99 protein-coding genes, 2 tRNA genes, 2 pseudogenes and 1 riboswitch (2 of these 104 running past the window's edge) are annotated in these 112,398 nt (G+C 71.6%); of the genes and pseudogenes, 41 read left to right on the top strand and 62 right to left on the bottom strand.

Features of this window, described 5'->3' with window-relative positions; translation table 11 throughout:
* Positions 1-1,136, bottom strand: partial view of a nitrate- and nitrite sensing domain-containing protein gene (locus ACIRB4_RS04935; protein ID WP_403288451.1) — the 5' portion only. It extends 1,822 nt beyond the left edge of the window; 1,136 of the gene's 2,958 nt are visible here — the first part of the coding sequence; it begins with the start codon at positions 1,134-1,136; its stop codon lies beyond the left edge, outside the window.
* Between the two features lie 364 nt (positions 1,137-1,500).
* On the opposite strand from ACIRB4_RS04935, the gene ACIRB4_RS04930 reads away from it, so the two are divergent.
* Positions 1,501-2,313, top strand: a complete 813-nt coding sequence (locus ACIRB4_RS04930) for a hypothetical protein (protein ID WP_403288450.1) — start codon at positions 1,501-1,503, stop codon at positions 2,311-2,313.
* Positions 2,314-2,345: 32 nt separating this feature from the next.
* Here ACIRB4_RS04930 and ACIRB4_RS04925 read toward each other — a convergent pair whose 3' ends face one another.
* Positions 2,346-2,837, bottom strand: a complete 492-nt coding sequence (locus ACIRB4_RS04925) for a MarR family winged helix-turn-helix transcriptional regulator (protein ID WP_403288449.1) — start codon at positions 2,835-2,837, stop codon at positions 2,346-2,348.
* A gap of 223 nt (positions 2,838-3,060) precedes the next feature.
* Here ACIRB4_RS04925 and ACIRB4_RS04920 point away from each other — a divergent pair, with 223 nt between their 5' ends.
* On the top strand, positions 3,061-3,897 hold the full coding sequence (locus ACIRB4_RS04920) for a lysozyme (RefSeq protein ID WP_403288448.1): 837 nt from the start codon (positions 3,061-3,063) through the stop codon (positions 3,895-3,897).
* Positions 3,898-4,019: 122 nt separating this feature from the next.
* Here ACIRB4_RS04920 and lon read toward each other — a convergent pair whose 3' ends face one another.
* Together lon and ACIRB4_RS04910 are read right to left on the bottom strand one after the other, a co-directional pair.
* The gene (gene lon, locus ACIRB4_RS04915) at positions 4,020-6,440 is read right to left on the bottom strand and encodes an endopeptidase La (protein WP_403288446.1); all 2,421 of its coding nucleotides are present in this window, start codon (positions 6,438-6,440) and stop codon (positions 4,020-4,022) included.
* Positions 6,441-6,582: 142 nt separating this feature from the next.
* The gene (locus tag ACIRB4_RS04910; protein WP_403288445.1) at positions 6,583-7,290 is read right to left on the bottom strand and encodes a DUF6585 family protein; all 708 of its coding nucleotides are present in this window, start codon (positions 7,288-7,290) and stop codon (positions 6,583-6,585) included.
* 241 nt (positions 7,291-7,531) lie between these two features.
* Here ACIRB4_RS04910 and ACIRB4_RS04905 point away from each other — a divergent pair, with 241 nt between their 5' ends.
* The 4 genes from ACIRB4_RS04905 (at position 7,532) to ACIRB4_RS04890 (ending at position 14,187) form a co-directional block, all read left to right on the top strand.
* Positions 7,532-8,197, top strand: a complete 666-nt coding sequence (locus ACIRB4_RS04905) for a spermidine synthase (protein WP_403288444.1) — start codon at positions 7,532-7,534, stop codon at positions 8,195-8,197.
* A gap of 59 nt (positions 8,198-8,256) precedes the next feature.
* The gene (locus ACIRB4_RS04900) at positions 8,257-8,994 is read left to right on the top strand and encodes a response regulator transcription factor (protein ID WP_356897061.1); all 738 of its coding nucleotides are present in this window, start codon (positions 8,257-8,259) and stop codon (positions 8,992-8,994) included.
* On the top strand, positions 8,991-10,079 hold the full coding sequence (locus tag ACIRB4_RS04895) for an ATP-binding protein (RefSeq protein WP_403288443.1): 1,089 nt from the start codon (positions 8,991-8,993) through the stop codon (positions 10,077-10,079). The genes ACIRB4_RS04900 and ACIRB4_RS04895 overlap by 4 nt, the downstream gene beginning before the upstream one ends.
* A gap of 280 nt (positions 10,080-10,359) precedes the next feature.
* Positions 10,360-14,187, top strand: a complete 3,828-nt coding sequence (locus ACIRB4_RS04890; RefSeq protein ID WP_403288442.1) for a multifunctional oxoglutarate decarboxylase/oxoglutarate dehydrogenase thiamine pyrophosphate-binding subunit/dihydrolipoyllysine-residue succinyltransferase subunit — start codon at positions 10,360-10,362, stop codon at positions 14,185-14,187.
* Between the two features lie 81 nt (positions 14,188-14,268).
* Here ACIRB4_RS04890 and fxsT read toward each other — a convergent pair whose 3' ends face one another.
* The 7 genes from fxsT to ACIRB4_RS04855 all read right to left on the bottom strand — a co-directional run bounded on the left by fxsT (position 14,269) and on the right by ACIRB4_RS04855 (position 25,813).
* Positions 14,269-17,274, bottom strand: coding sequence for an FxSxx-COOH system tetratricopeptide repeat protein (fxsT, locus tag ACIRB4_RS04885; RefSeq protein ID WP_403288441.1), 3,006 nt, complete (start codon positions 17,272-17,274; stop codon positions 14,269-14,271).
* A 57-nt stretch (positions 17,275-17,331) separates the two neighbouring features.
* The gene (locus ACIRB4_RS04880; protein WP_403288440.1) at positions 17,332-18,630 is read right to left on the bottom strand and encodes an aKG-HExxH-type peptide beta-hydroxylase; all 1,299 of its coding nucleotides are present in this window, start codon (positions 18,628-18,630) and stop codon (positions 17,332-17,334) included.
* Between the two features lie 72 nt (positions 18,631-18,702).
* Positions 18,703-18,897, bottom strand: coding sequence for a hypothetical protein (locus tag ACIRB4_RS04875; protein ID WP_403288439.1), 195 nt, complete (start codon positions 18,895-18,897; stop codon positions 18,703-18,705).
* Between the two features lie 141 nt (positions 18,898-19,038).
* The gene (locus tag ACIRB4_RS04870; protein ID WP_403288438.1) at positions 19,039-22,104 is read right to left on the bottom strand and encodes an SAV_2336 N-terminal domain-related protein; all 3,066 of its coding nucleotides are present in this window, start codon (positions 22,102-22,104) and stop codon (positions 19,039-19,041) included.
* A 7-nt stretch (positions 22,105-22,111) separates the two neighbouring features.
* A complete protein-coding gene (locus ACIRB4_RS04865; protein ID WP_403288437.1) occupies positions 22,112-23,116 on the bottom strand; it encodes an AAA family ATPase in 1,005 nt (334 codons plus the stop codon).
* Positions 23,117-23,279: 163 nt separating this feature from the next.
* A complete protein-coding gene (locus ACIRB4_RS04860; protein WP_403288436.1) occupies positions 23,280-25,376 on the bottom strand; it encodes a trypsin-like peptidase domain-containing protein in 2,097 nt (698 codons plus the stop codon).
* Positions 25,373-25,813 carry a CU044_2847 family protein gene (locus ACIRB4_RS04855; RefSeq protein ID WP_403288435.1) on the bottom strand — a complete coding sequence of 147 codons (441 nt, stop codon included), beginning with the start codon at positions 25,811-25,813 and terminating at the stop codon, positions 25,373-25,375. Before ACIRB4_RS04855 ends, ACIRB4_RS04860 begins: the two co-directional genes overlap by 4 nt.
* A 96-nt stretch (positions 25,814-25,909) precedes the next feature.
* On the opposite strand from ACIRB4_RS04855, the gene ACIRB4_RS04850 reads away from it, so the two are divergent.
* Positions 25,910-26,095 (top strand): DUF6104 family protein, encoded by a 186-nt coding sequence (locus ACIRB4_RS04850; RefSeq protein ID WP_403288434.1) that lies wholly within the window; start codon positions 25,910-25,912, stop codon positions 26,093-26,095.
* A 29-nt stretch (positions 26,096-26,124) separates the two neighbouring features.
* Here ACIRB4_RS04850 and ACIRB4_RS04845 read toward each other — a convergent pair whose 3' ends face one another.
* Positions 26,125-26,940 (bottom strand): hypothetical protein, encoded by an 816-nt coding sequence (locus ACIRB4_RS04845; protein WP_403288432.1) that lies wholly within the window; start codon positions 26,938-26,940, stop codon positions 26,125-26,127.
* A 157-nt stretch (positions 26,941-27,097) separates the two neighbouring features.
* On the opposite strand from ACIRB4_RS04845, the gene ACIRB4_RS04840 reads away from it, so the two are divergent.
* Positions 27,098-27,979, top strand: coding sequence for a DUF4097 family beta strand repeat-containing protein (locus ACIRB4_RS04840; RefSeq protein ID WP_403288431.1), 882 nt, complete (start codon positions 27,098-27,100; stop codon positions 27,977-27,979).
* A 1-nt stretch (position 27,980) separates the two neighbouring features.
* Complete coding sequence (locus ACIRB4_RS04835) at positions 27,981-28,877, top strand: helix-turn-helix transcriptional regulator (protein ID WP_403288430.1); 897 nt, start codon at positions 27,981-27,983, stop codon at positions 28,875-28,877.
* Positions 28,878-29,069: 192 nt separating this feature from the next.
* Here ACIRB4_RS04835 and ACIRB4_RS04830 read toward each other — a convergent pair whose 3' ends face one another.
* The 3 genes from ACIRB4_RS04830 to ACIRB4_RS04820 form a co-directional block, all read right to left on the bottom strand.
* Positions 29,070-30,461, bottom strand: coding sequence for a cellulase family glycosylhydrolase (locus ACIRB4_RS04830; protein ID WP_403288429.1), 1,392 nt, complete (start codon positions 30,459-30,461; stop codon positions 29,070-29,072).
* 66 nt (positions 30,462-30,527) lie between these two features.
* Positions 30,528-31,493, bottom strand: a complete 966-nt coding sequence (locus ACIRB4_RS04825; RefSeq protein ID WP_403288428.1) for a zinc-binding dehydrogenase — start codon at positions 31,491-31,493, stop codon at positions 30,528-30,530.
* A gap of 232 nt (positions 31,494-31,725) precedes the next feature.
* Positions 31,726-32,937 (bottom strand): NADP-dependent malic enzyme, encoded by a 1,212-nt coding sequence (locus ACIRB4_RS04820; protein ID WP_403288427.1) that lies wholly within the window; start codon positions 32,935-32,937, stop codon positions 31,726-31,728.
* A 535-nt stretch (positions 32,938-33,472) separates the two neighbouring features.
* Here ACIRB4_RS04820 and ACIRB4_RS04815 point away from each other — a divergent pair.
* The 3 genes from ACIRB4_RS04815 to ACIRB4_RS04805 are packed head-to-tail and all read left to right on the top strand — an operon-like array spanning position 33,473 to position 36,176.
* Positions 33,473-34,447 carry an ABC transporter substrate-binding protein gene (locus ACIRB4_RS04815; RefSeq protein WP_403288426.1) on the top strand — a complete coding sequence of 325 codons (975 nt, stop codon included), beginning with the start codon at positions 33,473-33,475 and terminating at the stop codon, positions 34,445-34,447.
* Positions 34,448-34,476: 29 nt separating this feature from the next.
* Positions 34,477-35,409, top strand: coding sequence for an amino acid ABC transporter permease (locus ACIRB4_RS04810; protein ID WP_356894472.1), 933 nt, complete (start codon positions 34,477-34,479; stop codon positions 35,407-35,409).
* Between the two features lie 5 nt (positions 35,410-35,414).
* The gene (locus ACIRB4_RS04805) at positions 35,415-36,176 is read left to right on the top strand and encodes an amino acid ABC transporter ATP-binding protein (RefSeq protein WP_403288425.1); all 762 of its coding nucleotides are present in this window, start codon (positions 35,415-35,417) and stop codon (positions 36,174-36,176) included.
* A gap of 63 nt (positions 36,177-36,239) precedes the next feature.
* On the opposite strand, the gene ACIRB4_RS04800 is transcribed toward ACIRB4_RS04805, so the two are convergent.
* Complete coding sequence (locus ACIRB4_RS04800) at positions 36,240-37,004, bottom strand: class I SAM-dependent methyltransferase (RefSeq protein WP_403288424.1); 765 nt, start codon at positions 37,002-37,004, stop codon at positions 36,240-36,242.
* 94 nt (positions 37,005-37,098) lie between these two features.
* Between ACIRB4_RS04800 and ACIRB4_RS04795 the strand changes: the two genes are divergently transcribed.
* A complete protein-coding gene (locus tag ACIRB4_RS04795) occupies positions 37,099-37,764 on the top strand; it encodes a CGNR zinc finger domain-containing protein (RefSeq protein WP_403288423.1) in 666 nt (221 codons plus the stop codon).
* 17 nt (positions 37,765-37,781) lie between these two features.
* Here the strand turns inward: ACIRB4_RS04795 and sodX are convergent.
* A pseudogene (gene sodX / locus ACIRB4_RS04790) lies at positions 37,782-38,078 on the bottom strand (nickel-type superoxide dismutase maturation protease); the annotation flags it as partial.
* Positions 38,079-38,220: 142 nt separating this feature from the next.
* Here sodX and sodN point away from each other — a divergent pair.
* Positions 38,221-38,616, top strand: coding sequence for a superoxide dismutase, Ni (sodN, locus tag ACIRB4_RS04785; RefSeq protein ID WP_403288422.1), 396 nt, complete (start codon positions 38,221-38,223; stop codon positions 38,614-38,616).
* Positions 38,617-38,726: 110 nt separating this feature from the next.
* On the opposite strand, the gene ACIRB4_RS04780 is transcribed toward sodN, so the two are convergent.
* Genes ACIRB4_RS04780 through ACIRB4_RS04770 form a run of 3 tightly spaced genes read right to left on the bottom strand, consistent with a single transcriptional unit; the run spans position 38,727 to position 40,153 of the window.
* Positions 38,727-39,146, bottom strand: a complete 420-nt coding sequence (locus ACIRB4_RS04780) for a DUF6304 family protein (protein WP_403288420.1) — start codon at positions 39,144-39,146, stop codon at positions 38,727-38,729.
* Between the two features lie 42 nt (positions 39,147-39,188).
* Entirely contained in the window at positions 39,189-39,539 is a 351-nt protein-coding gene (locus ACIRB4_RS04775) for a hypothetical protein (protein WP_403288419.1), read from the bottom strand.
* A gap of 26 nt (positions 39,540-39,565) precedes the next feature.
* A complete protein-coding gene (locus ACIRB4_RS04770; RefSeq protein WP_403288418.1) occupies positions 39,566-40,153 on the bottom strand; it encodes a dihydrofolate reductase family protein in 588 nt (195 codons plus the stop codon).
* 113 nt (positions 40,154-40,266) lie between these two features.
* Between ACIRB4_RS04770 and ACIRB4_RS04765 the strand changes: the two genes are divergently transcribed.
* A complete protein-coding gene (locus tag ACIRB4_RS04765) occupies positions 40,267-40,842 on the top strand; it encodes a TetR/AcrR family transcriptional regulator (RefSeq protein WP_403288417.1) in 576 nt (191 codons plus the stop codon).
* A gap of 3 nt (positions 40,843-40,845) precedes the next feature.
* On the opposite strand, the gene ACIRB4_RS04760 is transcribed toward ACIRB4_RS04765, so the two are convergent.
* Positions 40,846-41,889: a family 2 encapsulin nanocompartment cargo protein polyprenyl transferase gene (locus tag ACIRB4_RS04760; RefSeq protein ID WP_403288675.1), complete on the bottom strand. Its 1,044-nt coding sequence runs from the start codon at positions 41,887-41,889 to the stop codon at positions 40,846-40,848.
* A 128-nt stretch (positions 41,890-42,017) separates the two neighbouring features.
* Entirely contained in the window at positions 42,018-43,433 is a 1,416-nt protein-coding gene (locus tag ACIRB4_RS04755) for a family 2B encapsulin nanocompartment shell protein (protein WP_403288415.1), read from the bottom strand.
* Between the two features lie 295 nt (positions 43,434-43,728).
* On the opposite strand from ACIRB4_RS04755, the gene ACIRB4_RS04750 reads away from it, so the two are divergent.
* Both ACIRB4_RS04750 and ACIRB4_RS04745 read left to right on the top strand, forming a co-directional pair.
* Positions 43,729-44,319 (top strand): N-acetylmuramoyl-L-alanine amidase, encoded by a 591-nt coding sequence (locus tag ACIRB4_RS04750; protein ID WP_403288413.1) that lies wholly within the window; start codon positions 43,729-43,731, stop codon positions 44,317-44,319.
* Between the two features lie 21 nt (positions 44,320-44,340).
* Positions 44,341-45,240, top strand: coding sequence for a 1-aminocyclopropane-1-carboxylate deaminase/D-cysteine desulfhydrase (locus tag ACIRB4_RS04745; protein ID WP_403288412.1), 900 nt, complete (start codon positions 44,341-44,343; stop codon positions 45,238-45,240).
* Positions 45,241-45,323: 83 nt separating this feature from the next.
* On the opposite strand, the gene ACIRB4_RS04740 is transcribed toward ACIRB4_RS04745, so the two are convergent.
* Positions 45,324-46,922: a Na+/H+ antiporter gene (locus tag ACIRB4_RS04740; protein ID WP_403288411.1), complete on the bottom strand. Its 1,599-nt coding sequence runs from the start codon at positions 46,920-46,922 to the stop codon at positions 45,324-45,326.
* 40 nt (positions 46,923-46,962) lie between these two features.
* On the opposite strand from ACIRB4_RS04740, the gene ACIRB4_RS04735 reads away from it, so the two are divergent.
* The 3 genes from ACIRB4_RS04735 (at position 46,963) to ACIRB4_RS04725 (ending at position 48,834) form a co-directional block, all read left to right on the top strand.
* Positions 46,963-47,223, top strand: coding sequence for a UBP-type zinc finger domain-containing protein (locus ACIRB4_RS04735; protein WP_403288410.1), 261 nt, complete (start codon positions 46,963-46,965; stop codon positions 47,221-47,223).
* A 259-nt stretch (positions 47,224-47,482) separates the two neighbouring features.
* Positions 47,483-47,896 (top strand): anti-sigma regulatory factor, encoded by a 414-nt coding sequence (locus ACIRB4_RS04730; protein WP_403288409.1) that lies wholly within the window; start codon positions 47,483-47,485, stop codon positions 47,894-47,896.
* On the top strand, positions 47,893-48,834 hold the full coding sequence (locus tag ACIRB4_RS04725) for an RNA polymerase sigma factor SigF (RefSeq protein ID WP_403288408.1): 942 nt from the start codon (positions 47,893-47,895) through the stop codon (positions 48,832-48,834). Before ACIRB4_RS04730 ends, ACIRB4_RS04725 begins: the two co-directional genes overlap by 4 nt.
* 43 nt (positions 48,835-48,877) lie before the next feature.
* Here the strand turns inward: ACIRB4_RS04725 and ACIRB4_RS04720 are convergent, their stop codons facing one another.
* Complete coding sequence (locus ACIRB4_RS04720) at positions 48,878-49,303, bottom strand: hypothetical protein (RefSeq protein WP_403288407.1); 426 nt, start codon at positions 49,301-49,303, stop codon at positions 48,878-48,880.
* A gap of 74 nt (positions 49,304-49,377) precedes the next feature.
* Between ACIRB4_RS04720 and ACIRB4_RS04715 the strand changes: the two genes are divergently transcribed.
* Together ACIRB4_RS04715 and ACIRB4_RS04710 are read left to right on the top strand one after the other, a co-directional pair.
* The gene (locus tag ACIRB4_RS04715; protein WP_403288406.1) at positions 49,378-50,346 is read left to right on the top strand and encodes a diacylglycerol/lipid kinase family protein; all 969 of its coding nucleotides are present in this window, start codon (positions 49,378-49,380) and stop codon (positions 50,344-50,346) included.
* Positions 50,347-50,663: 317 nt separating this feature from the next.
* A complete protein-coding gene (locus ACIRB4_RS04710; protein ID WP_003953983.1) occupies positions 50,664-50,921 on the top strand; it encodes a WhiB family transcriptional regulator in 258 nt (85 codons plus the stop codon).
* A gap of 189 nt (positions 50,922-51,110) precedes the next feature.
* Here ACIRB4_RS04710 and ACIRB4_RS04705 read toward each other — a convergent pair whose 3' ends face one another.
* A complete protein-coding gene (locus tag ACIRB4_RS04705) occupies positions 51,111-52,577 on the bottom strand; it encodes a sensor histidine kinase (RefSeq protein ID WP_403288674.1) in 1,467 nt (488 codons plus the stop codon).
* A 303-nt stretch (positions 52,578-52,880) separates the two neighbouring features.
* Entirely contained in the window at positions 52,881-53,516 is a 636-nt protein-coding gene (locus tag ACIRB4_RS04700) for a TetR/AcrR family transcriptional regulator (RefSeq protein WP_403288405.1), read from the bottom strand.
* A gap of 202 nt (positions 53,517-53,718) precedes the next feature.
* On the opposite strand from ACIRB4_RS04700, the gene nagB reads away from it, so the two are divergent.
* Complete coding sequence (nagB, locus tag ACIRB4_RS04695; protein ID WP_403288404.1) at positions 53,719-54,504, top strand: glucosamine-6-phosphate deaminase; 786 nt, start codon at positions 53,719-53,721, stop codon at positions 54,502-54,504.
* A gap of 73 nt (positions 54,505-54,577) precedes the next feature.
* On the opposite strand, the gene ACIRB4_RS04690 is transcribed toward nagB, so the two are convergent.
* The 4 genes from ACIRB4_RS04690 to ACIRB4_RS04675 form a co-directional block, all read right to left on the bottom strand.
* The gene (locus ACIRB4_RS04690; RefSeq protein ID WP_403288402.1) at positions 54,578-56,095 is read right to left on the bottom strand and encodes a glycoside hydrolase family 3 protein; all 1,518 of its coding nucleotides are present in this window, start codon (positions 56,093-56,095) and stop codon (positions 54,578-54,580) included.
* Between the two features lie 9 nt (positions 56,096-56,104).
* On the bottom strand, positions 56,105-56,974 hold the full coding sequence (locus tag ACIRB4_RS04685; protein WP_403288401.1) for a carbohydrate ABC transporter permease: 870 nt from the start codon (positions 56,972-56,974) through the stop codon (positions 56,105-56,107).
* Positions 56,971-57,963 (bottom strand): carbohydrate ABC transporter permease, encoded by a 993-nt coding sequence (locus tag ACIRB4_RS04680; RefSeq protein ID WP_403288399.1) that lies wholly within the window; start codon positions 57,961-57,963, stop codon positions 56,971-56,973. Before ACIRB4_RS04680 ends, ACIRB4_RS04685 begins: the two co-directional genes overlap by 4 nt.
* 210 nt (positions 57,964-58,173) lie before the next feature.
* A complete protein-coding gene (locus tag ACIRB4_RS04675; RefSeq protein ID WP_403288398.1) occupies positions 58,174-59,454 on the bottom strand; it encodes an extracellular solute-binding protein in 1,281 nt (426 codons plus the stop codon).
* A 287-nt stretch (positions 59,455-59,741) separates the two neighbouring features.
* Here ACIRB4_RS04675 and ACIRB4_RS04670 point away from each other — a divergent pair, with 287 nt between their 5' ends.
* The 5 genes from ACIRB4_RS04670 (at position 59,742) to ACIRB4_RS04650 (ending at position 66,966) form a co-directional block, all read left to right on the top strand.
* The gene (locus ACIRB4_RS04670) at positions 59,742-60,506 is read left to right on the top strand and encodes a GntR family transcriptional regulator (RefSeq protein ID WP_403288397.1); all 765 of its coding nucleotides are present in this window, start codon (positions 59,742-59,744) and stop codon (positions 60,504-60,506) included.
* A gap of 200 nt (positions 60,507-60,706) precedes the next feature.
* Complete coding sequence (locus ACIRB4_RS04665; RefSeq protein ID WP_403288396.1) at positions 60,707-62,944, top strand: carbon starvation CstA family protein; 2,238 nt, start codon at positions 60,707-60,709, stop codon at positions 62,942-62,944.
* The gene (locus ACIRB4_RS04660; protein WP_403288395.1) at positions 62,941-63,162 is read left to right on the top strand and encodes a YbdD/YjiX family protein; all 222 of its coding nucleotides are present in this window, start codon (positions 62,941-62,943) and stop codon (positions 63,160-63,162) included. The genes ACIRB4_RS04665 and ACIRB4_RS04660 overlap by 4 nt, the downstream gene beginning before the upstream one ends.
* A gap of 172 nt (positions 63,163-63,334) precedes the next feature.
* A riboswitch (cobalamin riboswitch) is annotated at positions 63,335-63,475 on the top strand.
* 132 nt (positions 63,476-63,607) lie between these two features.
* Complete coding sequence (locus ACIRB4_RS04655; protein ID WP_403288394.1) at positions 63,608-65,956, top strand: ribonucleoside-diphosphate reductase subunit alpha; 2,349 nt, start codon at positions 63,608-63,610, stop codon at positions 65,954-65,956.
* Positions 65,956-66,966, top strand: a complete 1,011-nt coding sequence (locus ACIRB4_RS04650; RefSeq protein WP_403288393.1) for a ribonucleotide-diphosphate reductase subunit beta — start codon at positions 65,956-65,958, stop codon at positions 66,964-66,966. The genes ACIRB4_RS04655 and ACIRB4_RS04650 overlap by 1 nt, the downstream gene beginning before the upstream one ends.
* Before the next feature lie 56 nt (positions 66,967-67,022).
* Here ACIRB4_RS04650 and ACIRB4_RS04645 read toward each other — a convergent pair.
* The 9 genes and pseudogenes from ACIRB4_RS04645 to ACIRB4_RS04605 all read right to left on the bottom strand — a co-directional run.
* Positions 67,023-67,401 (bottom strand): annotated as a pseudogene (locus ACIRB4_RS04645) (UTRA domain-containing protein); the annotation flags it as partial.
* 212 nt (positions 67,402-67,613) lie between these two features.
* Entirely contained in the window at positions 67,614-68,243 is a 630-nt protein-coding gene (gene def, locus ACIRB4_RS04640; protein ID WP_403288392.1) for a peptide deformylase, read from the bottom strand.
* Positions 68,244-68,303: 60 nt separating this feature from the next.
* Positions 68,304-69,284, bottom strand: coding sequence for a hypothetical protein (locus tag ACIRB4_RS04635; RefSeq protein WP_318103157.1), 981 nt, complete (start codon positions 69,282-69,284; stop codon positions 68,304-68,306).
* Between the two features lie 79 nt (positions 69,285-69,363).
* The gene (locus ACIRB4_RS04630; RefSeq protein WP_403288391.1) at positions 69,364-70,644 is read right to left on the bottom strand and encodes an HD-GYP domain-containing protein; all 1,281 of its coding nucleotides are present in this window, start codon (positions 70,642-70,644) and stop codon (positions 69,364-69,366) included.
* Entirely contained in the window at positions 70,641-72,224 is a 1,584-nt protein-coding gene (locus ACIRB4_RS04625; RefSeq protein WP_403288390.1) for an HD-GYP domain-containing protein, read from the bottom strand. The genes ACIRB4_RS04630 and ACIRB4_RS04625 overlap by 4 nt, the downstream gene beginning before the upstream one ends.
* 152 nt (positions 72,225-72,376) lie before the next feature.
* Positions 72,377-72,676, bottom strand: coding sequence for a mycothiol system anti-sigma-R factor (gene rsrA, locus ACIRB4_RS04620; protein WP_361436466.1), 300 nt, complete (start codon positions 72,674-72,676; stop codon positions 72,377-72,379).
* Positions 72,673-73,329 (bottom strand): sigma-70 family RNA polymerase sigma factor, encoded by a 657-nt coding sequence (locus ACIRB4_RS04615; protein ID WP_352186978.1) that lies wholly within the window; start codon positions 73,327-73,329, stop codon positions 72,673-72,675. The genes rsrA and ACIRB4_RS04615 overlap by 4 nt, the downstream gene beginning before the upstream one ends.
* Positions 73,330-73,581: 252 nt before the next feature.
* Positions 73,582-74,268, bottom strand: coding sequence for an alpha/beta family hydrolase (locus ACIRB4_RS04610; protein ID WP_403288389.1), 687 nt, complete (start codon positions 74,266-74,268; stop codon positions 73,582-73,584).
* A gap of 46 nt (positions 74,269-74,314) precedes the next feature.
* Positions 74,315-75,130: an SOS response-associated peptidase gene (locus ACIRB4_RS04605; RefSeq protein ID WP_403288388.1), complete on the bottom strand. Its 816-nt coding sequence runs from the start codon at positions 75,128-75,130 to the stop codon at positions 74,315-74,317.
* Positions 75,131-75,181: 51 nt separating this feature from the next.
* Between ACIRB4_RS04605 and ACIRB4_RS04600 the strand changes: the two genes are divergently transcribed.
* The 4 genes from ACIRB4_RS04600 (at position 75,182) to ACIRB4_RS04585 (ending at position 78,658) form a co-directional block, all read left to right on the top strand.
* Positions 75,182-75,868 carry a M50 family metallopeptidase gene (locus tag ACIRB4_RS04600; RefSeq protein ID WP_403288387.1) on the top strand — a complete coding sequence of 229 codons (687 nt, stop codon included), beginning with the start codon at positions 75,182-75,184 and terminating at the stop codon, positions 75,866-75,868.
* 28 nt (positions 75,869-75,896) lie between these two features.
* Entirely contained in the window at positions 75,897-77,225 is a 1,329-nt protein-coding gene (gene aroA, locus ACIRB4_RS04595) for a 3-phosphoshikimate 1-carboxyvinyltransferase (RefSeq protein ID WP_403288386.1), read from the top strand.
* 3 nt (positions 77,226-77,228) lie between these two features.
* Positions 77,229-78,242 carry a ribosome small subunit-dependent GTPase A gene (gene rsgA, locus ACIRB4_RS04590; RefSeq protein ID WP_403288384.1) on the top strand — a complete coding sequence of 338 codons (1,014 nt, stop codon included), beginning with the start codon at positions 77,229-77,231 and terminating at the stop codon, positions 78,240-78,242.
* A 92-nt stretch (positions 78,243-78,334) separates the two neighbouring features.
* The gene (locus ACIRB4_RS04585; protein WP_403288383.1) at positions 78,335-78,658 is read left to right on the top strand and encodes a DMT family transporter; all 324 of its coding nucleotides are present in this window, start codon (positions 78,335-78,337) and stop codon (positions 78,656-78,658) included.
* Here the strand turns inward: ACIRB4_RS04585 and ACIRB4_RS04580 are convergent.
* Positions 78,624-79,301 carry a TetR/AcrR family transcriptional regulator gene (locus ACIRB4_RS04580; RefSeq protein ID WP_403288382.1) on the bottom strand — a complete coding sequence of 226 codons (678 nt, stop codon included), beginning with the start codon at positions 79,299-79,301 and terminating at the stop codon, positions 78,624-78,626. The genes ACIRB4_RS04585 and ACIRB4_RS04580 overlap by 35 nt on opposite strands.
* 106 nt (positions 79,302-79,407) lie before the next feature.
* On the opposite strand from ACIRB4_RS04580, the gene hisN reads away from it, so the two are divergent.
* Both hisN and ACIRB4_RS04570 read left to right on the top strand, forming a co-directional pair.
* Positions 79,408-80,208 carry a histidinol-phosphatase gene (gene hisN / locus ACIRB4_RS04575; protein ID WP_403288381.1) on the top strand — a complete coding sequence of 267 codons (801 nt, stop codon included), beginning with the start codon at positions 79,408-79,410 and terminating at the stop codon, positions 80,206-80,208.
* Between the two features lie 145 nt (positions 80,209-80,353).
* Positions 80,354-80,755, top strand: a complete 402-nt coding sequence (locus ACIRB4_RS04570; RefSeq protein ID WP_403288380.1) for a cyclic nucleotide-binding/CBS domain-containing protein — start codon at positions 80,354-80,356, stop codon at positions 80,753-80,755.
* Between the two features lie 67 nt (positions 80,756-80,822).
* Here ACIRB4_RS04570 and ACIRB4_RS04565 read toward each other — a convergent pair whose 3' ends face one another.
* Complete coding sequence (locus ACIRB4_RS04565) at positions 80,823-82,274, bottom strand: catalase (RefSeq protein ID WP_403288378.1); 1,452 nt, start codon at positions 82,272-82,274, stop codon at positions 80,823-80,825.
* A 180-nt stretch (positions 82,275-82,454) separates the two neighbouring features.
* Between ACIRB4_RS04565 and ACIRB4_RS04560 the strand changes: the two genes are divergently transcribed.
* On the top strand, positions 82,455-82,874 hold the full coding sequence (locus ACIRB4_RS04560; RefSeq protein ID WP_403288377.1) for a Fur family transcriptional regulator: 420 nt from the start codon (positions 82,455-82,457) through the stop codon (positions 82,872-82,874).
* 143 nt (positions 82,875-83,017) lie between these two features.
* Here the strand turns inward: ACIRB4_RS04560 and ACIRB4_RS04555 are convergent.
* The 4 genes from ACIRB4_RS04555 to ACIRB4_RS04540 all read right to left on the bottom strand — a co-directional run bounded on the left by ACIRB4_RS04555 (position 83,018) and on the right by ACIRB4_RS04540 (position 88,501).
* Positions 83,018-83,091, bottom strand: a tRNA-Met gene (locus tag ACIRB4_RS04555).
* Between the two features lie 58 nt (positions 83,092-83,149).
* Complete coding sequence (locus ACIRB4_RS04550) at positions 83,150-85,171, bottom strand: tetratricopeptide repeat protein (RefSeq protein WP_403288376.1); 2,022 nt, start codon at positions 85,169-85,171, stop codon at positions 83,150-83,152.
* A 208-nt stretch (positions 85,172-85,379) separates the two neighbouring features.
* Positions 85,380-85,453: transfer RNA gene (locus ACIRB4_RS04545), tRNA-Met, on the bottom strand.
* A 51-nt stretch (positions 85,454-85,504) separates the two neighbouring features.
* A complete protein-coding gene (locus ACIRB4_RS04540) occupies positions 85,505-88,501 on the bottom strand; it encodes a UPF0182 family protein (protein WP_403288375.1) in 2,997 nt (998 codons plus the stop codon).
* Positions 88,502-88,636: 135 nt separating this feature from the next.
* Between ACIRB4_RS04540 and ACIRB4_RS04535 the strand changes: the two genes are divergently transcribed.
* Positions 88,637-89,191, top strand: a complete 555-nt coding sequence (locus ACIRB4_RS04535) for a PPA1309 family protein (RefSeq protein ID WP_403288374.1) — start codon at positions 88,637-88,639, stop codon at positions 89,189-89,191.
* Between the two features lie 64 nt (positions 89,192-89,255).
* Here ACIRB4_RS04535 and ACIRB4_RS04530 read toward each other — a convergent pair whose 3' ends face one another.
* The 4 genes from ACIRB4_RS04530 to ACIRB4_RS04515 all read right to left on the bottom strand — a co-directional run bounded on the left by ACIRB4_RS04530 (position 89,256) and on the right by ACIRB4_RS04515 (position 92,467).
* On the bottom strand, positions 89,256-90,344 hold the full coding sequence (locus ACIRB4_RS04530; RefSeq protein WP_403288373.1) for a PDZ domain-containing protein: 1,089 nt from the start codon (positions 90,342-90,344) through the stop codon (positions 89,256-89,258).
* A 75-nt stretch (positions 90,345-90,419) separates the two neighbouring features.
* Positions 90,420-90,650 (bottom strand): hypothetical protein, encoded by a 231-nt coding sequence (locus tag ACIRB4_RS04525; RefSeq protein WP_403288372.1) that lies wholly within the window; start codon positions 90,648-90,650, stop codon positions 90,420-90,422.
* Positions 90,651-90,816: 166 nt separating this feature from the next.
* Positions 90,817-91,278, bottom strand: a complete 462-nt coding sequence (locus ACIRB4_RS04520; protein ID WP_403288371.1) for a molybdenum cofactor biosynthesis protein MoaE — start codon at positions 91,276-91,278, stop codon at positions 90,817-90,819.
* A gap of 79 nt (positions 91,279-91,357) precedes the next feature.
* Entirely contained in the window at positions 91,358-92,467 is a 1,110-nt protein-coding gene (locus tag ACIRB4_RS04515) for an SDR family oxidoreductase (protein WP_403288370.1), read from the bottom strand.
* Positions 92,468-92,661: 194 nt separating this feature from the next.
* Between ACIRB4_RS04515 and ACIRB4_RS04510 the strand changes: the two genes are divergently transcribed.
* Together ACIRB4_RS04510 and ACIRB4_RS04505 are read left to right on the top strand one after the other, a co-directional pair.
* Positions 92,662-94,086, top strand: coding sequence for a zinc-dependent metalloprotease (locus ACIRB4_RS04510; protein WP_403288369.1), 1,425 nt, complete (start codon positions 92,662-92,664; stop codon positions 94,084-94,086).
* On the top strand, positions 94,083-94,616 hold the full coding sequence (locus ACIRB4_RS04505) for an NUDIX hydrolase (RefSeq protein WP_403288367.1): 534 nt from the start codon (positions 94,083-94,085) through the stop codon (positions 94,614-94,616). Before ACIRB4_RS04510 ends, ACIRB4_RS04505 begins: the two co-directional genes overlap by 4 nt.
* A 70-nt stretch (positions 94,617-94,686) precedes the next feature.
* Here the strand turns inward: ACIRB4_RS04505 and ACIRB4_RS04500 are convergent, their stop codons facing one another.
* The 4 genes from ACIRB4_RS04500 to ACIRB4_RS04485 form a co-directional block, all read right to left on the bottom strand.
* Entirely contained in the window at positions 94,687-95,442 is a 756-nt protein-coding gene (locus ACIRB4_RS04500; protein ID WP_403288366.1) for an AIM24 family protein, read from the bottom strand.
* A 19-nt stretch (positions 95,443-95,461) separates the two neighbouring features.
* Positions 95,462-96,142, bottom strand: a complete 681-nt coding sequence (locus ACIRB4_RS04495; RefSeq protein WP_403288364.1) for an AIM24 family protein — start codon at positions 96,140-96,142, stop codon at positions 95,462-95,464.
* 13 nt (positions 96,143-96,155) lie between these two features.
* Complete coding sequence (locus ACIRB4_RS04490) at positions 96,156-97,754, bottom strand: TerD family protein (RefSeq protein WP_403288363.1); 1,599 nt, start codon at positions 97,752-97,754, stop codon at positions 96,156-96,158.
* Between the two features lie 106 nt (positions 97,755-97,860).
* Positions 97,861-98,436 carry a M48 family metallopeptidase gene (locus tag ACIRB4_RS04485; protein ID WP_403288362.1) on the bottom strand — a complete coding sequence of 192 codons (576 nt, stop codon included), beginning with the start codon at positions 98,434-98,436 and terminating at the stop codon, positions 97,861-97,863.
* 223 nt (positions 98,437-98,659) lie between these two features.
* Here ACIRB4_RS04485 and ACIRB4_RS04480 point away from each other — a divergent pair, with 223 nt between their 5' ends.
* Together ACIRB4_RS04480 and ACIRB4_RS04475 are read left to right on the top strand one after the other, a co-directional pair.
* On the top strand, positions 98,660-99,811 hold the full coding sequence (locus ACIRB4_RS04480; protein ID WP_403288673.1) for a TOMM precursor leader peptide-binding protein: 1,152 nt from the start codon (positions 98,660-98,662) through the stop codon (positions 99,809-99,811).
* Between the two features lie 41 nt (positions 99,812-99,852).
* On the top strand, positions 99,853-101,205 hold the full coding sequence (locus ACIRB4_RS04475; RefSeq protein WP_403288360.1) for an ABC1 kinase family protein: 1,353 nt from the start codon (positions 99,853-99,855) through the stop codon (positions 101,203-101,205).
* An 11-nt stretch (positions 101,206-101,216) separates the two neighbouring features.
* Here ACIRB4_RS04475 and ACIRB4_RS04470 read toward each other — a convergent pair whose 3' ends face one another.
* The 5 genes from ACIRB4_RS04470 to ACIRB4_RS04450 all read right to left on the bottom strand — a co-directional run bounded on the left by ACIRB4_RS04470 (position 101,217) and on the right by ACIRB4_RS04450 (position 105,088).
* Positions 101,217-101,399 carry a hypothetical protein gene (locus ACIRB4_RS04470; protein ID WP_403288359.1) on the bottom strand — a complete coding sequence of 61 codons (183 nt, stop codon included), beginning with the start codon at positions 101,397-101,399 and terminating at the stop codon, positions 101,217-101,219.
* Between the two features lie 93 nt (positions 101,400-101,492).
* A complete protein-coding gene (locus ACIRB4_RS04465; protein ID WP_356896053.1) occupies positions 101,493-101,816 on the bottom strand; it encodes a hypothetical protein in 324 nt (107 codons plus the stop codon).
* Positions 101,813-102,181, bottom strand: coding sequence for a WhiB family transcriptional regulator (locus ACIRB4_RS04460; RefSeq protein WP_403288358.1), 369 nt, complete (start codon positions 102,179-102,181; stop codon positions 101,813-101,815). Before ACIRB4_RS04460 ends, ACIRB4_RS04465 begins: the two co-directional genes overlap by 4 nt.
* Positions 102,182-102,351: 170 nt before the next feature.
* Positions 102,352-102,672, bottom strand: coding sequence for a hypothetical protein (locus tag ACIRB4_RS04455; protein WP_403288672.1), 321 nt, complete (start codon positions 102,670-102,672; stop codon positions 102,352-102,354).
* Positions 102,673-102,898: 226 nt separating this feature from the next.
* A complete protein-coding gene (locus tag ACIRB4_RS04450; protein ID WP_403288357.1) occupies positions 102,899-105,088 on the bottom strand; it encodes an ATP-dependent DNA helicase UvrD2 in 2,190 nt (729 codons plus the stop codon).
* Positions 105,089-105,230: 142 nt separating this feature from the next.
* Between ACIRB4_RS04450 and ACIRB4_RS04445 the strand changes: the two genes are divergently transcribed.
* On the top strand, positions 105,231-105,473 hold the full coding sequence (locus ACIRB4_RS04445) for a mycoredoxin (protein ID WP_356896058.1): 243 nt from the start codon (positions 105,231-105,233) through the stop codon (positions 105,471-105,473).
* A 111-nt stretch (positions 105,474-105,584) separates the two neighbouring features.
* On the opposite strand, the gene nudC is transcribed toward ACIRB4_RS04445, so the two are convergent.
* The 4 genes from nudC to ACIRB4_RS04425 all read right to left on the bottom strand — a co-directional run.
* On the bottom strand, positions 105,585-106,523 hold the full coding sequence (gene nudC, locus ACIRB4_RS04440; RefSeq protein WP_403288671.1) for an NAD(+) diphosphatase: 939 nt from the start codon (positions 106,521-106,523) through the stop codon (positions 105,585-105,587).
* A 51-nt stretch (positions 106,524-106,574) separates the two neighbouring features.
* Positions 106,575-108,014, bottom strand: a complete 1,440-nt coding sequence (locus ACIRB4_RS04435; protein WP_403288356.1) for a dipeptidase — start codon at positions 108,012-108,014, stop codon at positions 106,575-106,577.
* 10 nt (positions 108,015-108,024) lie between these two features.
* The gene (locus ACIRB4_RS04430) at positions 108,025-111,618 is read right to left on the bottom strand and encodes a UvrD-helicase domain-containing protein (protein WP_403288355.1); all 3,594 of its coding nucleotides are present in this window, start codon (positions 111,616-111,618) and stop codon (positions 108,025-108,027) included.
* Positions 111,619-111,689: 71 nt separating this feature from the next.
* A protein-coding gene (locus ACIRB4_RS04425; protein WP_403288353.1) for a hypothetical protein crosses the window boundary here: on the bottom strand, positions 111,690-112,398 show its 3' portion. It continues 98 nt past the right edge of the window; only the last 709 of its 807 coding nucleotides appear in the window; its start codon lies beyond the right edge, outside the window — the gene reads right to left on this strand; it ends in the stop codon at positions 111,690-111,692.

The raw sequence follows: 112,398 nt of genomic DNA, 5'->3' as shown, positions 1-112,398 counted from the left end.
GACTCGACGCCCCGCATCTGCTCGATGCGGGCGGAGAGCGCGGCCTCCAGCTTCTCCGGGTCGGTCTTCCGCTCGGACTTGCTCAGCTGGGGCTGGTCGGTCAGCCGGGTCAGATAGCGCTCGGCGCTCTTGACGTCCGGGCCGGTGACGGTGGCGGCGAGGGAGTCGCGGCCCTCGGCGGTGGCGGCCTGGTCGAAGTCGGCGAGGGCGCCGAGTTCGCGGACCCGGGCCTGCTGGGCGGCGGCGGTCAGGGCGTCCCGCGTACGGGCCGCCTCCTCCCCGCCGTCGGCGTCGGCGGTGACGTACGTACCGGTGACGGGGTCGTAGTACGTGCCGGTGGACTCGGGCTGGGGGACGGCGAGGGCGGCCAGGAGCAGGCCGCGGCCGGCGGAGGCCTGTTCGACGGCGCGGCCGAGGGCGGCGGGGGCCCGGGTGGCCTGGGCGGCGCGGGCGGGTGTCTTCTCGGCGAGCTCCTCGGCGAGGGCGTGGAGCTTGGCGATGACGTCCGAGTACGCCTTGTGGGCCTCCAGGGCCGTGCCCTCGCCGGTGAGGGCGGTGCGGCGGAGGGAGGGCAGGCCGGCGAGGTCGCGGCGCAGCTCGGTGGGGGCGGCGGGGCGGATCTCGTCGATCTGGCGGTCGACGCGGCTGGAGCGGGCGTTGGTGATCTGGCGCCTGTCCTCGCTGTCGCCGGTCTGCTCGTCCCGGCCCGCGGCGATGTAGGCGACGACCTCGTCGCGCTCGTCGGCGAGGGAGTGGGCGAGGGTGACGGCCTGGCGGTCCAGTTCGGCGAGGGTGACCAGGCGCTGGGAGTCGGCCAGTTCGCCGGAGGCGGTGAGGATCACGGGTGCGCCGGCGGCGAGGACGGTGACGCCGACGAGGGCGACACCGGCCATCAGACGGTTGCGGACCCGCCGGGAGCGGCGGGCGGGCGGCGCGGCGGGAGTGCTGGCGGTGCCGGGGACGTCCGCGTGTACGGGGGCTCCGGCGGTGCTCTCTCCGCCGGGTACTCCGGGTGCTCCGGGGGTGTCTGCGGTGCCGGGGCCCGTGGCGTCGCCCGTGGTCAACGGGTCACCGGGGCTCTGGCTCCGCGTGCCGTTGTTGCTCCGAGGCCGCTTCTTCTGCACCGGTGCTCGCATTCTCGACTCGTCCACCCATGAAGCAGAGGTGACGACCGGTCACATGAAAGAGCGCCCCCACCCCTGGTACGGCTTCCGACCATTCCAGCGCTTCTGGGAAGGGGACGCGCATCGGCCGCTCCGCCACCCGAACGAGTGAACAACACTCCTGAGTTGGCGAACAACTTCCGCGACAGGCGGGTGCGGGCCTCCGAGCGGTGCCGGTTGGATCTTCCGCGTGGGCTTTGGCAAGATGCCCGCCCGCAGCTTCTCGGAGGACTCCATTCCGTCTTCCGTCCCCACCTCGCAGGGCTTGGTACAGGCCATATCCGGCCGTCTGGAGGGGTTGTGAAGGAGTGATGCGGGCGGGGGCAGACTGGGGATCATGCGTACCGAAGCGGCCACCCTCCCCGGCACCTCCGAACGCCCCAACGAGGACTGGGCAGCCGCAGCTCTGCCCGCCTCCGGTGCGGGCGGGACGGTGGTGGTGCTCGACGGGGTCACACCGCCCGCCGGGGACGACGGATGTGTGCACGGCGTCCCCTGGTTCACCGCGCGGCTCGGCGGAGCTTTGACCGAACTGTCCAGTTCCCTGCGCGAGATGACGCTGCCCGAGATCCTGTCGCTGGCAATCAGGCGCACCGCGGACGCCCACCGCGAGAGCTGTGACCTTTCTCACGTACGCACTCCGCAGGCGACGGTCGCGATGGCCCGCTGGGACGAGGAGCGGGTGGAGCACCTGGTGCTGTCCGACGCCGTCCTGCTCCTGGAGGCGCCGGACGGGGCGGTACGGGCGGTTCTCGACGCCCGGCTGGACCACGTGTCGCCGGAGACCCTGCGCTCGGTGGAGGCGACGGACCTGCTGCGCAACCAGAAGGGCGGCTTCTTCACGGCCGCGGCCGACCCGGCGGTGGCGGAGCACGCGGTGACCGGCACGACGGCCCGTACGTCGGTACGGGCCCTGGCGGCGCTGACGGACGGCGCGGGGCGCTGGGTGGAGCTGTTCGGGGAGGGCGACTGGGCGGACTGCTTCGGGGTGCTGCGGAACGAGGGCGCGCACGGGCTGCTGCGCCGCGTGCGGGCCCTGGAGGCGCGCGGCGATCGGGTCGCCCGAGGGCCGAAGGCTCTGGACACGGCGGGCCGCCTGCGCCGCTGGAAGCGCCACGACGACGCGACGGCGGTCTACGCGGAGCTCTAGCTCACCAGCGTGAAGGTGCCGCCCCGTGCGCCTCAGCTCTCCGCGCGGGTGTTCAGCTGGTGCAGCAGCCGGGCCAGTTCGGCGACCTCGCCGCGGTCCCAGTCGGCGAGCTTGCGGACGTACCGCCCGCGCCGCGCGTCCCGTACGCGCCGGAAGCGGCCCTGCCCCTCCTCCGTGAGCCGCACGAGCGAGGCGCGCCCGTCGGCCGGGTCGGGGTCGCGGGCGACGAGGCCGAGGTCTTCCAGGGCGCGCAGCTGGCGGCTCATGGTGGCCTTGCCGACGCCGAAGTAGCCGGCGAGGTCCGTGGCGCGCTGCGGCCCCGCGTCGTCGAGGCGGACGAAAAGTCCGTACGCGGCGGGCTCCAGTTCGGGGTGGACCTCGCGGGCCATCTCGCCGGACTGGGCGCGGGCGCGGCGCAGAAAGACCGCCAGTTCCCGTTCCAGGGCCAGGACTTCCTGGTCCACACCACTTCGCGTGGTCGGCGTCGTGGGGTCGCCTTCACTCCCCGTACCGCTTCCGTGCACGTCAGCACCCCTCGCGCGCTTTCCGGCCGCTGAAACTTTCTTTCACCGCGGTCCATCGCCGCAGCTCCACCAGTATTTCGCAGGAGTAGACCAACGGCAGCACCCAGGCCCCCTTCCGCCGCACAGGTCTACGTGCGTAGCGTCTGCCCCGGCGTCTTCGCTGACATGTTCACACCAGGACATGCCGACCTCGCTCTCCCACCGAGCCTTTCGGAGGCACGCAATGCCCGTGCACAGATCCGGAAAGACCCTCGCCGGCGTCGCGCTCGCGGCCCTGGCCCTCCTCCTGCCCGTCACCCTCTCCGGCACGGCGACCGCCGCCGACGACCCCGGCGCCCGGCAGGTCCCGGCCCGCGGTTCCGCCTGGATGGGCATGGGGGTGCCCGAGCACGACGGCCAGGGCGGAAAGCCCGGCGGCATCTCGATCCAGGCGACCCAGACCGAGGGCGTGGACGTCTCCAGCCACCAGGGCAACGTGGCCTGGTCGACCCTGTGGAACAGCGGGGTGAGGTGGGCCTACGTCAAGGCGACGGAAGGCACCTACTACAAGAACCCCTACTTCGCGCAGCAGTACAACGGCTCGTACAACGTGGGCATGATCCGCGGCGCCTACCACTTCGCCACCCCCGACACGACGACGGGCGCGGCGCAGGCCGACTACTTCGTGAACAACGGCGGCGGCTGGTCCCGGGACGGCAAGACGCTGCCCGGCGCACTGGACATGGAGTGGAACCCGTACGGCGCGACCTGCTACGGCAAGACGCAGTCCGGGATGGTCGCCTGGATCCGCGACTTCGTGAACCGGTACAAGTACCGGACGGGCCGTGACCCGTTGATCTACACGGCGACCAGCTGGTGGAAGCAGTGCACCGGCAACTACAGCGGCTTCGGTTCGACCAACCCGCTGTGGATCGCCCGGTACGCCTCCACGGTGGGCGAACTCCCGGCCGGCTGGCCGTACTACACGATGTGGCAGTACACCTCGACCGGCCCGACGGTCGGCGACCACAACCACTTCAACGGCGACCTCTCCCGCGTCCAGGCCCTGGCCAACGGCTGAGCTTGCGCCCGTCCGACGGGTCCTCCGCCTGTTCGACGGTCACCGTCCGTCCGACGGTCACCGTCCGTCCGACGGCCCCCCGGGTGCGCGGCACACCCGGGGGGCCGTACGCCGTCCGGCCGTCACGCCGCCACGCCGACCGGGACCTCCGCCGGGGACAGGGCGATCTCCAGGACCTGGCGGACGTCGGTGACCGGGTGGACCTCCAGCTTGTCGAGGATCTCGGCCGGGACGTCGTCCAGGTCGGCCTCGTTGCGCTTGGGGATCACGACCGTCGTGATGCCCGCCCGGTGCGCGGCGAGGAGCTTCTGCTTCACCCCGCCGATCGGCAGGACCCGTCCCGTCAGCGACACCTCACCGGTCATCGCCACGTCCGTACGGACCAGGCGACCCGAGAGCAGCGAAGCCAGCGCGGTCGTCATGGTGATGCCCGCGCTCGGGCCGTCCTTCGGGACCGCGCCCGCCGGGAAGTGGATGTGCACGCCGCGGTCCTTCAGACCGGTGACCGGCAGCTCCAGCTCCGCGCCGTGCGAGCGCAGGAAGGAGAGCGCGATCTGCGCGGACTCCTTCATCACGTCGCCCAGCTGGCCGGTCAGGGTCAGTCCCGCCGCGCCCGTCTCCGGGTCGGCGAGCGACGCCTCCACGAAGAGCACGTCGCCGCCCGCGCCCGTGACCGCGAGGCCGGTCGCGACGCCGGGGACGGCGGTGCGCCGCTCCGCCGGGTCCTGCGCCGACTCCGGCACGTGGTGCGGGCGCCCGATCAGGTCCCGCAGGTCGTCCGGGGTGATCGTGAACGGCAGCTCCCGGTCGCCCAGTTCGTGCTGCGCCGCTACCTTCCGCAGCACCCGCGCGATCGAGCGCTCCAGGGTGCGGACGCCGGCCTCCCGCGTGTACTCCCCCGCCAGCTTCCGCAGCGACGCCTCCTCCAGGACGACCTCGCCCGGCTCCAGGCCGGCTCGCTCCAGCTGCCTCGGCAGCAGGTGGTCACGGGCGATGACGATCTTCTCGTCCTCCGTGTAGCCGTCGAGCCGCACCAGCTCCATCCGGTCGAGCAGCGCCTCCGGAATGGCCTCCAGGACGTTCGCCGTCGCCAGGAAGACGACGTCGGACAGGTCGAGTTCGACCTCCAGGTAGTGGTCCCGGAAGGTGTGGTTCTGCGCCGGGTCGAGGACTTCGAGCAGGGCCGCGGCCGGGTCGCCGCGGAAGTCCGAGCCGACCTTGTCGATCTCGTCGAGCAGGACCACCGGGTTCATGGACCCGGCCTCCTTGATCGCCCGTACGATCCGGCCGGGCAGGGCACCCACGTACGTACGGCGGTGGCCCCGGATCTCCGCCTCGTCCCGTACGCCGCCGAGCGCGACACGGACGAACTTCCGTCCCATCGCGTGCGCGACGGACTCGCCGAGGGAGGTCTTGCCGACACCGGGCGGTCCGACGAGCGCGAGCACGGCGCCGCCCCGGCGGCCGCCGACCACGCCGAGGCCCCGCTCGGCGCGCCGCTTGCGCACCGCCAGGTACTCGGTGATCCGCTCCTTCACGTCCTCCAGGCCCGCGTGCTCAGCGTCGAGGACGCCCTTCGCGCCCTGGATGTCGTACCGGTCCTCGGTGCGTTCGTTCCACGGCAGTTCGAGGACGGTGTCGAGCCAGGTGCGGATCCAGGAGCCCTCCGGGGACTGGTCGCTGGACCGCTCCAGCTTCTCGACCTCCTTGAGGGCCGCCTCGCGGACCTTCTCCGGCAGGTCGGCGGCCTCCACGCGCGCGCGGTAGTCGTCGGACTCGTCACCCTCGGACTCGCCGTTGAGCTCCCGCAGCTCCTTGCGTACGGCTTCGAGCTGGCGCCGGAGCAGGAACTCGCGCTGCTGCTTGTCCACGCCCTCCTGGACGTCCTTGGCGATGGTCTCGGCGACCTCCTGCTCGGCCAGGTGGTCGCGCAGCTGCGCGGTGGCGAGCCTGAGGCGGGCGACCGGGTCGGCCGTCTCCAGGAGCTCGACCTTCTGTTCGACGGTGAGGAAGGGCGAGTAGCCGGAGTTGTCGGCGAGCGCGGAGACCCCGTCGATCTGCTGGACGCGGTCCACGACCTGCCAGGCGCCGCGCTTCTTCAGCCAGCTGGTGGCGAGGGCCTTGTACTCCTTGACCAGCTCGGTCACGGCGCCGGGCAGCGGGTCGGGCACGGTCTCCTCGACGATGCTGCCCTCCACCCAGAGGGCGGCGCCGGGCCCGGTCGTCCCCGCGCCGATCTTCACCCGGTCGCGACCCCGGATGAGCGCGCCGGGGTCGCCGTCGGAGAGCCGGCCGACCTGCTCCACGGTGCCGAGGACGCCTGTCCCGGCGTACGTCCCGTCGACCCGGGGGACGAGCAGCACCCTCGGCTTGCCGGTCCCGGGGCGCGCGGCGGCCTGGGCGGCTTCCACCGCGGCGCGTACGTCGTTGTCGGACAGGTCGAGCGGCACCACCATCCCCGGCAGCACGACCTCGTCGTCGAGCGGCAGCACGGGCAGGGTGAGCGTCGAGTACTCCGTCGACTCGGCGGTGTCGGCAGTCATGATCTCCCCTTCGGCAGTCAAGTTGAGCTATGCCGACTCAATGCTTGTGAGCCCATGATTGTTCCCCGCACCGTGTTCGCTCTCAGCGATCACTTCCTGCCACTCGGTGCCCTACACCGTCACGTGCTCCGCGGTGGAGGCGTCAGCCCTTCAGGTGGGGGCTCAGATGACGGCACACCGCCATCAGGAGGTCGAGGTTCGGGACCAGGTAGACCTTCGACATCTGCGGGGCCGTCGACCTCCTCCGGGAGCCGTTGAACATCAGGGTCCCGGTGTGCACGTCGAGTTCGGTGAGGTCCGACCAGGGGACCGAGTACTTCTTGTCCGAGACGCCCTGCCGATCGACCGTGTAGGGGCCGAAGCCCACCCTCTCGCCCTGCTGGATGCGCGTGAGCGTCCCGGCCAGCTGGGCGCGGGTGACGCACTCCTGGATGTGGTCGCCCCAGAGGTACGGGTAGAGGAACCCGGCGCCGTTCACCCATGAGGTGATGCCGAGAGCCGTCTTCTCGGACTTGAGCAAGGGGGGTCTGCCGAACCCTATGTTCAGGGCGCTGCCCGCCGGGTCGATCAGCGTCGAGCAGGCTTCCGCGGCGCCGCCGTTGATGGTTCTGCGGTACTGCACGACGCGCACGGTCCCGTAGTCGTACGCGGCCGTATAGCCGTCCGGTGCCGTGACGATCAGACCGCCCTTGAAGAAGTGGAGCCGCCAGTCCCGCCACTTCCTCCACGCGAAGCCCTGCTTCGTCGCGAACGTGTCGATCCAGTCGTCCAGGCCGCTTCGGGCGGCGAGGGCGGCGATGGGCGCGGGCGGCCGCTCCTTGCGGATGTGCTCGATCTCGTCCTTTGCCATGTGGCGATCCCCCTTGACGGACGACGGAGATCCCACGGTAGAACAGGCGCCCAACTCGCCGGTAAGGGTTGCGCAGTTGCGGCGAGTCGGAGTCCCCGAGCACCGGCCGCACGGCCCCGGCCGGCCGTGGGCGCCGTAACGGGTTTGTCCCCAAGGCGCCCGCCCCGGGAGGATGACCCGGATGACCGGACGCCCCGGACGACCCGACGACCCGATGAGCCCGAGATCGGAGCGAGTGACCATGCCGAGCCCCGTCACCCTCGACCGCCGCGAGGGACCGTACGGCGAAGTCGTGCTGCGCCGGCGCGGCGAGCACTTCGAGATCATCGCCAACGGCACCTTCCTGATGGACACCTCCGACGGACGCTCCGAACGGCTGCTGATCGACGCGGCGATGGACGCGCTCGGCGGGCGCCACGGCGCCTCCGTCCTGATCGGCGGCCTGGGTGTCGGCTTCTCCCTCGCGCACGCCGCGGCGGACCCCCGCTGGGCGCGGATCGCGGTCGTCGAGCGGGAACAGGCCATCATCGACTGGCACCGGGCAGGCCCGCTGGCCGCCCTCTCCGGCGAGGCGCTCGCCGATCCGCGGAGCGTGATCCTGCACACGGATCTCCTGGAGTACGTCCGTACCTCCCCCGACCGCTACGACGCGCTCTGCCTCGACATCGACAACGGGCCCGACTGGACCGTCACCGACGACAACGAAAACCTGTACTCCGCCGAGGGGTTGGCGGCCTGCGCCCGGCGTCTGAACCCCGGCGGAGTCCTCGCCGTGTGGTCCGCGCGGCCCTCCGCCGATTTCGAAGACTCCTTGCGGAATGCCGGATTCAGCGGGGTACGGACGGAAGAGATCCCCGTTGCCCGGGGCGTCCCTGACGTGGTGCACCTCGGCATCCGGCCTGCGTAGCCGGGACGCCGTCGCTGCCTCTACGCTGCTGAGCGACATCAGCTACGCGAGGCAGGGCAATGGAGCAGACACACACCACTCACCACGGTGCGGCGGCCACTCCGGGCGCGCAGCGGCGGGTGCTGGTCGTCGAGGACGACACGACGATCGTGGATGCGATCTCCGCGCGACTGCGGGCGGAGGGTTTCCTCGTCCAGACGGCGACCGACGGCCCGGCCGCGGTCGACGCGGCCGAGGCGTGGCAGCCGGATCTGATGGTGCTGGATGTGATGCTGCCGGGCTTCGACGGCCTGGAGGTCTGCCGCCGGGTCCAGGCGCAGCGCCCGGTCCCGGTCCTGATGCTCACCGCGCGCGACGACGAGACCGACATGCTGGTGGGGCTCGGCGTCGGCGCCGACGACTACATGACCAAACCGTTCTCCATGCGCGAGCTGGCCGCCCGGGTGCACGTCCTGCTGCGCCGGGTCGAGCGGGCCGCGATGGCGGCGGTGACCCCGCGCAGCGGGATCCTGCGGCTCGGCGAGCTGGAGATCGACCACGCGCAGCGCCGGGTCCGGGTGCGGAGCGAGGACGTGCACCTGACCCCGACCGAGTTCGACCTGCTGGTCTGCCTGGCGAACACCCCGCGGGCGGTCCTCTCCCGTGAGCAGCTGCTCGCCGAGGTGTGGGACTGGGCGGACGCCTCGGGCACCCGGACCGTGGACAGCCACATCAAGGCGCTGCGCCGGAAGATCGGCGCGGAGCGGATCCGTACCGTCCACGGCGTCGGATACGCGCTGGAGACACCGGCGCCGTGAGCCGGCGACGGGAGGGTCGCACCGGGCGCCGGATATCGATCTCGATCAAGACCAAGCTGGGCGCTCTGGTCGTCGGCGCGGTCCTGCTGACCTCCTGTCTCGCCCTGGTGGCCATCCGGACCTCCACCGAGTTCCGCTACATCACGATCTTCGCGATGATCGCGACGCTGCTGATCACGCAGTTCGTGGCGCAGTCCCTGACGGCGCCGCTGGACGACATGAACACGGTGGCCGGGTCGATCTCGCGGGGCGACTTCAGCCGGCGGGTGCGCGGTGCGGGCCGCCGTGACGAGCTGGGCGACCTCGCCTCGACGATCAACCGGATGGCGGACGACCTGGAGGCCGTCGACCGGCACCGCAAGGAGCTGGTGGCGAATGTCTCGCACGAGCTGCGCACCCCCATCGCCGCGCTGCGGGCCGTCCTCGAGAACGTCGTCGACGGCGTCTCCGAGGCCGATCCGGAGACGATGCGGACGGCGCTGAAGCAGACCGAGCGGCTCGGCCGCCTGGTGGAGACGCTGCTCGACCTGTCACGTCTCGACAACGGTGTCGTCGCGCTGAGGACACGCCGCTTCGAGGTGTGGCCGTATCTGTCGGGGGTGCTCCGGGAGGCCAACCTGGCCGCCTCGCAGCGCGGCCTCACCTCCAGCTCCGGACTGCACAACCGTACGGACGTCCATCTGCACCTCGACGTGTCGCCGCCCGAGCTGACGGCGCACGCGGACGCGGAGCGGCTGCACCAGGTGATGGCCAACCTCATCGACAACGCGGTGAAGCACTCGCCCGCGCACGGCCGGGTGACCGTACGGGCCCGGCGCGGTCCGTGGCCGGACTCGCTGGCACTGGAGGTCGAGGACGAGGGGCCGGGCATTCCGGAGGCGCTGCGGCACACGGTCTTCGAGCGGTTCAACCGCGGATCGGTGCCGGCCCAGTCGGGTCCGGGGAGCGACGGCGGTACGGGTCTCGGCCTGGCGATCGCCCGCTGGGCGGTGGATCTGCACGGCGGGGAGATCGGAGTGGCCGAATCATCACGTGGCTGCCGGATCCAGGTCACCCTTCCGGGCAGCTTTCCGGCACGGGATTGACGTAGGGTCGAACCGGAAGCACACGTTCTGCGTTTAGGTGATCAGGACGTGGTCAGGACATGGTCAGGGATGCGAGCCCCCGGGGGTCGCAACCCCCGTCTCCCGTACCCGGGAGAGGGCAGAACCACGCTTGTTTCCCGCCATTCCCTGCCCCGAAACGCCTCGTCAAGTGTGACTTGCGCGACGTTGGAGTGCCCGGCCTGCACCTCTCGGCCAGGGAGGCGTAGCCTTTATTTCCGCTGTCCATCACCTTGTGAAGCGGAAGAGGGCGGTTACCGCCGTGTCGTCTCAGTCCCCCAGTAACTCGAGCATCTCCACCGACCAAGACGGGCAGGGTCAGAACCCTGCGACCGCCTTCGGCGCCAATGAGTGGCTCGTCGACGAGATCTACCAGCAGTACCTCCAGGACCCGAATTCGGTCGATCGTGCCTGGTGGGACTTCTTCGCCGACTACAAGCCCGGCTCCTCGGACACTCCCGCCGCCGCGGGGGCGGCCGGAGCCACCCCGACCCCGCCGGCCACGCCGACGGTTCCGAGCGCGCCCGCCGCGCCGCAGGCGGGCCCCGCACAGGCCGCGCCTGCCGCACCGGCGGCCCCCGCGCAGACCGCCCCGGCTCCGGCGCCCGCCAAGCCCGCCGCCGCTCCGGCCGCGCCCGCCCCGGCCAAGGCCCAGGCCCCCGCCCCGGCGGCCAAGGCCCCCGCGGCCCCGGCCGCCGCCGCGCCGGCCACCGAGGCCCCCGCCGGCCCCGAGCTGATCACCCTGCGCGGCCCCGCCGCCGCGGTCGCGAAGAACATGAACGCCTCGCTGGAGGTGCCGACGGCCACGTCCGTCCGCGCCGTCCCGGTGAAGCTGCTCTTCGACAACCGGATCGTGATCAACAACCACCTCAAGCGCGCCCGGGGCGGGAAGATCTCCTTCACGCACCTCATCGGGTACGCGATGGTGCAGGCGATCAAGGCCATGCCGTCGATGAACTACTCCTTCGCGGAGAAGGACGGCAAGCCGACCCTGGTCAAGCCGGAGCACGTGAACTTCGGCCTCGCGATCGACCTGGTCAAGCCGAACGGCGACCGCCAGCTCGTCGTCGCCGGCATCAAGAAGGCCGAGACCCTGAACTTCTTCGAGTTCTGGCAGGCCTACGAGGACATCGTCAAGCGCGCCCGCGTCGGCAAGCTGACGATGGAGGACTTCTCCGGCGTCACGGTCTCGCTGACCAACCCCGGCGGCCTCGGCACCGTCCACTCCGTGCCGCGTCTGATGCCCGGACAGTCGGTCATCATGGGCGTCGGCTCGATGGACTACCCCGCCGAGTTCCAGGGCACCTCCCAGGACACCCTGAACAAGCTGGGCATCTCCAAGGTCATGACCCTGACCTCGACCTACGACCACCGGGTCATCCAGGGCGCCGCCTCCGGCGAGTTCCTGCGGATCGTCGCCAACCTCCTCCTCGGCGAGGACGGTTTCTACGACGACATCTTCAAGGCCCTGCGCATCCCCTACGAGCCGGTCCGCTGGCTCAAGGACATCGACGCCTCCCACGACGACGACGTCACCAAGGCCGCGCGCGTCTTCGAGCTGATCCACTCCTACCGGGTCCGCGGCCACGTCATGGCCGACACCGACCCGCTGGAGTACCGCCAGCGCAAGCACCCCGACCTGGACATCACCGAGCACGGCCTCACCCTGTGGGACCTGGAGCGCGAGTTCGCGGTCGGCGGCTTCGCCGGCAAGTCGATGATGAAGCTCCGCGACATCCTCGGCGTGCTGCGCGACTCGTACTGCCGCACCACCGGCGTCGAGTTCATGCACATCCAGGACCCGAAGCAGCGCAAGTGGATCCAGGACCGCGTCGAGCGCTCGCACTCCAAGCCGGAGCGCGAGGAGCAGCTGCGGATCCTGCGCCGGCTGAACGCCGCCGAGGCGTTCGAGACCTTCCTGCAGACCAAGTACGTCGGTCAGAAGCGGTTCTCCCTGGAGGGCGGCGAGTCCGTCATCCCGCTGCTCGACGCGGTCATCGACTCCGCCGCCGAGTCCCGCCTGGACGAGGTCGTCATCGGCATGGCCCACCGCGGCCGGCTGAACGTCCTCGCGAACATCGTCGGCAAGTCGTACGCGCAGATCTTCCGCGAGTTCGAGGGCAACCTCGACCCGAAGTCGATGCACGGCTCCGGCGACGTGAAGTACCACCTGGGCGCCGAGGGCACCTTCACCGGCCTGGACGGCGAGCAGATCAAGGTCTCGCTCACCGCCAACCCCTCGCACCTGGAGGCGGTCGACCCGGTCCTGGAGGGTGTCGTCCGCGCCAAGCAGGACGTCATCAACAAGGGCGGCACGGACTTCACCGTCCTGCCGGTCGCCCTCCACGGTGACGCGGCCTTCGCCGGCCAGGGTGTCGTCGCCGAGACGCTGAACATGTCGCAGCTGCGCGGCTACCGCACCGGCGGCACGGTCCACATCGTCATCAACAACCAGGTCGGCTTCACCGCCGCCCCGGAGTCCTCGCGCTCCTCGATGTACGCGACCGACGTGGCCCGCATGATCGAGGCGCCGATCTTCCATGTGAACGGCGACGACCCGGAGGCCGTGGTCCGCGTCGCGCGGCTCGCCTTCGAGTTCCGCCAGACGTTCAACAAGGACGTCGTGATCGACCTCATCTGCTACCGCCGCCGCGGTCACAACGAGGGCGACAACCCGCAGTTCACCAACCCGCAGATGTACAACCTGATCGACAAGAAGCGTTCGGTGCGCAAGCTGTACACCGAGTCGCTCATCGGTCGCGGCGACATCACGCTGGAAGAGGCGGAGCAGGCGCTCCAGGACTTCCAGGGCCAGCTGGAGAAGGTCTTCGCCGAGGTCCGCGAGGCCACCTCCGCCCCGGCCCCGGCGCACAGCCCGGAACCGCAGCCCGAGTTCCCGGTCGCCGTCTCCACCGCGGTCTCCCAGGAGGTCGTGAAGCGGATCGCCGAGTCGCAGGTCAACATCCCGGACCGGATCAAGGTCCACCCGCGTCTGATGCCGCAGATGCAGCGCCGCGCGGCCTCCATCGACGACGGCACGATCGACTGGGGCTTCGGCGAGACCCTGGCCATCGGCTCGCTCCTGATGGAGGGCACCTCGGTCCGGCTGTCCGGCCAGGACTCCCGCCGGGGCACCTTCGGCCAGCGGCACGCGGTCCTGGTGGACCAGGAGACCGGCGAGGACTACACCCCGCTGCTCTACCTCGCCGAGGACCAGGCCCACTACAACGTCTACGACTCGCTGCTCAGCGAGTACGCGGCGATGGGCTTCGAGTACGGCTACTCCCTGGCCCGCCCGGAGTCCCTGGTGATCTGGGAGGCCCAGTTCGGTGACTTCGTCAACGGCGCGCAGACCGTCGTCGACGAGTTCATCTCCTCGGCCGAGCAGAAGTGGGGCCAGACCTCCGGCGTCACGCTGCTGCTGCCGCACGGCTACGAGGGCCAGGGCCCGGACCACTCGTCCGCCCGCCCGGAGCGCTTCCTCCAGATGTGCGCGCAGGACAACATGACGGTCGCCATGCCGACGCTGCCGTCGAACTACTTCCACCTGCTGCGCTGGCAGGTCCACAACCCGCACCACAAGCCGCTGATCGTCTTCACCCCGAAGTCGATGCTGCGACTGAAGGCCGCGGCGTCCAAGGTGGAGGAGTTCACCACCGGCGGCTTCCGCCCGGTGATCGGCGACGAGTCGGTCAACGCGGCCGACGTCCGCAAGGTCGTCTTCTGCTCCGGCAAGGTCTACTACGACCTGGACGCCGAGCGTCAGAAGCGCGGTGTCACGGACACGGCGATCATCCGGCTGGAGCGCCTGTACCCGCTTCCGGGTGCCGAGCTCCAGGCCGAGATCGCCAAGTACCCGAACGCCGAGAAGTACCTGTGGGCGCAGGAGGAGCCGGCGAACCAGGGTGCCTGGCCGTTCATCGCGCTCAACCTGATCGACCACCTGGACCTGGCGGTCGGCGCCGACATCCCGCACGGCGAGCGCCTGCGCCGGATCTCGCGTCCGCACTCCTCGTCCCCGGCGGTCGGCTCGGCCAAGCGCCACCAGGCCGAGCAGCAGCAGCTGGTCAACGAGGTCTTCGACGCCTGACCCGCTGTCCGTTCCCGTACGGAAGGAGGCCCGGCACCCCGCGAGGGGTGCCGGGCCTCCGGCGTCGCGTTCCCGGTGAGGTCAGACGTACGCCTCGAAGTCCCAGTAGGGCCGGTTCCGCTGGCGTGCGGAGAGGGTGTGGGGGTGCTGGGCGCCCAGGGTGCGGGTGAGGGTGAGCAGCGCGTCCTCCTCGACCTTCCCGGCCTCCTCCACCTCGCGCAGGCCGCGCAGGTCGGCGGCGAGGGCGATCTGGCAGGAGAGCGTCAGCGGATGGTCGTTGCCCAGGACGTGGCGGGCCCGCCGCAGGGTGTCGCGGCTGAGCTCGGTGGCGTCCGCGACCCGGCCGTTGAAGTTCCTGGCGGCCGCCGCGTTGAGCGCGCAGCCCAGGACCCAGGGGTGGTCGGGGCCCAGGGAGGCGGAGAGGCCGGCGAGGGACGCCTCCAGCATGGCCATGGCGTCGGCGCGCTCCCCGGCGGCCTGCATGACGAGGCCGGTGTTGGCGAGCATGCCGGTGGCGAAGGGGTGGGCCGGTCCGAGGAGGGAGCGGTAGCCGGCCTCGGCCTCGGCGATGAGGTCCCGGGCCTTGGCCAGGTCGCCGTGTTCGCGCAGATAGTTGCCGTAGTCGTTGACGAAGGAGAGCGTGACGTAGTGGCCGCGGCCGTGGACCTGTTCCAGCTGGTCGAGGACGCTGGACATCAGCGCGCCGATGTCCTGCTGGGAACCGCCTTCCCTGCGGCGGCACAGGGCCAGCTGGGCGCGGGCCTTGAGGGTCTGCGGGTGCAGCGGGCCGAGGACCTGGACGTGCATCCGGAGGGTGGACTCCTGCCGGGCGAGGGCGTCCCGGTAGTGGCCGAGGAGCCGGAGGTCCTGGGCGCAGGCGATGCTGGAGTTCAGGGTGTTGGCGTGCCGGGGGCGCAGGATGGCCTCGCGCCGGGCGAGGGTCTCGACGTCGAGTTCGTACGCCTCCTGGTAGCGGCCGAGCAGGCGCAGTCCGACGCCGAGGTTGTAGCGGGCGACGAGGGTGACGAACTCGGTGTCGCCGAGGAGCCGCTGGGCTTCGTTCAGGACGTCCCGCTGCAGCGCCTCGGCCTCCGCGTACTGGCCGAGGTGGCGCAGGTCGCTGGCGATGGCTCCGTTGCAGAGCATGATGCCGAGCTCGTTGGGCGGTGAGGCGCGGCGCAGCCGCTCCTGGAGGGCGTGGTCGAGCTGGTACGCCTCGCGGAAGCGGCCGCTGGAGCGCAGGACGTTGCCCTCCTGGGTGGTCAGGTCGAGGAGGGGCTGGGACAGGGGGTCCATGAATCCGGTCCAGCTGGTGCGGATCTTCTCGGCGAGCCGGACGCCCGCCGTGAACTCGCCGCTGCGGTAGCAGTAGCGCAGGCAGTTGAGGACGGCGTTCTGGATGCGCGGGTTGCGGCTGGTGAGGGCGCCGGACGGCTCCAGGTGCGGCAGCAGCTCGGCGTACCGGGGCCAGTGCCGGCTGTCCATCGGGTTGCCGGGGTCCGCCTCGGCCAGCAGGGTGCGGACGGCCTTGCGGTGGGCGGCGCGGTGGGGTCCGTCGGTGAGCCGGGAGACGATGTCGTGGACGAGCCGGTGCATGTGCACGGACTCCTGGTGCGGTCCCATCTCCGTGCTGGTGACGGGGCCGCGGGTCTCGCGGGTGAGGACGGAGTAGTTGACGAGCGTGTCCAGGGCCCGGGTCCAGGCGGGCAGGTCGTTCGCCATCCAGCGCAGGTCCTCGGGCAGCTCGGCCTGGGGGTAGGCGCGGACGATCCCGAGGGGGATGCGGCCGGGGGCGAAGGAGGCGCACAGGCTGAGGATCTCGACGGCCTGCGGCTGGGCGCGTCGGAGCCGGTTGATCAGTATCGACCAGGAGGTGAGGGAGGCGTTGGGGAAGCCGTCGCCCTGGGCGGGTTCGTCGACGGTGGAGAGCCGTCCCTCCCTGACCATGCGCAGGTACTCGGGGACCTCCATGCCGGACTCGCCGAGCCAGGCGGCGGCCTGGACGAGCGGCAGGGGGACGTCGCCGAACTCGGCGGCGACCTCGTCGGCCTCCGGCCCGGTGATGTGCGGGGCGCGGCGCATGAGGTAGGCGGTGGACTCGGCCCGGTCGAAGCTGGGTACCTCGACGATGTCGGTGTGCTCGCCCCAGCCGCGGTTGCGTGAGGTGATCAGGACGTGTCCGGGGCCGTGGGGCAGCAGGACGCCGGCGCCGTCGGTGTCGTCCCAGCCGTCGAAGACGACCAGCCAGCGGGAGTGCGGGTCGCCCCTGCGCAGCGCCTCGCGTACGGCGCGGATGCGTTCGCCGGGTTCGTTGCCCGCGGCGAGCCCCAGTTCGGCGGCGAGTTCGCCGAAGCGGTCGCGCTGGACGTTGCGGTCGTCGGAGTTGACCCACCAGACGACGTCGTAGTCGGGGCTGAAGCGGTGGGCGTACTCGGCGGCGATCTGGGTCTTGCCGATGCCGGACATGCCGAGCAGGGTGCAGGCCGCGTTGCCGCGTTCGGCGTCCATGAGGCGCTGCTGGAGCTCGGTGAGCAGGTCGTCGCGACCGGTGAAGCGGGGGTTGCGGCGTGGGACCTCGCCCCAGATCTCGGGGGGCGTGTCGGGGTAGCGGGCGAGCGTTCCGGGCGGGACGCGGCGGTTCGCGGTGCGGCGTGGTTCGACGGCGAGCCGGGAGAGCAGGCGGGCCTCGGCCTCGTCCTCCCCCACGCCCCACAGGCTGACGGGTTCGAGGACGGCGGTGGCGGGGAGCAGCGGCCGGTTGGTGAGGTTGACGGCGGCGAACCGGTCGGCGTGGGCGGCGACGAAGCCGCGCAGGACGTCGTTCCATTCGCCGGCCGGGCGGGGGCCGAGTTCGAAGAACCAGTCGTTGAGGACCAGGAGGACCTGGCCGCGGGCGAGCAGCAGATCGCCGAGGGAGTCCTCCAGGGGGACCTCCCGCGGGGGGTCCCAGCGTTGCAGGGTGACCCTGAGGCCGTGGCCTTCGAGGCGCTGTGCGATCCAGGTGGCCCAGGGGCGGTGATAGCCCGGGAAGACCACCAGGACATGCTCCGGCGCCCCGGCGCCGCCCGACCGCCCTTGTTCCGCCATCAACGTCTCCCTCTTCCGCTCACGCGCGACGTGCTGTCATCGTTCGTCGACACAGTGTTACCCACGGGCCTTCCGGCCGGTGTCGAGGCTCGCATGGTGCCGGTTCATTTCACGGACGAACTCCCGCCCGGCGATGGTCAGTTCATCGGATTCAAGCAGGATCGCGAGCGCCCCGCCCACCTGATCGTGGAAGCGCTCGAACTGCTGCCCGGCACCCGTCCGCCACGCGGTCGGCAGCCCGTCGGCCGCGGCGGCCCGCCGCCACAGGTCGGTGAGGGCGAGATGGGCGTAGGCGCCCTGGAGCACTCCGGCGATGGGCCGTGGGTCGGAGCGCCAGCCGACCTGGTGGCGGGCCGGCCGCCCGGGCCGGTGCAGGGGTACGACTTCGTGCAGCGCGGCCAGTTTGCTGTGGTGGATCTCGTGGACGAGGGTCTCGGCCATGGTCCGCGCGCTCGACGGCAGGGAGGCGAGCACGGCTCCGGGCGCGGCGCGGAGGGTGGCGCTCATGGGCGCCTGACGGGGACCGCTGGCGGTCAGCGGGACGACCGTCCGCACCACCCGTGCCACCTCCGCCGCGCGGGCCGGGTCGACCTGCCGCAGCAGCTGGCGGGCGGCGCGCCAGCGCCCGGACCAGGCGCACGCGTCCGTACGGGCGTGCTCGGTCGCGGTACGGGGTGGGGCGCCGACCCCGTCCGGTGGCACCCGGTAGGGGTCCAGGTCGTCGAGGACGGCGGTGGCGCCGGGCAGGGTGCGCAGCGGGGTCCAGCCGGAGCCGAGCCCGGTCAGTGTGCCGGCACGGGGGTCCGCGAGGAGGAGGACGGCGTGACCGGTACGGGAGCCTTCAGGGCCCAGCCGTACGGTCCGGGCGCGGGTCCGCAGCCGTATCCGCTCGTCCTCCACCCGGACCCTTCCGACGCCGGTCAGGGAGAAGACGCCGCCGGGCGCCGAGACGGTGAGGTCGAGCGGGCAGCCGGCCAGCAGGGCGGCGGTGACGGCGATGGACTCCAGCCGGTCGAGCCTGCGATCGAGGTCCGGCCCCTCGGGGGCGGCGAGCGCGGCGGCCAGCCACGCTCCGGTGGTCGGATAGTCGAGGACCGCGCGGACCACGCGCGGGTGGGTCCGCTCAGCCTGTTCGAGGAGGGTCCAGGCGGCCTCGAAACGCCGGGCCACCGCACCGTCCACGCTCTCGCGCCGGCGCTGGACGCGTATCAGCAGGGCCTTGAGGAGCAGCAGCCGGCGTGAGCGGAGTCCGGCGTCGAGCCTGGCCATCGCCGAGGGCGCCGGGCCGGTCCTGGCCAGCTCGGCGAAGTCGGTCGGCGGGAGCGGGGCGGCCGGGGAGAGCGGGGCGGCCGTCATCGTCCGCTCCCGGGACCGGCCGCCGGCCGTGGGCGGCATCTGACCGGAAAGAGCCGGTGGGCGCGGTGGGCGTCAGGGATTGCCCTCGCTGACCCAGGACTCGCCCAGCTCCAGCGAGCGGCCGAGCACCCCGTCGACCGCGGCCACCAGGTCGGGATGGTCCATGACGCGCAAGGTCCGCAGGTCGACAGCGGTGAGATCGGGCAGGGGCGGAGCCTGACCGGCGTCCCGGTCGACACCGGTCGCCCACTCCGTGTGCTCCAACACCCTCGGCTCCTCCTCACCGACGCCTGTCCCCCACGGTCGTAGCGGCGGACCGGTTCTTCCCGAGGCCAGGAAGTCAGAAACCCGTTCGACTCAACTGCGCCCATTCACGCCCCCGTATCCAGCCGTCTTCGCGTTCGCCTCTCAGGCCGTCTCGCTCCAGGCCCACCAGGGCGGTGCGATCCGGCGGCGGTCGCCCTCGGAGAGCTGCCCCGTGGCCCGCTCCCGCGCGGTGCCCGTCTCGGCCAGCGCCTCCCTGGTCCGTTCGACGTCGTCCCCGTCCACCTCCACCCTCGCGGCCACCAGGCGCGACCACTGCTCGGCCGCGGCGGCCAGCACCGTACGGGCTCGGCCGTTGCGCCCCATCAGCCGCAGGACGGCGCCTTGGCCGTGCAGCGCGCGGGCGCCGGTGACCGTGCCCGGGGTGTCGCCGTGGGCGGCCCTGGCGTCCTCCCAGGAGCGTTCGTACGCCGTGAGCGCGTCGGCGAGCACGCCGTCCCGGGCGGTCTCGCTCAACTCCAGTCTCACCCGGCCCAGTTGCAGCCACACCTGGGAGCGCGTGCCGGCGTCCCGGGTGGTCCGGGCGGCCTGTTCGAGGAGGTGGCGGCTCTCGAACAGGTCGGGCAGGAAGCCGGCTCGGTGGAAGCGCAGGGCGAGCACGCTGCCGATCAGTATCCGGGCCCGGTCGCGGCCCGGAGCGTCGGCGGGCAGGCGGGTGAGGGCCTCGCGCAGCACGCTCTCGGCCCGGTCGACCGGTTGGGTGCCGGTGTCGGCCGCGGCGCGGCGCATGAGCGACTCGCCCCAGGTCATCAGGATCCGTCCGCGCCGCTCGCTGTCGTCCGGGGCGAGCAGCGTGGCCTCCTCGTAGGCCGCGTCGGCGGCCGGCGCGTCGCCCACGGCGTCGTACAGCCTGGCCCTGGCCGTGGTCCAGCGCAGCCGCAGGGCGGCGCTGTCGCCGAGGGTGTCGCCCGCCCGGTCGAGTACGGAGGCGATCTCGGCCGGATCGGCTCCGGCCAGGTGCAGGGCGTCGGCCAGGTCGAGCAGGACGGGGCCGCTCTCGGTCGGGCGCAGGGCGGCGGTGAGTTCGGCGACCGCCGCCGGGCCGTCGCCGCGGGCGAGCAGCAGACGGCCCCGGCGGAGGTGGAGCGTGGCGTGGCCGGTCTCGGGCCAGTCGCCGGGGTCTCCGGCGAGCGCGTCGAGGGCGGCTTCCAGATGGGCGCGGTCGTCGGTGTGGCGCCACAGGGCATGGTGGACGACGGCGAGCTCGAGCCGGGCGTCAGCCCACTCCTGGCTGCCGGTTCCCGCCAGTTCGGCGGCTCGTGCCAGCTCGGCCACGGCGCGGGTGAGCAGCTCGTGCCGCCGCCGTGTGCCGCGTACGGCGCCGGTGTCGGCCTCGGCGTGCAGGACCCGGCCGAGCACGATCCGGGCGCGGACGGCGTCGTCAGGGAGCGCCGCCTCGGCCCGTTCGCGGGCGTCGGCGAGGAGGGAGGGGTCGGACTGGTCGCGGCCCTGCGCGAGCAGCCGTTCGGCCTCGGTGAGCGGTTCGGGGGTGACGAGGTCGGGGTGGTAGAAGCGGAGCACGCGCGCGGGGATGCGGGCGAAGAGTTCGGGCTCGGGTCCCAGTGGGCCGGTCGGCTCGTCGGCCTCGTCCGCCGTCGCGGGCCCTTCGTTCTCGGGGCCGTGGCCGGCGAGCCGGGCCGCCGCGAGCGCCGGGAAGTTGCGCATGCCCTGGCCGAAGTTGCGCTCCACGTACGCGGAGCAGTGTTTGAGCACGAGGGCGGCCGCGCTGCGGTCCAGTGAGCCCAGGAGGTACTGCTGCACGCCCGGCGAGTAGCTGAAGCAGGGGTACGGGGAGGGGCCGGGCAGTTGTCTCAGCAGCCCGCTCAGGAGGACCTCGGCCAGCTCCATGGGGCCGGTGTCGGGGAGCATCGCGCGCTGCACCAGTTGCATGACGGGGAGGGTCAGCGGCGCGGCCGCGAGGTGGACGGCGAGCCGCAGGGCGCCGGGCGAGGCTCCGGCGCGGAAGGTGCTCAGCAGTTCGTCGTCGCCGCGCGGGGGGCGGGGCGGTGCCGCGGTCGTCGCCGCGCGCTCCCGCCGTACCGCCTGGGGGTCGATCCGGGCGGCCCAGCCGCGGACCGGACCGGCGCCGTGGCCGCTGAACAGCCGGGCCCAGGAGGCGAACGCCTCCGGGGTGGGGGTGAGGACGGGCACGGCCCGGCTGTCGGCCGGGACCGGCTCCCAGGGCTCCTCGTCGGGCTGGAAGACGGTGTGTCCGCCGGGGGCGGAGGGGCGCAGCAGCGTGCCGGGCTCGACGGAGAGCGCGGTGCGCGGCCACAGGCGCGGGGGCAGCGGCTGCACGACGGCGAGCGGGGACTGCCGGGGCCACTGGTGGATGAGCCGCTGGACCGCGCCGCGCTGCCAGAGGGGTCCGACGCAGTCGCTGACGATCAGGGTGAGGCGGCGGCCGGTGGGGTCGTGCAACTGGTCGGCCGGGCGCAGCCGGGGGCGACCGTCGGAGCCGGACGTGGTGGTGACGAGCGGCGCGCCCTCGCCGGTGTCGTACAGGCGGTGGACCTGGACGTCGCGGAAGGCGCCGGACTGCTGGCAGGCCTGGCGCAGTTCCTCCACCATCCGGGCCCAGACGACCATGGCGGGACCGGTGTCCATGAGGAGCTGGATGTCGGGGCGGCGGGCGGCGGCGGGGCGCAGGACCGGGGTGAGGATGCCCGCGGCGGCGGTGCGCTCGGCCGTCGCCTCCTCGTCGAGGAGGTCCTCGCCCGGCCTGGGCGGGAACAGGGTGTAGTGGCGCAGGGGGCGGAGCGCCTTCTGCAGGCCGAGGAGCCCGGGCAGGGCGTTGGCGCCGGGCGCGCGTACGGGCAGGGCCGCGCTGCCGCGCGCGCCGGCGCCGCCCCGTCGGGCTCCGCCCGACTCCATGTGGAGGGCGACGGTCTCGGAGGTGCGGTCGTCGCCGAGGTCCGGGTCGGGGCCGGTCTCGCGGACCTGCTCCGTCCCCGCGCCGATGGCTCGTTTTCGCCCCTCGCCGGGAGGGCCGGGGGCGGGCGGGCCGGTGGTCCGCTCCGCGCCCGGGTCCGCGGGCGCGTGCGGCAGCCACTGGGCCAGCCAGACGGCGTCCGCCATCTCCTCGGCGGTCGGGTCCTGGCCTCCGGCCCGCAGTCTGCGGGTGAGCTCTTCCAGATGCATCCGGTGCATCCGGCCATCACCTCGGCTGATCGAGCGGCTGCATGAGCATGTCCGCGATGCGTTCCCGGGTCACCCGCTCGGTGCGGGGGGCGTGCTGGGTCAGGTAGATCGCGTTGAGGAGCTGGTCGGTGGCGATGACCTCGCCGGGTTCACGGTTCAGGAAGCGGCTGATCAGGCCCTGTTCGCCGGCGGCGGCCTCCGCCCCGAGATGGGCCTCGATCATGGCGCCCAGCTGCTCCTCGCCCGGCGGTTCCAGTTCGAGGCGGATGCAGCGGCGCAACAGGGCGGCCGGGAAGTCCCGTTCCCCGTTGGAGGTGAGCACGATGAAGGGGAAGGTGCTGCAGCGGATCCGGCCGCCGTGCACCGGCACCTTGCGGCCGTCGTCGGTGAGGACCTCGACCACGGGCTCGCGGTCGGCGAGCCGTTCCAGCTCGGGGATGGCGAACTCGCCCTCCTCCAGCGCGTTCAGCAGGTCGTTGGGCAGGTCGAGGTCGCTCTTGTCGAGCTCGTCGATGAGCAGGACGCGGGGCTGTTCGGAGGGGAGCAGCGCGGTGCCGAGCGGTCCGAGCCGGATGTACGAGCCGATACCGGCCGGGGTCGCGGCGGGTACGGGCGACCCGGCCTGGGCGCGCTCCAGCTGGACGTCCTGGAGGCGTCCGATGGCGTCGTAGCGGTAGAGGCCGTCCTGCAGCGTCGAGCGGCTGACGATGGGCCAGCGGAGCACGCGGCCGAGCCCCAGTTCGTGGGCGACGGCGTGGGCGAGCGTGGACTTGCCGGTGCCGGGGTTGCCCGTGACGAGGAGCGGTCTGCGCAGATAGAGCGCGGCGTTGACGGCGTCGGTCTCGGCGGGCCGGGGATGGTGGTTCTGGACGAGCCGGCGGCGGACCCCGAGCCGCCGTTCGGAGCCCGGGTCGGTGTCGTCGGGGCCGGTGGTGAAGTCGCGCCACGGGGGCGGAGGCGGCAACCGCCTTATCTCGTCGTGCGGATGGCCGGCACCACGGTAGATCCGCCAATCGTTCACGCTGGACTCCTCCTGGCTGTGGTGGGGTGCCCGGGCAGGTCGAACGTACCGCCCGGGGGGCGGAGCTGCCGATGCTCAAACCGGACCAATTCTCCCGGGACCGGTCCGTGCGGAGCCATGGCCGGCGCGGGCGCCTGGCGCGCACGGCGCGCCTGTCGCGCCCTCACGCGGGGTCCTCGCCGAGCATCGGCGGACCGTGGAGCGGCGGGTCGTGCGGGGGCCGGTCGGGCGGGTCGAAGAGGACGGCGAGGTTCTCGGCCCAGGCGTAGGCGGACCGGTCCCGGGGATCGGCCTCCTCGTCGCCCGCTCTGATCCGCAGGGTACGGACGGGGCGGTGCAGGCCCTCGGCCTTCCCGGCCTCCAGGAGCAGCCGCCCGGCCCGCTCGTGGAACTCGGCGCAGTCGGTGTGGTCGTGGGGTCCGGTCCGCCACAGGGCGAGGGGGTGGCCGGCGGCCAGCGCGGCGGCCATGGCCTTGAGGCCGTCGCCGCTGCCGACCCGTCCGCAGTAGACGGGCACCGCGCCGCCCTCGGCGTCGGAGAGCCGGGCGTACGCCTCCCTGGGGGTCTCGCGCCGGATGTGCGCGGTGTGGGGGCTCCGGCCGGCATTTTTCCCGAGGACCTCGGCGCGCAGCGGAACGGCGCGGAGAGGCTCGTGCTCGGCGGCCCGCCACCGCTTGAGCCACTCGTGCGAGGGGGGCCTCGCGCGGCGGCCTGCGTCGCGGATGACCACGATCCGGCGCTGTCCGAGCGTCAGCGAGAACTCGTCGACGAGTTCGTCGTCGGAGGAGGGGCGCCAGCTGTCGATGGGCAGGTCGAACAGCTCGCGCGGCAGCACCGCCTCGACGGCGGCCAGATGCTCGCCGCTGTCGCCGCGGCGCAGCGCGTCGGTGAGCGGTCCGCGCAGGGTCTCGGGCAGCCGCTCGCGCTCCACCCCCCGGTCGTCGCCGTGCAGCGGGCTGACGGTGCGCCCGTCGAAGAGCAGCTTCACCCGCCAGGGGAAGCGGGTGCCGTAGTGAGGGGTGTCGATCTCCACGAGGACGTCGGCGCGCGCCCCGGGCTCCCGTACGGTCGCGGTGGCGGTCCCGGTGGCGGCGGTGGCGGCGGGGACGGGCGCGGTGGCGTCCGGGCGGCCGGAAGCGAGGAGTTGGGCGATCTCCTGCTGGATGGCGGGGTGGGCCTCCACGGCCTCGTCCGTGATCCAGCGGACGAGGCTCTCGACGGCCGGGCTGTCGCCGTGCAGGTCGACGACGTGCCGGGCGACCCGGGCGGCGTACAGGAAGACGGCGTTGAGACCGAGGTCCTGGATCGCCTCGCGCAGCGGGTCGCGCAGTTCGTGGAGCAGTCCGACGCCCTCCCGCCAGGTGCGCGGGTCGGCTTCGAGGACGGAGCGGAAGTCGTCGTGCAGGACGCGGCGCTTGACGTCGTCGACGAGGTTCATCACCTCGCCGGGCCCCGCGGGCGGGGGCAGTTCGGCGAGGCGCCCGTAGAGATGGATCCGGCGCCCGGGGCCGACGCCCTGGGTGGTGGGGGGCCGCAGCCGGATCTGCTCGCGGGTCCAGTCGGGTTCGCCGGAGAGCGAGCGGTACCGGCCGAGGTGGTGGCGGTCGTGGTCCCGCATGACCTCGTGGAGGATCTCGCCGCCGGGTGTGTCGTAGAGCCGGCGCAGTGCGGTGATGGGGACGGCGGCGCCCTCGTCCCTGCCCCGGCCTTTGTTGAGGCCGATGACGGCGCCCCTGCCGAGATCGACGACGGGACCGCCGGAGCACCCTTCCACGGGCAGCGTCCAGCGGAGCAGGAGCGCCTGTCCGTCGACGGCGTGGGCCTCGCCGACGGCATGGCGGACCCCGGCCCTGCCGGTCTGCCGGGACCAGCCGTGCAGGCTCACCGGGATGGGCTGGGTGATGACGGGCGGGCGCTCGCTGAGCCGTACGCAGGAGACGTCCTGGGCGCCGGGGACGCGGACGAGGGCGATGTCGGGGAAGTCCCAGCGGTCGAGCCGCTGTTCGGAGCGCTCGGGGTGCGGCTCGGCGAGGACCACCTGCCCGGCGGCCGCCCCGCCCTGCCAGGCCACGCCGACGGCCCGCTCGTGTCTCCACACCTCGCTTCCCCCCTTGGCCACGACATGGGCGCAGGTCAGAACCCAGCCCGGGGCGATGAAGAAGCCGGAGCCCCAGTACCGCTCGCTGCGCCCGTCATACCCATCGGCGGGGTCGGAGATGCGCACCAGGGCGGAGCGCACGAGAGCGTCGAGGGCGCTCATACGGTGCCATCGGCCGCCGGGCGGGAGGCGGGGCCGGGGCCGGGTTCGCGGGTCGGGCCCGGTTCGGCGGTCGCGCCCGGTTCGGGGGTCGGGCCCGGTTCGGGGGTCGGGCCCGGTTCGGTCCAGGTCAGGGAGACGGACACCGAGGCCGTGCCGCCGCCGTCCGCGAGGACGCCGATCACCTTGCCCGCCTGGGCGGAGAGTTCGATGCCGAAGCTGACCGCGACCTCCACGGGCGCCTGCGGGTCGAGCCCGGCCCGCAGGGAGCCGACCACCCCGCGCACCACGTCCGTGAGCCCGCCGGCCATCGAGACGACCCGGTCGCCGATCCCGGTGTCCTGGAAACCGTCGCCCCCGTCGAGCTCCTCGGCCCCGCTGATCCGGGCCCAGACGGGCGTCCCGTCGTCCAGCCGTACCCGAGCGATCCCATGCGTCACAGCGGCCCCCCGCTCCCCGGAACGATGATGAAGAAGGCTAGACCGTGGCGCTGACAAGCGCGAGGGGCCGTCGGACACACGGCCTATCCTGATCGCATGTACTTCACTGACCGTGGCATCGAGGAACTGGAGAAGCGGCGCGGCGAGGAGGAAGTCTCCTTCGAGTGGCTCGCCGAGCAGTTGCGTACGTTCGTCGATCTCAACCCCGACTTCGAGGTGCCGGTGGAGCGCCTCGCGACCTGGCTGGCCCGTCTTGACGACGAGGACGAGGACGACGCGTAGGACCCCTCGGCCGGGCGGGTCGGCGGGCGCTATGCCCCGCGCAGCCGGTCGTAGGCGAGACCGAGCGCCCCGTGCGCGACGAGGAGCGCCCCCGCCGCCGTCCAGCCGCCGCTGCGGCGGGTGAGGCCCCAGGCGAGCAGCGGCAGACCGGCGCCCAGTTGCGCCGCGCCGATCAGCCGGGCCCTGGGGCCGCGCAGGTAGGGGCCGAGACGGCCGCCCTCCATCGCGTCCAGTTCCGCCCGTACGGCATCGCGCCAGCCGGACCATTCGAGCTGTTCGGCGCCCTGGGCAGTGGCGACCGAGCGGAGCCGGTCGGCGCTCTCGCCGGGGGTGAGGCCGGTGGGCAGCCGCAGGCCCACGCGCGCGAGGACGGCCACGAGGCCGAGGAGCCGGGTGTCGGCGTCTGCCTCGGCGTCCGGTTCGGTGAGCGCCCCCAGCGCCTGGAGGTCCAGGACGGGATCGAGCGCGAGCCGGGCCGCGAAGGTGCGCATGGCCTCGTCCTCGCCGACCGGGGTGCCGTCGGTGAGCCAGGTGTAGCCGACGGTGCGGCGGAAGCCTGCGGCGAGGGTGAATCCGGCCCCGTCCGCGTCCCACCAGAGCGCGAGGACCGGCCAGGTCGCGGCGGAGACCGCCAGCGCGGTGGCCCAGCCGGTGACGACGCGGTCGACGGGTTCTCCGCCGTGCAGCCAGGGCTTCCCCTCGGGGACGAGTACGCTCCAGTCGGTCCCGGCCGGGGCGAGGAGCAGCTGTTCCCGCAGCAGCTGGGCCGGTGGACGGACCGCCGCGGGATCGGCACGGCAGAGCAGCAGCGCCCCTACGGGGCGCGGTCCGGTTCTCGCGTTCATGGCCCATACGCTAGGTCAATTTGTCCGTGTACGTAGGCAAATGCCACCTCTTGAAAGGGGTTGACTTCCCTGATCCGCGATATATCGTGTTCATCGAGAGACGCGATATGTTGCGTCACCGTGCGTCGCCGCGCCATCGAAACGGGAGGACAGCACCATGACAGAGTGGTCCGTCGCCGAGCCCAGGAAACTCACGCTGACCGACCCCGTGTCCCGGCTCCAGGTGCGCATCGTGAACGGTGCGGTCAATGTCGTCGGGACGGACGAGGCCACCGCGCGGCTGGAGGTCTCGGAGATCGAGGGCCCGCCGTTGATCGTGACCCAGGACGGCTCGACACTGACCGTGACCTATGAGGACCTGCACTGGAAGGGGTTCCTCAAGTGGTTCGACCGCAAGGGCCACCACCGTAGGGCGGTCGTCTCCGTCGCCGTCCCGGCCGGCGTGGACGTCGAGGTGGGCGTGGTCGGCGCCGGCGCCGTGGTCTCCGGCATCCGGGGCCGTACGGACATCCGGGGCGTCACGGGCGACACCACGCTCGTCGGCATCTCCGGCCCGGTCCGCGCCGAGACCGTCTCCGGCAGTCTGGAGGCCCAGTCCGTCACCGGCGCGCTGCGGATCAACTCGGTGACCGGCGACGTGACGGTGATCGAGGGCGCAGGCGCCTCCGTCAAGGCGGAGACCGTCAGCGGGGACATGGTCATCGACCTCGACCCCGGCCACCGGGAGGGGCCGCCGGCGGACATCCGGCTGTCCAGCGTCTCCGGCGAGGTCGCCATCCGCCTGCCGCACCCGGCGGACGCCCGGGTCGAGGCGAACACCACCAGCGGCGCCGTCTCCAACGCGTTCGACGACCTGCGGGTCGGCGGGCAGTGGGGCGCCAAGAGCATCACCGGCACGCTCGGGACGGGTCGGGGCACGCTCAAGGCGACCACGCTCTCCGGTTCGATCGCGCTGCTGCGCCGCCCGGACCCGGCCGAGGACGAGCGCCCCGCGTCGTCCGCTCCCGACGCGCCCACCACCCCCGGAAAGGTGCTGTGACATGCCGCCCGTCTTCGCCCACGGCCGACTGCGCCTCTATCTGCTCAAGCTCCTCGACGAGGCCCCCCGGCACGGCTATGAGGTGATACGCCTCCTGGAGGAGCGCTTCGAGGGTCTGTACGCCCCCTCGGCGGGCACGGTCTATCCACGCCTGGCCAAGCTGGAGGCGGAGGGCCTGGTCACGCACGCCACCGAAGGCGGCCGCAAGGTCTACTCGATCACCGACGCCGGCCGCGCGGAGCTGGCCGGGCGTGTCGGTGAACTGGCCGATCTGGAGCGGGAGATCCGCGAGTCGGTCTCCGAACTGGCCGCCGAGATCCGCGACGACGTGCGCGGAGCGGCCGGCAAGCTGCGCAGCGAGATGCGCGCGGCGGCGAGCGAGACCCGGCGCAAGGACTCCCCCTTCGCCGACGCCAAGGAGGAGCTGCGCCGCGCCCAGCAGGAGTGGAAGGAGCAGACGCGCCAGGCCCGCGCCGAGGCCCAGTCGGCGCGCCGCGAGGCCAAGGAGTTCCAGCGGATCGCCCGGCAGATCCAGGAGCAGGTCCAGGACCGGTTGGGTCGGGGCGACTGGCCTTCGGGCGTCTGGGAGGGCATCTCGGACCTCACCGCCCAGCTCGGCGGCCTGGTGACGGGGACGACGCACCCCAAGGCGGCGGCCCAGCAGCCGGAGACCGCGGAGGAGGCCGCGTCGGAGTGGGCGAAGGACTACGAACCCACCGGCGACCCGGCCCGCGATCTGGACCGGCTCCTGGACCGCTTCCGCGACGACATCCGCGACGCGGCACGCGACCACGGGGTGGACGCGGTGCAACTGGCGGAGACCCGCCGCCATCTGTCGACGGCGGCGTCCCACATCACGGCCCTGCTGCACCCGCAGAGCCGCAAGCACGACCGCTGACCGCCGGGGGCGACACCGGGCCGGAGCTGCCACCCCGGCCACGGCGCCCGATCAGGGGCTCACCCCCTGCACGGGGCCGGGGCCGCCGCCCCGGCCCCACAACGGCCGGACACCAGCCCGGGCCTGCCCCGCCCGGCACCGGCCCGGGGGCGACGGGCGGCCGGCGGAGGGACCGGCCCGGGTCGGCGGCCGTCAGCCCCGGGTGGCGGTGACCGTCACCCGGGCTCCCGGCGCGGCGAGGATCCATGCCCTGCCCGGCTCCTCGCGCAGTACGACCGCCCTGCCGGCGGCCGCGACCTTCCAGCGGCCCGGCGGGAGGGAGAGCTCCGTCCGCCGGGGGCCCCGCCGCGCGGAGTCGTACTCCAGCCGGTAGACCCCGCTCCCGGAGTCGTACGCGGAGGAGCGGACCGTGCCCGCGACCGCCTCCGCGTACGGCTCGGCCGTCAGCTCCTTGTTCGTACGGAAGGTTCCCGCGCCGTCCACCGCGCAGTACCCGCCGCCGTAGCACCACACATAGCCGGCCCATCCGGAGCCGTACCGGCCGAGGGAGGCCATCGCGTCCCGGTAGAAGCGGTTCATGTTCGGCAGGGCGTTGTTGAGCGGCCCCCACTCCCCCACCACCACCGGGACCCCGTACTCCTCGGGATACCGGGTGACGGCGCGCTCGTACGCCTCGATCCAGCCGGCGGCCGGGTCGTAGTCGGCGCCCGCCTCCATGGCCGTGTTGTAGAAGTGCGGGGCGTAGACGACCTTCGGGTCGTCGATCCTGCCGAGGCCGGTGGGGACGCCCTCGCCGACGATCGGGGTGGGCTCGACGAAGACCCAGGTGTCGCGGTCCACCGTGCGGACGGCGTCCGCGAGCCGGTTGTACATCGGGGTCAGGTGCTCCCGCTCGATCCGCCGGGCGGCGGTGGGCAGGTCCTCGCCCTCCCGCAGCTCCCCCATCGGCTCGTTGATCAGGTCGTAGCCGAGGACGGCCGGATGGTCCGCGAAGCGATCGGCGAGGACCCGCCACATCTCCGCCTGGGCGCGCCGCAGGTCCTCGTCCTGGTAGAGATGGGTGAAGGCGCGCTGCACGGCGGGCTCGAAGTACTCGGCGAACCAGTCGTCCGGGTGCGGGGTGAAGGGCAGCCCGTCCGTCCGGGTGGCCCACTCCGGTACGCCGCGGTGTCCGAACGCCGGGCCGAAGACGTCCTGGTGGGCGTCGATCAGCACCTGGATGTCGTGCTTCTGCGCCCAGCCGAGGACGCGTTCGATCTTCCCCAGGTACGCCTGGCTGTACCGGCCCGGGCGGGGCTCCAGGTCGTCCCAGAAGACGAGGAGCCGGGCGAAGTTGAAGCCCTTGGCCCGCATGTCGCGGAAGTGCCGCTCGGTGACCGCCGCCAGGGCGTTCTCGCCCCGGCCGACTTTGTCCTCGACGTTCCAGCCCCGCAGGGTGAGCGTCCGGCCGTGCGCGTCGGTGAGGACGGGTATCCGGCCGACGGGTGTCGGACGAGCGCCCTCGGCCTGGGCGGCGGTCGGGGCGAGCAGGGCGGCGAGGGCGGCCGCGACGACGGCGGCTGCGGCGAGGGGCGTACGTAACACGGGAAACCTCCGGCACGACGGTGTGTTCGCGGTGCCGGAGATCCCATCAGTACATCTGACGGTCCATCAAGACGTCGTCAGCACGATCTTTCCGAAGAGTTCGCCCGAGGCCATCTTCTCGAAGCCCTCGCGGGCCCGGTCCAGCGGCAGCACGTCGTCGATCACCGGCCGCACGCCCGTGGCCGCGCAGAACGACAGCAGGTCCTCCAGCTCGTCCTTGGAGCCCATGGTCGAGCCGACGACCTTGAGCTCCAGGAAGAAGATCCGGGTCAGCTCGGCGTTCGAGGGCCGGTCGCCGCTGGTGGCGCCCGAGATGACGAGGGTGCCGCCCGGCCTCAGCGACTTGACCGAGTGCGACCAGGTGGCCGCGCCGACGGTCTCGATGACCGCGTCCACGCGCGCGGGGAGCCGCGCGCCCGGCTCGTACGCCTCCACGGCGCCGAGCTCGACGGCCCGCTTCCGCTTGGCCTCGTCACGGCTGGTGGCGAAGACGCGCAGCCCGGCGGCCTTGCCGAGCGCGATCGCCGCGGTGGCGACACCGCCGCCGGCGCCCTGCACCAGGACCGAGTCGCCGGGCCGCACCCCGGCGTTGGTGAAGAGCATGCGGTACGCGGTGAGCCAGGCGGTCGGGAGGCAGGCGGCCTCCTCGAACGAGAGCTCCTTGGGCTTGGGCAGCACGTTCCACGAGGGAACGGTGACCCGCTCGGCGAAGGTGCCCTGGTAGCGCTCGGTCAGGATGGAGCGGGGCTCGTCGGGGCCGACCCCGTGGCCGGTCTGGCCGATGACGGAGTGCAGGACCACTTCGTTGCCGTGCTCGTCGATGCCCGCCGCGTCGCAGCCGAGGATCATCGGCAGCTTCTCCTCGGGCAGCCCCACCCCACGCAGCGACCAGAGGTCGTGGTGGTTGAGCGAAGCGGCTTTGACGGTCACGGTGGTCCAGCCGGCACGGGCCTCGGGCTCGGGACGTTCGCCGAGCTCAAGTCCGGTCAGGGGCTGATCGCGGTCGATTCGGGCGGCGTAGGCAGCGAACATGACCTTGAGCGTAGGTCCGAGGGGCCGATGGCGGAACCACAGGACCCTGTGACGCACTTCTCTCATAGCGGCCCCGCACCGGACCGGGAGCGCCGGACCGGAGCGCCCCGACGGCGCCCCCCTCCCAGCCCGCGCGCCCCGGCGGCGCCCCGCCCCATCCCGTCACACACGAGAAGGGGCCCCGCCTGTCCGGCGGGGCCCCTTCTCGGTGGGCGTCGGTACTCGGGACGCGTCAGCGGCGCGCCACGCCCTCGGCGCGGGCGGCGGCGGCCACGGCGGCGGTGACCGCCGGGGCGACGCGCTCGTCGAACGGCGACGGGATCACGTAGTCGGCGGCGAGCTGGTCGCCCACCACGTCCGCCAGGGCGTTCGCCGCGGCGATCTTCATGCCCTCGGTGATCCGGGAGGCCCGGACCTGGAGGGCGCCCGCGAAGATGCCCGGGAAGGCGAGGACGTTGTTGATCTGGTTCGGGTAGTCCGAACGGCCGGTCGCCACGACGGACGCGTACTTGTGCGCGACGTCGGGGTGGACCTCGGGGTTCGGGTTGGCCATGGCGAACACGAAGGCGTTCGGCGCCATCGAGGCGACCGCGGCCTCCGGGACCGTACCGCCGGAGACGCCGATGAAGACGTCCGCGCCGGCCAGGGCGCTCTCCAGGGAGCCTGTGAGGCCCGCCTTGTTGGTGATCTCCGCGAGCTCGCGCTTGACCGCGGTGAGGTCCTCACGGTCACGGCTGACGATGCCCTTGCGGTCCGCGACGGCCACGTCGCCGAGCCCCGCCTCCAGCAGGAACTTGGCGATGGCGACCCCGGCCGCCCCGGCGCCGGAGATGACTCCGCGCAGGTCACCGAGGGTGCGGCCGGTCAGCTTCGCCGCGTTGCGGAGCGCGGCGAGCGTGACGACGGCCGTGCCGTGCTGGTCGTCGTGGAAGACGGGGATGTCGAGGCGCTCCTGGAGCTTGCGCTCGATCTCGAAGCACCGCGGCGCCGAGATGTCCTCCAGGTTCACTCCTCCGAAGGAGGGGGCGAGCCGGACGACGGTCTCCACGATCTCGTCGGTGTCGGTGGTGGCGAGCGCGATCGGCACCGCGTCCACGCCTCCGAACTGCTTGAAGAGGATGGCTTTCCCCTCCATGACCGGAAGCGACGCCTCCGGGCCGATGTCGCCGAGTCCGAGCACGGCCGTTCCGTCGGTCACGACCGCGACGACCTGAGACTTCCAGGTGTAGTCGTGGACCAGCTCCGGCTGCTCGGCGATCGCGGTGCACACCTTGGCGACGCCGGGTGTGTACGCGAGGGACAGGTCGTCCTTGTCCCGGAGCGGCACGGTGGCCGCGACGGCCATCTTGCCGCCACGGTGCAGAGCGAAAGCCGGATCGAAGGGCTCCTCATGAGCCCCTTCCGCACCGCTCCCGCTGCGAGGGTTGACGATCTCCGCTGCCATTGGGTTGACCCCTTAAGTCTTCATCATTTGAGGGTGGCCACTCCTGGTTGAGGAGGGGGTGGGTGGGTCCCGCGGCCACCGTGTCTGGCAGCCGCGCGGGCGCGCCGCACAACGCGCCCTGAGCCCCGGATGAGGGGTGTAAGGATCCTTCTTACCGGACGGACGGCACCGCGGACGAGTCCATAGTGGAGCGGTGATGCGACTCATACGGCCGTATCGGCACCTTGTCTTGGGTGGACGCGTCACGAATGTCCGGACAGATATGCCCGCGGACCGAATCGCGCGTTTCATGTCGTCCGAATGGCGAGATGGGCCGGAGATTTTCCGGTCCGAAGGAGGCATCTCCGGAGAAGGTCCGGCCGGGAAGCACCGGCCTCTCGAAGTTCGGGGGTCACCCGTTATCCGATTTTGACATGCGGGGCAGTCTGTTTGAGGGGGTCCGAATGGCAAGATGCCGTAATCACACGAGGTCGCGACACCCGAAGGTGCGTGCGCGGCCTATGGCAACTCCCTCATACGCCGGAGGAACCCGACCATGACCGCACGCTCCACGCGCTGTACGACCGCCAAGACCCGCACCTCCCGTCTTGCCGCGGTCGCCGCCATCGCGGTCGCCGGCTCCATGCTGCTGACCGCGTGTGGCGACCAGACCGAGGGCGCGAAGACCACTCCCGAGGGCGGCACCCAGTCCGTCGCCTCCAACGCGCCCCTCTTCTCGAAGCTGCCCGCCGACATCCAGAAGGCCGGCGTCATCAAGGTCGGCACGGACGCCACGTACGCCCCGATGGAGTTCAAGCAGGGCAACGAGATCGTCGGCGTCGACCCCGACATCGCCGCCGCCCTCTCCAAGCAGCTCGGCGTGAAGTTCCAGTTCACCAGCGGCACCTTCGACACCCTGCTCACCGCCCTGCCCACCGGTCGCACCGACATCGTCATGTCCTCCATGACGGACACCAAGGCCCGCCAGGAGGGTCTGGACGACAAGGGGAAGAAGACCGGCACGGGCGTCGACTTCGTCGACTACTTCACCGCCTCCACCGGCATCCTGGTGAAGAAGGGCAACCCGGAGAACATCAAGTCGCTCGACGACCTGTGCGGCAAGAAGCTGGCCGTGCAGCGTGGCACCACGTACGAGCAGGCCGCCAAGGACCAGGCCGAGAAGTGCAAGAAGGACGGCAAGCCGGCCCTCACCTTCGAGTCCTTCCCGACCGACGCCGAGGCGCAGACCCGCGTCAAGGCCGGCGGCGCCGTCGCCGACCTGAACGACTCCCCGGTCGCCGCGTACATCGCGAAGACCGCGGGCGGCGGCAAGGACTTCGACGCGATCGCCAACAAGACGGACGCGGGCTACTTCGGCATCGCCGTCGACAAGAAGGACACCCAGCTGCGCGACGCTCTCAAGGAAGCGCTGGACGCGATCATCAAGGACGGCACGTACAAGGCCGCCCTCGACAAGTGGAACGCGGGCGACGGCGCCATCCCCGCGGCCAAGATCAACGGCGGCTCCTGACCCCCACGCACCACTGAAGGGCAGTCGTTGTGACTGACAAGCTCGACAAGGTTCCCGCCGGGGCGTCGCCCGCCCCGGCCGGGCTCCCGCCGGAGGCCATCAAGGCCATTCCGGTCCGCCACTACGGACGCTGGGTCGCCGGCGTCCTGGTCGTGGCGCTCCTGGCCCTCCTCGCGTACGCCTTCTCGCAGGGCAATGTGCGCTGGGCGACGGTGCCGGAGAAGCTGTTCGACCCCAGCATCCTGTCCGGCCTGGGGAACACGATCCTCATCAGCGTCGCCTCGATGGCGCTGGGCCTCGTGCTGGGTGTGCTCTTCGCCGTCATGCGGCTCTCCAAGAACCCGGTGACCAGCTCCGTCGCCTGGCTCTACATCTGGGTCTTCCGCGGCACGCCGGTCTATGTGCAGCTGCTGATCTGGTTCAACCTCGCCCTGATCTTCCCGATCTTCAACATCGGGTTCTACAAGGACGAGATGACCGATGTCATGACCCCCTTCCTGGCCGCCCTGCTGGGTCTCGGCCTCAACGAGGGCGCGTACATGGCGGAGATCGTCCGGGCCGGCATCCAGTCGGTCGACGAGGGCCAGACCGAGGCGTCGCACGCCCTGGGCATGAGCCAGGCGAAGACGATGCGGCGCGTGGTGCTCCCGCAGTCGATGCGGGTGATCATCCCGCCGACGGGCAACGAGTTCATCAACATGCTGAAGACCTCGTCCCTCGTCGTGGCGGTGCAGTATCCGGATCTGCTGCGGGCCTCGCAGGACATCGCGTCGACCTCGTTCGCGGTGATGGAGATGTTCTTCGTCGCCTCGATCTGGTACCTGATCCTGACCTCGGTGTTCAGCGTGGGCCAGTTCTATCTGGAGCGGCACTACGCCCGCGGCTCCCTGCGCACGCTGCCCCCGACGCCGTGGCAGAAGGTCAAGGCGAACCTGGTCTCCCTCTCCAACTGGCGGCGGTGAAACACATGACGGCAATGGTGAAGGCCGAGGGCGTCCACAAGTCCTACGGTGCCGCCCACATCCTCAAGGGCATCGACCTCGAGGTGAACAACGGCGAGGTGTTCTGCCTGATCGGCCCGTCCGGTTCCGGCAAGTCGACCTTCCTGCGGTGCATCAACCACCTGGAGAAGATCAACTCCGGTCGGCTGTACGTCGACGGCGAACTGGTGGGCTACCGCCAGAAGGGCGACAAGCTCTACGAGCTGAAGGACAGCGAGGTCGCCGCCCAGCGCCGCGACATCGGCATGGTCTTCCAGCGCTTCAACCTGTTCCCGCACATGACGGCCCTGGCCAATGTCATGGAGGCGCCGATCCAGGTGAAGGGCGAGTCGAAGGCGGTCGCCCGCGAGCGGGCCGAGCGGCTGCTCGACCGGGTGGGCCTGGCCGACAAGGCCGGGAACTACCCCTCGCAGCTCTCCGGCGGTCAGCAGCAGCGCGTGGCCATCGCCCGCGCGCTGGCGATGGAGCCGAAGCTGATGCTCTTCGACGAGCCCACGTCGGCGCTCGACCCGGAGCTGGTCGGTGACGTCCTCGACGTCATGCGGGACCTGGCCGAGTCGGGCATGACGATGGTCGTCGTCACCCACGAGATGGGCTTCGCCCGCGAGGTGGGCGACTCCCTGGTGTTCATGGACGGCGGTGTCGTGGTCGAGTCCGGCCACCCGCGCGACGTCCTCGGTGACCCCCAGCACGCCCGGACGAAGGCGTTCCTGTCCAAGGTGCTGTAAGCGGTACGGCGTGCGAAGGGGCGGTACGGAACTCCCGTACCGCCCCTTCGCCGTGGACGCGGCCTACTTCAGCGCGAGCATCAGCGTGTCGGAGGGCGAGGCCCAGACCGGGCGCGCCTCGGCGAAGCCGGCGGCGCGCAGGATCTCGCCGTGGCGGCGGGCGGAGGGCATGTCGCCGTCGGCGTGCTCGCCGTAGATCTCGAAGCGGCGGGCGGTGGGCTCGGCGAGGACCGGGTCGGCGGCGGCGAGCGCCCACCAGTCGGCCCAGTCGAGGGCGCCGGCGGCCTTGGCCTCGTCCATGCGGGCGTGGCGCTGGGCGCGCTCGGCGGCGTTGATGCGGGGAGTGGTCTCGTCGATCATGTGGTCGGCGTTCATGAAGACGCCGCCGTCGCGGACGACGCCGGCGAGCTGCCCGTAGAGCGCGGTGAGCGGCTCGGTGTGGAGCCAGTGCAGCGCGGTGGCGGTGAGGACGGCGTCGTACGTGTCGTACGGGAGCTTCGTGACCCACGCGGGGTCCTTGAGGTCGGCGGTCACCAGGGTGACGCGCTCGTCGCCGGCGAAGTACCCCTCGGCGATGGCGAGCAGGGCGGGGTCGAGGTCGACGCCGGTGCTGGTCGCGTTCGGGAACCGCGCGAGGAGCCGATCCGTGATACTCCCAGTACCGCACGCCAGGTCGAGGACGCGGGGCTCCGGCCCCACCACGGCCTCGACCATGTCGAGCATCACGCGGAACCGCTCCTCGCGGTCCGGCATGTACCACTCCTGCTGGCGGTCCCAGCTCTGCTGCCAGGCCGCCCAGTCGGTTCCGGTCGTCGCCGCGTCCGTCATCGCCTTACCTCGCCCTCTTCGTAATACCCTCGAAGGGGAAACAGCCGTTACCCCTTTCCGCCCCGACCCTAGACCGCCGGAGTAAGGACTACAAGTGGAACTTGCCTATTACTCGGATTACGCCGTGCGTCTGGTCAACACCGAGGAGCCGACCCGCAACAAGGACTCCCTGACCTCGGTCGAGGCGGTCCGGGAGCTCTTCGGCGCGGCCTCCCAGATGGCCAGGCGGGCGACGGACGCCGATGTGACGCGCTTCCGTTCGGTACGCGGCCGGCTGCGGGCCGTCTTCACCGCGGCCGACGAGGGCGACCAGACCCGGGCCGTGGACCTGCTGAACTCCCTGCTCCTGGAGTTCCCGGTGAGCCCGCAGATCTCCGGGCACGACCACCTCGACGGCGAGGGGCGGCCGCGCTGGCACATGCACCTCGCCGACCACCCTTCGAACGCCACCGCGGGCTACGCGGCCATCGCCGCGATGGGGCTCGCCTTCCATCTGACCGAGTTCGGCGCCGACCGGCTCGGCCTGTGCCAGGCCGCACCGTGCCGCAACGCCTACCTCGACACCTCGACCAACCGCTCCCGGCGCTACTGCTCGGACCGCTGCGCGACCCGCGCCAACGTGGCCGCCTACCGGGCCCGCAAGCGCCTGGAGGCCGAACGGAGCGACCGGGAGGACGACCACACCGGCCTGACGGCCGAGAGCAGCCAGGAGAGCACGACGGTTGGCGAGCGCCGGCGGCCGGGAGTCACGGGGCGGTAGCGCAGCCGCACGCGGCCGAGCACCAGCTCGGCGGGCACGACCCCGAAGACCCGGCTGTCGCCCTCGGCGCCGGGGTTGTCGCCGAGCACCCACCAGCCGGCGCCCTGGCGCTCGACCAGACGCTTGACGATGAGCAGGTCCTGCTGGAGCGGATGGCGCAGCACGGCCACGTTCCCCGGGCGCAGCCGGGCGCCGTAGTGCACGAGGAGCTGATCACCGTGGAGCAGCGTGGGCACCATGGACACCCCGGTCACCTCGGCTACACCGAACAGGGGCCCGGCTTCCCGCCCCGGCTCCCGCCCCGATTCCGTCATCCGGCACCTCCCGGTCCGATCGTCCACGAGTCCCATGGTGACCCTGGACTTTTGTCCTAAGCCCTAGGGGGCGCTCGCGAAAACGCGCTTCTCACGGAGTAATGTCCCACCTGAGAAGACGATCACGAGGAAGGACAGCTCAATGCTCTCCCGCCTGTTTGCCCCCAAGGTGAAGGTCAGCGCCCACTGCGACCTCCCCTGCGGTGTCTACGACCCGGCCCAGGCCCGGATCGAGGCCGAGTCGGTCAAGGCCGTCCAGGAGAAGTACCAGGCCAACGAGGACGCGCACTTCCGCGCCCGCGCCACGGTCATCAAGGAGCAGCGCGCGGAGCTCGCCAAGCACCACGTCTCGGTGCTGTGGAGCGACTACTTCAAGCCCCCGCACTTCGAGAAGTACCCGGAGCTCCACCTGCTCATCAACGAAACGCTGAAGGCCCTGTCGACCGCCAAGGCGTCGACGGACCCGAAGACGGGCGAGAAGGCTCTCGAGCTCATCGCCGAGATCGACCGCATCTTCTGGGAGACGAAGAAGGCCTGACCTTCCTCCCGCAGAGCGCCCGAAGGGGCCCGACCGGCGATCCCGGTCGGGCCCCTTCCGCGTGCGTGGCTCGGAGCGCGAGGGTGGGCGGCGGCGGGCGGGTGGCGGGGTCAGGCGGTCTGGAGCGGACGGCGGCCGAATGCGGCCCCCTGCGGCAACTGACGTCCGACCCGGGCGAGGGCCTCCTCGAAGTCGCCGCCCGCGATGCCGGATTCGTAGGCGGCGCCGGCGTGGTGCAGCGTCAGGCTGAGGTCCACGCGTTCACCGAGCGTCAGCAGACAGCTGAGGGTCGCCTGCTCGGTGACCCCGTCGAGGACCACGGGAAGCGGCAGATCCCACTCCAGTACGCAGCCGGTGAGCGTCTCGCCGCCCTCGCCGGCCGCACGCAGGGCGCCGAAGCTCGCGCCCGAGTACTCGATTCCCCTGATGCGGGTGGACACCTGCGGTCCGTCCACCCTGATGACGATCGCTTCCGCGCCGCCGCGGTCCCGGTACCAGCCGGTCCAGACTTCTGTCGACTCCGATGACATGCGCGGACTGTAGCGGTATGACCGGCTCCACCGCGCGGCCGGTCACCCCGGGGCCTGACTTCTCCCGGTCTCGTCGTTCTTGCCGGTCAACTGCGTGCTCGCGGCTTCCGCACCACCCGTTCCGGTGCCCGCGGAACCCTCCCCGGTCCCCGCGCCTCCGGAGCCCTCGGCGCCCTCGGCGTCGTCCGGAGCCGCACCGGTCGGCCGGGAGCCGTCCGCCTTGCGGCCGAAGAGTCGGCAGTCCGGGTTGGGGCACGGCCGTGCCTCCCAGATCGGCACCCAGGCCCCCAGGACCTTGTGCCGCTTGATGGCCGTACCGACAGGCTGGCCGCAGGCCGGGCAGCGGGGCTCGGCCTGGGGATCACGGACGGTGCGGCGTCCTTCGGTGCCCATACCTCCAGGGTAGAACGCCCTCCTGGTCACTGCTTCCTGGTATACGTCCGGACCAGCACGCCGTTGTCGAAGGCGCGCACCGCGCCCAGTTCGAAGTCGCGAGGCTCGAAGTCCGTGCCGAACATCGGCATGCCGGAGCCGAAGACCTGCGGATAGGTCTTGATGATCAGCTCGTCGATCTCGTCGATCAGCTCGCCCGCGATGGTGGAACCGCCGCAGAGCCAGATGCCGAGCGGGCTGTCCTCGGCCTTGAGTTCCCGGATCCGGCCGATCAGGTCGTCCGCGATCAGCTCGACGTTGGGGTCCGGCGACTCTGTCAGGGAGCGGGTGGCGACGAGCTCCCGCATATGGGCGTACGGGCTGGTGACGCCGGCGTCCAGGCCGAGCCGGTAGGAGTTCATGCCCTGGACGACGGTGTCGAAGTGCCGGTTCCGGGAGTCGGGGTCGACGCCGAGCATGGACCAGCCAGGGGCGGCGATGGTCTCCGGGTACTCCGCCTTCAGATACTCCAGGTACTCCCCCGCCACGTACTGGTAGGTGGAGGTGGCATCGCCCTTCGGGTCACCGATGAAGCCGTCGATGCTGCAGGCGATGAAGTAGGTGAGCTTGCGCAAACCGGTCCTCTTTGTCTCCGGGAAGCGGCCGCGATCGCAACCACGACAGTTATAGTGCTTCATCTGTAGTGGTTACGCAAGACCCTTTTCTCGAATGCTCGAAGGAGCCGGCGATGGCAAGAAATCCGGAGCGGCGGGCCGCGCTGCTCGACGCGGCGATCGAGGTCCTCGCGGACGAGGGCGCCCGGGGGCTGACCTTTCGCGCGGTCGACACCCGCGCGGGCGTCCCCACGGGCACCTCGTCCAACTACTTCACCGACCGCGACCAGCTGCTCTCCCAGGTCGGAGACCGGATCTTCGTACGACTCACCCCCGCCCCCGGCTCCCTCGACACCGCCATGCGGCCGGAGCCCAGCCGAGAACTGGTCGTGGAACTGATGCGATGGCTCGCCCGGCGCATGGCGGCCGAGCGCAGCTGCTACCTCGGCCTCTTCGAGCTGCGCCTCGAAGCCGCCCGCCGCCCCGACCTGCGCGGCCGGCTCACCGGGATCCTGCGCTCGGACCTCGACTACAACATCCGCCTCCACTTGGACTCGGGCATGCCCGGCGACGGCGACACCGTCCGGCTCCTCTACTTCGCGCTCACCGGACTCCTCCTCGACCACTTCACCGTCCCCGGCCTCCACGGCGACCGGGCACTGGACGACCTGATCGAGACCGTCGTCACCCGGATCGTGCCCGAGTCCTGAACCTCACCGCGTCCGGCGGGTGACGAACTCCGCCAGAGCCAGCAGATCCCCGGCCGCCGACAGGTCCGGCACCGCGCGGGAGAGATGGCGCACCGCCAGAGCCATCCGGTCCGCCGCCTCCGCCTGCGCCCAGTCCCGGCCGCCCGCCCGCTCCACCGCGTCCGCCGCCGACCGCACCCCCGCCGGATCGAGCACCGGCCGGGCATAGAGCGCGGCCAGCTCCTCCCCCGCCGCCGTCCCCGAAGCGAGCGCCGCCACCACCGGCAGCGACTTCTTGTGGGCGACGAGATCCGCCCCGGCCGGCTTGCCCGTCCGGTCGGGGTCGCCCCAGATCCCGATCAGGTCGTCGATCAGCTGAAAGGCGAGCCCCGCCTCCCGGCCGAACGCGTCCATCGCCGCCACCTCCCCCTCACCCGCACCCGCGTACAGCGCCCCCATGGCACAGGCACACCCCAGCAGCGCCCCCGTCTTCGCGGTCGCCATCGCCAGACACTCCTCCAGCGACACCTCGTCCGGGCCACGCCCCTCGAAGGCACAGTCCGCCTGCTGACCGGCACACAGCTCGATGACACAGGCGGCGAGCCGGGCCGACGCCGCCGCCGAGGCGGGATGGTCGTCCTCGGCCAGCAGACGCAGAGCCAGAGCCAGCATCGCGTCACCCGCGATCAACGCGTCGGGAACACCGAACACCGTCCAGGCCGTGGGCCGGTGCCGCCGAGTCGGATCCTCATCCACGATGTCGTCATGGAGCAGGGTGAAATTGTGGGCGAGCTCCACCGCCGCCGCCGCCCGCACCGCCGGTGCCGGATCACCACCCAGCGCACGGGCCGCGGCCAGCACCAGGGCGGGCCGGATCGCCTTGCCGGCCTGCCCGGCCGCCGGAGTGCCATCCGCCTGCTCCCAGCCGAAGTGGTACATCGCCACCCGCCGCAGGGAACCCGGCAACGACTCGACGAGCGAGCGCAGACGGGGATGGACGACGCTCATCGTGTGGTCGAGAAACGCCGCGGCACCGTGCCCGTCGGTCGTGGCGTCCGCGCTGATCATGGTCACGGTCACTCCTTCCCTTCTTTTTTTGGGCTCGGTTCGCCTCCGGGCGCTTTCTGCGTCTGCCGACGGTCGCGCGCCCTTCGGCTCACTCGCCGGGCGTAGCACGGACGTGGTGGCGGCCCCCCTCAGTGCCAGCGGCTGACCTCCACGTTCTCCAGGACGCCCAGGGCGTCGGGCACCAGCACCGCGGCCGAGTAGTACGCGGTGACCAGGTAGGAGATGATCGCCTGCTCGTCGATGCCCATGAAGCGGACGGACAGGCTCGGCTCGATCTCGTCCGGGATCCCCGTCTGGTGCAGGCCGATCACGCCCTGGTCCGCCTCGCCCGTACGCATGCAGATGATCGACGTCGTCCGGGCGTCCGAGATCGGGATCTTGTTGCAGGGGTAGATCGGCACGCCGCGCCAGGTCGGGATCCGGTTGCCGTTGACGTCGATGGACTCCGGGACCAGACCCCGGCGGTTGCACTCGCGGCCGAAGGCGGCGATGGCCCGCGGGTGCGCGAGAAACATCTTGGAGCCGCGGCGGCGCGAGAGCAGCTCGTCCATGTCGTCCGGGCCGGGAACGCCGTCGTGGGGCTGGAGCCGCTGGCCGTAGTCGCAGTTGGAGAGGAGGCCGAACTCCTTGTTGTTGACCAGCTCGTGCTCCTGGCGCTCGCGCAGCGCCTCCACCGTGAGCCGCAACTGCTGCTCGGTCTGGTTCATCGGCTGGTTGTAGAGATCCGCGACCCGGCTGTGGACCTTCAGCACGGTCTGGGCGACCGACAGTTCGTACTCGCGAGGCGAGGCGTCGTAGTCGACGTACGTGTGCGGGACGATCGCCTCGCCGACATGGCCGGCGGAGAGGTCGATCGCCGCCTCGCCGTACTTGTTGGTGCGCTGGTGGGGCAGTGCGGCCACGCCCGCGAGGTGGGCGGCGAGCGAGCCGACGCGGTCCGCGAGGTTGCGGACGTCGTCGCGGGTGAGTTCGAGGACGGTACAGGCGGTGGCCGCGCGGGCGGTCCACTCCCATGTCGCGTCGGAGTGGGTGAGCGAGCTGTCGCCGAAGTAGGCGCCGTCCGCGAGGACTCCGAGGATCGCCTCGTCGCCGTACGGCCCCTCGCGCAGCTGCTCGACCTTGCCGTGGGCCAGCAGGTGCACCCGGTCGGTGGGTTCGCCCGCGGTGGCGATCAGCTCGCCCGGCGCGTACTGACGCTGACGGCAGCGCGCCGCCAGCTCCGCGAGGGCCTCCTCGTCGTCGTACCCCCGCAGTGCGGGGAGTTCGCCGAGCTCGGCGGGGATGACGGCGACCTGTTCACCGGTCTGCACGAACGTGACGCGTCCGTCTCCCACGGAATAACTGAGCCTCCGGTTGACCCGGTACGTACCACCCTGCACCTGCACCCACGGCAGCATCCGCAACAGCCACCTGGAGGTGATCTCCTGCATCTGGGGGGCCGATTTGGTCGTGGTCGCGAGGTTCCGCGCGGCGGCGGTACCGAGACTCTGCTGCGGGCCTGCCTGTTCCGCGCGGACCTCGTCGCCAACCGAACCAACGGACATGGAACTCCCTCTCGTATGACTGACCTGCGAGAGGAAGCCTTTCAGCACGGAACGTGGCAGCGCCATTACACAAATGAGTGGGAGTGGATCATCTCCAACTGGGCATGTCACACGCTTTCCACTCGAACAGCCCAGCCCCGTCGGCCTCATGGCCCCCTGTCCGGATCGGCTCGCACACGGTCCGAACGGCTGGTGCGCGAGTGGATCGCTCCGTTACTCCGGGAACACTCACGGTAACCGGCAGCCCGCTTGCGTCCCTGCCCCTCCCCGTTCCTCTTATCCGAAGGAGTCGGCCATGGCCCCACCCATGTCCGCGAGCAGGTTCCTCGACGCGCTGCGCGACGAGGGCCTCTCGGTCGTCGAGGTCGGCGACTGGCGTACCCACAACCGCAACCACAAAGGCCCCTGGGGGCCCGTCCACGGCGTGATGATCCACCACACCGTCACCCGCGGCACGGCCAACACCGTCCGGCTCTGCCGGGACGGCCACGCCTCCCTGCCGGGACCGCTCTGTCACGGCGTGATCGCCAAGAACGGCACGGTCCACCTCGTCGGCTACGGCCGCGCGAACCACGCGGGCGCCGGTGACGACGACGTTCTGCGGGCCGTCATCGCCGAGCAGCGGCTGCCGCCGGACAACGAGGCCACCACGGACGGCAACCGGCACTTCTACGGCTTCGAGTGCGAGAACCTCGGCGACGGCAAGGACCCGTGGCCGAAGGTGCAGCTGGAGGCCATCGAGAAGGCGGCCGCGGCGGTGTGCCGGGTGCACGGCTGGACGCAGCGTTCGGTCATCGGGCACCTGGAGTGGCAGCCGGGGAAGGTGGACCCCCGGGGCTTCACCATGGCGTCCATGCGGCAGCGGATCGGAGAACGCCTGCGGTAGGCCGCGGTGGACAATGGCCGGGTGAACGCGTTCGACCTCGCTCTCTCCCGGCTGCGGCCCCGGCTCCCGTCCCCCTTGGAGCCGGTCGAGGACGAGCGCTTCGCCCGCCGCGGCGTGCGGCTGCTGCTCAAGCGCGACGACCTGATCCACCCGGACCTGCCGGGCAACAAGTGGCGCAAGCTGGCGCTCAACCTGCGGGCGGCGGACGGGCGGCCGGTGCTGACGTTCGGCGGCGCGTACTCCCACCACCTTCGCGCGACGGCCGCCGCCGGCCGGCTGCTGGGCTTCCCGACGACCGGCGTCGTACGCGGGGACGAGCTGGCCGGCCGGCCGCTGAACCCCTCGCTCGCGCGGTGCGCGGCGGACGGAATGCGGCTGGTGTTCGTGGACCGCTCCACGTACCGCTCGAAGAACGACCCCGCCGTGCTGGCCGGTCTGCTCGCCGACGCTCCCCCGGAGACGTACGTGGTCCCCGAGGGCGGCAGCAACGCGCTCGCCGCCGAGGGCTGTACGGCGCTCGGCCGCGAGTTGTCGGGCGCGGCGGACGTCGTGGCGGTGGCGTGCGGCACCGGCGGCACGCTCGCGGGTCTGGCCGCCGGCCTCGCGCCGGGGCAACGGGCGCTGGGCGTCCCGGTCCTCAAGGGCGGCTTCCTGGGCGCGGAGATACGCGCCCTGCAGGGCGCGGCCTTCGGTGGCCCCCGGGGCGACTGGAGCCTCGACGAGCGCTTCCACGGGGGCGGGTACGCCCGTACGAGCCCGGCCCTGGAAGCGTTCGCGCGGGACTTCGAGGCGCGGCACGGAATCGCCGTCGAGCGACTGTATGTCGCCAAAATGCTGTACGGACTTGTCGCCCTGGCGGAGGAGGGGGCGTTCGCCCCGGGCACCCGGATCGCGGCGGTGATCACCGGCGCGCCGTCGTGAGGACCCACCGCGCGCGGGACGGGTTCCACCGTCTCCACGGTGTACGCCGCCGCGCCGTCGTGAGGACCCGCGCGCGGGACCGCTCAGCCGATCTCCTCGCGGTACGCCGCCGCCTCCTCCAGGTCCAGGCGGCGCAGCAGGGTGCGCATCATCTCGTCGTCGATGCGGCGCTCGTCGCGCAGGCGGACGAAGACCTCGCGTTCGGCGTCGATCATCTCGCGCGCCAGCCGGCGGTAGGTGTCGTCGGCGGTCTCCCCGGTGACTTCGTTGACCGATCCGAGCCGCTCCCAGACCGCGTTGCGGCGGCGCTCCAGGACGGTGCGGAGCCGGTCGGCCAGCGGCTGCGGCAGGGCGTTGCGTTCGTCGCTCAGGAGTTGTTCGAGGCGCTCCTCCGCGGCCCTGGACGCCTCGCTCTGGGCCTGGGCCTCGGCCAGGGTCTCGGCCTGGCGGTCGCGGCCCGGGAGCTTCAGCAGCCGGATCAGCGGCGGCAGGGTGAGCCCCTGCACCACCAGCGTCCCGATCACCGTGGTGAAGGTGAGGAAGAGGACGAGGTTCCGCGCGGGGAACTCCACCCCGTCCGTGGCGACCGGGATCGAGAAGGCGATGGCGAGCGAGACCACGCCCCGCATCCCGGCCCAGCCGACGATCAGCGGCGCCTTCCAGTCCACCCCGGGCTCGCGCTCGCGGATGCGCCGGGAGAGCCGGCGCGGGATGAAGGTGGCCGGGAAGACCCAGACGAACCGGACCACGACGACGGCCACGAAGACCCCCACGGCGTACCAGGCCGCCTCGCCGATGCCGTACCGGCCGAGCCCCTGGACGACGTACGGCAGCTGCAGTCCGATCAGCGCGAAGACGGCGGACTCCAGGATGAACGCGACCATCTTCCACACGGCCTCCTCCTGGAGGCGGGTGGCGAAGTCCACCTGCGAGTTGCGGTGGCCGAGGTAGAGGCCGACGACGACCACCGCGAGGACCCCGGAGGCGCCGACCTCCTCCGCCGCCGCGTAGGCGACGAAGGGGATCAGCAGCGAGAGGGTGTTCTGCAGCAGGGCCTCGCCGCCGAGGCGGCGGCGCAGCCAGTGGAGGGGGACCATGAGGACCAGCCCGACGCCGATCCCGCCGATCGCCGCGAGGGCGAACTCGCCGATGCCGCCCGCCCAGCTGACGCCCGCCCCGACCGCCGCGGCGAGCGCGACCTTGAAGGCGGTGATCGCGGTGGCGTCGTTCACCAGGGACTCGCCCTGGAGGATGGTGGTGATCCGGTTCGGCAGCCCCAGCTTGCGGGCGATGGCGGTGGCGGCGACCGCGTCCGGGGGCGCGATCACCGCGCCGAGGACCAGCGCGGCGGTCAGCGGCAGATCGGGAACGAGGACGTAGGCGAGCCAGCCGACCGCGACCGTCGCGAAGAGGACGTAGCCCACGGAGAGCAGGGCGACGGGCCGGAGGTTGGCGCGCAGATCGAGATAGGAGGACTCCACGGCGGCGGTGTGGAGGAGCGGCGGCAGGATCAGCGGCAGCACGATGTGCGGATCCAGGGCGTAGTCCGGTACGCCGGGGACGTACGAGGCGGCGAGGCCGACCGCGACCAGGAGCAGCGGCGCCGGCACCGGTGTCCTGCGGGCGATGCCCGCCACCGCGGCGCTCCCCGCGACCAGTGCCACCAGTTCCAGCGCGTCCATGCCCCGTCCCCACCTCGATCGACCGCGTAACCTGGCCATCATGAGCGAGTGTCCCCATGTTGCCGAAATGCCGCGCCCCGAACCCGCGCCGCTGAGCGACACCTGCCCGGAGTGCCAGTCCGACGGGACCCACCCGGTGCAGCTGCGGCTCTGCCTGAGCTGTGGGCACGTCGGCTGCTGCGACTCCTCGGCGGGGCGGCACGCCACGGGGCACTTCTCGGCCACCGGGCATCCGGTGATGCGGACCTTCGAGCCCAACGAGCGCTGGCGCTGGTGCTTCGTGGACGGTTCGATCGTCTGACGGTTGGGTACGTCACACCCCCGCGGCCAAACGCCCGTCGAGCCCCTGCAATTGGGCCCCGCACACCCCTAGCCACTGTGCGTACTCATGGCTTTACCATGAGTGACAGGCGTGGGGTGGGGTCCGTGGGACCCACGGCGACACGGCGGCATGGATCGCGATAGCGTCACGGCGGACTGCGCAACCGACTGCGTACCGCCTGGTTCGGGGGGCTTTCTCCCCGGGCCCCGAATGAGCTTGTGCCACCTTGGAGGTGAGGGTGTCCCAGATCGCAGGCGAGCCCGGGACCCAGGACTTCGTGGAAGTCCGGCTGCCCGCTGCGGGTGCCTACCTGTCCGTGCTGCGTACGGCCACGGCCGGCCTCGCGGCGCGCTTGGACTTCACCCTCGACGAGATCGAGGACTTGCGGATCGCGGTCGATGAGGCATGCGCGATCCTGCTCCAGCAGGCCGTGCCGGGGTCCGTCCTCAGCTGTGTGTTCCGGCTGATCGACGACTCGCTCGAGGTGACGGTCTCCGCCCCGACGACGGACGGACGGGCGCCGGAGCGCGACACCTTCGCCTGGACGGTGCTCTCCGCGCTGGCCGGGAAGGTCGAGTCGTCCGTCGCCGAGGACCGTACGGTCTCCATCAGCCTGTACAAACAGCGCGGCGCGGGGCCAGGCCCGGCGTGAGGAGCGGGGACGCGACGGCCGGCATCCCTGAGCAGCAGGCGCGGCCGCATCCGGAGGTCGAGGTCGAGGTCGCTACGGAGCAGGCGGTCCACATGAGCGAGCACGAGCAGCACAGCAAGGTTCCCGAGGCGGCGGAGGCCTCCGCGATCCTCGCGGACTCCGAGCCGCACGAGGTTCCGGATCCGCACGACCGGACCGGGGCGCGGGCGCTCTTCATCGAGCTGCGCGGGCTGCCGGAGGGCTCCCCGGAGAAGGCGGAGCTGCGCAATCGGCTGGTGCGGATGCATCTGCCGCTGGTCGAGCATCTCGCCCGGCGCTTCCGCAACCGCGGCGAGCCGCTGGACGACCTGACGCAGGTCGCGACCATCGGCCTGATCAAGTCGGTGGACCGCTTCGACCCGGAGCGGGGTGTCGAGTTCTCGACGTACGCGACTCCGACGGTCGTCGGCGAGATCAAGCGCCACTTCCGGGACAAGGGCTGGGCGGTCAGGGTGCCGCGCCGGCTGCAGGAGCTGCGGCTCTCGCTGACGACGGCGACGGCGGAGCTCTCCCAGCAGCACGGCCGCTCCCCGACGGTGCACGAGCTGGCGGAGCGCCTCGGGATCTCGGAGGAGGAGGTCCTGGAGGGCCTGGAGTCGGCGAACGCCTACTCGACCCTCTCCCTGGACGTGCCCGACACGGACGACGAGTCGCCCGCCGTCGCGGACACCCTGGGCGCGGAGGACGAGGCGCTGGAGGGTGTCGAGTACCGGGAGTCCCTCAAGCCGCTCCTCGAGGACCTGCCGCCGCGGGAGAAGCGGATCCTGCTGCTGCGGTTCTTCGGCAACATGACGCAGTCGCAGATCGCTCAGGAGGTCGGCATCTCCCAGATGCACGTCTCCCGGCTGCTGGCCCGCACGCTGGCCCAGCTCCGGGAGAAGCTCCTCGTGGAGGAGTAGGCGTCCTCGCGTGCCGCCGCCGGTGCGCCGGGGTCACGGAACCTCAGGCCGCGCCGCGGCGGCCGATGCCCAGGGCCTCGGTCGTCGCCGGGTTCACCAGGAGCACCAGGCCGGTCACCGCGAGGACGGCGAGGGCGATGCCCGCCAGGATCATCGCGCTGCTGGTGTGGAGCAGCTGCCAGGCGACGGGCAGGGCCAGGATCTGGGTGATGATCGCCGGCCCGCGGCTCCAGGCGCGGCGCAGGAGCAGTCCGCGCGCCGCCGCCGCCGGGAAGAGGCCGAGCACGACCAGCGTGGCCCCGCCGGTGACGGCCTGGGTCAGGCTGTCCGGGCTGCCGGTGACGCCGGTCACGAGGACGTACAGGCCCCCGGCCACCAGCGCCAGCGCCTCGATCCCGGCCACCGCGGCCGCCGCGGTCAGCCGGGCGGGGCGGGAAGTGTGCTCGGTGGTCCGTTCCGTACTGCTCATACCTGGCAGGGTAGCCGGGCCGGCGGGACCCACCCCTCTGGGCCCGGTACCGCCGGGTAGGTACGCTGGCGGCCATGCGCGCACTTCTTGTGGTCAATCCGGCAGCCACCACCACCAGTGCCCGCACCCGTGATGTCCTCATCCACGCGCTCGCCAGCGAGATGAAGCTGGAGGCGGTCACCACCGAGTACCGCGGGCACGCCCGCGACCTGGGTCGGCGGGCCGCCGAGTCCAAGGATGTGGAGCTGGTCGTCGCCCTGGGCGGCGACGGCACCGTCAACGAGGTCGTGAACGGGCTCCTCCACGGCGGCCCGGACCCCGACCGGCTCCCGGGCCTCGCGGTGGTACCCGGTGGTTCGACCAATGTCTTCGCGCGCGCCCTCGGGCTGCCGAACGACGCCGTGGAGGCGACCGGCGCCCTTCTCGACGCCCTGCGTGAGCGCCGTACACGGACAGTGAGCCTCGGGCTTGCCTCCGGCACGCCGGGCAGCGAGGACGAGGGGGTGCCGCCCCGCTGGTTCACGTTCTGCGCCGGCTTCGGTTTCGACGCCGGCGTGGTGGGCCGGGTCGAACAGCAGCGGGAACGCGGCAGGAGATCCACCCACGCGCTCTACCTCCGTCAGGTGGTCCGCCAGTTCCTGGGCGAACCGCACCGGCGCAACGGCACGATCACCCTGGAGCGCCCGGGACAGGACCCGGTCGAGGACCTGGTCCTGTCGATAATCTGCAACACCTCCCCCTGGACCTACCTGGGCAATCGTCCCGTGTACGCGTCCCCGGAGGCGTCCTTCGAGACGGCGTTGGACGTCCTCGGACTGAGCCGCCTGTCGGCCCCCGCGGTGGCCCGCTACGCCACCCAGTTGCTCACGTCGACACCCGAGCGCGGTCCCCACGGCAAGCACGCACTGTCTCTACACGATCTGACCGACTTCACCTTGCATTCCAAGGTTCCGCTCCCTCTGCAGATGGACGGAGACCACCTGGGACTGCGTACCAGCGTGACGTTCACAGGCGTACGCCGTGCACTGCGTGTGATTGTGTGAGCGGAAGGGCCGAAAGTCCTTTCACTCGAACGTTTAGGCTGGCATCCACCCCTAAGAAGTACGGCTGTGACCTAGCCGACACCGAGGAATCAAAAAAAACTTTCCTGAAGGGGTTGTATCCGCCGCCGAGGTTTGCGAATCTCTTCATGGCGATCGGGACGGCCCGCAGGACCGGCCTCCACTGAGAGCCAGAACCCCTCCACGAATCCTGGACCACACCAGTTCATCTGGCAGTCGGCCCTTCACTTGCGGGGGGATTCGTGAAAGCGTTCACATTCACAAGCAACCCGCACGTAACACCAAGAGAGGTAGCAGCCATGGACTGGCGTCACAACGCCGTTTGTCGTGAGGAAGACCCCGAGCTGTTCTTCCCCATCGGCAACACCGGTCCTGCGCTGCTGCAGATCGAGGAAGCCAAGGCCGTCTGCCGCCGCTGCCCCGTCATGGAGCAGTGCCTGCAGTGGGCGCTCGAGTCCGGCCAGGACTCCGGCGTCTGGGGTGGCCTCAGCGAGGACGAGCGCCGTGCGATGAAGCGCCGCGCCGCTCGCAACCGGGCGCGCAACGCCAGCGCCTGAACACCCTGACAAGCCTGAGGCAAGCGGCGCGTACATCGCGTACGCAATCACCGCCCCCGAGCCGCAGCGCGCAGCAGTAACCCACAGCATTCGAGCCCCGGACCGATCTCTTCGGTCCGGGGCTCGCTGCTGTGCTCGGCCGGAGTCAGCCGTACGCGGTGCCGGGCGCGGCCGCGCTCGGCGGGGCGGTCACTTCTGCGGGAGTACGGGGATGTCGAGGACGACCTTCGTGCCGCGCTCGGCGCCCGGCCGCATGTCGAAGGTGCCGCCCAACTCGCCCTCGACCAAAGTGCGGACGATCTGCAGTCCGAGGTTTCCGGCGCGCTGCGGGTCGAAGCCCTCGGGCAGGCCGCGGCCGTCGTCCTGAACGGTGATCAACAGGCGCGCGTCGGCGCGAAGTTCACCGCGTACGGCCGTGACCTCGACGGTGCCCAGCTCCGCAGGGGCGAAGGCGTGTTCGAGGGCGTTCTGGAGCACTTCGGTGAGGACCATGGAGAGCGGGGTGGCGACCTCGGCGTCCAGGATGCCGAAGCGGCCGTTGCGCCGGCAGGTCACCTTGCCCGGGGAGATCTCGGCGACCATCGCGATCACCCGGTCGGCGATCTCGTCGAACTCCACCCGCTCGTCCAGGTTCTGAGACAGCGTCTCATGCACGATGGCGATCGAACCGACCCTGCGCACCGCCTCGTTGAGCGCCTCGCGCCCCTGGGGCGAGTCCATCCGGCGGGCCTGGAGGCGCAGCAGCGCGGCGACCGTCTGGAGGTTGTTCTTCACCCGGTGGTGGATCTCCCGGATGGTGGCGTCCTTGGTGATCAACTCGCGCTCGCGGCGGCGCAGTTCGGTGACGTCGCGGAGCAGGACAAGTGAACCGATGCGGGCGCCCTTGGGCTTGAGCGGGATCGCTCGCAGCTGGATCACCCCGCCGTTGCCCTCGACCTCGGCCTCCCGGGGCGCGTAGCCGGAGGCCAGTTTGACCAGGGCCTCGTCGACGGGGCCTCGGGAGGGTGCGAGTTCGGCGGTGATCTGCCCGAGGTGCTGGCCGACGAGGTCGGCGGCGAGGCCGAGGCGGTGGTACGCGGAGAGCGCGTTGGGCGAGGCGTACTGGACGATGCCGTCGGCGTCGAGACGGATCAGTCCGTCGCCGGCGCGGGGCGAGGAGTCCATGTCGACGGCCTCCCCGGGGAACGGGAAGGAGCCGGCGGCGATCATCTGGGCGAGGTCCGAGGCGGACTGGAGGTAGGTGAGCTCCAGCCGGCTCGGGGTCCGTACGGTCAGGAGGTTGGTGTTGCGGGCGATGACGCCGAGGACGCGGCCCTCCCGGCGTACGGGGATGGACTCGACCCGGACCGGAACCTCCTCGCGCCACTCGGGGTCGCCCTCGCGCACGATCCGGCCCTCGTCGAGGGCGGCGTCGAGCAGCGGGCGGCGGCCGCGGGGCACGAGGTGGCCGACCATGTCGTCCTGGTAGGAGGTCGGGCCGGTGTTGGGCCGCATCTGGGCGACGGAGACGTACCGGGTGCCGTCCAGGGTGGGGACCCAGAGCACCAGGTCGGCGAAGGAGAGGTCGGAGAGCAGCTGCCACTCCGACACCAGCAGATGGAGCCACTCGAGGTCGGACTCACTCAGAGCGGTGTGCTGGCGGACGAGGTCGTTCATGGAGGGCACAGGTGCGAGCGTACCCGCGGAATTCAGGGGCCATGAACCTGGATCTCGGGGCGTTCGTGATGGAGGATGGGCCAGGAAGGAAGCGGTTCCCATGGATGGACAGACAAGAATGGTCTAGTCCACAATGGCGGAGCGGCATCCTGTACGACCTCCGCCCTCCCCGCACAGGAGGGTGGATCGAGGTACCCGGCGCTCTCTGCCCTGACTGCGCCGAGACCTCCCACACGGCCGAGGGACCGCACACCCCCGGCCGGGCAACTCCGGGCTGCGGTGCCGGACGGGTTGAGGGTCCCGTCAGGCGCCGCGGCCCGCGGGTTCTTCCCGAGGCCTTCCGCTTGCCACGGGCCAGGCCGCCATCGCCACCTCCGCCACCGCCCGGAGCTCCTCCCGGGTCGCGCCGTCGCGCGCCTGCTGGGACAGGCCCTGGAGGACCGCGCCGCAGAAGCGGGCCAGCGCGACCGCGTCCGTGCCCCCGGGCAGCTCCCCGGCAGCGATGCCGCGTCGGATCCGGGTCTCGAACGACGCCAGATTACGGTTGCGCCGCTCGCGCAGGGCTTTCTCGACCTCCGGGTTCGCGCAGTTGATCGCGGAGGAGATCACCAGGCAGCCGCGCGGGTGGGACGGGTCGGTGAAGGCGTCGGCCGCCTCCCCGAGCATCCGGGCCAGGGCGCCGCGCGCGGTCGGCTCCTCCGCCAGGGCCTGGTCGCCGAAGGCGCCGTACGAGACGGCGTACGCCTCCACGACCTCCTCGAAGAGCGTCCGCTTGTCGCCGAACGCGGCGTAGAGGCTCGGGGCGCTGATGCCCATGGCGCGGGTGAGGTCGGCGACGGACGTCGTCTCGTACCCCCGCTCCCAGAACGCCGTCATGGCCTGCTCAAGCGCCGCCCGGCGGTCGAAGGAGCGGGGCCGGCCGCGCCGCTTGGTCGTCATGGCGACCGATTCTATAGCGCACGCTACGGAACGCGGCTCCGGAGCAAGCGGGCCCGGGTGGCTGGAGCGCAGACGCCGATCGACGATGGGAGGGGAGGGGTCCGGCGAGCGGACGGGACCGTGCCGGGGGCCCGCGCTCTGCTAGATTCAGCGCTACAATTGGTCTATACCACCCGCCCCTCACACGATCGGCAGGCACAGCGTGGAAGTTGTCATCGTCCCGGACGCCAAGGCAGGCGGCGAGCTGATCGCTGACGGCATCGCCGGCCTTCTGCGCCGCAAGCCCGACGCGCTGCTCGGCGTGGCCACAGGATCGACTCCGCTGCCCATCTACGAGGCCCTGATCGCCCAGGTCAAGGCCGGCGCCATCGACGCCTCGCGGGCCCGGATCGCCCAGCTCGACGAGTACGTCGGGCTGCCCGCGGGCCACCCGGAGTCGTACCGCTCGACCGTGCTGCGCCAGGTCGTCGAGCCGCTCGGGCTCTCCCCGGACGCCTTCATGGGCCCCGACGGCTCGGCCGAGGACGTCCAGGCGGCCTGCGAGGCGTACGACAAGGCGCTCGCCGACGCCGGCGGCGTGGACCTGCAGATCCTCGGCATCGGGACCGACGGGCACATCGGCTTCAACGAGCCGTGCTCCTCGCTCGCCTCCCGCACCCGGATCAAGACGCTGACCGAGCAGACCCGGGTCGACAACGCGCGCTTCTTCGACGACGACATCGAGCAGGTGCCGCACCACGTCATCACGCAGGGCATCGGGACCATCCTGGAGGCCCGCCACCTGGTGCTCCTCGCCACCGGCGAGGGCAAGGCGGAGGCCGTGGCCCAGACCGTCGAGGGCCCCGTGGCCGCGCTCGTACCGGCCTCCGCGCTGCAGCTGCACCCGCACGCCACGGTCGTCGTGGACGAGGCCGCCGCGTCGAAGCTGAAGCTCGCCCCCTACTTCCGCCACACGTTCGCCAACAAGCCCGCCTGGCAGGGCATCTGAGACGTACGTGAAGGGGCCCGGCACCATGTCCAGGTGCCGGGCCCCTTTCGCGTACCGCTTTCGCGCACTCCGGTCAGACTCCGGCGACGGCCTCCGCCGCCGCGCGGCCGCAGACCCGGGCGGCGCCGTGCGTGGCGATGTGCAGGGCCCCCCGGGGTTCCGCCTGGTTGAGGCCCATCTCCACCACCACGGTGTCCGGGCGCGCCGCGAGCAGCGCGTCCAGCGCCAGCGTCATCCAGGGGTGCCGGTGGGAGTCCCGTACGACCGCGACGATGCGGCGCTCCCCCGCCGCGGCCAGGACCGCGTCCACCGACGGCTCGTCGTAGGTGCCCGTCGCGGTCCCCGGAAGCAGCCGCTCCAGCTCCGCGGCGACGCCCCAGGGGGTCTCGTCCCCGACGGCGATGTTGGCGACCGGGGTGAAGGCGGCGACGTAGGGAGCGCTGGTCATCGGCGTGTGGGGCCGCTCCCCCGTCGTCACCGTCACGGCGCGGCGGGCCGCCACCAGTCCGATGTCGGTGCCGGGCGCGGTCCCCTCCTGCACTGCCGCGCCCGGCCCCGATACAGCCCCCCTGACCCGGTGCGCCTGGGTCCACGACGCCAGGGCGCGCACTCGCGCCGCGGCGTCGGCCAGCCGCTCCTCGGGCAGTTCGCCGGTCCGTACCGCGTCGACCAGGGCGTCGCGCAGTCGCAGTACGGTGTCCTCGTCGGCCAGCCCGCCGCCGACGCAGATGGCGTCGGCGCCCGCGGCGATCGCGAGGACCGATCCGCGCTCGATGCCGTACGTCGACGCGATGGCGCGCATCTCCATGCCATCGGTGACGATCAGCCCCTCGAAGCCCAGCTCCTGGCGCAGCAGACCGGTGAGGATCCGCGGGCTCAGGGTGGCCGGCCGGTGGGGGTCGAGCGCGGAGAGAAGAATATGCGCGCTCATGACGGCTTGGGTACCCGCCGCGATCGCGGCGCGGAAAGGTACCAGCTCACGGGCGTGCAGTGTGTCGAGGTCCACATCGATGCGGGGCAGCGCGTGGTGGGAGTCCACGTTGGTGTCGCCGTGCCCGGGGAAGTGCTTGGTGCAGGCCGCGACGCCGACGGCCTGGAGGCCCTCGACGTACGCCACGGTGTGCCGGGCGACGAGCTCCGGGTCGGCGCCGAAGGAGCGGACGCCGATGACCGGGTTGTCCGGGTTGGAGTTCACGTCGGCGGAGGGCGCCCAGTTGAGGTCGACGCCACACGCGGCGAGCCGGCGGCCGAGCTCGCGGGCGACGTCCCGGGTGAGGCCGGTGTCGTCCACGGAGCCCAGCGCGTAGTTGCCGGGGAACGAGGAGCCGTGCCGGACCTCCAGGCGGGTGACGTCCCCGCCCTCCTCGTCGATGGCGACCAGGACGTCGCCGCGCTCGGCCCGCAGCCGCGCGGTGAGCGCGGCGAGCTGCTCGGGAGAGGCGATGTTCCGGCCGAACAGGCCGACGGAGGAGAGTCCTTCACCGATCCTGCGGAGCAGCCAGTCGGGCGCCGTCGTGCCGACGAAGCCGGGCTGGAGGACGGTGAGCGCGTCACGCGTCAGGGTGTCCGTGCCGGTTACGAGAGTGGTCATGGGGAGGCGTTATCCCTTCACCGCGCCCGCGGTCAGTCCCGCGGCCATCTTGCGCTGGACAAGGAGGAAGAGGATCACGATGGGGACGGCCATCATGGTGGAGCCGGCCATCATCGGGGCGTACTCGGTGCCGTTCTTCGTGATGAAGTTGGAGAGCCAGACGGTGGCCGTCTGGTTCTGCTGGCTCATCAGCATCAGCGCGTAGAGGTACTCGTTCCACGCCTGGATGAAGCCGTACACGGACGTGGCGACCATGCCCGGCGCGAGCAGGGGGAAGACGACCCGGACGAACGCACCGGTGCGGGTGCAGCCGTCGACCTGGGCGGCTTCCTCCAGCTCCTTGGGGATGTTCACGATGAAGCCGCGCAGGGTCCACACCGTGAAGGGGAGGATGAAGGTGAGATAGGTGATGATCAGGCCGCTGATCCTGTCGTACTGACCGAGATCGTTGAGCATCAGGAAGACGGGGATGATCATCGCGACGAGCGGGATCATCTGGACCGCGAGGATGCCGACGATCACGATCTTGCGGCCGCGGAAGGCGAACCGGGAGATGGCGAGGGCCGCCAGCATCCCGACGACGATGCCGATGACGACGACCGTGGCCGAGACGACCAGGCTGCGCCCGACCGGCCCCCAGAAGTCCGCGATCTCCAGGGCGCGCTTGAAGTTCTCCAGCGTGAAGGTGGAGGGGAAGAAGTGCGGGTTCGGGTCGATGGCGTCCTTGGCCGGCTTGAGGGCCGTGTTCACCATCCAGTAGACCGGGAAGCCGACGACGACGAAGACGAGCAGCCCGAGCAGGTTCCAGCCGAGCTTGGACCGGCGGGGGCGGGTGACGCCGGGGGCCGGGGCGGCCGGGGCCGGGGTGGTCGTGGTCACTCCACCTCTCCGATCTTGAGCATCTGGCGCATGTAGACGGCGACGACGCCCAGCAGCAGCGCGACCGTGACGAGGGCGATGGCGGAGCCGGTGCCGTAGTCGTTGACGACGAACGCCTTGTCGAACGAGTACGTGGTGAGGAGCTGGAACTCGGCCTCGGGGTGGCCGTTGCGCATGACGTAGACCTGGGGGAAGACGCCCATGTCCCAGATGACCGAGAGCGTCGTCAGCATGACGATGATCGGCTTGAGGATCGGCAGGGTGACGAACCGGAAGACGCCCCAGGCCCCGGCGCCGTCGAGGCGGGCGGCCTCTACGAGCTCCTTGGGCACCTGTGTCAGACCGGCGCTCAGGGTGATCACGACGAAGGGCACGGCGCCCCAGACGACGAGGAGCACGATCACGGCGAGGCCCTGCGGGCCGCTGGCGAACCAGTTGTGGCCGATCATGTCCACGCCGGGCAGCTTGTCCAGCAGCCAGTTGAGCACGCCGTAGTCGGCGTCGAAGAGCCATTTGAAGATGGCGGTCGCGACGATGATGGGCATGCCCCAGCTCGCCACGAGCACGATGTTGATCAGCGCCTTGACCCAGCCGGAGACCTTCTGCAGCAGCAGCGCGATCATCATGCCGAGCACCATGGTGAGGATCACCGCGCCGCCCGCGAAGATCACGGTCCGCAGGACCACGGCCCAGAACTCGCCGTCGGACAGGATCGTGGCGAAGTTGGCGAAGCCGGCCGACTCCGCCTCCTGGAAGCCCCAGAGCTGCGGCTGGCCGAAGCGCTGGAAGGAGAGGGTGACCAGGCGCACGAGCGGATAGCCGAGCACCAGGAGCAGGACGAGCAGGCAGGGCGCGAGCAGGAGCCAGGGGATCCCGCCTCCGCCGCCGGTGGGCTTCTTCCCCGGCCTCGGGGCACCGGCCCGCGGGCCGGATGGTGGCGATTGCCGCACCGGCGGCACCTTCGCGGTGGTTGTGTCTGCGGCACTCATCCCGTGCTCCTCAGCGATCCCTCTCGTGCATACGGGAAGCAGGGCCCCGCGGCCCCTTTTTCGAGGCTCGGTTCTCCTCCGGGGCGCTCTCACCGTGCGTCGACGGTCGACCGTGCTCGGGCCGCTCGTTCCTCGCGGCCCTCCGCGCGCTCTCCCTTTCGACACCCGGGCGCCCCTTCGGCTGACTCGCCAGGGGGCCCTGCTCCTAGGTCACTTGGTGTTGATGACCTTGTCGATCGCGGCGTCCGCCTCCTTGGCGGCGGCCTCGACCGACTTCTTGCCGTTGGCGATGTCGATGAGCATCGTCTTGAGGGTCTGGGCCTTCTCGACCTGGCCCCAGCCGGGAGCGGTCGGGACGAACCAGCTCGACTCGGCCGCGGTGGCCGGGACGGCGGTCGCCGGGTCGGACTTCAACGGGGCGAGGTCCGCCTTGTTGTTGGGCAGGTTGCCCTTGGCGACGAGGCCCTTCTGGCCCTCGGCGCCGGTGAAGGCGGCGATCCACTCGGCCGCGACGCCCTGCGCCTTGGACTTGACCGGGATGGCCAGGTCCGAGCCGCCGAGGAAGACGGGGAGGTTCTTGCCCGACGGGCCGGGCATCACAAAGTTCTCGAGCTTGTCCTTCAGCCCGCCGACCTTGTCGGTCTTCGGGTCGGCGGCGGTGGCGCCCTCCCACCCGGCGGCGAACATCGTGGCGGCGTTGCCCTGGCCGAAGACGACCGGGCGGTCGGACTCGTCCTTGGTCTTGTCGCCGTGCATGTACTTGTCGACGATGTTCTTGTACTCGTTGAGGCCCTTGAGGGACTCGGGCGAGGACAGGTTCGCCTTCCAGGTCTCGCCGTTCTGCTCGGCGATGGAGCCGCCGGCGTCGTAGACGAAGGACATCGCGGCGTACCAGTCGGGCGACGGCTGGTACCAGGCGCTGAACTTGTCGCCCTTCTTCTTCTGGATGGCGTCGAGCGCGGCGGTCAGCTCGGCCCAGGTCTTCGGGGCGGCCTTGACGCCCGCCTCGGCGGCGATGTCCTTGCGCCAGGTGCCCACGCGGCCACCGGCGTAGTAGGGGACGCCGTAGGTCTTGCCGTTGTAGGTGACCGAGTCCTTGAGCGCGTCGAGCCACTTGTCGGAGTTCTCGAACTTCGACGCGTCGACCTCGGCGAAGGCGCCCTTGGCCATGTAGCTGATCATCTCGGTGTTGCCCATCTCGACAACATCCGGGGCCTTGTCCGTGGCGAGTACGGCGTCGAGCTTGGTGTTCTTGTCCGGCCAGCCGTAGTACTCGTGGTTGATCTTGATGCCCGGGTGCTTCTTCGTCACAGCGTCGTCGGCGGCCTTGACCAGCTCGGGCCAGTTGTTCTGGGCGTCGACCGTCAGCCAGACGGTGATCTCCTTGACGTCGCCCCCGGCCGAGTCCCCACCCTTGCCGGAACCGCCGCACGCCGCGATGCTGATCATCATGCCCGCGACGCCGATCGCCGCGATGAGCTTGCGCTTCACGCCACCCTCCTCAGGGATGCCTGCAACCCCTGCCCGCCGCGCGAAGACATACGCCGAGTAACGCTCGTTTGGGGCTGGGAGCTGGTCTTTAATGGTTTAGACCAGTACCGGGAGCTTGGCCTAGACCTTTAGGGGTGTCAAGGGTGTATAAGAAGGGCAGTCGCGTCCGTTATCGGACCGACACCTGAGGGAGGGCGACGACCCGTGACCGGTCCGTGCCACCATGTGAGCCGCGACAGACGGAGGAGCCGGTGACGGCAGCAGCACAGGAGTCGGGAAGGCGGAGCATGGCCACGGACCCGGGCAGCACGGAGACGGAGGGCGGTGCCGCCACCCGTACCGCGCGCGTGCCCAAGTACTACCGACTGAAGCGGCACTTGCTCGACATGACGGAGACCCTGCCGCCCGGCACGCCCGTCCCGCCGGAGCGCACCCTCGCCGCCGAGTTCGACACCTCACGCACCACCGTGCGCCAGGCCCTCCAGGAGCTGGTCGTCGAGGGCCGCCTCGAACGCATCCAGGGCAAGGGCACGTTCGTGGCCAAGCCCAAGGTCTCCCAGGCGCTGCAGCTCACCTCCTACACCGAGGACATGCGGGCCCAGGGCCTGGAGCCCACCTCGCAGCTGCTCGACATCGGTTACGTCACCGCCGACGACACCCTCGCCGGACTGCTCGACATCGCGGCGGGCGGGCGGGTGCTGCGGATCGAGCGGCTGCGCCTCGCCAGCGGCGAGCCGATGGCGATCGAGACCACGCACCTGTCCGCCAAGCGCTTCCCCGCGCTGCGCCGTTCGCTGGTGAAGTACACCTCGCTCTACACCGCGCTCGCCGAGGTGTACGACGTGCACCTCGCGGAGGCCGAGGAGACGATCGAGACCTCGCTGGCCACCCCGCGCGAGGCCGGTCTGCTCGGTACGGACGTGGGCCTGCCGATGCTGATGCTCTCCCGGCACTCGCTGGACGCCCAGGGGGAGCCCGTGGAGTGGGTGCGTTCGGTCTACCGCGGCGACCGGTACAAGTTCGTCGCACGGCTCAAGCGCCCCAACGGCTGAGACCCACCTGCCGAACACCCCCGAACGCCCCCGAAAGGCCCCGCGGAGCACCCTCCGCGGGGCCTTCGGCGTTCCCCGCCGGGCAGTTGAGCGGAAAAGCGTTGCCGTACCGATATGCGGACGGGGGGTGACGCTGCGCGAAGCCAGCGCCTAGATTTCCTGCGCATTACACGGTGATCAGTGAGGGGACGGTTGCAGCAATGCCAGAGCCGGAAGCAACACCCGATACAGGGCGAAAAGGCCTCACTCCCAAGTCCATCGCCATCTGGTCGCTCGTCGCCCTGGTGGGCGCGGCGGGCTGGGCCGTACTCGCGCTCTCCCGCGGTGAGGACGTCTCCGCCGCCTGGATGCTCGCGGCCGCGCTCGGCTCGTACGCGATCGCCTACCGCTTCTACGCCCGGTTCATCGCACGGCGCGTACTGAAGGTCGACAAGACACGGGCCACTCCCGCCGAGCGCCTCGACAACGGTGTCGACTTCCACCCGACCGACCGCAGGGTGCTCTTCGGACACCACTTCGCGGCGGTCGCCGGCGCGGGCCCGCTGGTCGGCCCGGTGCTCGCCGCGCAGATGGGCTATCTGCCGGGCACCATCTGGATCATCGTCGGCGTCATCTTCGCCGGCGCCGTCCAGGACATGGTGACGCTGTTCTTCTCCACCCGGCGCAACGGCCGGTCGCTGGGCCAGATGGCCCGTGACGAGATCGGCCCGTTCGGTGGCGCCGCCGCGCTGATCGCGGTCTTCGCCATCATGATCATCCTGCTCGCGGTGCTGGCCCTGGTCATCGTCAACGCCCTCGCCCACTCCCCGTGGGGCGTCTTCTCCATCGGCATGACGATCCCGATCGCCCTGCTGATGGGCGTCTACCTGCGCGTCCTGCGCCCGGGCCGGGTCACCGAGGTCTCGGTCATCGGCGTGGCGCTGCTGCTGCTCGCCATCGTCGCGGGCGGCTGGGTCGCCGAGTCGTCCTGGGCCGACACCTTCACCCTCGAACCGGGCACCCTGGTCATCTGGATGATCGTGTACGGCTTCCTGGCCTCCGTGCTCCCGGTCTGGATGCTGCTCGCGCCCCGCGACTACCTGTCGACCTTCATGAAGGTCGGCACCATCGTCTTCCTCGCGCTCGGCGTGGTCATCGCCCTGCCGACCATGAAGATGGACGCCGTCACGGACTTCGCGACGCGCGGCGACGGTCCCGTCTTCGCCGGCTCGATGTTCCCGTTCGTCTTCATCACCATCGCCTGCGGCGCGCTCTCCGGCTTCCACTCCCTGGTCTCCTCGGGCACCACCCCGAAGATGATCCAGAAGGAGACGCAGGTCCGGATGATCGGCTACGGGGCCATGCTCACCGAGTCGTTCGTCGCCATCATGGCGATGATCACCGCGTGCATCATCGACCCGGGTCTGTACTTCGCCATCAACTCCCCCGCCGGAGTCGTCGGCACCACGGTCCAGTCAGCCTCCGAGGCCGTCGCCAACCTGGGCTTCACCATCACCCCCGAGGCGCTGGCCCAGGCGGCCAAGGACGTCGAGGAGGCGAGCCTGCTCTCGCGTACCGGCGGCGCCCCGACCTTCGCGCTCGGCATGTCGGAGATCTTCTCCGCCGTCATCGGCGGTACCGCGATGAAGGCCTTCTGGTACCACTTCGCGATCATGTTCGAGGCTCTGTTCATCCTCACGACCGTGGACGCGGGAACCCGCGTCGGCCGGTTCATGCTCCAGGACATGCTGGGCAACGTCTACAAGCCGTTCCGCCAGGTCAGCTGGAAGCCGGGCGTCTGGTTCGCCAGCGCGGTCGTCGTCGGCGGCTGGGGCTACTTCCTCTGGGTCGGCGTGCACGACCCGCTGGGCGGTATCAACCAGCTGTTCCCGCTGTTCGGCATCGCCAACCAGCTGCTCGCCGCCGTGGCGCTGGCCGTCTGCACCACGCTGCTCATCAAGTCCGGTCGCCTGAAGTGGGCCTGGGTCACCGGCGTCCCGCTCGCCTGGGACGTCGCCGTCACCCTGACCGCGAGCTGGCAGAAGATCTTCTCCGAGGACCCGAGGGTCGGCTTCTTCGCCCAGCGGGACAAGTACCAGGCGGGCATCGACGCCGACAAGGTGCTCCCGCCCGCCAAGTCGATCGACGACATGCACACCGTCGTCACCAACTCCACCGTGGACGGCGTGCTGTCCGCGCTGTTCGCGATCCTCATCATCGTGGTGATCGCCGACGCGGGCCGGGTCTGCTTCAAGGCGATCAGGAACCCGGAGGGCGTCCGGCTCTCCGAGGCGCCGCACACCGAGTCGAAACTCGTCGCGCCCGCCGGCATGTTCCCCACGAAGGAGGAGAAGGCGGAGCTGGTGGCCGCCGGACTCGGCGCCGGAGGCGGCATGCGTAAGGAGAGCGCACCGGGCGAGCCGCGGGGTGACGTGCCGACCGGGACCGGCTCGGCATGAGCACGAGCACGGCGAACACGGTCCGCCATCTGCGGCGCGCGGTGCACGCGATCCGCTGGTACGTGCGGGAGCTGTCCGGCGAGGCCGTCTACGACCGGTACGTCGCCCACGCCAGAAGCTGCGACCCGGACGCCGAGGTGATGACCCGGCGGGAGTTCGAGCGCAGCCGCACCGACGCGCGGGAAGCCGATCCGCGCGAGGGGTTCCGCTGCTGCTGAGCCCTCACCGGCCGTCCGACGGGCCGCCGCCTTCCCCCCTCCCGGGGAGGCGGCGGCCCGCTATGTGAGGCCCCCGGCGAACTCACCGCGCGCGTCTCCCCGACGACGGACACCTCGGCTTCGGCGAGGAGCTCCGACACCCAACGCCACTACATGTGGGGGGTGCTTCGAGAAGCGCCCCCCACATGTATGCTCGTGCTCGCTGTCGCCGCAGGGGAATCCGGTGGAAATCCGGAACTGTCCCGCAACGGTGTGTTGGCGTGCTTTTGCGCTCCTTCGAGTCCGAACACCTGCCGACAGTGCGCCCGGTCCGTCCGTTCCGGGTGCCAGAGTCGTCCGGGCCTCGCGGAGTGGGCCGGTGGACACGGAGCGCGCCCGCGTACGGGTGCGCCTGCCGTCCGCCTCCCCGTCGCCGCCCCCCGGGCCGAGCGAGGGAGAGCCCCACGTGACCATCGCGCCAGCCGATCCGGCCGCGGCGATCGAGAGCGACGGACCCGGGACGCTGCTGCTCCGGACCCTGACCGACCTCACCGCCGACCTCCCCGACACCGACCCGGGCAAGGTCGCCGCCGCGGCGCTGCGCGGCCGCAACGCCGCCTCGGACGAGGCGGAGCTGCGGGAGCTGGCCACCGAGGCGGCCGCCGGTCTGATCGCCGAGGACCCGGCGTACTCCCGGCTCGCGGCCCGGCTGCTGACCCGGACCATCGCGGAGGAGGCCGCCGGGCAGGGCGCGGTGGCGTTCTCGGCGTCGGTGGCGGTGGGGCACCGGGAGGGTCTGATCGCGGACCGTACGGCCGCGTTCGTGGCCGCCCACGCGGACCGGATGGACGCGCTGATCGACCCGGCCGCCGACGACCGGTTCGGCTACTTCGGGCTGCGGACGCTGTACTCGCGCTATCTGCTCCGGCACCCGATCACCCGCAAGGTGATCGAGACGCCCCAGCACTTCATGCTGCGGGTCGCGGCCGGGCTGGCCGAGGACGATTCCGTACGGGCGCTGGACGAGGTCGCGGCGCTGTACGGGCTGATGAGCCGGCTCGACTACCTCCCCTCCTCCCCCACGCTGTTCAACTCCGGCACCCGCCACCCGCAGATGTCGTCGTGCTATCTGCTCGACTCGCCGCTGGACGAGCTGGACTCCATCTACGACCGCTACCACCAGGTCGCCCGGCTCTCCAAGCACGCCGGCGGCATCGGTCTTTCGTACTCCCGCATCCGCGCCCGCGGTTCGCTGATCCGCGGCACCAACGGGCACTCCAACGGCATCGTGCCGTTCCTGAAGACCCTGGACGCCTCCGTCGCCGCCGTGAACCAGGGCGGGCGCCGCAAGGGCGCGGCCGCCGTCTACCTGGAGACCTGGCACGCGGACATCGAGGAGTTCCTGGAGCTGCGCGACAACACCGGTGAGGACCAGCGGCGTACGCACAACCTCAACCTGGCGCACTGGATCCCCGACGAGTTCATGCGCCGGGTGAACGCCGACGCCGAGTGGTCGCTGTTCTCCCCCGCCGACGTGCCCGAGCTGGTCGACCTGTGGGGCGACGAGTTCGACGCCGCCTACCGCGCCGCCGAGTCCAGGGGCCTGGCCCGCAAGACCATGCCGGCCCGCGACCTGTACGGCCGGATGATGCGCACGCTGGCCCAGACCGGCAACGGCTGGATGACCTTCAAGGACGCCTCGAACCGGACCGCCAACCAGACGGCGGAGCCGGGCCACACGGTCCACTCCTCCAACCTCTGCACGGAGATCCTGGAGGTGACGGACGACGGCGAGACGGCCGTCTGCAACCTCGGTTCGGTCAACCTGGGCGCCTTCGTGACCGGCGGTGACATCGACTGGGAGCGGCTCGACGCGACCGTCCGTACGGCCGTCACCTTCCTCGACCGGGTCGTGGACATCAACTTCTACCCGACCGAGCAGGCCGGGCGCTCCAACGCCAAGTGGCGGCCTGTGGGCCTGGGCGCGATGGGCCTCCAGGACGTCTTCTTCCAGCTGAAGCTGCCCTTCGACTCGCCCGAGGCACGCGCCCTGTCGACGCGGATCGCCGAGCGGATCATGCTCGCCGCGTACGAGGCATCCGCCGACCTCGCCGAGCGCAACGGCCCCCTCCCGGCCTGGGAGAAGACCCGCACCGCCCGGGGCGTCCTGCACCCCGACCACTACGACGTGGAGCTGAACTGGCCCGAGCGCTGGGCCGCCCTGCGCGAGCGGATCGCGGCGGTCGGCATGCGCAACAGCCTTCTGCTCGCCATCGCGCCGACCGCGACGATCGCCTCGATCGCGGGCGTGTACGAGTGCATCGAGCCGCAGGTCTCCAACCTCTTCAAGCGCGAGACGCTCTCCGGCGAGTTCCTCCAGGTCAACTCCTACCTGGTGGACGAGCTGAAGCGGCTCGGCGTGTGGGACGCGCAGACCCGTGAGGCGCTGCGCGAGTCCAACGGCTCGGTGGCCGGCTTCACCTGGGTCCCGGCCGAGGTGCGCGAGCTGTACCGGACGGCGTGGGAGATCCCGCAGCGCGGCCTCATCGACATGGCGGCGGCCCGCACCCCGTTCCTGGACCAGTCGCAGTCCCTGAACCTGTTCCTGGAGACGCCGACGATCGGCAAGCTGTCGTCCATGTACGCGTACGCCTGGAAGCAGGGCCTGAAGACGACGTACTACCTGCGCTCCCGCCCGGCGACCCGGATCGCCCGCGCCGCCCAGGCCGCCGCCCCGATTCCCGTACAGGCGACGCCGGAAGACGCCGTCGCCTGCTCCCTCGAAAACCCCGAGTCCTGCGAGGCCTGCCAGTAATGTCCGTTGACAAGAACCTGCTCGACCCGGGCTTCGAGCTGACCCTGCGTCCGATGCGCTACCCGGACTTCTACGAGCGCTACCGGGACGCGATCAAGAACACCTGGACCGTGGAGGAGGTCGACCTCCACTCGGACGTCGCCGACCTCGCCAAGCTGACACCGGGCGAGCAGCACATGATCGGCCGGCTGGTGGCGTTCTTCGCGACCGGTGACTCGATCGTCGCCAACAACCTCGTGCTGACGCTCTACAAGCACATCAACTCCCCCGAAGCGCGGCTGTACCTCTCGCGCCAGCTGTTCGAGGAGGCCGTGCACGTCCAGTTCTACCTGACGCTGCTCGACACCTACCTGCCCGACCCGGAGGACCGCACCGCCGCGTTCGCCGCCGTCGAGAACATCCCCTCCATCCGCGAGAAGGCGCAGTTCTGCTTCCGCTGGATGGACTCGGTGGAGAAGATCGAGCGTCTGGAGACGAAGGCCGACCGCCGCCGCTTCCTGCTCAACCTGATCTGCTTCGCCGCCTGCATCGAGGGCCTGTTCTTCTACGGCGCCTTCGCGTACGTGTACTGGTTCCGCTCGCGCGGCCTGCTGCACGGCCTGGCCACCGGCACCAACTGGGTGTTCCGGGACGAGACGATGCACATGAACTTCGCCTTCGAGGTCGTGGACACCGTCCGCAAGGAGGAGCCGGACCTCTTCGACGACGCGCTCCGGCAGCAGGTCACGGACATGCTGAAGGAGGCCGTGGAGGCGGAGCTGCAGTTCGGCCGGGACCTGTGCGGCGACGGACTGCCGGGCATGAACACCGAGTCGATGCGCGAATACCTCCAGTGCGTCGCCGACCAGCGGCTCACCCGCCTCGGCTTCGCCCCGGTGTACGGCTCGGAGAACCCGTTCGCGTTCATGGAGCTCCAGGGCGTCCAGGAACTGACGAACTTCTTCGAGCGCCGCCCGTCGGCCTACCAGGTCGCGGTCGAGGGCTCGGTGGACCTGGACGAGGACTTCTGAGGCACCACTGCATGCCGGCCACGTCCCCCATCTCGTGCGACGGGGGACGTGGCCTCAGGCACTGAAATCGAGACCCGGTCGACGCTGAGCCGCGGCGGGAAGCCCAAGGCGGCCAGGAGCGTCGGGGTGCCGCCCTTGATCTTGCGTCTCTCCATGAGAGCGGTGGAGCGGGCAATACTCAAGGGGTAGTAGGACAGCACGAGTTCCGCCGGTTCGTCGTCGATGGACAGCACCTGACTGCGCAGCAGTGCCGTTTCGCCACGCCCGAGACCCAAGGCGGCAGACGTCGGCCGGAGGCTGCGCCTCGGCCACTTCCAGCAGGGTGCTGTGGGGCCGTGCGCCGAGCCGCGCGGCCTCGGTGAGCCACCGGTACGGCTTCCCGGAAGGGGCCGGGGCCATGAAGGCGGAGGGGCGTATGGTCCGCTGCCGATGCTCCCCAAGGTGGTCGTCACCCATGGCACTGGCACGGCAACGACGGGCATGAGCTGTTCCAGCTCAGCGGCGTGCCGGCGGCGCCGGCCGCGCACAGTACTCGCGCGGCTCGTGCTCGGTACGTCGTTCAACGCGCCGGACCTCTTCTGGTACGCGATCGGCGCGGCGGTCGGATGGGCCGGCCACCGCGCCGTGCGGACGCGAAGCGGCTCGCGTCAGTCGTTCGGGACGGTCTCGTAGCGCGGCGTGCCCTCGGCCATCTGCCGGAGGGCGTCCTTGCGGTCGCGCTTGGAGAGGCGGTCGATGTAGAGGTAGCCGTAGAGGTGGTCCGTCTCGTGCTGCAGGCAGCGGGCGAAGTAGCCGGTGCCGCGGACCTTGATCGGGTTGCCCTTGGCGTCCTGGCCGTGCACCTCGGCGTAGTCCGGGCGCGCCAGCGAGGCGTACGCGGTGGGGACGGAGAGGCAGCCCTCGTTGGAGTCGTCGAGGACGCGGCGGTCGGCCGGCAGGTCCTGGAGGACCGGGTTGACCACGACACCGGTGTGCCGCACACCGTCGTCGTCCGGGCAGTCGTAGACGAAGACCTTGAGGTCCACACCGATCTGGTTGGCGGCCAGGCCCACGCCCTCGGCCGCCTTCTGGCTGGCGAACATGTCGTCGATCAGCGCCGCGAGCTTGTCGTCGAACTCGGTGACGTCCTTGCACTCCTTGTGGAGCACCGGGTTGCCGACGACCGTGATCGGGCGTGCGGTGCCGCGCTCACGGTGGGCGAGCTCACGCGCCTCGCAGTCCTCCGTGTCCACGACGAACCCGTCGTTGATCTGCTCGTCCGTCTCCTGCTGCGCCATGTCGCTTCTGCGCCTTCCTCAAAACCCCAGCGATGGTCGCGTACAGCCTACGGGCAATGGTCAGCAGACCTCTTCGAGATCCCGCCACTCACGGCTGTCCGGGCTGTCCGCGACCCAGCCGTCGAGGAGCCCGCGGACCAGGCCGGCGGGGGCCGCGATACCGCACTCGCGTTCGGGAACCCACAGCTCGCCGGGTGAGCGGTGCCCGAGCGGGCCGGGGTGGCCCGGTTCGCTGTGGTCGTGCGGGTCGAGGTGCTCGCCCTCGCCCTCGGCGCTGGGCATGGTCGACTCGGAGCAGGCGCGGCAGAGCAGCCGCACCGAGGAGGACCAGTCCTCGGCGGCGAATCCGGCGTCGGCGGCGAGCTGCTCCAGGGCGTCCCGGTCGGCCTCGGTCGCGGCCTCCAGGAGGACCACCCAGGTGGGGACGGGCGAGGGCGCCCACAGCTCGATCTCGTCGAAGACGGGGTAGGAGGGCCCCGCGGTGGTGGTCCGCTCGCCGTTGGGCACGCCGTCGTGGAGGACGACCTCGCCCCAGCGCCGCCCGGACGACGGCAGCGGGATGGAGAGCACCTCGATCCGGGCCGGGTCGAGCCTGCGGCCCCACACGACCTCGGCCTCGCCCTCGGGCGAGAGCCGTACGGCCGCGCTGCCCAGCTCCATTCCGGCGGGCTCGCCCGTACCGGCGGAGGCGCCGGGCACCTTCAGTCCGTAGGCCTGCCAGGCGCGGCGCGCCAGCGGCCAGTCCTGGAGCGCGGTGGCGGCGATGCCGACGTTCCACCAGTCGGGAGCGCCGGTCTCCTTGTCGAGCAGCGCGACGGCGCGCAGCCCGGCGGCCCTGGCCTGTTCCCAGTCGTGCCGGAACTTGTGCAGCAGGGCCAGGTTGAACCAGGACTCCGAGAGCCAGGGCTCCAGGTCCGCCGCGCGCGTCAGCAGCGCGCCCGCGTCCTCGTACCGGCCGTCACCGATCAGCGTGAACGCGCGGTCGGTGGCCTGCCGCCACGAGGCGGAGGGCCGATGCCGTACCTTCCCGAAGATCCTCACGATTCCCGCCTGCCGGTCGCTTCACCCTCTTGTTCGCATCCAACCATGCCCGGTTGGACGCGCGCTCATTACCCATGGGTTACCCAGGAGGGAGGGGGGTGACGCCGCCTCGTGCGAGGACTCTGGCCAGGGACTCCACCACCTCCGGATGGAAGTCGTGGGCGGTGCCGAGACGCAGGCGTTCCAGTGCTCTCAGGGCGCCGCCGGCCCTGCCCGCCGCGAGATCGTCGTACGCGTTGACGGTACGGACGATCCGGGCGGGCAGCGGCTGTTCCCGGTAGGGGTCCGCCTGCCGTTCCACGACCACGGCGACGGCCCGCGCGACGCCGGTCTGGCGCACCACGGCGCCCCCGAGGAGCGCTATCCGGCGCTGTTCCTCGGCCGGCAGGAGGGCCGTGGCGCCCTTGGGGACGGGGTCGACCAGGGAGAGCTGCCCGATGTCGTGCATGAGCGCGGCGTACTCCAGGACGGTCAGCTCGGGCCCGGACAGGCCCAGCTCGCGTCCGACGGCGGTGCTCAGGGCGGCGACCCTGCGGGCGTGGCCGGGCGGGGTGTAGCCGGCGATCTCGGTGGCGCGGGCGAGGGAGGCGATGGTCTGGCCGTTGGTGGTGCGCACGGCGGTGTAGCGGCGGAAGGAGACCTGGGTGAGCAGCAGCGGCACGCAGAAGACCGGCAGCGCCCACAGTCCCGCGGCGGCCACGCCGAGGGCCATGACGGCGCCGGTGGCGCAGACGGCGGAGCCGATGCCGATCAGGGCGCGCAGCTCGTCCCGGAGCAGCGGCCCGTAGGGGTGCCCGGTGCGGGCCCGGAGCATCAGGGCGGCGAGGACGGCGTCGCACAGGGCGGTGAGGAGGAGCAGGAGAAGCAGGAAGAGGGCGTAGGAGGAGCCCTGGCCGAGATGGCGGGTGACCCAGCCGCTGTTGTAGAGCGGCTGGAAGCAGAGGGCGGCGAAGCAGACGGTGAGGACGCGCCGGGCGAGGTGGTCGAGGTCGGGGCCCTTGTCCCGGGCCACGTGCGGCACGATGCCGACGAGCCCGCCGGCGACGACGACCGCGATGATCTGCGGTACGTCGTGGGTGCTGGGGCTGCCCCCGCTCTCGCCGAGCAGGGCGTACGCGAGCGCCCCGGCGGCGGCGAGCGGGGCGGGTTCCCTCCCCCGTAGCTCTTCGAGTACGGGGGGTACTCCCCGCTTTCGCGGAGTGCCCCAGCGGGCGAGCTCACCGAGGGCGATGAGGGCCCCGAAGGCGAGGGCGGTGCCGGGCTGGGCGACGCCGTACCAGAGCGTCGAGGCGAACCCGCCGGCGGTGAGCAGGAGCGCCGAGCCGTGGACGGCCCGGACGGTGGCCGTTCCGCCTCTCACCGGCGCCCCTTGGGCGCCCGGGTGCTCGGCACGGGCACGACGGGCGCGCCACCGGCACCGGGCGCCGGACCCTTACGGGGCCCCTCCCGCGTGCCGGGCGTCTCCCGCGTGCCGGGCGCCTGACCCTTACGGGGCGCCTCCCGGCCGCCGGGCGCCCCCCGGCTGCCAGGCGCCCCGCCCGAGCCGGACACGGCGCCCCCACCGGCCGCCTCGTCGCCGCCGGTCGTCGCCGGCGGGCGCGGCAGCGGGACGCCGTCGCCCGGCAGCGGGGCCTCGTCGGCGGTGACCGCCTTCTGCCAGCCGTGCCGGTCCAGGGCCCGTACCAGCGCCCGTACCATCCGCGGGTCGAAGTGGCTGCCCGCGCACCGCTCCAGCTCCGCCACCGCCGTCTCCACCGGCCGTGCGCGGCTGTAGCAGCGGGTCGACGTCATCGCGTCGAAGGCGTCGGCGACGGCGACCACGCGGGCGAACTCCGGGATCTGCTGCCCGGTGAGCCCGTAGGGGTACCCGCTGCCGTCCATCCGTTCGTGGTGGTGCAGGATCGCCGACCGCGCCTCCCCGAGGAAACCGATTCCCCGCACGATCTCGTGTCCGTACTCCGGATGGAGTTCGATGATCCGGCGCTCCTCCGGGGTCAGCGGGCCGTCCTTCCTCAGCACCCGCGTCGGCACCCCGAGCTTCCCGACGTCGTGGAGGATCCCGGCGAACCGCAGGATCTCCAGCCGCTCCTCCGCCATGCCGAGCTCACGGGCGATCAGCACCGAGGCGCGGCCGACCCGTTCACTGTGCCCGCGGGTGTAGCCGTCCTTGATGTCGACGGCCTGGACGAGGGCGCGGATCGTCGCCTGGTGGGCGGCCCGTTCGCGGTGGTACTGGGCGAACACCCAGCAGGAGATGTACATGGGGAGCAGGACGAAGAGCGCGGCGACGGGTCCGTACGTACTGAGCCAGAGCACCGCCATCATCAGTCCGGCGAGCCCGTGCACCGTGTGCGAGGCGAGCGCCCGGCCGAGAAGACCGCGCCAGGCGGTGCGCGCGGACACTCCTTCGGCGGTGGCCCGGATCCCGCCGTCCAGGGCGGTCAGGACCAGGCAGAAGGTGAGCGCGGAGGCGCCGGCCGGGACCAGCACGTAGGGGAAGTCGGGGGCGTGCGGGCCGCTGCCGAGGGCGTCGTCGCGGCGCAGGGCCCCGGCGACGAGTCCGGCGGCCCAGACCGCGATCACCAGCTGGGCCGCCCGCCAGGCCCGCCGTACCGCCGCCGGGGGCTGCTCCACCCGGGCGACGAGCGCTCCGGGCAGCGCGGTGAGCGCGGCCGCGGCGGGCGGCAGGAGCAGTGCGGCGGCCAGCAGGACGGGGAAGAAGGAGCCGGCGCCCATGAACAGCGAGCCGCCGAGCGCCCGGTTGAGGAGGCGGCAGCGGGCGGGCAGTTCGCAGACGGCGTACAGGGCGGCGAGCAGGACCACCGTGCTCCACGGGGTCTGCGCGCCGGGGCGCAGGGCGGGCGCGCAGCACAGGGCGGCGCCGAGCAGGGCGCAGCAGATGTACCCGCGTGCCGCTCGTGGAATCACCATCACGCCCATCACCCCGGCCACGCTAGCGAGTCGGGCGGCCCGGGGCGGCGAGGTGCGACGGATTCGCACCTTCGGGTGATACAAGCTGATATACGCACGAGGGCCACCGCGATCACATCGCGGCGGCCCTTTCCTCGGCGTCGGGCGTCACGCCCGCGGGGTCATTCCTGGGCGGTCGCCGTCACGTCCTGCTCGGGCACCGCCTGGCCCGAGCGGATCAGGTCGATCCGGCCCATCACCTTGGCCCGCAGATCGGTGGGCACGTCGTCGCTGCCGCAGCACCGCTTGACGAGCTTCTTCACCGCCTGCTCCAGGCCGTACTTCTCCAGGCACGGGGAGCACTCCTCGAAGTGCACCTCGAACTTGGTGCAGTCACTGTCGGGCATCTCGCGGTCGAGGAACTCGTAGAGATGATCCAGGACCTCTGAGCAGTCCGTCTCGTGCGGCTCTCCGCAGCTCATGAGCCCGAGCCTTTCAGATCGTTCGACGACTCTCCGGCGCCCGCGGGAACCAGCCCGCGGTCGCGGGCGTAGTCCTCGAGCATGCCGCGCAGCTGGCGGCGGCCCCGGTGCAGTCGGGACATCACCGTACCGATGGGTGTCCCCATGATGTCCGCGATCTCCTTGTACGCAAAGCCCTCTACGTCGGCGAGATAGACGGCGATGCGGAACTCCTCCGGGATCGCCTGGAGCGCTTCCTTGACGTCGGAGTCGGGGAGGTGGTCGAGAGCCTGGGACTCGGCGGACCGCAGACCGGTCGACATGTGCGACTCGGCGCGGGCGAGCTGCCAGTCCTCGATCTCCTCGGCGGCGCTGCGCTGGGGTTCACGCTGCTTCTTGCGGTACGAGTTGATGAAGGTGTTGGTGAGGATCCGGTACAGCCAGGCCTTCAGGTTCGTACCCTCGCGGAACTGGTGGAAGGAGCCGTACGCCTTGGCGTACGTCTCCTGCACCAGGTCCTCCGCGTCCGCGGGATTGCGCGTCATGCGCAGCGCGGCGGAGTACATCTGGTCGAGGTAGCCGAGGGCGTCCCGCTCGAAGCGCGCGTTGCGCTCCGCGGTCGTCTCCTCGGGGCCGTCGTCGGTCCCTGTGTCGGTCCCAGTGACCGGACCCACCTCCTCCAACGCTGCGGCGAACCCGAATGCGGACCCGCTCGTTTCGGAGGATAGACGAGGAACCGCTCCGCCCGCCGCCCGAATAGGGGCGACCCTGGCCGCGGGCAGCACCGTCCAGTCGAGGTCAGCGGCCTGCGGGCGTTCGGGGCAGATGGTCGAACCCATGCGACGGACTCCCTCTTCCTTTGCTCTCACACCGATGTCCGTCACAACAGAGGTCACGCGCTCGACATTCCCGGGCGGCGCCCGGGGTCACCGAAGTGATGTGGCCCACGTGGTGACTTCGGCGGTGATGAGGGCGAGGGTCTCGTCCTGGCCGACGGGGGCGCGCTTGGCGACGGCGAAGCCGTGATCGCCGTGGGGTACCTCGACGAGCGTGTACTCCCCTCCGTCTCCCCTCACCACCCGGGCACGGCCGTGCCCGGGGCGCGCCGCCTCGATCCCGGGGAACTCCTCGGGCCTGCCGAAGGGGTCGTTGCCGCCCTGGACGACGAGGGTGGGCAGGCCGGTGCCGAGGAGCTCCTCGGCGCGGGACCGTTCGGGCCTGCCGGGCGGATGGAGGGGGAAGCTCAGGGCGAGTACGGCGGCCGCGCCGAGCTCCGCGCCGGTGCGGCAGGCGACCCGGGCGCCGGCGCTGCGTCCGCCCGCGATCACCGGCAGGCCCGGCTTCGCGAGCGCCGGCCAGATCCCGCGCCACCCGGCGTCCAGGGTCTTCGGCGCGGGCGCGAGCTTCTTCCCGGCGACCCGCCAGGGCTGTTCGACGAGCGCCACGCTCACCCCGTGGGCGGGCAGCGCCTCGGCGAGGGCCACCAGGTCCCGTGCCTCGATCCCGCCCCCGGCGCCATGGCCGAGGGCGAGGACCGCCCAGGGCTTCTTCCCGGGGTGCCAGGTGATCCGCGCGTCCCCGGCCTCGGTCGATACGATCTCGCTCTTCGTCACGTCCCCATCCTGCCGCCCGGGGGCGCCGGGGCGTGGCAGCCCGGGGTCAGAAGAGCGTGCCGAGCTCCGGCCCCTCCAGCTCCTTCAGGAGTTCGGGCCCGTTGTTGCGGACGTCGCTGACCGCGGTCGCCACCGGGAACGCCCGCATCAGGCCCCCCGGCGGCGGCGCGAGGAGGGAGCGCAGCTCCTCCACGTCCGTCCTGCGCGGGTCCAGCCAGGCGTCCCAGTGGTCCGGGGTCAGCATGAGGGGCATCCGGGGGTGGATGTCGGCCAGGGAGCGGGGCCCCTCCGCCGGTGCGACGCCCAGCGGGTCCTTCGCCGCCTCCGTGGTGATGACCGAGCACGTCACCCACCACGCCGCCGGGTGGTCGTCGGGCAGCGTCCGGTCCCGCCAGAACTCGTAGAGGCCGGCCATCGCGAACACCGAGCCGTCCGCCGGGGTGACGAAGTACGGCTGCTTCCGCGGCCGCTTCTTCTTCCCCTCGACCTCCAGCTCCCGCTCGCCGGACCCGGTCACCCACTCGTAATAACCGTCGGCGGGCAGGATGCACCGGCGCGCGGAGAAGGCCCGCTTGAACGAGGGCTTGTCGTGCACCGTCTCCGCCCGCGCGTTGATCATCCGGGCGGCGCCCTCCGGTGTCTTCGACCAGGAGGGCACGAGGCCCCATTTCAGCGTGCGGAGCTGGCGAACCGGCCGGGGTGATTCCGCGTCTTTCAGAGGACGCTCCAGTACCGCGTGGACCTCTTTGGTGGGGGCCACGTTCCAGTCCGGAGCCAGGGTCTCCTCGGGCTCCCACTTCTCGACCCCGAAGAGACCGACCAGGTCCTCGGGCCGCCTGCTCGCCGCATACCTTCCGCACATACGTGCCACACTGCCACGATCCACGTCCGCTCCGAGGAGGCCGTCCAGAAAATGACCGAAGTCCTCGGCACCCAGCCCGCCCCCGAGCAGTGGCTGGTGCTCGTCACCGCGGTGGCCGCGCTCGCCGTCGTCGTCCCCCGGATGGCCTGGCGGCTGTCGCGCAACGCGATCACCATCGCCCACGAGGGCGGCCACGGTCTGATCGCCCTGGTCACCGGCCGCCGGCTCCAGTCCATCCGGCTGCACTCCGACACCAGCGGCCTGACCGTCTCGCGCGGCCGTCCGACGGGCATCGGGATGATCCTGACGGCGGCCGCCGGCTACACCGCCGCCCCGCTGCTCGGCCTCGGCGGCGCCTGGCTGCTCGCCGACCACCGGATCACCCTGCTGCTGTGGGTGGCGACCGCGCTGCTGCTGGCCCTGCTGGTGATGGTCCGCAACGTGTACGGGATCTTCACCGTCCTCCTGACGGGCGGGGCCTTCCTCCTGGTCTCCTGGCTGACCGGGCCGGACGTCCAGTCGGCGTTCGCGTACGCCGTCGTCTGGTTCCTGCTGATCGGCGGGGTCCGGCCGGTCTTCGAGCTCCAGCGCAAGAGGCGCCACGGAGGCGCGCCGGACTCCGACGTCGACCAGCTCGCCCGCCTCACGCACGCGCACGCGGCGATGTGGCTCTTCCTCTTCCACGCGGTCTCGATCTGTTCCCTGATCGGCGGAGGCCGCTGGCTGCTGGGGCTGTAGTCGGCGGGGCCCCACTAAAGTGAGGGGCATGACCGAACGCTCCGAGCACACCGACCTTTCCACCGACCTCTGGCCCGCCCCGTACGCGAGCGGAGCAGTCGACGCGACCGTCACCGTGCCCGGGTCCAAGTCGGTCACCAACCGCGGCCTGGTCCTCGCCGCGCTCGCCGCCGAGCCGGGCTGGCTGCGCCGCCCGCTGCGCTCCCGCGACACGCTGCTGATGGCGGAGGCGCTGCGCACGCTGGGCGTCCGTATCGAGGAGGGCGTGGGCCCGGACGGTACGGGCGAGGCCTGGCGGATCATTCCGGCCACGCTGCGCGGCCCGGCGACCGTGGACGTCGGCAACGCCGGGACGGTCATGCGCTTTTTGCCGCCGGTCGCCGCGCTCGCCGACGGGCCGGTGCACTTCGACGGCGACGCCCGTTCGCACGAGCGGCCGCTCCATGGCGTGATCGACGCGCTGCGGGTGCTGGGCGCCCGGGTCGAGGACGACGGCCGCGGCGCGCTGCCGATGACCGTGCACGGCGGTGGCGCCCTGGAGGGCGGCCCGGTGGAGATCGACGCCTCCTCGTCCTCGCAGTTCGTCAGCGCCCTGCTGCTCTCGGCACCCCGCTTCAACCAGGGGGTGGAGGTACGCCATGTCGGTGCGAAGCTGCCGTCCCTCCCGCACATCCGGATGACCGTCGACATGCTGCGGCTGGTCGGCGCCCAGGTCGACGAGCCGGAGACGGGCGGCGAGCCGAACGTGTGGCGGGTCTCCCCCTCGGCGCTGCTCGGCCGTGACCTGACGGTGGAGCCTGACCTGTCCAACGCCCAGCCGTTCCTGGCCGCGGCCCTGGTCACCGGCGGCCGGGTCACCGTCCCGGACTGGCCGGCCCGCACCACCCAGCCCGGTGACGCGCTGCGTGAGATCTTCACCGAGATGGGTGGCTCCTGCGAGCTGACCGACGCCGGGCTGACCTTCACGGGCACGGGCCGGATCCACGGCATCGACGTCGACCTGGGCGAGGTCGGCGAGCTGACCCCCGGCATCGCGGCGGTCGCGGCGCTGGCCGACTCCCCGTCCACGCTGCGCGGCGTCGCCCATCTGCGGCTCCACGAGACGGACCGCCTCGCGGCGCTCACCAAGGAGATCAACGAGCTCGGCGGCGATGTGACGGAGACCGAGGACGGTCTGCACATCCGCCCGCGCCCGCTGCACGGCGGTGTCTTCCGCACGTACCACGACCACCGGATGGCGACGGCGGGCGCGATCATCGGTCTCGCGGTCGAGGGTGTGCAGATCGAGAACGTGGCCACGACGGCCAAGACGTTGCCGGACTTCCCGACGATGTGGACCGAAATGCTCGGAGTCTGAGCCATGCGGCGTTACGGGAAGCACACCGACGAGGACGACATCCGCCAGCGGCCCAACCGCAAGGGCAACCGTCCGCGCACCAGCATCCGCCCGAAGCACGAGGACGCGGTCGAGGGCATGGTCCTCACCGTCGACCGGGGCCGGCTCACCGTACTGGTGGACGACCGGGTCGTGATGGCGATGAAGGCGCGCGAGCTGGGCCGCAAGGCCGCGGTCGTCGGGGACCGGGTCTCCCTGGTGGGCGATCTGTCGGGCGAGAAGGACACGCTGGCCCGCATCGTCCGCATCGGTGAGCGCAGCTCCGTCCTGCGCCGCACGGCCGACGACGACGATCCGTTCGAGCGGGTGGTGGTCGCCAACGCCGACCAGCTGGCGATCGTCACCGCGCTCGCCGATCCCGAGCCGCGGCCGCGGTTGATCGACCGCTGTCTGGTGGCCGCGTACGACGGCGGTCTCACCCCGCTGCTCGTGCTGACGAAGTCGGATCTGGCGAAGCCGGACCAGCTGCTGGAGATGTACGGCGCGCTCGGCGTGCCGTATGTGGTGACCACGCGCGACGAGTTCGTGGACGGGGTCGCGGCGGAGCGGGTCCACGAGCACCTCAAGGGCCGCACCACCGCGTTCGTCGGGCATTCGGGCGTCGGGAAGACGACGCTGGTCAACGCCCTGGTGCCGGAGGACAGGCGCCGGTCCACCGGCCATGTCAACGCCGTCACGGGCCGTGGCCGGCACACCACCACCTCGGCACTCGCGCTGCCGCTGGACGACCCGGCCGGTGGCTGGGTGATCGACACTCCGGGTGTGCGTTCCTTCGGGCTGAACCATGTCGACCCGTCCCGGGTGATCCTGGCCTTCCCCGACCTCGTGCCGGGCACGGAGAACTGCCCGCGGGCCTGCAGCCATGACGAGCCGGAGTGCGCGCTGGACGCGTGGGTGGCGGAGGGGCACGCGGATCCGGCGCGGCTGTACTCACTGCGGCGACTGCTCGCCACCCGCGAGCGACGCGAGGGCGACTGAGTCACGCCCGTTCGCGGTCGACCGCCGTGGGTAAGTGCATAATCGCACCGAGTGGGGCGAAGCAGTCACCGACGGCGTGGGAGGCACTGACGATGGCGTGGCTGCTGGTGGTGCTCGCCGGGATCCTGGAGACGGGGTTCGCGGTCTGCCTGAAGCTGTCGCACGGTTTCACCCGGCTCTGGCCGACCCTCGCCTTCGCGGTCTTCGCCCTGGGCAGCTTCGGCCTGCTGACCCTGTCGCTGAAGAAGCTGGACGTCGGCCCGGCGTACGCGGTGTGGACCGGGATCGGCGCGGCCGGTACGGCGATCTACGGAATGGTCTTCCTGGGGGACGTCGTCTCCACGCTCAAGATCGTCTCGATCACGCTGGTGATCTGCGGCGTCATCGGTCTCCAGCTCTCGGGTTCGTCCCACTGACGGACTGCCCGCCGACGGACTGCCCGCCGAGGGACTGCCGCACCCGCATCCGGGCCAGTTCCTCGCGTACCAGGAAGAGGGGATCGGCCGGATCCCCCGGCGCGACGACGCTCGACAGGGTGAGGCGCAGGACGATCTCGCAGGAGCGCAGCGTCTCGGCCCCGCCGCCGGCGGGCCATGCCGCGCCCAGCGCGGCGGCGGCCCGGTCCCTGGCCTGACCGAGCAGTTCGGCGGGGGTCGGCGTGCCCGCGTCGGCGCGCCGTTGGGCGGGGACGGCGGCGGCCCGGGAGCGGGCTCCGGCCGGGCGGGGCATGGGGAGGCGTTCGCCCCAGCAGCCGGTGAGCAGCGCGCGCAGCAGCGGGCGGGCCCGGGCCTGGGCCAGGGTCCACTCGGCGACGGTGACCAGGTTCCGCTCGGGTGGCGCCGGCACGGCGAGCAGTCGCTCGACGCCCTGGAGGTACGCGTCGGCCTCGCGTCGCACCAGGGCGCGGGCCAGGCCCTCCTTGCTGCCGAACTCGTTGTAGAGCGTCTGCCGGGAGACCCCGGCGGCCGAGGCGACGTCGACCATCCGGACGGCGGACCAGGGCAGCGTCGAGAGGGCCGTGAGCGCGGCGCCGAGCAGGGCCTCACGGGCAGTCGGCATCGTCGCCTCCCGGCCAGAACGGTTCTGCGCTCAGCGTTGACGGGCGACCACGCACTGTCAAGGGCTCTCGTGTGACCACGTGTCTTCGGGGGATAGAGTTTCGACCATGGCCGATTACCACGATGATCTGCGTCTCGCCCACGTTCTCGCGGATGCCGCCGACGCGGCCACCATGGACCGGTTCAAGGCGCTCGACCTCAAGGTCGAGACGAAGCCGGACATGACGCCGGTGAGCGAGGCGGACAAGGCCGCGGAGGAGCTGATCCGCGGCCAGCTGCAGCGGGCCCGGCCGCGCGACGCGATCCTCGGCGAGGAGTACGGCGTGGAGGGCACGGGCCCCCGCCGCTGGGTGATCGACCCGATCGACGGCACCAAGAACTACGTCCGCGGGGTGCCCGTCTGGGCGACCCTGATCGCGCTGATGGAGGCCGGCGACACCGGTTTCCAGCCGGTGGTGGGCGTGGTCTCCGCTCCGGCGCTCGGCCGCCGCTGGTGGGCGGCGAAGGGTGCGGGCGCGTACACCGGCCGCAGCCTGACGTCGGCGACCCGTATGCACGTCTCGAAGGTCGGGGACCTGGCGGACGCCTCCTTCGCGTACTCCTCGCTGAGCGGTTGGGAGGAGCGGGGCCGGCTGGAGGGCTTCCTCGACCTCACGCGCGCGTGCTGGCGGACCCGGGCGTACGGCGACTTCTGGCCGTACATGATGGTCGCCGAGGGCGCGGTCGACATCTGCGCCGAACCGGAGCTGTCCCTGTGGGACATGGCCGCGACGGCGATCGTGGTGCAGGAGGCGGGCGGCACCTTCACCGGTCTGGACGGTCAGCACGGTCCGCACAGCGGCAACGCGGCGGCGTCGAACGGACTCCTCCACGGCGAACTGCTGAGTTACCTGAACCAGAAGGGCTGATCGCCTCGGGCGCCCCCAAGGCGCCTTGCACGCCCCCTTGTTGGGTCCGCTCCCCGATGCCACTCTGAGAGTCCCCCCACTTGTGAACTTGTGAATCGGTTCTCGTTGAAGGCGGAACCTGTTCGCCAAGGAGGTGGCTCCATCCATGCTCGTCCGTGACGCCATGAGCGCGTTGGCCCTGACCCTCGGACCCGCCCACACCCTCCGGCAGGCGGCCCGGCTGATGTCGGCCCGCCGCGTCGGCGCGGCCATAGTCCTGGACACCGACACCAGCGGGCTCGGCATCCTCACCGAGCGCGACATCCTCAACTCGATCGGCGCGGACCAGAACCCCGACCTGGAGACCGTCGGAGCGCACACCACCAACAACGTCGTCTTCGCGGCGCCGACCTGGACCCTGGAGGAGGCCGCGGCGGCCATGACGCACGGCGGGTTCCGCCATCTCGTCGTGCTCGACGAGGCGGGGCCGGTCGGCATCGTCTCGGTGCGCGACATCATCCGGTGCTGGACCCCCGCGCTGCGGAGCGCGCCCTCGCTGGCCGGATAGCCTCGGACAACGCGAGAGGGCCGGACTCCCGTACGGGAGCCCGGCCCTCTTTCTACGACAAGCGTCCTCAGCCGCGCAGGGCCTGGACCGCGGCCTCGAGCCGCTTGCCGAAGTCACCGTCCGCCTGGCGGAAGTTGTTGATCGCCCGCTCGGCGATGTCGTCACGCGACACCTTGGCGATGAAGCCCGCCAGGTTGTCGATGAGACGACCCTTCTCGTCCTCGGACATCAGGCGGTAGAGGTTCCCCGCCTGGACGAAGTCGTTGTCCTCCGAGTGGATCGGAGCGGCGTGGTCGCCGGTCATACCCGTCACCGGGACCGGCTGCCACAGCGGGCGGTCGATCTGGTGCGGGCCGCCGAAGGAGTTCGGCTCGTAGTTCTTCGCGCCCTTGTGGCGGCCGTCGTACAGGAAGCCGTCACGGGAGTGGGTGCGCGCCTCGGTGGCGTGCGGGCGGTTCACCGGCAGGTGGTCGGCGTTGATGCCGACGCGGTAGCGGTGGGCGTCGCCGTAGGCGAAGAGACGGCCCTGGAGCATCTTGTCCGGGGACGGGCCGATGCCGGGCACGAAGTGCGCGGGGCTGAAGATCGACTGCTCGACCTCGGCGAAGATGTTCTCCGGGTTGCGGTTGAGCTCCAGCTTGCCGATCTCGATCGGCGGGTAGTCCGCGTGCGGCCACACCTTGGTGAGGTCGAACGGATTGAAGCGGTAGGTGGCCGCCTCGGCCGCCGGCATGATCTGGACCTGCACGGTCCAGCTCGGGAAGTCACCGCGCTCGATGGCCTCGCGCAGGTCGCGCTGGTGGCTGTCCGGGTCCTCACCGGCGAGCTTGTTGGCCTCGTCCTGGGTGAGGTTCTTGATGCCCTGGTCGGTCTTGAAGTGGTACTTGACCCAGAAGACCTCGCCGGCCTCGTTGTTCCACTGGAAGGTGTGCGAGCCGAAGCCGTCCATGTGGCGGTACGAGGCGGGAATGCCGCGGTCACCGAAGAGCCAGGTCACCTGGTGCGTCGACTCGGGCGAGAGGCCCCAGAAGTCCCAGACGTTGTCCGCCTCCTGCGAGCCCGTGTACGGGTCGCGCTTCTGGGTGTGGATGAAGTCCGGGAACTTGATGGCGTCCCTGATGAAGAACACCGGGGTGTTGTTGCCGACGAGGTCGTAGTTGCCCTCTTCGGTGTAGAACTTCAGCGCCCAGCCGCGCGGGTCGCGCACCGCGTCGGCCGCGCCGAGGTTGCCGGCGACGGTGGAGAAGCGCAGGAACGTCTCGGTCTGCTTGCCGACCTCGGAGAGGAACTTGGCACGCGTCCACTGCGAGACGTCACGGGTGACCGTGAAGGTGCCGTAGGCGCCCGCACCACGCGCGTGGACGACGCGCTCCGGGATGCGCTCACGGTTGAAGTGGGCGAGCTTCTCGAGGAGGAGCTGGTCCTGGACGAGGACGGGACCGCCGACGCCCGCCGTCTCGCTGTTCTGGTTGTCGGCGACCGGCGCTCCGGCCTCCGTGGTGAGCGGTCCCTGCGTCACGTGCGCCTCCTGCGTCAATTCCTGCAAGTCCTGTCCTTCGGCCGACTCGCCCGGTCACACACCCCGGGAACACTTGGCCAATGCCGAGTTCGATCCTACGATAGACATTGTCTAAGTCAAGTGAACTTCCAAAGTCACACCCATTCGGGATGCGGATCCCATGACTGTTAGGCTGGTCCTATGAGTGACCTGTTGGAACGACTGCGCGGCCGCGGCTGGCGGATGACCGCGCAGCGCCGCGTCGTGGCCGAGGTCCTCGACGGGGATCATGTGCACCTGACCGCCGACGAGGTCCACGCGCGCGCTGTGGAGAGGCTGCCGGAGATCTCCCGGGCCACCGTGTACAACACGCTGGGCGAGATGGTCACGCTCGGCGAGGTCATGGAGGTCGCGACGGACGGCCGCGCCAAGCGGTACGACCCGAACGCGCACCGCCCGCACCAGCACCTGATCTGCGGCCGCTGCGGCGCGATCCGTGACGTACACCCGGCGGGCAACCCGCTGGCGGACCTCCCGGACACGGAGCGCTTCGGCTTCACGATCTCCGATGTCGAGGTCACGTACCGGGGCATCTGCCCGAACTGCGCCGCCTCCGCCTGAGACGCGCCCTCGGCCCGAGACGACGAGAAGCCCCCACCGCGGTGGGGGCTTCTTCCATGCCCGGCCCGAGCACCGGGCGCGCACGGCACGCATGACGAAGGCCCGGATCCAGTGACTGGATCCGGGCCTTCGTCGCTACTGAGTAGCGGGGACAGGATTTGAACCTGCGACCTCTGGGTTATGAGCCCAGCGAGCTACCGAGCTGCTCCACCCCGCGTCGGTGAACCCAACCTTACGGGACGCCCACGACCAGCGCAAATCCCTTCCGCGCCGCCCTACGCGGTGAGCTCCTGGTGCAGCGCCTCGCTCAGGCGGGCGGCCCGCTCGGCGACCTCCGCGGGGCCCAGCTCCACCGCGCGGGCGCACCAGCGGCGCCCCTCGGTCAGCTCGCCCCGCCGCGCCGCGAGCAGCGCGAGGCGCAGGGCGGCGCGGCCGTGTCCGGCGCGGGCCGCGCGGGTCCACCACAGGGCCGCCTCGCGCTCGCTGCCCTCGCGGGCGAGGAGCAGACCGAGGTTGAAGGCGCCGTTACGGCTGCCGGCCTCCGCCGCCTCGCGGTACCAGTGCGCCGCCTCCGCCACGTCACCGCGCGCGGCGGCGAGCATGCCGACCCGGACCTGGGCGCGCCGGTGCCCCTGCTGGGCGGCCCGCTCGTACCACTCCTCGCACTCGCTCTTCTCCTCGCGCGAGGCGCCGAGCGCGGGCGGTCCCGGCTCGGGCCGGCGCGCGTCGAGGACCGTGGCGAGCCGGAACGCGGCCTCGGGGCTGCCCCCGCCCGCCGCGCACCGCAGGTAGCGCTCGGCGGACTGCTCGTCGCCGTCCCGCAGACAGGCGATGCCGACCTGGAGGGCGGCCTCGGTGTGCCCCGCTGCGGCGGCGCGTTCGTACCACCGCAGCGCCGTACGGTCGTCGTCGCGACCCGCGTAGAGGATGCCGAGGTTGAAGGCGGCGTCGACGCTGCCCGCCTCGGCCGCCTTGGAGAACCACGGCTCGGCGCCGCCGGCGTCACCGGCCTGCAGGAGCAGCACGGCGAGCGCGTTGGCGGCCTCGCGGTGACCGGCGTAGGCGGCGCGGCGGTACCACTGCTCGGCCTGCTGGGTGCGGTCCTGGGCGGCGCAGAGCAGCCCGAGGTTGTACGCCCCGTTCACATCCCCGGCATCCATCGCGGCGCGGTACCAGCGCTCGGCCGTCTGCTGCTCGCCCCGGGCGGCGTGCAGGGCGCCCAGCGCGTTGGCGGCGTTGCCGTCGCCGTCCTGGGCGGCGCGCAGCCACCACACGGCGGCGCTCTCCTCGTCACCGGCGTCCCGCAGCAGGAACCCGAGCGCGCAGGCGGCCTTGGCCTCGCCCGCCTTGGCGGAGCTGAGGTACCAGCGGCCGGCCTCCTTGAGCTCGCCCCGCTTCTCCAGGATCGCGCCGAGGTGGAGGGCGGCCCGCCGGTGACCGCGCGCGGCGGCCTGCCGGAACCACTGCTCGGCCTCGGCCAGGTCGTCCCCGGGGGGCACGGTGCCGACGGCCCCGGTCCCGGTACGGGCGGCGGGGCGGGCGGCCTCGTCCGGGCGCTCACCGGTGGCCGCGTTCGGGCCCGCGCCGGCTCCCTCGTCCGTACGGCGGTCGGTGCCGGCGCCCGCGCCGATGCCGTGCGGGGCCGTGGCGGCCCCCGTGACGGGGCCTCCGGCCGCGCCGGCGGCGCGGCGCTCCAGGGTGCGGGCGAGCCGGTAGGCGGCCTCGCGGTGGCCGCGCTCGGCGGCGGCGCGGAGCCAGCGCTCGGCCCCGACGTCGCTGCGGTGCTCCAGGAGGTCGGCAAGGGCGTACGCGCCCAGGGCGTGGCCCTGCTCGGCGGCCTGGCGCAGCCAGTACTCGGCGGCCGGTTCGTCCCCGCGCTCGCGGTGGTGGCGGCCGAGCGCGTGGGCGGCGGCGGCGGAGCCCGCCACGGCGGCGACGCGCCACCAGCCGGCGGCCTCGTCCGCGTATCCGCGCTGGTGCAGCAGCACCCCCAGGTTGTTCGCCGCGGCGCGGTCCCCCTCGGCCGTGGCTCCGCGCAGATACGGCTCGGCGCCGTCCAGGTCCCCGCGGCGCAGCAGCAGCGCGCCGAGCACGCTCATCGACGCGGCGTCGCCGTTCTCGGCGGCGCGGCGGTGACGCGCCTCGGTCTCGGTCTCGGTCTCGGTCTCGGCGGTGGTGTCGACGGCCGCATCGACGGCTCCCGCGGCCTCGATGATGTCATCCGCGGCATTCTTGGCGTGCCGCTGCACAAACCGCCCTGTCTCCAACAGAGTTGCCCTGTCCCCCATAAATCCCATCGTCGCACCACCCGCAACGCGCGTACACCTGGTATACCGCAGCCAGTGAGGTCACTTCAGCGTTTTGTCGACATGCCCACAGAGAGATAAGTCAAACACGTCTCGCCCCAACTAGCCCTCAACCGCGCGCTCTTCGGGGCGCGTGGCGGACCACCGGAACATGACGAGGGCCCGGATCCAGTGAATGGATCCGGGCCCTCGTCTTCAGTAGCGGGGACAGGATTTGAACCTGCGACCTCTGGGTTATGAGCCCAGCGAGCTACCGAGCTGCTCCACCCCGCGTCGTTGTTCCTCAAAGGTACCACGACGCGGGGTGGCGCCTGACCAGGCCTCTCAGCCGCTCGGCGGGCTCGCGCTGCTGGACGGTGTCGTCCCCGGCTTGGGGGCGCCACCCGCCGGCTTGTCCGCCGGCTTCTGGTCCGCCGGCTTGTCGGCCGGCTTCTGATCCGACTTCAGCTTGGCCCCCGCCTCCGCGGCCTGCTGGAGCGCCCGCTGGAGGGCGTCCTGGGCCTTGCCGTAGGCCGCCCAGTCCTGCTTCGCCAGCGCGGCCTCTCCGTCGTTGTACGCCTTCTGCGCGTCGGCGATCGCCTTCTTCAGCGCCTCGTCGTTCGTGCTCGGCGTCGTCGGCGGGGTCGTTCCCGGCTGCTCCGGCTGCGGCGGCGTCACACCCTCGACTCCGAAGACCTTGTTCAGCGCCTCGGTGAGGTTGTTCTCGAACACCGTGGTGTCCTTGGTGGTGTCACCGTCCGGCTGATCGGCGTCCACGTACGACACCGCGACCTTCTTCAGCAGCGGGTAGAGCGCGTTGCGGCCCTGGGCGTACACCGGCTCGACGTAGAGGAAGCCTCCGTCCAGCGGCACGGTGAGGAGGTTGCCGTACTGGATGTCGGAGTCGGCGCCTCTCATGTCCCGGACGAACTGGGCCACTTCGGGCAGGCCGTTGAGCTTGCTCTGCACCTGGGCCGGGCCCGGCACTTCCGAGGTCACCCTCAGCAGCTTTATGCGGCCGTAGTCCTTGCTGCCGGCCTCCGCGTCGACCGCCATGAAGCCGCCCAGGTTGGGCCGCCCGTTCGGGGTGAACGTCGTCGTCAGCGAGAACCGCTGGTCCGTCTCCCCGGGCATCTTCATGCTCAGGTAGTACGGCGGGACGGCGTTGCCCTCCTTGGTGGTCGGGTCGTCCGGCACCTGCCAGGCGTCCGAGCCGCTGTAGAACTGCGCCGGGTTGGTGACGTGGTACCGGGTGAGCAGCTCGCGCTGGACCTTGAACATGTCCTGCGGGTAGCGCAGGTGCTGCATCAGGTCCGGCTTGATCGCCTCACGCGGCTCCACGGTGTCCGGGAACGCCTTCATCCAGGTCTTGAGGACCGGGTCCTCCTTGTCCCACTGGTAGAGGGTCACCGTGCCGTCGTACGCGTCGACGGTGGCCTTCACCGAGTTGCGGATGTAGTTGACCTGGTTCTGCTGGGCGACCACCGCGCGCTGCTGGTTGCCGACCGTCAGCGCGTCGGCCGTGGTCTCGCCGAGCGTCGTGCGCGACGCGTACGGGTAGCCGTTGGTGGTCGTGTACGCGTCGACGATCCACTGGATCCGGCCTCCGACGACCGCCGGGTAGGCGTCACCGTCGATGGTCAGCCAGGGCGCGACCGCCTCGACGCGCTCCTTGGGCGTGCGGTTGTACAGGATCCGCGAGCCCTCGCCGATGGCTCCCGAGTAGAGGATCTGCGGCTCGCTGAACGCGACGGCGTAGGCGGCGCGGTTGAAGGCGTTGGAGAGGTTGACCCCGCTGTTGCCTTCGTAGCTGGTGGTCTTCTCGCCGTTCTCCTCGTAGTCCAGCTCCTTCTGCGGGCCGCCGACGATCGAGTACTGGTCCGTCTTCTCGCCGTAGTAGATCCGCTGCTCGTACGTGCCGAGCTCGCCGGTGGTCGGCAGCCCGGACTCGGTGAAGATCGGGGAGCCGTTGGCGTCCGTCTGCGTGCCCGTGGCCATGATGGCGCCGTAGCCGTGGGTGTACGTGAAGTGGTCGTTGATCCAGTTCCGCTTCGGGATGCCCTTGATGTTCAGCTCACGCAGGCCGACGACCGTGTCCTTGCCCTTGTAGCGGTCGATGTCGAGCGTGGTCGGGAACTGGTAGTACTTCCGCTTCTGCTCCAGCTGCTGGAACGTCGGCGACACGATGTTCGGGTCGAGGACGCGGTAGCTCGCCGCCGTCTCGGAGTCCGAGCGGAGCGTGCCCTTGTCCTTGACCGTGGACTTGCCGGAGTAGTTCTCCGGCTTCGTCTGGTCGATGTCGTACGCCTTGCGCGTCGCGTCGATGTTCTTCTGGATGTACGGCGCTTCCTTGGCCTGCTCGTTCGGCTGGACCTGGAACTTCTGCACGATGGCCGGGTACAGGCCGCCGATCAGGATCGCCGAGAGCACCATCAGGCCGAAGCCGATCACCGGCAGCTGCCAGGTGCGCCGCCAGAGCGTCGCGAAGAACAGCACGGCGCAGATGGCCGCGATGCAGAAGAGGATCGTCTTCGCCGGCAGATAGGCGTTGGCGTCGACGTACCGCAGCCCCGTCCAGTTGCCGGCCGCCTTGAAGTCGCTGGACTTCACGGCGAGGCCGTACCGGTCGAGCCAGTACGCCACGGCCTTCAGCGACACGAAGACGCCGAGCAGCACCGACAGGTGGCCGGTCGCGGCGGCGGTGGCGCGGGCGCCGGGGCTGGTGACGCGCAGGCCGCCGTACAGATAGTGGGTCAGCGCGGCGGCGATGAGCGAGAGCACGGTCGCGGCGAAGCCGAAGGCGAGCAGGAAGCGGTACCAGGGCAGGTCGAAGGCGAAGAACGACACGTCGAGACCGAACTGCGGGTCCTTCTGCCCGAACGGGACGCCGTTCACCCACAGCAGCCAGGTCCGCCACTGTCCGGAGGCCGAGGCGCCGGCGATCAGGCCCACCAGGGCCGAGATCGCCAGGAGCACCCACTTCTTGTAGGGAGCCAGGCCCATCCGGTACCGGTCGAGGCTCTGCTGCTCCAGCGACATGGCGCTGAGCGGCGGCCGCAGCCGGTGCGCCAGCCAGATGTTCAGGCCGACGGCGAGGCTCATGAGGAGACCGAAGACCAGGAACAGGCCGATCTTGGTCCACAGGGTGGTGGTGAACACGGACGAGTAGGCGACGGAGCGGTACCAGAGCCAGTCCGTCCAGAACCCGGCGAACATGACGAACGCCATGGCCAGCACGGCCAGCACGCCCAATGTCATCAGCAGGGTGCGGGCCCGCCGGGACGGCCGGCCGACTCTGATCCTTGGCCCGGACGGGCCTCCGCCGCCTCCGCGGTCCGGCATCTGGAAAGCCAACGTGCGCCCCTCGAGGTTGATGCGTCGATAAGCAGGCCCCGCGATCGTAGAGCCCACTGATGCAACTTACTGAAGCTTTACCTAGTTCCCGTCTTCGGGGCACGAGGAGGCAGGATGTCATCCATGTCCAACGTTTCCCCCTCCGGTACCCCCATGGCCGCGAGCCCCCTCACCCGCGCGGTGCTCGAGATCGACGAGTACGCCTCCGGCCTCGGCTGGGACCGGCCCGCCCGGCTCTTCGCCCTCGTCGACACCGCCAAGCTGCGCGCCCAGGAGCCGGGGCTCGCCTCCCAGCTCGGCCTCGAAGCCGGCGAGGTCGCCGCGTACACCCCCATCGAGCAGGAGGAGCTGCCCGCCGGGAAGCCCCTCGACGAGTTCCTCGGCACGATCGCCTGGCCCGACGCCGTGGCGGGCTGCGCGCTGACCGTGGAGCGCCTGATGCTGCCGCCGTCGGCGGAGGCGTCCGTGCCGGACGGCCTCGACGAGGCCGGTCTGGCGAAGTGGGTGGCCCGGCACCCCGACCGTCAGGAGGTCCGGATGACCGTGGCGGTGCTGCGCGACGGAGCGCGCGAGGCGGCGATCCGGCTGCGCGAGAAGGACTCGCCGAACGAGGTGCTGACGGGCGCGGACCTGGTGCCCGGACTCGCGGACGCGCTGGCGGCGACCTTCGAGGGCTGAGTCCCGTACGGGTGGGGGCGCTCGGCCGTCGGCCGTGGCGCCCCCGCGCGCGTGGTGCCGCGGCTCAGCTCGTGGAGCAGCTGGGCAGGTTCCGGGTGTCGCCGTTGCGGAGCTTCTCCAGGGACGCCGTCGCGTCGGCGATGGTGTTCACCTTGATCAGGGTGAGGCCGTCGGGGGTGTCGGAGGCGGCGGACTCGCAGTTGTCGGCGGGGGTGAGGAAGTACTGGGCACCGGCCTTGCGGGCGCCGACCAGCTTCATGTCGATGCCGCCGATCGGGCCCACCTTGCCCTTCTCGTCGATGGTGCCGGTGCCGGCGACGAACTTGCCGTCGGTCAGGCTGCCGGGCGTGAGCTTGTCGACGATGCCGAGGGCGAACATCAGTCCCGCGCTGGGGCCGCCGACGTCGGCGAGCTTGATGTCGATGGTGAACGGGAAGACGTGGTCCGTGCCGGCCTGGATGCCGACGATGGCCCGGTCGCCCTCCTTCGACCTCACGGTGGTGATCGTGGCCTTCCGGGTGGCGGTCGGCTCCTTCCCGGCCTTCTCGGCCGCGGCCGCCTCCTTGACGGGGACGATCGTGAACTCGACCTTCTCGCCCGGCTTGCGCTTGGTCACCTGCTCGGCGACGTCCCCGGGCTCCTTCACCGGAACGCCGTCGACGGAGGTGATGACGTCGCCTGCGTGCAGCACGCCCTGCGCGGGGCTGTCCTTGACGACGGAGGCGACGACCACCCGGGTGGTCACGCCGATCTTCAGCTCTCGGAGGGCGGCGACCTTCGCGCTCTCCTGGGACTGGCTGAACTCCTCGGCGTTCTCCTGGCTCGACTCCTCCTCGGTCTTGCCGTCCGGGTAGAGGGTCTCCTTGGGCACCACGACGTTGTCGTGGGCCAGCCAGCCGTAGACCGCCTCGACCACGTTCATCCGGTAGTCCGCACTGGTGACGCGGACCGTCGTCATGTTGAGGTGCCCGGTGGTGGGGTACGTCTTATGCCCCGAGATCTGCAGCACGGGCTCTCCGCGGGCGTCGCCGAGGGTGTTCACCGTGGGGCCCGGGCTCATCTCCGCGTACGGCACCCGGACGAAGACGCCCACACAGAGCAGGGTGATCAGGACGAGGGTGGAGGCGAGCATCGTCGCAGTGCGGCGTGGCATGGAACGACAGTACGGGACCGGCCTGTGAGTGCACCTGTGGGGCGGGTCCGTACGAGGCGGCCGACGGGGAGGGGGTCAGCCGGAGACGTGGCTGCTGCGAACGGGTGAAGGGGGCGACGACGACGTCATCTCGCTCAGCTCGCACTCAGCGGCGGAACGGGACCGCTCCATGGCGTCCCTGAACCGCGCGTATCCGGCGAGCTCGGCGACGTCCCCGATGGTCTTGTTCCTCTGGGCCCAGCTTCCCCATATCGCCGCGCCGACGACTGCGAAAAGCGGAATCAGCAACCAGGCGAGCGCTGCCATCCCGACCTCCCATCCCCATGAGCGACCGCAAAACGGCCGACGGCCGATCAGCAGATTAGCGTTCTGCTGCTTCAACGCTGCCGCCAGGGGCCCGGTTACGCAAATCGGGCGTTCGACTACAGGCCGTCGGCGCGTCGCTTGCGGCCCAGGGGAATTGGTGGGGGCCCTAGCAGGCGCCCACCCACTCCTCGGTGCCGTCCGAGAACTTCTGGTGCTTCCAGATCGGGACCTCGTGCTTGAGGTCGTCGATCAGCTTGCGGCAGGCCTCGAAGGCCTCGCCGCGGTGCGGGCAGGAGACGGCGACGACGACCGCGAGGTCGCCGATGCGCAGATCGCCCACGCGGTGCACGGCGGCCAGGGCGCGGACCGGGTAGTCGGCCACGACCTTCTCGGCGATCCGGCGCATCTCGGCCTCGGCCGTGGGGTGGCAGGAGTAGCCCAGGGCGTCGACGTCCGCGCCGCTGTCGTGGTTGCGCACGGTGCCCACGAACAGAGTGGCGCCCCCGGCCGCGTCGTCGCCGACGGCCCGGAAGACCTCGTCGACCGAGAGCGGGGTGTCGCGGATCGCGAGCAGCTTGATCGGGTCGGCGGCGGCCTGCTCGCCGGGGTGGTCAGGGGTGCGTGCCATGGTGCCCATGGTGCCGTACCGCACTGACATCCCGGAATAGCGGTTTCGACCGGCTGTCCCGTCCCTCCCTCGGAGGGTCCTACAGGCCCCGCCGCTTCCGCATCTGCCGTACCAGTGCCGCCGTGCCGAGCAGCGCCACCGTCGCGCCGGCCGCGCCCGCCGCCGTCGCGTCCTTCCGGCCGAGCCGCCGTCCGGCGACCGTGTGCCGGCCCTCGACCTCCTCCAGGAGCGCGGCCAGCACCTCCTCGTTGGTCCACTTCGGCCGCCAGCCCGCGTCGTGCAGCCGGCCGACGCTCACCACCCACGGATGCATCGTGTACGCCAGGTCCCCGGCCGGGGACGGGGTGAGCCCGATTCGGTGCAGCCGGGCGGCGGCGCCCAGGGCGACGGCGGAGGGCAGCTCCATGCGCCGGATCCCGGAGAGCTCCTCGACCTCCTCCTGTTCAAGCCAGCCGTCGCAGCCGACCGCGAGCTCCCCTTCGACCTTGCCGAGCGCCGCGTACTCCAGCGCGCTGACCAGGTCCTCGACATGGCAGAACTGCCAGGTGGGGCGGGATCCGGCGACGACGAGCAGCCGGGGCGACTCGAAGTAGCGGGTCAGCGCCGTGTCCGTACCGCCGACCAGGACGGCGGGCCGGACGACCGTGACGTGGAGGCCGGGGTGGGCGCGGGGCGCGCGGCGGCCGAGCCGCTCGATCTCCAGCATGTCGCCGACGCCGGTGGCCTCGGCGGTCGCCCGCAGCTCGGCGTCCTCGGAGAGCGGGATGTCGTTGTCGGGCAGGGCGCCGTAGACCATGGCGGAGGTGCACAGCACCACCCGGTGGACGCCCGCCGCGGCGGCGGCCGTCAGGACGGTCTGCGCGCCGCGTACGTTGTAGGCGGTGCGGGCGGCGGCGTCCGACTCCAGGTCGAGGTCGACCGCGAGGTGCACGACCACGTCGGCGCCCTTCAGCTTCTCGGCGATGGCCGGGTCGCGGACGTCGAGGATGTGCCACTGCGCCTCGGGGACCTCGCCGCGCCGCTCGTCGATCGCGACGACCCGCTTGATCTCGTCCGACGCGGCGAGGCGTCTGGTCAGCAGGTCACCGACCCCGGAGGCGGCGCCGGTGACGGCCACGACGGGGCCACGTCCGGCGGACCGGGTTGAGTGGTTTCGCGCTCCGCGAACCTGAGGATCTGGGGAACTCACCGGGCGTCTCCAGCGGTTGTCTTCAGTACGTACCCGAATGACGCGTACGTACCAGGTGGCGTCCATCCTGCCGCAGGCCACGGCCCGGCGGAGCACCGAGCCCATATCCGGCCCGGATGTCTACGCTGGTGGTGTGGAGAGACGGGCAGTCGCCGTCGGCAGGAAGCCGGCGGCCCTACGAGCCGAGGAAACCTGTGAGTGACACCCCATTCGGATTCGGCCTTCCGCCGGAGGAGCCGGAGAACGGCGACGAGGGCAAGAAGAAGGACCCCGCCGGAGGTGGCCAGGGGTCCGGTGGCCAGGGCGGGAACCCGTTCGGTGCCAATCCGTTCGGTTTCGGCGGTCTGCCCGGCGGCCCGGGCGGCGACAACCCGTTCGCGGCGATGTTCGGCTCGCTGAACCCCAACGACCTGGGCGCGGCCTTCCAGCAGCTCGGCCAGATGCTCAGCTACGAGGGCGGTCCCGTCAACTGGGACATGGCCAAGCAGATCGCCCGCCAGGTGGTCGCGCAGGGCACGTCCGACGGCACCAAGGACGCCAGTGTCGGCCCCGCCGAGAAGTCCTCGGTCGAGGAGGCGGTCCGTCTGGCCGACCTGTGGCTGGACGGAGTGACGTCGCTGCCGTCCGGGGCGAGCACGGCCGTGGCGTGGAGCCGCGCCGAGTGGGTCGAGGCGACGCTGCCCGCGTGGCAGCAGCTGGTGGACCCGGTCGCCGAGCGGGTCGGCGCGGCGATGGGTGATGTGCTGCCCGAGGAGATGCAGGCCATGGCGGGCCCGCTGATCGGCATGATGCGCTCCATGGGTGGCGCCATGTTCGGCCAGCAGATCGGTCAGGCCGTGGGCGCGCTGGCGGGCGAGGTCGTCGGGTCGACGGATGTCGGTCTGCCGCTGGGCCCGGCCGGCAAGGCCGCGCTGCTGCCGCTGAACATCGAGGCGCTCGGCAAGGACCTGGGCGTGCCGAAGGACGAGGTGCGGCTGTACCTGGCGCTGCGTGAGGCGGCCCACCAGCGGCTCTTCGCCCATGTGCCGTGGCTGCGGGCGCATCTGTTCGGCGCGGTCGAGGGGTACGCCCGCGGGATCAAGGTCGACACCTCCAAGCTGGAGGACGCGGTCGGCCAGCTGGACCCGACGCACCCGGAGCAGCTGCAGGAGGCTCTCCAGCAGGGCATGTTCCAGCCCGAGGACACCCCGGAGCAGAAGGCCGCCCTGGCCCGTCTGGAGACGGCGCTCGCGCTGGTCGAGGGCTGGGTCGACGCGGTGGTCCACGAGGCCGCCAAGTCCCGGCTGACATCGGCGGACGCGCTGCGCGAGACGCTGCGCCGGCGCCGGGCGAGCGGTGGCCCCGCCGAGCAGACCTTCGCCACGCTGATCGGGCTCGAACTGCGTCCGCGCCGGCTGCGGGACGCCTCCCGGTTGTGGGCCTCGCTCACGGACGCGCGGGGTGTCGACGGTCGCGACGGCCTGTGGGAGCACCCGGACATGCTGCCGACGGCGTCCGACCTGGACGACCCCGACGGCTTCGTCCACCGCGAGCAGCTGGACTTCTCCGAGCTGGACAAGATGCTGGGCGAAGCGGCCGACAGGCGTGACGGCGACGACGAGGGCGACGACGACAAGTGAGTCTGCACGACGACGCCGTCCTCGTACTGAAGGCGTACGAGGACAACGGCGACCAGGGAGAGCTGCGCCAGATCTATCTGGAGCACCTGGACGCCCATCCGGACGGTATGTGGAAGGCGTGCGGGGCCGGGCATCTGACGGCCAGCGCGCTGGTGGTCGACCCGGAGCGCGGCCGGGTCCTCCTGACGCTGCACAAGAAGCTCGGCATGTGGCTGCAGATGGGCGGCCACTGCGAGCCGGGGGACGCGACGGTCGCCGCGGCGGCGCTGCGCGAGGCGACCGAGGAGTCCGGGATCGCCGGTCTGACGCTGCTCCCCGGCGGTCCGGTGCGTCTGGACCGGCATCCGATTCCGGCACCCTGCCACTGGCACATGGACGTGCAGTACGCGGCGCTGGCTCCGGCCGGCGCGGTGGAGGCGATCAGCGACGAGTCGCTGGACCTGCGCTGGTACGCCTACGACGAGGTGGCGGGCGTGGCCGACGAGTCGGTGGTCCGGCTGACGGAGCGGACCCGCGCCAGACTCTCGTAGGGCAGCGGTCCCATAGGGCAGCGGTAAGGGGCGGTCACCAGGGTGACCGCCCCTTACTCGTCGAACCGGCTCAGTTCCAGGCGTTGTTCTGGTTCTGCGCGTGCGAGCCGTGCTGCCCGGCGCCGAACTGGGCCGCGATGCCCTGGCCGATGGCGGCGTTCTGCGGCGGCATGACCTCGCTGGGCTGGACCAGGGCGTATCCCTGGCCGAGGAAGCTGAGTTCCCAGCCCTCGCCCGTGCTGCCGCGGCGGCGGCGGACGTTGGAGTTCGTCGTCTGCGCCTGCATCTGCACCCGCAGCCCGGTGGACCAGGCGACGATCGCGTCCGCGTCGACGTTGACGTACTTCTCGGGGGTGACCTGCATCATCAGCGGCTGACCGGAGGTCATCAGGGCGACCTTGCCGCGGCCGGAGATGTTGAGCTGGTACTTGCCCGAGCCGGAGATGCCGTACTGGCTGTCCACGGCGATGACCTCGGTGTGCAGGGTCGAGTCCAGGGCCAGCACATAGGCGCTGTCGACGGTCATGCCCTCCTGCTCGACCTCCACGACGTGGATGTACTGGGCGAGGTTGGCGAGGTAGACCGTGCCCTGACCGGAGCAGCGCATCAGGTCGAGGCCCTCACCGGTCCTGGCGCGGGCTCGGCGCTGGGTGGGCGTCTGGTACTCGCCGTCGAAGTCGACGAGCCCCTGGTAGGCGACCATGGCGCCCTTGCGGGCGAGGACGTCGTCCTGGCCGTTGAGGGCGACCCTCAGCAGCTGCGGGTTCTGGACGACGTACCGTTCCTGGCTCTGCTGCTCGGCATAGTTGAAAAGCGGGCTCTGCATGGTGTGTTCTCGCTCCCCCTCAGCCCCGGATCCGCAGGCGGTCGGTGCTGTCCTCGCTCGGCTGTACGACGACGATGCCCTGGCCGGAGAAGGCCATCTGGAACGCCTCGCCGCTGCCCCGCCCGATCAGGGAGGAGGCCTTGAAGCTGCGCTTGCCCTTGACCTTGAGCGCGGGCGACCAGGCGACGAGCGCGTCGGGGTCGACGTACGTCTCGTCCTCGCCGCGGCCGCAGTCGACGACGATCGGGGTGCCGCGCGAGGTCAGGGCGACCCAGCCGGTTCCGGCGATCTCGACGTTGAACAGGCCCTGTCCGGCGAACTTGGCCAGTCCCTTGACCTTCTCCACGCCCCACTGGAGGTGGGCGTCGAAGGCGAGGACGTTGGTGCCGTTGACGGAGAGCGAGTCGTTCTGCAGGTTGATCACGACGACGTCCGCGCCGTAGTCGGCGAGGTAGAGCAGGCCGTCGCCGGAGCACTTCATCATGGGCGCGCCCTCGCCGGTCGCCCACTGCTGCGCGACCTGGCGGACGGCGGGCGGGTTGGGCTCGTAGGTGATGAAGCCCTCGTAGGCGACCATCGAGCCGGTGCGGGCGTACAGGTCCTGGCCGGAGGCCATGGCGACCTTGAGCATGGTGCGGCCGTGGTTCTCCATCCGGGCCGCCATCGGGGTCGGGGCGAAGCCCGCGAGTTGCTGGTTCATTCTTCGGGCTCCCTCAGACCTCGTACGGCTGGACGACGATGAAGTTGCCGGGGGCTCCCCGGAACTGGAGGTTCACGGTCTCCCCGCTGTGACCCGGGTACGCGTTGCGGCGCAGCCGGACCTGGCTGGAGAGGATCACCTGCGACGCGGACGACCAGGCGACCACGGCGTTGCAGTCGGCGAAGGTGGTCGGCGTGACGGGCAGCACCACCGGGATGCCGTGGGTCTTCACGACGACCGTGCCGGTGCCCTGGAACTGCATGGTGAACAGGGCGCCGCCGGGGATGCCGTGGCCCTCGATCCGGCGGACCTCGTACTGCAGCGACTCGTCGAACGCGAGGACGTTCTCCGCGGAGACGCAGATCCCGTCGCCCTGGAGCTCGATCGGGTGCAGATGGGCGCCTTCCTCCGCGAGGAAGACCTGGCCGCGCCCGGTGCAGCGCATCAGCTGCATCTCCTGGCCGGTGGCGTTGCCGACGATCCGGCCGGTGAAGCCGGCTCCCTTGTGGCTGAATTCGACCTTGCCCTGGTACATGACCATGCTGCCCTGCCGGGCGAGGACGGGCACGCCGCCCATGGCCAGGTCGACCCGCATCAGCTGCTGGTTCTGTGGGGTCCACCGCGCGCCGGTGGCCGTCTCCTTGTACGGCTGGAGCGCGGCGGCGAGTCCGGCGCCGATGGCCGGGGCCCCCTGGGGGACGCCCATGCCGGCCGGCGGCATGCCCATGGGGGGCTGCTGGCCGAAGGCGGGCTGGCCGTACGCGCCGGGAGCGGCGGGGGCGGGCTGGCCGTACGGGGCGGGCTGGCCCGGGACCTGGCCGAACTGCGGCGGCTGCGGCTGACCGTACGGCGAGGGTGCGGCCGGCGGGGCGACGGGCGGTGCCGCGGCGGGGGCGGCGTACACCGGCTGGACCGGAGCCTGCGGCGCGGGGGCGGGCGCCGGCGCGCCGAACGCCGGGGCGGGCTGGGGGAGCTGGGGCGCGGACGGTGCCGTGGGCGCGCCGAAGGCGGGCGGGGCGGCGGCCTGCGGCGGAGGGGCGAAGCCGGGGGCCGCGCCCTGCGGCTGCTGGGCGGCCGGCTCCTCCTCGGCGACCTCGCCGCCGAAGTTCTTCAGCAGCGCCTCCAGACCGCCGTCGAAGCCCTGGCCGACCGCGGCGAACCGCCATACGTCCTTGAGGTAGAAGTCTCCGAGCATCACGGCACGCTCGGTGGAGAACTCCGCGCCCGTGAAGGCGTACCGGACGACCTCTTCGCCGCCCGCCACGATCCGGATGTGACCGGGGCCGATCTGCGACATCTGACCGGCGCCGTCGATCGTCGCGGTGAACGACAGCTTGTGGATGTTCGCCGGGAGCCGGTCGAGCGTGACACGGAAGGACTCGGTGTCGCCGGACTGGGCGCCGAGGAGCTGGATGGACTCCTCGGGCGACTTCGGCTGGTTGAAGAAGATGAAGTACCGGTCGTCCGAGAGCTGCTCGTTCGCGTCGAGGCCGAAGCAGCTGATGTCGAAGGTCAACCCGGGCCCCGCGATCTGCACGCCCACGTACAGATCGGTCCCCGGTGTCAGATCACTGATCTTGGCCTTGTGGCCGCGTTGGAATTCCCTGGCCATGCGTAACGACCGTCCCCCATCCCGAATGTCAATGCGTCGCGCCAGGCTAACGGCTGTGTCCGACATTGAGCCATGTCGGGACACATTCGGTACAGAGTCGGAGCGGTCACTCCTCGTGTGCGGTCGGCAGATGCGGCAGGCGTTCGGCGGCGACGACGCCTTCGAGGTAGCCGCGGGCCCGCTCAGTGCGGGGATAGGCCTCCAGGAGCCGCCAGAAGCGGGGCCCGTGACCGGGCACGAGGAGGTGGGCCAGCTCGTGGACGAGGACGTAGTCGACGACGTACTCAGGCATGCCCTGCAGCCGGTGCGACAGGCGGATGCTGCCTTCCGAGGGGGTGCAGGAGCCCCAGCGGGTGTTCTGGTTGGTCACCCAGCGCACGGACGCGGGGCGCGCCCTGCCGCCGAAGTACTGCTCCGACAACCGATCGGCGCGCTCGGCCAGTTGGGCGTCGCCGAGGACGCGCTTGCTCTCCTGGGCGGCGAGTTTGTCCAGCATGACCGACACCCAGCGTTGCTCCTCGGCCTCGGACATCCGGGCCGGGATGAGCACGATGGTCCGGTCGCCCTCGCGGTAGGCGGAGACGGTTCTGTTCCGCCGGGAGCTTCTGCGGACCTCGATCGCACTGGTCCCCGAGCCGCGGGGCGGTTTGCTTGTCACGCTGCGCTGTGGGTCGGCGGGCACGCGCCCGACGTTACCCGCTGTCAGCGGGGGAAGTCCCGCCTCAGGGTCGGTTCGGCCGTGATCCTGTCGCGCCCAGCCCTATTCGAATGATTGACACACCGGCCCTGTGGACAACTTTCCGCGTCCGCTCCGGCTCGCGGGCATTCTGACGTCGGGGTCACGGAACACGATCACGAACAAGATCACGATCAAGACCACGGAGCACGAGATCACGGGGGCGGATATGCATCCGATGGTGAAACCGGCGCTGCGACGCGCCTGGCGGAATCTGCAGTGTGTGCAGTTCGGGGCCACATCCGCGCACGCGGTGCTGGTGGGACCGCTCGACACGACCACGGGCAGCCTGCTCGCCCTGCTCGACGGCACCCGGGGCATGGAGCTGCTGAGGGCGGAGGCCCGGGCGCTCGGGTTGCCGGACGGGCAGCTGGAGGCCCTGCTCGCCCGGCTGTCGGACGCCGGACTGATCGCGGACGCCACGGCGAGCCGGCCGGGCAGACCCGGCGCGCCCGGGCGGACGGATCCCGCGCTCGATCCGCTGCGGGCCGACCTCGCGTCGCTCTCCGTGGTCGATCCGGCGCCGGACGGGGCGGCGCGGCGGTTGGCCGCGCGACGGGCCAAGCGCGTCCACGTCCGGGGCGCGGGCCGGGTCGGCGCGGCGGTCGCGGCGCTGCTCTCGGCATCCGGAGTGGGCCGGGTGGAGGTGCTGGACTCCGGGTCGGTGGAGCCGTGGGAGGTGTCACCTGCCGGGCTGTCCACCGAGGCGGTGGGCGAGCGCCGGGCGGTGGCGGCCCGCCGGCTCGTGCGGAGCTGGGCCCGGGGCGGCCGGACTGCACGAGCCGCGGCCCCCGCACCGGAGGACAGCGGGAGCGAGCCCGGGCTCTCCCTCGTCGTGGTGGCGCCCCGGGACGGCCTCGGCGCCTACGTCCCCGACCCGCTGCCCGCCGAGGAGTGGATCACCACCGGCACCCCTCATCTCTACGCGGGAGTTCTGGAGGCCACCGGTGTGGTCGGACCGCTGGTGCTCCCGGGCGGCACGGCCTGCGCGCGATGCCTGCAGGAAGAACGGACGGACCGCGAACCGGTCTGGCCCCGGATGCTGGCGCAGTGGCGCTCGGGCGCGCCCCATCCGCTGCCGGCCTGCGACCTCGCTCTGGCGACGGCCGTGGCGGGACTGGCCGCCGCCCACGCGCTCGCCTTCCTGGACGGCGAGCTGCCGGCGAGCACGGGGGCGCGGTGGGAGGCCTCGCTGCCGCTTCTCGAGTGGCGCGTGGACCGGTTGAGACCGCATCCGTCGTGTCCCTGCGGGGCCGTACGCAACAGAGAGGGGGTACGCGCCTCGGCGGCCGGGATGCCACAGGACACAATGGCGGGGTAACCGCCCTGCGCGGCACGGCGGTCTGGGAATTGGAGGGGCGCATGTCTGATCTTCCCCGGAAGGCGGTCACCCGGACCGCCAAGCTGGCCGCGTTGCCCCTGGGCTTCGCCGGACGGGCCACGTGGGGCCTGGGCAAGCGGATCGGCGGCAAGTCCGCGGAGATCGTCGCCCGCGAGCTGCAACAGCGCACGGCCGACCAGCTGTTCAAGGTCCTGGGCGAGCTGAAGGGAGGGGCCATGAAGCTCGGGCAGGCGCTCTCCGTCTTCGAGTCGGCGCTCCCCGAGGAGGTGGCGGGGCCTTACCGCGCGGCGCTCACCAAGCTTCAGGAGGCCGCGCCTCCGATGCCGACCCGGACGGTGCACGCGGTGCTGGCGGAACGGCTCGGGGAGGAGTGGCGGGAGCTGTTCCTGGAGTTCGAGGACAAGCCGGCGGCGGCCGCCTCGATCGGGCAGGTGCACCGGGCGGTGTGGCACGACGGCCGTGAGGTCGCCGTGAAGGTGCAGTATCCGGGGGCGGGCGAGGCGCTGCTCTCCGATCTGGCGCAGTTGAGCCGGTTCGCGCGGCTGCTCGGCCCGCTGGTGCCCGGCATGGACATCAAGCCGCTGATCACGGAGATGCGCGACCGGGTGTCCGAGGAGCTGGACTACGGCCTGGAGGCGCGGGCCCAGCAAGAGCACGCGGAGGAGTTCGCCGACGATCCGGATGTGGTCGTGCCCGGGGTGGTGCACCAGTCCGAGCAGGTCCTGGTGACAGAGTGGATCGACGGGATCCCGCTGTCCGAGGTGATCGCGGACGGCACGCGCGAGCAGCGGGACCGGGCCGGGCAGCTCCTGACCCGCTTCCTCTTCTCGGGGCCGGCGCGCACGGGGCTGCTCCACGCGGATCCGCATCCGGGCAATTTCCGGCTGCTGCCCGGCGGGACGGACGGGGAGGACGAGGCCGGTCCGGAGAGCTGGCGGCTCGGGGTCCTGGACTTCGGCACGGTGGACCGGCTGCCGGGCGGCCTCCCGGTGACGATCGGTACGTGTCTGCGGATGGCGCTGGAGGGCGATGCCGAGGGGGTCTATGAACTGCTCCGTGAGGAGGGGTTTGTGAAGGAGTCCATCGAGCTCGACCCGGACGCCGTGCTCGAGTACCTCCTGCCGATCATCGAGCCCGCGGACGCCGACGCCTTCGGCTTCTCCCGGGGCTGGATGAGGGCGCAGGCCGCCCGCATCGCCGATCTTCGGTCCCCCGCACACCAGTTGGGCAAACAGCTCAATCTGCCGCCGTCGTACCTGTTGATCCACCGTGTGACCCTGAGCACGATCGGGGTGCTCTGTCAGCTGAACGCGACGGTCCGGATGCGTGACGAGCTGGAGGAGTGGCTGCCCGGCTTCCTCGCGGAGGAGTGAGTGACGGGCCGTCACCACCAGGTGGAGTCGAGACGGCCTTCGATGGACCGGATGTTCTCGCGGGCGCAGCTGTCGCAGAGGTAGCGACGGGCGCCGTTCTCCAGGGAGGAGGACCAGGTCACCGGGGGCTCGTCGGCGGTCTTGCCGCAGCGGGCGCACACGATGGGCTCCTCGGGAGTCGGGGCGTCGTTCACGCTGTGACGATAGTCGGACGGCAAGCCGGTCGCGGGGCAACGCACCAGCGGGGGCCGGTCCGTTCGGACCGGCCCCCGCGAGGGTTCTTCGGGTCAGTGCATGACGGCCATGGCCAGCGCGCGCCGGGCGCGCAGCGAGACGCGCTCGGCGCGCCGCTGCATCCGCCGGGCGGCGACCAGGCGCAGGGCCTGGCGTTCCGCGTCGGCTTCGCGCATGAGGTCGTGCATATGAGCACGAGCCAGGGCTTCTGGGATGAGTTGCATCTCACGGGTCCTGTTCTGACGCGAGGCGTTCGCGCCGGTGGTGGAAACGTCTGGGGTGGCGGAGCCGGACGGCTCGCTCGTGGAAGAGGTCATCGGGGCCTGCTTCTGGGGATCGTGCGTGAGGGGTCGGTCGATGGTTCCGGTGACGTTCATGCCGCGACCGGGTTCTTGCGCGGGCGGCCACGCGGCCGCTTGCGGGCGACGACGACCCCCTGGACGAAGAGCTCTCCGCCCCAGACGCCCCACGGCTCGCGCCGCTCCTTCGCGCCGGCGAGGCAGGCCGCCATCAGCGGGCAGGTGCGGCAGAGGGACTTCGCGTACTCGACGTCGGCCGGGGACTCGGCGAAGAAGACCTCCGGGTCGTACGAGCGGCAGGGGACGGGTACGCCGAGGTTCTCGATGGCGTCGTCGAGCGCGGAGAGCGCGGTGAGGGGGGTCAAGGTGGAGTCCTCCGTGAGGCCGGGCGGGGGGATCGTTTCGGAAGGCGGTACGGACGGGGCGTGCGCTTCGAGTTGCACGGTTGTCTTTCCTCGTCTGTTGTTCCGGCCTGTTGGCCGGGGTTTCGGCTGGTACCGGGTCTTGCTGTCCCGAGGCCCCTTCGCTCCGTCATCCCCGTTCGGGGACAAACAGAAGGGCCGCGGATCCCGGGTGGGGTTCCGCGGCCCTGAAGGCGCCGGCCTGATCGAGGTCAGGCTGGATCACTCCAGGGTTCGAGCCCACGGAAGGCCCACATCGTGTGGTGCTGCGTCGTCTGCTGCTTGGTTCCGGCACCGGTCGCCGCGAAGCCATAGGCCTTCGCCTGGGCTGCCGCTACTCCTGCTTCCAGTGCCTGGGTCGGTCGCTCGATGCGCTCCATGACGGGAAGACCCGCCAGGGCGGCCGCCGGCCGAAGGGCCGGGGCGCCGGCCATGCCGGCACCGGACAGACCGGTGCCAGGGAGACCGCTGCCCATGAACGCCGAACCGGAGAGGCCGAGCGAGCATGCGGAGACGACCGAGCGATCGATCATTTTGTCGGTGCTGACGAAGCTGACGTTGCTGCTGATGTTGCGGTTGATGCTGATCACTGGAATCGCCTCCTCTCGGCGTCTCGGAGCGCTCGGGGTGAACCGGGCCCTCGTGTATTCGGATAAGTACAGCACGAAGACAGGGCTTCGAAGAAGCCGCTGTTTCCGTGGTTAAGAACCTATGGGGCTTGACGGGGCGGGCGCAAACTATTTTTCCGACGAGTTTTCGTCACTGCTCCTCGTCGTCTTCTCCGGGCCCCTCACCTGGCTCTTCGCCCGCGCAGAGGGCCAGGACATCGGCGCCGAACCGGTCCAGCTTGCGCGCGCCGACCCCCGAGATGGAGGCCAGCTCGCCGTCGGTGGAGGGGACGCACTCGGCGATCGCCATCAGCGTCTTGTCGGTGAACACGCAGTAGGCGGGCTGCCCGAGCCGCTTGGCCTGGTCGGAGCGCCACTCGCGCAGCCGCTCGTACAGGGCCTCGTCCATGTCGGAGGGGCAGTCCTCGCAGCGCATCAGCTTCATCTCACCGGCCTCGGTGAGGGTGGCGCCGCAGACCCGGCACTGCACCGGACCCCGGCGCTTGCGCCGGCCGCCGCCGCTCCCCCGTTCGACGGAGCCGCCGCCACCCGCGCCGCCGGCGCCGAGGGAGCCGGAGCCGGGTCGCAGCCCCTTGAGGAACCGGGTGGGGCGCCGGGAGGCGCGGCCGCCCGGGGAGCGGGAGAGCGCCCAGGACAGCGAGAGGTGGAGCCGGGCGCGGGTGACCCCGACGTACAGGAGCCGGCGCTCCTCCTCGATCTGCTCGTCGGTCTTGGCGTACGTGATCGGCATCATGCCCTCGGTGAGGCCGACCAGGAAGACGGCGTCCCACTCCAGGCCTTTGGCGGCGTGCAAGGAGGCGAGGGTGACGCCCTGGACGGTGGGGGCGTGCTGGGCGGCGGCCCGCTCGTCGAGCTCGGCGACCAGGTCGGAGAGGGTGGCGCCGGGCTTGGCGCGGGCGAAGTCCTCGGCGAGGCGGACCAGGGCGGCCAGCGATTCCCAGCGGTCGCGGACGGCACCGGAGCCCGCGGGCGGCTCGGTGGTCCAGCCGTTGGTGGAGAGCACGGCGCGGACCTGGGAGGGCAGGTCCTCGGCGTCGTCGAGAAGGGAGTCGTTGCCCCCGGCGCGGGCGGCGCCGCGCAGGGCGACACCCGCCTTACGGACCTCCTCGCGGTCGAAGAAGCGCTCGGCGCCGCGCAGCTGGTAGGGCACTCCGGCGTCGGCGAGGGCCTGTTCATAGACCTCGGACTGGGCGTTGATGCGGTAGAGCACGGCGATCTCGCCGGCCGGGACGCCGGCGGCGATCAGGTCGCGGATGCGGCGGGCGGTGCCCTCGGCCTCCGCGGGCTCGTCGGCGTACTCGGTGTAGGCGGGCTCGGGGCCGGGGTCGCGCTGGGAGATCAGCTCCAGGCGGTGCTCGGCGGCGCGGCCGCGGGCCTGGCTGAGCAGTCCGTTGGCGAGGTGGACCACCTGGGGGGTGGAACGGTAGTCGCGGACCAGCTTCACCACGGTGGCGTTCGGGTGCCGGGTGCGGAAGTTCAGCAGGTGGTCGGGGGTGGCGCCGGTGAAGGAGTAGATGGTCTGACTGGCGTCGCCGACGACACAGAGGCTGTCGCGGTCGCCGAGCCAGAGGTCGAGGAGCCGCTGCTGGAGCGGGGAGACGTCCTGGTACTCGTCCACGACGAAGTGCTGGTACTGGCGGCGGATCTGGTCGGCGATGTCGTGACGGTCCTGGAGGATGCCGACGGTGAGCAGCAGCACGTCCTCGAAGTCGATCACCGAGCGGTCGCGCTTGAGCTGCTCGTACATGGCGTAGATCTGACCGATCTCGGCCGGGTCCCGGGGTGCGTCGCGGACCGACTTGGCGACGGCCGCCGGATAGTCGGCGGGGACGGTCTGCGTGACCTTGGCCCACTCGATCTCGCCCGTGACGTCACGCAGCTCGTTGCGGTCGAGCCGGACGCGGCAGCGGGCGGCGGCCTCGGCGACGAGCTGGATCTTCCGCTCCAGGAGCCGGGGAAGATCGCCACCGACGACTTTCGGCCAGAAGTACTGGAGCTGGCGCAGCGCGGCGGAGTGGAACGTGCGGGCCTGGACACCCCCCGCGCCGAGCTCGCGCAGCCGGCCGCGCATCTCGCCGGCGGCCCGGTTGGTGAACGTGACGGCCAGCACACTGCCGGGCTGGAGTATCCCCGCACGCACGCCGTAGGCGATGCGGTGCGTGATGGCCCGCGTCTTGCCCGTGCCGGCTCCCGCCAGCACGCACACCGGGCCGTGCAGGGCGAGGGCGACCTCGCGCTGCTCGGGGTCGAGCCCGTCGAGCACCGCGTCGGCCGACTCGGGGACCCGCGGGAAGAGAGAGGAGTGCGTTGCTGCTGTCACCCCGCCATGCTGCCAGGTTCGGTGGGGTGGGTGCGGCGCGTTGTCCACAGGCGGAGGGCACCGGTCGTACGAATGCGGGAATGGGTGCGGGGGCGCGTACGTTCTCTCCTCGGACCACCCGCGAACAGAGGAGCGCCAGGCCATGCAGGGAACTGTGACGATGTACAGCACCACGTGGTGCGGCTACTGCCGTCGGCTGAAGAGCCAGATGGACCGCGAAGGCATCGCGTACACGGAGATCAACATCGAGCAGGACCCGGAATCGGCCGCGTTCGTGGAGAAGGCCAACGGAGGCAACCAGACGGTACCGACTGTCCTGTTCCCGGACGGTACGACGCTGACCAACCCGTCGCTCGCTCAGGTCAAGCAGAAGGTCGGTGTCTGAGCCGACCGGCTGAGATCGGCAGCGACCGGCGGCCCGACCGCGTGGAAGAGCCCCCTCCCGGCACTGCCGGCAGGGGGCTCTTTTCGGCCGCTTTTCGGCCATGGGAGCCGGTCAGAGCACGTCGCCGGGCTTCGGCAGCGGCTTGCCGTACCAGAGCTCGATGAGACGGGACGCGATCGAGATGCCGTACGGAGGCAGGACCTCGCCCGACTCGAAGGCGGCGGTCAGGTCCTCGCGGGAGAACCAGCGGGCCTCCTGGATCTCCTCGCCGTCCACGGTGATCTCCGAGGAGGTGGCGCGCGCGAAGAAGCCCAGCATCAGGCTGGACGGGAAGGGCCACGGCTGGCTGGCGATGTACTCGACCTCGCCGACCGTGACGCCGGCCTCCTCGAAGACCTCGCGCGCCACGGACTGCTCGATGGACTCGCCGGGCTCGACGAAGCCCGCGAGGGTCGAGAACCGGCCCTCGGGCCAGTGGACCTGGCGGCCGAGGAGCGCGCGGTCCTCCTCATCAGTGACCAGCATGATCACGGCGGGGTCGGTGCGCGGGTAGTGCTCGGCGCCGCAGGCCTGGCAGCGGCGGATGTGACCGGCGGCCGCGATGACCGTGCGCTCGCCGCAGCGGGAGCAGAAGCGGTGGAGGCGCTGCCAGTTCTCCAGCGCGACGGCGTGCACCATGAGGCCCGCGTCGCGGGGTGAGAGCAGCAGACCGGCCTCGCGCAGACCGGCCGGGCGGGCGGACTGGTCCATGCGGCCGGGCAGGGAGTCCTTCTGCAGGGCGAAGTAGGAGACGCCGTCGGCGTCGGTGCCCAGGAAGTAGCGGTGGGTCTCGGTGACCGGGGCCTCGAAGGCCGGGGTCATGACGAGCTCGGTGCGCCCCTCGGGGGTGTCGTCGATCAGCACCTGGCCGCCCGAGACGACGAAGACGCGGGTCCGGGGGTGGCTCCAGGCGGCGGCCAGCCATGCCTCGTCGAGGCGGTGGTGGGCCGCGCGGTCGATGCCGCTCGGGGCGGTGAGCCCGATCGGACGGTCCACGGTCTCGTTGTTCATGCTGCTCACAGGTGCTTCCAACTCCCCCGGTTCGATGTGTGGGTTCAGCGTTCAGCGCTGCGGGACGGCTGCCGGGAGGGCAGCGGGCAGGTCGCTCCACAGATGAGCGGTGGTCTCGACGCCCTTGAGGAGGAGGTCGAGCTCGATCTTCTCGTTGGGGGCGTGCCAGCCGTCGGACGGTACGGAGATGCCGAGGAACAGCACCGGAGCGTCCAGGACGTCCTGGAGGTCGGCGGCGGGGCCCGATCCGCCCTCGCGGGTGTAACGGATCTTGGCTCCGTCGAAGGCCAGGCTCATGGCGCGGGCGACCGACCGCAGGGCGGGGTGGTCGAGCGGGGTCAGGCAGGGCCGGGTCGGGGCGCCGAAGACGATCTCGTACCGGATGCCCTGGGGGATCCGGTCGGCGAGCCAGTCGCGCACGGCGAGCTCGATCTTGTCCGGGTCCTGGCCGGCGACCAGCCGGAAGGAGAGCTTCAGCTGGGCGGAGGCGGGGACGATCGTCTTGCCGCCGGGGCCCTGGTAGCCGCCGCCGATGCCGTTGACCTCGGCGGTGGGGCGGGCCCAGACACGCTCCAGGGTGGTGAAACCGGCCTCCCCGAGGGTGCCGTGCGACGCGGCCGTGCGCAGCCACTCGGCCTCGTCGAAGGGGAGCTCGGCGATAAGGGCGCGCTCGGCGTCGGAGAGCTCGGTGACGCCGTCGTAGAAGCCGGGAACGGCGACGCGCTCGTTCTCGTCGTGGAGCGCGGCGACGATCCGGCCGGCGACGGTGGCCGGGTTCGGCACGGCTCCGCCGAAGGATCCGGAGTGGATGTCCTGGTCGGGGCCGTACAGCTGGATCTCGCAGTCCGCGACTCCGCGCATGCCGGTGCAGACGGTCGGGGTGTCCTCGGACCACATGCCGGTGTCGGAGACGATCACGACGTCGGCGGCGAGCCGGTCCGCGCGGGACTCGACGAGGTCGCGGAAGTGCGGGGAGCCGGACTCCTCCTCGCCCTCGACGATCAACTTGAGGTTGACGGCGGGGGCGGTGCGGCCGGTCGCCGCGAGGTGGGCGCGGACGCCGAGGGTGTGGAAGAAGACCTGGCCCTTGTCGTCGGCGGCACCGCGCGCGTACATCCGGCCGTCGGTGATGTACGGCTCGAACGGGTCGGTGTTCCAGCCGTCCTCGCGGGCGGCGGGCTGGACGTCGTGGTGGCCGTAGACGAGCACGGTGGGGGCGCCGGCGTCCTCGGAGGGCCATTCGGCGAAGACGGCGGGCGCGCCGTCGGTCTCCCAGACCTCGACCGTCGTGAACCCCGTCTGCGCCAGCTTGGCCGCGAGCCAGTCGGCGCTGCGCCGTACGTCCGCGGCGTGGTCGGGCCGCGCCGACACGGACGGTATGCGCAGCCACTCGGCGAGGTCGTCGAGGAAGGCGGCGCGGTGCTGCTCGATGTACGTGCGTACGGCCTGGGTACGGGCGGTCTGGACGGCGCTGTCCGGGGTGTAGCTCATGCTCCTGAGCCTATCCGGCGCCCCGGGCGGGGCGGCTCGGCGGTCCGCCCTCCGGACCGCCCTCAGAGGCGGGCTCCGCACCGGGCTCCCCTCCCGGCTCCTCTCCCCCGAGCAGGATGTCCTCGAGCTCGGCACGGCCGGGCAGGCTGCGGGGCCGTACGACCTCTCCGGTGCGGACGTAGACGAAGGCGGCCGCCACCTCCTCGACGGGGACGCCGTGCTGCTCGGCCCAGGCGAGACGGTAGATCGCGAGCTGAAGCGGGTCGGCGGTGCGGAGGTGGCTGGTCTTCCAGTCGACGATCTCGTACGCACCGGATTCCGGGTCCCGGTAGACGGCGTCGATCCTGCCCCGGATCACCCGTCCCGCGAGGGAGAGATGGACGGGGACCTCGACGCGGTACGGGGTGCGGCGGGCGTACGGCGTGCGGGCGAAGGCCTCCTTGAGGACGTCGAGGTCCCGCTCGTCGACGATCTCGGGTTCGCCGGCGAAGTCCTCTCCGCCGGGGAGTTCGTCGGGGCCGAGCATGGGGAGCGGCAGCTCCTCGAACCGGGACTCCACCCACGCGTGGAACCGGGTGCCGCGGCGGGCCGCGGGTTGCGGCGGGCGGGGCATGGGCCGGGCCAGGTCCTGGGCGAAGCCGTCGGGATCGGCGGCGAGGCGGAGGACCTGGGAGGCGGAGAGGTAGGCGGGCAGGAGGACATCGCGGGTGGTGGCGCGGGCGCGGCGGAGCTCGGTGGTGAGCGCGGTGAGGTCGCGGTCCCAGGAGGCGAGGGTTCTGGCCTCCTCCGGGGTGAGGGCCGGCTCCGGGGTGAGGGCCGGCTCCGGGGTGAGGGCCGGCTCGGGGGTGAGGGCCGGCTCGGGGGTGAGGGCCGGCTCAGGAGCGTCGTCCCGGGGCGCTCGGGGCGCGGGGACCTCGCCGGCCGGGGGCTCGTCGTAGGCAGGGGACGCGTCGTAGGCCGGAGGCCCCTCGTGGACCAGGGGTTCGTCCCCGGCCGGGGGTTCGTCGTCCCAGAGAGGTTCGTCGTCCCAGAGGGGCTCCTCGTCGGGCCAGAGGTCCTCGGCGTCCTGGGGGTCCTGGGGTGCTCGCGCTTGCGCGGGCAGCGGGTGCGCGGTGCGGGCCCGCAGCGCCGCCTCGACCGCCGCCGCCGCTGCGCGGCGGCGGGAGAAGGACGCGGGGTCCAGGGGCAGGGGCCATGCCTGGTCGGCGGTCGCCTCCTTCAGCGAGGGGTTCTCGGCGTCCGGTTCCGGTTCGTCGGCCCAGGCCTCGATCTCGCCGAAGCCGGCCGCGCAGTGGTCGTGGAGGGCCATGAGGAACTCCGAAGGGCCGCGCGGCTTCTTCTGGGCCGGGCCCCACCAGTGGGCGGAGCCGAGGAGGAGGGAGCGGGGGCGGGTGAAGGTCACATAGCCGAGGCGGAGCTCCTCGGTGTGCTGGTGCTCCCGCATCCGCTCCTTGAACGCCTTGAGGGAGGCGGCGTCCCAGCTGTCCACGTCCGGCAGGGTGGCGGAGTCGCCGCGCAGGGCGTGCGGCAGCACCTGCGGCTGCGACGTCCACGACTCGCGCGACCTGCCGCTGGGGAACTGGGAGGCGACCAGGCCGGGCACCGCCACGACGTCCCATTCGAGGCCCTTGGACTTGTGCGCCGTGAGGACCTTGACCGTGTTCTCGCCGCCCGGGAGGGCGTTGTCGAGGCCCTTCTCGTACTGCGCGGCCGTACGCAGGAAGCCGAGGAAGGCCAGCAGGGTCGCCTCGCCGTCCAGGGAGGCGAAGCCCGCCGCTATGTCGAGGAAGTTGGAGAGGGTCTCGCGGCGGCGGGCGGCGAGCGCGTGCGGGGAGGCGGAGAGTTCGACCTCCAGGCCGGTGGTGGCGAGGATCCGGTGCAGGACGTCCATCAGGGGGTCGGCGAGCGAGGAGCGCAGCTGGCGCAGCTCGGTGGCGAGGCGGGCGAAGCGGACCCGGGCCTGGGCGGAGAACGGCAGGCCGTCGTCCTCGCCTCCGGAGTCCAGGAAGGTGTCGAGCGCGTCGGCCAGCGAGATGACCTCGGCCGGGTCGACTCCCTCGACGGCGGCGGCGAGCCGCCGGTCGTCGTCGCCGGCGTCGCCGGCGCGTTCGCGGTGCACGAGGAGCCGGGCGCGGCGGCCGAGGAGGGCCAGGTCGCGCGGGCCGATGCGCCAGCGTGGGCCGGTGAGGAGGCGGACGAGGGAGGCGTTGGCGCCCGGGTCCTGGAGGACTTCGCACACCGCGACCAGGTCGGCGATCTCGGGGAGGTGCAGGAGCCCGGAGAGGCCGACGACCTCGACGGGGACGTCGCGGGCGACCAGGGCGGCCTGGATGGCGGGGAAGTCGGTCGCCGTACGGCACAGGACGGCGATCTCGCCCGGTTCCCTGCCGGTGCGGACGAGGTGGGCGAGGGAGTCGGCGAGCCAGTCGATCTCCTCGGCGTGCGTGGGCAGCAGCGCGACGCGCACCGTGCCGTCGCCCTCCGCGCCGGGCGCCGGGCGCAGCGCCTCCACGCCCGCGTGCATGGCGCGCAGGGGGGCGGCGAGCCCGTTGGCGAGGTCGAGCAGCCGGCCGCCGCTGCGCCGGTTCTCGGAGAGGGCGTGGCGGGAGGCGGGGGTGCCGTCCGCGTACGGGAAGTGGGCGGGGAAGTCGTCGAGGTTGGCGACGGACGCTCCGCGCCAGCCGTAGATCGCCTGGCAGGGGTCGCCGACGGCGGTCACGGCGTGTCCGGTCCCTCCGCCGAAGAGGCCGGAGAGCAGCAGCCGCTGGGCGACGGAGGTGTCCTGGTACTCGTCGAGGAGCACCACCCGGAACTCGTCCCGGAGGATGGCGCCGACCTCGGGGCGGGTGGTGGCGAGCTGGGCGGAGAGGGCGATCTGGTCGCCGAAGTCGAGCAGATCGCGGGAGCGTTTGGCGGCGCGGTAGCGGACGACGAGGTCGAGCAGTTCGCGGCGGGCGGCGGCGGTCTCCGGGACCTTGCGCAGGTCGGCGTTGGAGAGCTTGGCGCGGGCGAGGTCGTCGAGGAGCTCGGAGTCGTACGCCTCCAGGTCCCGCGGACGGACGAGGTGCTCGGACAGCTCGGCGTCGAGGGCGAGGAGATCGCTGACGAGGGTCGGGAACGACTTCGTCAGGGCGGGGTACGGGCCGGGGGCTTCGCGCAGCACGCGCGCGGCGAGCTGGTAGCGGGTGGCGTCGGCGAGCAGCCGGGAGGTGGGCTCCAGGCCGAGCCGCAGGCCGTGATCGGTCAGCAGCTGCCCGGCGAAGGCGTGGTACGTGGAGATGCGGGGCTCGCCGGGCGGGTTGTCGGGGTCGATGGCGTCGGGGTCGGTGACGCCGGCGCGGACGAGGGCGGTGCGGACGCGTTCGGCGAGTTCGCCGGCGGCCTTGTTGGTGAAGGTGAGGCCGAGGACCTGTTCGGGGGCGACCTGGCCCGTGCCGACCAGCCAGACCACCCGGGCGGCCATCACCGTCGTCTTGCCGGAACCGGCTCCGGCCACGATGACCTGCGGGGCGGGCGGCGCGATGATGCAGGCCGTCTGCTCCGGGGTGAACGGGATGCCGAGGAGCTCCTTGAGCTGCTCGGGGTCGGTGATGCGTGCGGTCACCTCAGAGAGGCTAACGGGGACCACTGACAACCCCGCCCGGGCTGTCAGTGGCCGGGCTCAGGCAGAGCGGGTCAGCTGGGGGCGTTCGGGTTCAGTTTGGAGACGTCCAGCGTCTCCTTCTCCGGCGGTACGACGACCTTCACGGGCTTGTCGTAGTCGGAGAGGACGATCGACCCGGGCTCGTCGCCGCCCGTCTTGACCATCTTGAGGATGTGGGGCTTGCCCTCCTGGGAGACGGAGACCGTGGTCGTCTCTCCGCCGGGCTTCTTCTTCACGAGCGTGGCGACGGGGGTCCCCTCGACCTCGGCGTCCGGTCCTCGGGTCAGCCCTTTGCGCTCGGCGGGCTCGTCGCCCATGTCGTCGAGCAGCTTCTTGAGGTCGCAGACCTCGCTCAGGTCGCTGGTGCCGGACTGCCCCGGAGTGATCTTCAGCCAGCGGTCCTTCAGGAGTTCGACGGTCGCGTCGGCCCGCTGCTGCGGAGTCCCGCGGGATGCCATCGAGGCACGCCAGAAGGGCTCGTCGCCCTTCAAGTACGTGATCTTGGCGGCCTGCCGCAGGTCGGCGGTGCCTCCCTTGATCTTCATCTGCCCCGTGCACTCGTTCTTGTCGTTGAGGGCGAGGTCGATGTCCACCGGCTGTCCGTCCGACGTGACCCGGCCGGCCATTCGCAGGGAGGTCGCGGACTGGGTGGCGGTGACGGCCCGGTCGCCGATCTCATCGGCGCTCAGATCCCGGAACGGATCGGGCGACGGCGCGACGGCCACGGTCCGCGCGTCCGAG

It is taken from the genome of Streptomyces sp. NPDC093600, from assembly GCF_044764755.1.
Taxonomy (GTDB): domain Bacteria; phylum Actinomycetota; class Actinomycetes; order Streptomycetales; family Streptomycetaceae; genus Streptomyces.
This window is presented reverse-complemented; position numbering and strand designations above follow the sequence as displayed.

What these genes read in the sequence shown, in the direction of transcription:
- ACIRB4_RS04930 (WP_403288450.1), top strand. Translation starts at nt 1,501, where the DNA reads ATGCGTACCGAAGCGGCCACCCTCCCCGGCACCTCCGAACGCCCCAAC.
- ACIRB4_RS04920 (WP_403288448.1), top strand. Translation starts at nt 3,061, where the DNA reads ATGCCCGTGCACAGATCCGGAAAGACCCTCGCCGGCGTCGCGCTCGCG.
- lon (WP_403288446.1), bottom strand. Translation starts at nt 6,440, where the DNA reads ATGACTGCCGACACCGCCGAGTCGACGGAGTACTCGACGCTCACCCTG.
- ACIRB4_RS04910 (WP_403288445.1), bottom strand. Translation starts at nt 7,290, where the DNA reads ATGGCAAAGGACGAGATCGAGCACATCCGCAAGGAGCGGCCGCCCGCG.
- ACIRB4_RS04905 (WP_403288444.1), top strand. Translation starts at nt 7,532, where the DNA reads ATGCCGAGCCCCGTCACCCTCGACCGCCGCGAGGGACCGTACGGCGAA.
- ACIRB4_RS04900 (WP_356897061.1), top strand. Translation starts at nt 8,257, where the DNA reads ATGGAGCAGACACACACCACTCACCACGGTGCGGCGGCCACTCCGGGC.
- fxsT (WP_403288441.1), bottom strand. Translation starts at nt 17,274, where the DNA reads ATGGCGGAACAAGGGCGGTCGGGCGGCGCCGGGGCGCCGGAGCATGTC.
- ACIRB4_RS04880 (WP_403288440.1), bottom strand. Translation starts at nt 18,630, where the DNA reads ATGACGGCCGCCCCGCTCTCCCCGGCCGCCCCGCTCCCGCCGACCGAC.
- ACIRB4_RS04870 (WP_403288438.1), bottom strand. Translation starts at nt 22,104, where the DNA reads ATGCACCGGATGCATCTGGAAGAGCTCACCCGCAGACTGCGGGCCGGA.
- ACIRB4_RS04860 (WP_403288436.1), bottom strand. Translation starts at nt 25,376, where the DNA reads ATGAGCGCCCTCGACGCTCTCGTGCGCTCCGCCCTGGTGCGCATCTCC.
- ACIRB4_RS04850 (WP_403288434.1), top strand. Translation starts at nt 25,910, where the DNA reads ATGTACTTCACTGACCGTGGCATCGAGGAACTGGAGAAGCGGCGCGGC.
- ACIRB4_RS04845 (WP_403288432.1), bottom strand. Translation starts at nt 26,940, where the DNA reads ATGAACGCGAGAACCGGACCGCGCCCCGTAGGGGCGCTGCTGCTCTGC.
- ACIRB4_RS04840 (WP_403288431.1), top strand. Translation starts at nt 27,098, where the DNA reads ATGACAGAGTGGTCCGTCGCCGAGCCCAGGAAACTCACGCTGACCGAC.
- ACIRB4_RS04835 (WP_403288430.1), top strand. Translation starts at nt 27,981, where the DNA reads ATGCCGCCCGTCTTCGCCCACGGCCGACTGCGCCTCTATCTGCTCAAG.
- ACIRB4_RS04825 (WP_403288428.1), bottom strand. Translation starts at nt 31,493, where the DNA reads ATGTTCGCTGCCTACGCCGCCCGAATCGACCGCGATCAGCCCCTGACC.
- ACIRB4_RS04820 (WP_403288427.1), bottom strand. Translation starts at nt 32,937, where the DNA reads ATGGCAGCGGAGATCGTCAACCCTCGCAGCGGGAGCGGTGCGGAAGGG.
- ACIRB4_RS04815 (WP_403288426.1), top strand. Translation starts at nt 33,473, where the DNA reads ATGACCGCACGCTCCACGCGCTGTACGACCGCCAAGACCCGCACCTCC.
- ACIRB4_RS04805 (WP_403288425.1), top strand. Translation starts at nt 35,415, where the DNA reads ATGACGGCAATGGTGAAGGCCGAGGGCGTCCACAAGTCCTACGGTGCC.
- ACIRB4_RS04800 (WP_403288424.1), bottom strand. Translation starts at nt 37,004, where the DNA reads ATGACGGACGCGGCGACGACCGGAACCGACTGGGCGGCCTGGCAGCAG.
- sodN (WP_403288422.1), top strand. Translation starts at nt 38,221, where the DNA reads ATGCTCTCCCGCCTGTTTGCCCCCAAGGTGAAGGTCAGCGCCCACTGC.
- ACIRB4_RS04780 (WP_403288420.1), bottom strand. Translation starts at nt 39,146, where the DNA reads ATGTCATCGGAGTCGACAGAAGTCTGGACCGGCTGGTACCGGGACCGC.
- ACIRB4_RS04775 (WP_403288419.1), bottom strand. Translation starts at nt 39,539, where the DNA reads ATGGGCACCGAAGGACGCCGCACCGTCCGTGATCCCCAGGCCGAGCCC.
- ACIRB4_RS04765 (WP_403288417.1), top strand. Translation starts at nt 40,267, where the DNA reads ATGGCAAGAAATCCGGAGCGGCGGGCCGCGCTGCTCGACGCGGCGATC.
- ACIRB4_RS04760 (WP_403288675.1), bottom strand. Translation starts at nt 41,889, where the DNA reads ATGATCAGCGCGGACGCCACGACCGACGGGCACGGTGCCGCGGCGTTT.
- ACIRB4_RS04755 (WP_403288415.1), bottom strand. Translation starts at nt 43,433, where the DNA reads ATGTCCGTTGGTTCGGTTGGCGACGAGGTCCGCGCGGAACAGGCAGGC.
- ACIRB4_RS04750 (WP_403288413.1), top strand. Translation starts at nt 43,729, where the DNA reads ATGGCCCCACCCATGTCCGCGAGCAGGTTCCTCGACGCGCTGCGCGAC.
- ACIRB4_RS04740 (WP_403288411.1), bottom strand. Translation starts at nt 46,922, where the DNA reads ATGGACGCGCTGGAACTGGTGGCACTGGTCGCGGGGAGCGCCGCGGTG.
- ACIRB4_RS04735 (WP_403288410.1), top strand. Translation starts at nt 46,963, where the DNA reads ATGAGCGAGTGTCCCCATGTTGCCGAAATGCCGCGCCCCGAACCCGCG.
- ACIRB4_RS04720 (WP_403288407.1), bottom strand. Translation starts at nt 49,303, where the DNA reads ATGAGCAGTACGGAACGGACCACCGAGCACACTTCCCGCCCCGCCCGG.
- ACIRB4_RS04715 (WP_403288406.1), top strand. Translation starts at nt 49,378, where the DNA reads ATGCGCGCACTTCTTGTGGTCAATCCGGCAGCCACCACCACCAGTGCC.
- ACIRB4_RS04710 (WP_003953983.1), top strand. Translation starts at nt 50,664, where the DNA reads ATGGACTGGCGTCACAACGCCGTTTGTCGTGAGGAAGACCCCGAGCTG.
- ACIRB4_RS04705 (WP_403288674.1), bottom strand. Translation starts at nt 52,577, where the DNA reads ATGAACGACCTCGTCCGCCAGCACACCGCTCTGAGTGAGTCCGACCTC.
- ACIRB4_RS04700 (WP_403288405.1), bottom strand. Translation starts at nt 53,516, where the DNA reads ATGACGACCAAGCGGCGCGGCCGGCCCCGCTCCTTCGACCGCCGGGCG.
- ACIRB4_RS04690 (WP_403288402.1), bottom strand. Translation starts at nt 56,095, where the DNA reads ATGACCACTCTCGTAACCGGCACGGACACCCTGACGCGTGACGCGCTC.
- ACIRB4_RS04680 (WP_403288399.1), bottom strand. Translation starts at nt 57,963, where the DNA reads ATGAGTGCCGCAGACACAACCACCGCGAAGGTGCCGCCGGTGCGGCAA.
- ACIRB4_RS04670 (WP_403288397.1), top strand. Translation starts at nt 59,742, where the DNA reads ATGGCCACGGACCCGGGCAGCACGGAGACGGAGGGCGGTGCCGCCACC.
- ACIRB4_RS04665 (WP_403288396.1), top strand. Translation starts at nt 60,707, where the DNA reads ATGCCAGAGCCGGAAGCAACACCCGATACAGGGCGAAAAGGCCTCACT.
- ACIRB4_RS04660 (WP_403288395.1), top strand. Translation starts at nt 62,941, where the DNA reads ATGAGCACGAGCACGGCGAACACGGTCCGCCATCTGCGGCGCGCGGTG.
- ACIRB4_RS04650 (WP_403288393.1), top strand. Translation starts at nt 65,956, where the DNA reads ATGTCCGTTGACAAGAACCTGCTCGACCCGGGCTTCGAGCTGACCCTG.
- def (WP_403288392.1), bottom strand. Translation starts at nt 68,243, where the DNA reads ATGGCGCAGCAGGAGACGGACGAGCAGATCAACGACGGGTTCGTCGTG.
- ACIRB4_RS04625 (WP_403288390.1), bottom strand. Translation starts at nt 72,224, where the DNA reads ATGGGCGTGATGGTGATTCCACGAGCGGCACGCGGGTACATCTGCTGC.
- rsrA (WP_361436466.1), bottom strand. Translation starts at nt 72,676, where the DNA reads ATGAGCTGCGGAGAGCCGCACGAGACGGACTGCTCAGAGGTCCTGGAT.
- ACIRB4_RS04605 (WP_403288388.1), bottom strand. Translation starts at nt 75,130, where the DNA reads ATGTGCGGAAGGTATGCGGCGAGCAGGCGGCCCGAGGACCTGGTCGGT.
- ACIRB4_RS04600 (WP_403288387.1), top strand. Translation starts at nt 75,182, where the DNA reads ATGACCGAAGTCCTCGGCACCCAGCCCGCCCCCGAGCAGTGGCTGGTG.
- aroA (WP_403288386.1), top strand. Translation starts at nt 75,897, where the DNA reads ATGACCGAACGCTCCGAGCACACCGACCTTTCCACCGACCTCTGGCCC.
- rsgA (WP_403288384.1), top strand. Translation starts at nt 77,229, where the DNA reads ATGCGGCGTTACGGGAAGCACACCGACGAGGACGACATCCGCCAGCGG.
- ACIRB4_RS04585 (WP_403288383.1), top strand. Translation starts at nt 78,335, where the DNA reads ATGGCGTGGCTGCTGGTGGTGCTCGCCGGGATCCTGGAGACGGGGTTC.
- ACIRB4_RS04580 (WP_403288382.1), bottom strand. Translation starts at nt 79,301, where the DNA reads ATGCCGACTGCCCGTGAGGCCCTGCTCGGCGCCGCGCTCACGGCCCTC.
- hisN (WP_403288381.1), top strand. Translation starts at nt 79,408, where the DNA reads ATGGCCGATTACCACGATGATCTGCGTCTCGCCCACGTTCTCGCGGAT.
- ACIRB4_RS04570 (WP_403288380.1), top strand. Translation starts at nt 80,354, where the DNA reads ATGCTCGTCCGTGACGCCATGAGCGCGTTGGCCCTGACCCTCGGACCC.
- ACIRB4_RS04560 (WP_403288377.1), top strand. Translation starts at nt 82,455, where the DNA reads ATGAGTGACCTGTTGGAACGACTGCGCGGCCGCGGCTGGCGGATGACC.
- ACIRB4_RS04550 (WP_403288376.1), bottom strand. Translation starts at nt 85,171, where the DNA reads ATGGGATTTATGGGGGACAGGGCAACTCTGTTGGAGACAGGGCGGTTT.
- ACIRB4_RS04540 (WP_403288375.1), bottom strand. Translation starts at nt 88,501, where the DNA reads ATGCCGGACCGCGGAGGCGGCGGAGGCCCGTCCGGGCCAAGGATCAGA.
- ACIRB4_RS04535 (WP_403288374.1), top strand. Translation starts at nt 88,637, where the DNA reads ATGTCCAACGTTTCCCCCTCCGGTACCCCCATGGCCGCGAGCCCCCTC.
- ACIRB4_RS04530 (WP_403288373.1), bottom strand. Translation starts at nt 90,344, where the DNA reads ATGCCACGCCGCACTGCGACGATGCTCGCCTCCACCCTCGTCCTGATC.
- ACIRB4_RS04525 (WP_403288372.1), bottom strand. Translation starts at nt 90,650, where the DNA reads ATGGCAGCGCTCGCCTGGTTGCTGATTCCGCTTTTCGCAGTCGTCGGC.
- ACIRB4_RS04520 (WP_403288371.1), bottom strand. Translation starts at nt 91,278, where the DNA reads ATGGCACGCACCCCTGACCACCCCGGCGAGCAGGCCGCCGCCGACCCG.
- ACIRB4_RS04500 (WP_403288366.1), bottom strand. Translation starts at nt 95,442, where the DNA reads ATGCAGAGCCCGCTTTTCAACTATGCCGAGCAGCAGAGCCAGGAACGG.
- ACIRB4_RS04495 (WP_403288364.1), bottom strand. Translation starts at nt 96,142, where the DNA reads ATGAACCAGCAACTCGCGGGCTTCGCCCCGACCCCGATGGCGGCCCGG.
- ACIRB4_RS04490 (WP_403288363.1), bottom strand. Translation starts at nt 97,754, where the DNA reads ATGGCCAGGGAATTCCAACGCGGCCACAAGGCCAAGATCAGTGATCTG.
- ACIRB4_RS04480 (WP_403288673.1), top strand. Translation starts at nt 98,660, where the DNA reads ATGCATCCGATGGTGAAACCGGCGCTGCGACGCGCCTGGCGGAATCTG.
- ACIRB4_RS04475 (WP_403288360.1), top strand. Translation starts at nt 99,853, where the DNA reads ATGTCTGATCTTCCCCGGAAGGCGGTCACCCGGACCGCCAAGCTGGCC.
- ACIRB4_RS04465 (WP_356896053.1), bottom strand. Translation starts at nt 101,816, where the DNA reads ATGAACGTCACCGGAACCATCGACCGACCCCTCACGCACGATCCCCAG.
- ACIRB4_RS04455 (WP_403288672.1), bottom strand. Translation starts at nt 102,672, where the DNA reads ATGATCGATCGCTCGGTCGTCTCCGCATGCTCGCTCGGCCTCTCCGGT.
- ACIRB4_RS04445 (WP_356896058.1), top strand. Translation starts at nt 105,231, where the DNA reads ATGCAGGGAACTGTGACGATGTACAGCACCACGTGGTGCGGCTACTGC.
- nudC (WP_403288671.1), bottom strand. Translation starts at nt 106,523, where the DNA reads ATGAACAACGAGACCGTGGACCGTCCGATCGGGCTCACCGCCCCGAGC.
- ACIRB4_RS04435 (WP_403288356.1), bottom strand. Translation starts at nt 108,014, where the DNA reads ATGAGCTACACCCCGGACAGCGCCGTCCAGACCGCCCGTACCCAGGCC.